Source organism: Myxococcus sp. RHSTA-1-4 (assembly GCF_020037125.1).
In the GTDB taxonomy this organism is placed as follows: domain Bacteria; phylum Myxococcota; class Myxococcia; order Myxococcales; family Myxococcaceae; genus Myxococcus.
Genome location: NZ_JAIQDG010000017.1, coordinates 1 through 114,785, shown reverse-complemented (window position 1 = coordinate 114,785; position 114,785 = coordinate 1). Strand labels below are relative to the sequence as shown.

General features: G+C 70.9%; 95 protein-coding genes and 1 pseudogene (1 of these 96 running past the window's edge). 34 read left to right on the top strand and 62 right to left on the bottom strand.

Annotated features, from left to right (window positions below; all coding sequences use genetic code 11):
* A protein-coding gene (locus tag K8638_RS23165; protein WP_223756773.1) for a S9 family peptidase crosses the window boundary here: on the top strand, positions 1-1,895 show its 3' portion. 61 nt of this gene lie to the left of the window's left edge; 1,895 of the gene's 1,956 nt are visible here — the last part of the coding sequence; its start codon lies beyond the left edge, outside the window; the stop codon is at positions 1,893-1,895.
* Between the two features lie 56 nt (positions 1,896-1,951).
* On the top strand, positions 1,952-3,901 hold the full coding sequence (locus K8638_RS23160; protein WP_223756772.1) for a S9 family peptidase: 1,950 nt from the start codon (positions 1,952-1,954) through the stop codon (positions 3,899-3,901).
* A 49-nt stretch (positions 3,902-3,950) separates the two neighbouring features.
* Here the strand turns inward: K8638_RS23160 and K8638_RS23155 are convergent, their stop codons facing one another.
* Positions 3,951-4,337 (bottom strand): hypothetical protein, encoded by a 387-nt coding sequence (locus K8638_RS23155; protein WP_223756771.1) that lies wholly within the window; start codon positions 4,335-4,337, stop codon positions 3,951-3,953.
* A gap of 211 nt (positions 4,338-4,548) precedes the next feature.
* On the opposite strand from K8638_RS23155, the gene K8638_RS23150 reads away from it, so the two are divergent.
* From K8638_RS23150 to K8638_RS23130, 4 genes are all read left to right on the top strand, one after another.
* Positions 4,549-4,926, top strand: coding sequence for an STAS/SEC14 domain-containing protein (locus K8638_RS23150; protein WP_223756770.1), 378 nt, complete (start codon positions 4,549-4,551; stop codon positions 4,924-4,926).
* Between the two features lie 116 nt (positions 4,927-5,042).
* Positions 5,043-6,704, top strand: a complete 1,662-nt coding sequence (locus K8638_RS23145; RefSeq protein WP_223756769.1) for a serine protease — start codon at positions 5,043-5,045, stop codon at positions 6,702-6,704.
* Between the two features lie 755 nt (positions 6,705-7,459).
* Positions 7,460-9,028 (top strand): hypothetical protein, encoded by a 1,569-nt coding sequence (locus K8638_RS23135; protein WP_223756768.1) that lies wholly within the window; start codon positions 7,460-7,462, stop codon positions 9,026-9,028.
* Positions 9,029-9,055: 27 nt separating this feature from the next.
* Positions 9,056-10,042 (top strand): DUF2381 family protein, encoded by a 987-nt coding sequence (locus K8638_RS23130; protein ID WP_370644088.1) that lies wholly within the window; start codon positions 9,056-9,058, stop codon positions 10,040-10,042.
* A 36-nt stretch (positions 10,043-10,078) separates the two neighbouring features.
* Here the strand turns inward: K8638_RS23130 and K8638_RS45275 are convergent.
* The 3 genes and pseudogenes from K8638_RS45275 to K8638_RS23115 all read right to left on the bottom strand — a co-directional run.
* A pseudogene (locus tag K8638_RS45275) lies at positions 10,079-10,375 on the bottom strand (AHH domain-containing protein); the annotation flags it as partial.
* Between the two features lie 699 nt (positions 10,376-11,074).
* Positions 11,075-11,527, bottom strand: coding sequence for a hypothetical protein (locus K8638_RS23120; protein ID WP_223756766.1), 453 nt, complete (start codon positions 11,525-11,527; stop codon positions 11,075-11,077).
* 170 nt (positions 11,528-11,697) lie between these two features.
* Complete coding sequence (locus K8638_RS23115; protein ID WP_223756765.1) at positions 11,698-12,198, bottom strand: hypothetical protein; 501 nt, start codon at positions 12,196-12,198, stop codon at positions 11,698-11,700.
* 291 nt (positions 12,199-12,489) lie between these two features.
* Here K8638_RS23115 and K8638_RS45270 point away from each other — a divergent pair, with 291 nt between their 5' ends.
* Entirely contained in the window at positions 12,490-14,145 is a 1,656-nt protein-coding gene (locus K8638_RS45270) for a HAMP domain-containing sensor histidine kinase (protein WP_223756764.1), read from the top strand.
* Between the two features lie 11 nt (positions 14,146-14,156).
* Entirely contained in the window at positions 14,157-15,407 is a 1,251-nt protein-coding gene (gene serA, locus K8638_RS23105; RefSeq protein ID WP_223756763.1) for a phosphoglycerate dehydrogenase, read from the top strand.
* A 15-nt stretch (positions 15,408-15,422) separates the two neighbouring features.
* On the opposite strand, the gene K8638_RS23100 is transcribed toward serA, so the two are convergent.
* A complete protein-coding gene (locus K8638_RS23100) occupies positions 15,423-16,829 on the bottom strand; it encodes an FAD-binding oxidoreductase (RefSeq protein ID WP_223756762.1) in 1,407 nt (468 codons plus the stop codon).
* A 276-nt stretch (positions 16,830-17,105) separates the two neighbouring features.
* Here K8638_RS23100 and K8638_RS23095 point away from each other — a divergent pair, with 276 nt between their 5' ends.
* On the top strand, positions 17,106-17,936 hold the full coding sequence (locus K8638_RS23095; protein ID WP_223756761.1) for a hypothetical protein: 831 nt from the start codon (positions 17,106-17,108) through the stop codon (positions 17,934-17,936).
* A 159-nt stretch (positions 17,937-18,095) separates the two neighbouring features.
* Here the strand turns inward: K8638_RS23095 and K8638_RS23090 are convergent, their stop codons facing one another.
* Complete coding sequence (locus K8638_RS23090) at positions 18,096-18,569, bottom strand: GNAT family N-acetyltransferase (protein WP_223756760.1); 474 nt, start codon at positions 18,567-18,569, stop codon at positions 18,096-18,098.
* Between the two features lie 319 nt (positions 18,570-18,888).
* On the opposite strand from K8638_RS23090, the gene K8638_RS23085 reads away from it, so the two are divergent.
* Positions 18,889-19,464 carry a hypothetical protein gene (locus K8638_RS23085; RefSeq protein ID WP_223756759.1) on the top strand — a complete coding sequence of 192 codons (576 nt, stop codon included), beginning with the start codon at positions 18,889-18,891 and terminating at the stop codon, positions 19,462-19,464.
* 59 nt (positions 19,465-19,523) lie between these two features.
* On the opposite strand, the gene K8638_RS23080 is transcribed toward K8638_RS23085, so the two are convergent.
* The 13 genes from K8638_RS23080 to K8638_RS23020 form a co-directional block, all read right to left on the bottom strand.
* Positions 19,524-20,552 (bottom strand): PD-(D/E)XK nuclease family protein, encoded by a 1,029-nt coding sequence (locus K8638_RS23080; RefSeq protein ID WP_223756758.1) that lies wholly within the window; start codon positions 20,550-20,552, stop codon positions 19,524-19,526.
* A 112-nt stretch (positions 20,553-20,664) separates the two neighbouring features.
* Positions 20,665-21,159 (bottom strand): hypothetical protein, encoded by a 495-nt coding sequence (locus tag K8638_RS23075; protein WP_223756757.1) that lies wholly within the window; start codon positions 21,157-21,159, stop codon positions 20,665-20,667.
* 9 nt (positions 21,160-21,168) lie between these two features.
* The gene (locus K8638_RS23070) at positions 21,169-22,260 is read right to left on the bottom strand and encodes a hypothetical protein (protein WP_223756756.1); all 1,092 of its coding nucleotides are present in this window, start codon (positions 22,258-22,260) and stop codon (positions 21,169-21,171) included.
* Positions 22,260-22,775 (bottom strand): phage tail protein, encoded by a 516-nt coding sequence (locus tag K8638_RS23065; RefSeq protein WP_223756755.1) that lies wholly within the window; start codon positions 22,773-22,775, stop codon positions 22,260-22,262. The genes K8638_RS23070 and K8638_RS23065 overlap by 1 nt, the downstream gene beginning before the upstream one ends.
* Positions 22,762-25,353 (bottom strand): putative baseplate assembly protein, encoded by a 2,592-nt coding sequence (locus K8638_RS23060; RefSeq protein WP_223756754.1) that lies wholly within the window; start codon positions 25,351-25,353, stop codon positions 22,762-22,764. Before K8638_RS23060 ends, K8638_RS23065 begins: the two co-directional genes overlap by 14 nt.
* On the bottom strand, positions 25,350-25,778 hold the full coding sequence (locus K8638_RS23055) for a GPW/gp25 family protein (RefSeq protein WP_223756753.1): 429 nt from the start codon (positions 25,776-25,778) through the stop codon (positions 25,350-25,352). The genes K8638_RS23060 and K8638_RS23055 overlap by 4 nt, the downstream gene beginning before the upstream one ends.
* A complete protein-coding gene (locus tag K8638_RS23050) occupies positions 25,775-26,116 on the bottom strand; it encodes a hypothetical protein (protein WP_223756752.1) in 342 nt (113 codons plus the stop codon). The genes K8638_RS23055 and K8638_RS23050 overlap by 4 nt, the downstream gene beginning before the upstream one ends.
* Positions 26,117-27,631: a phage baseplate assembly protein V gene (locus tag K8638_RS23045; RefSeq protein ID WP_223756751.1), complete on the bottom strand. Its 1,515-nt coding sequence runs from the start codon at positions 27,629-27,631 to the stop codon at positions 26,117-26,119.
* Positions 27,628-28,371: a LysM peptidoglycan-binding domain-containing protein gene (locus K8638_RS23040; RefSeq protein ID WP_223756750.1), complete on the bottom strand. Its 744-nt coding sequence runs from the start codon at positions 28,369-28,371 to the stop codon at positions 27,628-27,630. The genes K8638_RS23045 and K8638_RS23040 overlap by 4 nt, the downstream gene beginning before the upstream one ends.
* Positions 28,371-28,742: a hypothetical protein gene (locus K8638_RS23035; protein ID WP_223756749.1), complete on the bottom strand. Its 372-nt coding sequence runs from the start codon at positions 28,740-28,742 to the stop codon at positions 28,371-28,373. Before K8638_RS23035 ends, K8638_RS23040 begins: the two co-directional genes overlap by 1 nt.
* Positions 28,743-29,658: 916 nt before the next feature.
* Positions 29,659-30,147, bottom strand: a complete 489-nt coding sequence (locus K8638_RS23030) for a phage tail protein (RefSeq protein WP_223756748.1) — start codon at positions 30,145-30,147, stop codon at positions 29,659-29,661.
* Entirely contained in the window at positions 30,140-31,318 is a 1,179-nt protein-coding gene (locus K8638_RS23025; RefSeq protein ID WP_223756747.1) for a phage tail sheath family protein, read from the bottom strand. Before K8638_RS23025 ends, K8638_RS23030 begins: the two co-directional genes overlap by 8 nt.
* 1 nt (position 31,319) lies before the next feature.
* The gene (locus K8638_RS23020) at positions 31,320-32,003 is read right to left on the bottom strand and encodes a carboxypeptidase-like regulatory domain-containing protein (protein WP_223756746.1); all 684 of its coding nucleotides are present in this window, start codon (positions 32,001-32,003) and stop codon (positions 31,320-31,322) included.
* Between the two features lie 521 nt (positions 32,004-32,524).
* Between K8638_RS23020 and K8638_RS23015 the strand changes: the two genes are divergently transcribed.
* From K8638_RS23015 to K8638_RS23005, 3 genes are read left to right on the top strand one after another with little or no spacing between them, the layout of a single operon-like run.
* Positions 32,525-33,523, top strand: a complete 999-nt coding sequence (locus tag K8638_RS23015; protein WP_223756745.1) for a hypothetical protein — start codon at positions 32,525-32,527, stop codon at positions 33,521-33,523.
* A 30-nt stretch (positions 33,524-33,553) separates the two neighbouring features.
* A complete protein-coding gene (locus tag K8638_RS23010) occupies positions 33,554-33,976 on the top strand; it encodes a hypothetical protein (protein WP_223756744.1) in 423 nt (140 codons plus the stop codon).
* Positions 33,977-33,993: 17 nt separating this feature from the next.
* Positions 33,994-34,617: a hypothetical protein gene (locus tag K8638_RS23005; protein ID WP_223756743.1), complete on the top strand. Its 624-nt coding sequence runs from the start codon at positions 33,994-33,996 to the stop codon at positions 34,615-34,617.
* Positions 34,618-34,719: 102 nt separating this feature from the next.
* On the opposite strand, the gene K8638_RS23000 is transcribed toward K8638_RS23005, so the two are convergent.
* Together K8638_RS23000 and K8638_RS22995 are read right to left on the bottom strand one after the other, a co-directional pair.
* Positions 34,720-36,408, bottom strand: a complete 1,689-nt coding sequence (locus tag K8638_RS23000) for a lipopolysaccharide assembly protein LapB (RefSeq protein WP_223756742.1) — start codon at positions 36,406-36,408, stop codon at positions 34,720-34,722.
* A gap of 18 nt (positions 36,409-36,426) precedes the next feature.
* Positions 36,427-37,776 carry a hypothetical protein gene (locus K8638_RS22995; RefSeq protein ID WP_223756741.1) on the bottom strand — a complete coding sequence of 450 codons (1,350 nt, stop codon included), beginning with the start codon at positions 37,774-37,776 and terminating at the stop codon, positions 36,427-36,429.
* Positions 37,777-38,076: 300 nt separating this feature from the next.
* Here K8638_RS22995 and K8638_RS22990 point away from each other — a divergent pair, with 300 nt between their 5' ends.
* The 3 genes from K8638_RS22990 to K8638_RS22980 all read left to right on the top strand — a co-directional run bounded on the left by K8638_RS22990 (position 38,077) and on the right by K8638_RS22980 (position 39,949).
* The gene (locus tag K8638_RS22990; RefSeq protein WP_223756740.1) at positions 38,077-38,688 is read left to right on the top strand and encodes a hypothetical protein; all 612 of its coding nucleotides are present in this window, start codon (positions 38,077-38,079) and stop codon (positions 38,686-38,688) included.
* Between the two features lie 17 nt (positions 38,689-38,705).
* Positions 38,706-39,251 carry a hypothetical protein gene (locus tag K8638_RS22985; RefSeq protein ID WP_223756739.1) on the top strand — a complete coding sequence of 182 codons (546 nt, stop codon included), beginning with the start codon at positions 38,706-38,708 and terminating at the stop codon, positions 39,249-39,251.
* A 161-nt stretch (positions 39,252-39,412) separates the two neighbouring features.
* Positions 39,413-39,949 carry a CBS domain-containing protein gene (locus tag K8638_RS22980; protein ID WP_223756738.1) on the top strand — a complete coding sequence of 179 codons (537 nt, stop codon included), beginning with the start codon at positions 39,413-39,415 and terminating at the stop codon, positions 39,947-39,949.
* A 9-nt stretch (positions 39,950-39,958) separates the two neighbouring features.
* Here the strand turns inward: K8638_RS22980 and K8638_RS22975 are convergent, their stop codons facing one another.
* On the bottom strand, positions 39,959-40,507 hold the full coding sequence (locus tag K8638_RS22975) for a hypothetical protein (RefSeq protein ID WP_223756737.1): 549 nt from the start codon (positions 40,505-40,507) through the stop codon (positions 39,959-39,961).
* Between the two features lie 95 nt (positions 40,508-40,602).
* Here K8638_RS22975 and K8638_RS22970 point away from each other — a divergent pair, with 95 nt between their 5' ends.
* Both K8638_RS22970 and K8638_RS22965 read left to right on the top strand, forming a co-directional pair.
* On the top strand, positions 40,603-41,346 hold the full coding sequence (locus K8638_RS22970) for a TetR/AcrR family transcriptional regulator (protein WP_223756736.1): 744 nt from the start codon (positions 40,603-40,605) through the stop codon (positions 41,344-41,346).
* 9 nt (positions 41,347-41,355) lie between these two features.
* Positions 41,356-42,153: a lytic transglycosylase domain-containing protein gene (locus K8638_RS22965; protein WP_223756735.1), complete on the top strand. Its 798-nt coding sequence runs from the start codon at positions 41,356-41,358 to the stop codon at positions 42,151-42,153.
* Between the two features lie 273 nt (positions 42,154-42,426).
* Here K8638_RS22965 and K8638_RS22960 read toward each other — a convergent pair whose 3' ends face one another.
* Positions 42,427-44,409, bottom strand: a complete 1,983-nt coding sequence (locus K8638_RS22960) for a hypothetical protein (RefSeq protein ID WP_223756734.1) — start codon at positions 44,407-44,409, stop codon at positions 42,427-42,429.
* Between the two features lie 275 nt (positions 44,410-44,684).
* On the bottom strand, positions 44,685-46,271 hold the full coding sequence (locus K8638_RS22955) for an aryl-sulfate sulfotransferase (protein WP_223756733.1): 1,587 nt from the start codon (positions 46,269-46,271) through the stop codon (positions 44,685-44,687).
* A gap of 543 nt (positions 46,272-46,814) precedes the next feature.
* Between K8638_RS22955 and K8638_RS22950 the strand changes: the two genes are divergently transcribed.
* Positions 46,815-47,999 carry a C1 family peptidase gene (locus K8638_RS22950; protein WP_223756732.1) on the top strand — a complete coding sequence of 395 codons (1,185 nt, stop codon included), beginning with the start codon at positions 46,815-46,817 and terminating at the stop codon, positions 47,997-47,999.
* A 38-nt stretch (positions 48,000-48,037) separates the two neighbouring features.
* Here K8638_RS22950 and K8638_RS22945 read toward each other — a convergent pair whose 3' ends face one another.
* Positions 48,038-48,307, bottom strand: a complete 270-nt coding sequence (locus K8638_RS22945) for a hypothetical protein (RefSeq protein WP_223756731.1) — start codon at positions 48,305-48,307, stop codon at positions 48,038-48,040.
* Positions 48,308-48,600: 293 nt separating this feature from the next.
* Here K8638_RS22945 and K8638_RS22940 point away from each other — a divergent pair, with 293 nt between their 5' ends.
* The 3 genes from K8638_RS22940 (at position 48,601) to K8638_RS22930 (ending at position 50,880) form a co-directional block, all read left to right on the top strand.
* Positions 48,601-48,843, top strand: coding sequence for a hypothetical protein (locus tag K8638_RS22940; RefSeq protein WP_223756730.1), 243 nt, complete (start codon positions 48,601-48,603; stop codon positions 48,841-48,843).
* 221 nt (positions 48,844-49,064) lie between these two features.
* The gene (locus K8638_RS22935; protein ID WP_223756729.1) at positions 49,065-50,030 is read left to right on the top strand and encodes a S9 family peptidase; all 966 of its coding nucleotides are present in this window, start codon (positions 49,065-49,067) and stop codon (positions 50,028-50,030) included.
* A gap of 142 nt (positions 50,031-50,172) precedes the next feature.
* Complete coding sequence (locus K8638_RS22930; protein ID WP_223756728.1) at positions 50,173-50,880, top strand: hypothetical protein; 708 nt, start codon at positions 50,173-50,175, stop codon at positions 50,878-50,880.
* Here the strand turns inward: K8638_RS22930 and K8638_RS22925 are convergent.
* The 6 genes from K8638_RS22925 to K8638_RS22900 form a co-directional block, all read right to left on the bottom strand.
* A complete protein-coding gene (locus tag K8638_RS22925) occupies positions 50,823-51,980 on the bottom strand; it encodes an NAD(P)/FAD-dependent oxidoreductase (RefSeq protein WP_223756727.1) in 1,158 nt (385 codons plus the stop codon). The two genes, K8638_RS22930 and K8638_RS22925, sit on opposite strands and share 58 nt — an antisense overlap.
* Positions 51,981-52,277: 297 nt before the next feature.
* Positions 52,278-53,207: an alpha/beta fold hydrolase gene (locus K8638_RS22920; protein ID WP_223756726.1), complete on the bottom strand. Its 930-nt coding sequence runs from the start codon at positions 53,205-53,207 to the stop codon at positions 52,278-52,280.
* 60 nt (positions 53,208-53,267) lie between these two features.
* A complete protein-coding gene (locus K8638_RS22915) occupies positions 53,268-54,761 on the bottom strand; it encodes an AAA family ATPase (protein WP_223756725.1) in 1,494 nt (497 codons plus the stop codon).
* A gap of 43 nt (positions 54,762-54,804) precedes the next feature.
* Positions 54,805-56,661 carry a hypothetical protein gene (locus K8638_RS22910; RefSeq protein WP_223756724.1) on the bottom strand — a complete coding sequence of 619 codons (1,857 nt, stop codon included), beginning with the start codon at positions 56,659-56,661 and terminating at the stop codon, positions 54,805-54,807.
* A gap of 200 nt (positions 56,662-56,861) precedes the next feature.
* Positions 56,862-57,851, bottom strand: coding sequence for a PHB depolymerase family esterase (locus tag K8638_RS22905; RefSeq protein ID WP_223756723.1), 990 nt, complete (start codon positions 57,849-57,851; stop codon positions 56,862-56,864).
* A gap of 34 nt (positions 57,852-57,885) precedes the next feature.
* Positions 57,886-58,701: an alpha/beta fold hydrolase gene (locus K8638_RS22900; protein WP_223756722.1), complete on the bottom strand. Its 816-nt coding sequence runs from the start codon at positions 58,699-58,701 to the stop codon at positions 57,886-57,888.
* A gap of 118 nt (positions 58,702-58,819) precedes the next feature.
* Between K8638_RS22900 and K8638_RS22895 the strand changes: the two genes are divergently transcribed.
* On the top strand, positions 58,820-59,485 hold the full coding sequence (locus K8638_RS22895) for a TetR/AcrR family transcriptional regulator (RefSeq protein WP_223756721.1): 666 nt from the start codon (positions 58,820-58,822) through the stop codon (positions 59,483-59,485).
* Between the two features lie 330 nt (positions 59,486-59,815).
* On the top strand, positions 59,816-60,613 hold the full coding sequence (locus tag K8638_RS22890; protein WP_223756720.1) for a TIGR02206 family membrane protein: 798 nt from the start codon (positions 59,816-59,818) through the stop codon (positions 60,611-60,613).
* A 130-nt stretch (positions 60,614-60,743) separates the two neighbouring features.
* On the opposite strand, the gene K8638_RS22885 is transcribed toward K8638_RS22890, so the two are convergent.
* Together K8638_RS22885 and nagB are read right to left on the bottom strand one after the other, a co-directional pair.
* Positions 60,744-61,694: a VOC family protein gene (locus K8638_RS22885; RefSeq protein WP_223756719.1), complete on the bottom strand. Its 951-nt coding sequence runs from the start codon at positions 61,692-61,694 to the stop codon at positions 60,744-60,746.
* Positions 61,695-61,966: 272 nt separating this feature from the next.
* On the bottom strand, positions 61,967-62,716 hold the full coding sequence (nagB, locus tag K8638_RS22880; RefSeq protein WP_223756718.1) for a glucosamine-6-phosphate deaminase: 750 nt from the start codon (positions 62,714-62,716) through the stop codon (positions 61,967-61,969).
* Between the two features lie 209 nt (positions 62,717-62,925).
* Here nagB and K8638_RS22875 point away from each other — a divergent pair, with 209 nt between their 5' ends.
* The 3 genes from K8638_RS22875 to K8638_RS22865 all read left to right on the top strand — a co-directional run bounded on the left by K8638_RS22875 (position 62,926) and on the right by K8638_RS22865 (position 67,208).
* Positions 62,926-64,353, top strand: coding sequence for an amidase (locus K8638_RS22875; protein WP_223756717.1), 1,428 nt, complete (start codon positions 62,926-62,928; stop codon positions 64,351-64,353).
* Between the two features lie 79 nt (positions 64,354-64,432).
* Entirely contained in the window at positions 64,433-65,470 is a 1,038-nt protein-coding gene (locus tag K8638_RS22870) for a 6-phosphofructokinase (protein ID WP_223756716.1), read from the top strand.
* A gap of 94 nt (positions 65,471-65,564) precedes the next feature.
* Positions 65,565-67,208, top strand: a complete 1,644-nt coding sequence (locus K8638_RS22865) for a long-chain fatty acid--CoA ligase (RefSeq protein ID WP_223756715.1) — start codon at positions 65,565-65,567, stop codon at positions 67,206-67,208.
* Between the two features lie 104 nt (positions 67,209-67,312).
* Here K8638_RS22865 and K8638_RS22860 read toward each other — a convergent pair whose 3' ends face one another.
* On the bottom strand, positions 67,313-67,888 hold the full coding sequence (locus tag K8638_RS22860) for a GNAT family N-acetyltransferase (RefSeq protein WP_223756714.1): 576 nt from the start codon (positions 67,886-67,888) through the stop codon (positions 67,313-67,315).
* A gap of 222 nt (positions 67,889-68,110) precedes the next feature.
* Here K8638_RS22860 and K8638_RS22855 point away from each other — a divergent pair, with 222 nt between their 5' ends.
* Complete coding sequence (locus tag K8638_RS22855) at positions 68,111-68,644, top strand: FHA domain-containing protein (RefSeq protein WP_223756713.1); 534 nt, start codon at positions 68,111-68,113, stop codon at positions 68,642-68,644.
* 166 nt (positions 68,645-68,810) lie between these two features.
* Entirely contained in the window at positions 68,811-70,028 is a 1,218-nt protein-coding gene (locus tag K8638_RS22850) for a metallophosphoesterase (RefSeq protein ID WP_223756712.1), read from the top strand.
* Between the two features lie 4 nt (positions 70,029-70,032).
* On the opposite strand, the gene K8638_RS22845 is transcribed toward K8638_RS22850, so the two are convergent.
* The 12 genes from K8638_RS22845 to K8638_RS22790 form a co-directional block, all read right to left on the bottom strand.
* A complete protein-coding gene (locus K8638_RS22845; RefSeq protein WP_223756863.1) occupies positions 70,033-70,689 on the bottom strand; it encodes a class II aldolase/adducin family protein in 657 nt (218 codons plus the stop codon).
* A gap of 2 nt (positions 70,690-70,691) precedes the next feature.
* Positions 70,692-71,798, bottom strand: coding sequence for an S-methyl-5-thioribose-1-phosphate isomerase (gene mtnA / locus K8638_RS22840; protein ID WP_223756711.1), 1,107 nt, complete (start codon positions 71,796-71,798; stop codon positions 70,692-70,694).
* Positions 71,795-72,679 (bottom strand): S-methyl-5'-thioadenosine phosphorylase, encoded by an 885-nt coding sequence (locus K8638_RS22835; protein ID WP_223756710.1) that lies wholly within the window; start codon positions 72,677-72,679, stop codon positions 71,795-71,797. Before K8638_RS22835 ends, mtnA begins: the two co-directional genes overlap by 4 nt.
* Before the next feature lie 24 nt (positions 72,680-72,703).
* On the bottom strand, positions 72,704-73,399 hold the full coding sequence (gene mtnC / locus K8638_RS22830; protein ID WP_223756709.1) for an acireductone synthase: 696 nt from the start codon (positions 73,397-73,399) through the stop codon (positions 72,704-72,706).
* Positions 73,396-73,941 (bottom strand): acireductone dioxygenase, encoded by a 546-nt coding sequence (locus tag K8638_RS22825; RefSeq protein WP_223756708.1) that lies wholly within the window; start codon positions 73,939-73,941, stop codon positions 73,396-73,398. Before K8638_RS22825 ends, mtnC begins: the two co-directional genes overlap by 4 nt.
* A complete protein-coding gene (locus tag K8638_RS22820; RefSeq protein ID WP_223756707.1) occupies positions 73,938-74,579 on the bottom strand; it encodes a methylthioribulose 1-phosphate dehydratase in 642 nt (213 codons plus the stop codon). Before K8638_RS22820 ends, K8638_RS22825 begins: the two co-directional genes overlap by 4 nt.
* Before the next feature lie 137 nt (positions 74,580-74,716).
* The gene (locus K8638_RS22815; protein ID WP_223756706.1) at positions 74,717-75,439 is read right to left on the bottom strand and encodes a double-CXXCG motif protein; all 723 of its coding nucleotides are present in this window, start codon (positions 75,437-75,439) and stop codon (positions 74,717-74,719) included.
* Between the two features lie 30 nt (positions 75,440-75,469).
* On the bottom strand, positions 75,470-75,718 hold the full coding sequence (locus K8638_RS22810; protein ID WP_223756705.1) for a DUF2380 domain-containing protein: 249 nt from the start codon (positions 75,716-75,718) through the stop codon (positions 75,470-75,472).
* Between the two features lie 11 nt (positions 75,719-75,729).
* The gene (locus K8638_RS22805; RefSeq protein ID WP_223756704.1) at positions 75,730-76,788 is read right to left on the bottom strand and encodes a sulfate/molybdate ABC transporter ATP-binding protein; all 1,059 of its coding nucleotides are present in this window, start codon (positions 76,786-76,788) and stop codon (positions 75,730-75,732) included.
* Positions 76,785-77,630: a sulfate ABC transporter permease subunit CysW gene (gene cysW, locus K8638_RS22800; protein WP_223756703.1), complete on the bottom strand. Its 846-nt coding sequence runs from the start codon at positions 77,628-77,630 to the stop codon at positions 76,785-76,787. Before cysW ends, K8638_RS22805 begins: the two co-directional genes overlap by 4 nt.
* Complete coding sequence (cysT, locus tag K8638_RS22795) at positions 77,627-78,478, bottom strand: sulfate ABC transporter permease subunit CysT (RefSeq protein WP_370644094.1); 852 nt, start codon at positions 78,476-78,478, stop codon at positions 77,627-77,629. The genes cysW and cysT overlap by 4 nt, the downstream gene beginning before the upstream one ends.
* Positions 78,478-78,951 carry an Rrf2 family transcriptional regulator gene (locus K8638_RS22790; protein WP_223756701.1) on the bottom strand — a complete coding sequence of 158 codons (474 nt, stop codon included), beginning with the start codon at positions 78,949-78,951 and terminating at the stop codon, positions 78,478-78,480. Before K8638_RS22790 ends, cysT begins: the two co-directional genes overlap by 1 nt.
* Positions 78,952-79,196: 245 nt before the next feature.
* Between K8638_RS22790 and K8638_RS22785 the strand changes: the two genes are divergently transcribed.
* The gene (locus K8638_RS22785) at positions 79,197-79,637 is read left to right on the top strand and encodes a CBS domain-containing protein (protein ID WP_223756700.1); all 441 of its coding nucleotides are present in this window, start codon (positions 79,197-79,199) and stop codon (positions 79,635-79,637) included.
* 21 nt (positions 79,638-79,658) lie between these two features.
* Here the strand turns inward: K8638_RS22785 and K8638_RS22780 are convergent, their stop codons facing one another.
* Positions 79,659-80,468 carry an alpha/beta hydrolase gene (locus K8638_RS22780; RefSeq protein WP_223756699.1) on the bottom strand — a complete coding sequence of 270 codons (810 nt, stop codon included), beginning with the start codon at positions 80,466-80,468 and terminating at the stop codon, positions 79,659-79,661.
* A 192-nt stretch (positions 80,469-80,660) separates the two neighbouring features.
* Here K8638_RS22780 and K8638_RS22775 point away from each other — a divergent pair, with 192 nt between their 5' ends.
* A complete protein-coding gene (locus tag K8638_RS22775; protein ID WP_223756698.1) occupies positions 80,661-82,220 on the top strand; it encodes a right-handed parallel beta-helix repeat-containing protein in 1,560 nt (519 codons plus the stop codon).
* A 13-nt stretch (positions 82,221-82,233) separates the two neighbouring features.
* Here K8638_RS22775 and K8638_RS22770 read toward each other — a convergent pair whose 3' ends face one another.
* Both K8638_RS22770 and K8638_RS22765 read right to left on the bottom strand, forming a co-directional pair.
* Positions 82,234-83,481, bottom strand: coding sequence for a DUF1501 domain-containing protein (locus K8638_RS22770; protein ID WP_223756697.1), 1,248 nt, complete (start codon positions 83,479-83,481; stop codon positions 82,234-82,236).
* A complete protein-coding gene (locus K8638_RS22765) occupies positions 83,478-85,118 on the bottom strand; it encodes a DUF1800 domain-containing protein (protein ID WP_223756696.1) in 1,641 nt (546 codons plus the stop codon). The genes K8638_RS22770 and K8638_RS22765 overlap by 4 nt, the downstream gene beginning before the upstream one ends.
* 206 nt (positions 85,119-85,324) lie before the next feature.
* On the opposite strand from K8638_RS22765, the gene K8638_RS22760 reads away from it, so the two are divergent.
* Positions 85,325-86,149 carry a hypothetical protein gene (locus K8638_RS22760; RefSeq protein ID WP_223756695.1) on the top strand — a complete coding sequence of 275 codons (825 nt, stop codon included), beginning with the start codon at positions 85,325-85,327 and terminating at the stop codon, positions 86,147-86,149.
* Position 86,150: 1 nt separating this feature from the next.
* Here K8638_RS22760 and K8638_RS22755 read toward each other — a convergent pair whose 3' ends face one another.
* Both K8638_RS22755 and K8638_RS22750 read right to left on the bottom strand, forming a co-directional pair.
* Entirely contained in the window at positions 86,151-87,236 is a 1,086-nt protein-coding gene (locus K8638_RS22755; RefSeq protein ID WP_223756694.1) for an alpha/beta fold hydrolase, read from the bottom strand.
* 86 nt (positions 87,237-87,322) lie between these two features.
* Complete coding sequence (locus K8638_RS22750; RefSeq protein ID WP_223756693.1) at positions 87,323-88,573, bottom strand: type IV pilus twitching motility protein PilT; 1,251 nt, start codon at positions 88,571-88,573, stop codon at positions 87,323-87,325.
* Positions 88,574-88,871: 298 nt separating this feature from the next.
* On the opposite strand from K8638_RS22750, the gene K8638_RS22745 reads away from it, so the two are divergent.
* Positions 88,872-90,191 (top strand): hypothetical protein, encoded by a 1,320-nt coding sequence (locus K8638_RS22745; protein WP_223756692.1) that lies wholly within the window; start codon positions 88,872-88,874, stop codon positions 90,189-90,191.
* A 12-nt stretch (positions 90,192-90,203) separates the two neighbouring features.
* On the opposite strand, the gene K8638_RS22740 is transcribed toward K8638_RS22745, so the two are convergent.
* The 9 genes from K8638_RS22740 to K8638_RS22700 form a co-directional block, all read right to left on the bottom strand.
* The gene (locus tag K8638_RS22740) at positions 90,204-91,466 is read right to left on the bottom strand and encodes a serine/threonine-protein kinase (RefSeq protein ID WP_223756691.1); all 1,263 of its coding nucleotides are present in this window, start codon (positions 91,464-91,466) and stop codon (positions 90,204-90,206) included.
* A 94-nt stretch (positions 91,467-91,560) separates the two neighbouring features.
* Positions 91,561-92,262, bottom strand: a complete 702-nt coding sequence (locus K8638_RS22735; protein ID WP_223756690.1) for a response regulator transcription factor — start codon at positions 92,260-92,262, stop codon at positions 91,561-91,563.
* Positions 92,259-94,082 carry a HAMP domain-containing sensor histidine kinase gene (locus K8638_RS22730; protein ID WP_223756689.1) on the bottom strand — a complete coding sequence of 608 codons (1,824 nt, stop codon included), beginning with the start codon at positions 94,080-94,082 and terminating at the stop codon, positions 92,259-92,261. The genes K8638_RS22735 and K8638_RS22730 overlap by 4 nt, the downstream gene beginning before the upstream one ends.
* A gap of 7 nt (positions 94,083-94,089) precedes the next feature.
* Positions 94,090-95,607: a von Willebrand factor type A domain-containing protein gene (locus tag K8638_RS22725; RefSeq protein WP_223756688.1), complete on the bottom strand. Its 1,518-nt coding sequence runs from the start codon at positions 95,605-95,607 to the stop codon at positions 94,090-94,092.
* A gap of 154 nt (positions 95,608-95,761) precedes the next feature.
* Positions 95,762-96,379, bottom strand: a complete 618-nt coding sequence (locus K8638_RS22720; protein WP_223756687.1) for a carboxypeptidase-like regulatory domain-containing protein — start codon at positions 96,377-96,379, stop codon at positions 95,762-95,764.
* Positions 96,380-96,479: 100 nt separating this feature from the next.
* Positions 96,480-97,154 carry a D-alanyl-D-alanine dipeptidase gene (ddpX, locus tag K8638_RS22715; RefSeq protein ID WP_223756686.1) on the bottom strand — a complete coding sequence of 225 codons (675 nt, stop codon included), beginning with the start codon at positions 97,152-97,154 and terminating at the stop codon, positions 96,480-96,482.
* Complete coding sequence (gene queC, locus K8638_RS22710) at positions 97,151-97,843, bottom strand: 7-cyano-7-deazaguanine synthase QueC (protein ID WP_223756685.1); 693 nt, start codon at positions 97,841-97,843, stop codon at positions 97,151-97,153. Before queC ends, ddpX begins: the two co-directional genes overlap by 4 nt.
* Positions 97,843-98,448, bottom strand: coding sequence for a hypothetical protein (locus tag K8638_RS22705; RefSeq protein ID WP_223756684.1), 606 nt, complete (start codon positions 98,446-98,448; stop codon positions 97,843-97,845). Before K8638_RS22705 ends, queC begins: the two co-directional genes overlap by 1 nt.
* Positions 98,449-98,468: 20 nt before the next feature.
* A complete protein-coding gene (locus tag K8638_RS22700) occupies positions 98,469-108,020 on the bottom strand; it encodes a flagellar hook-length control protein FliK (protein ID WP_223756683.1) in 9,552 nt (3,183 codons plus the stop codon).
* A 155-nt stretch (positions 108,021-108,175) separates the two neighbouring features.
* On the opposite strand from K8638_RS22700, the gene K8638_RS22695 reads away from it, so the two are divergent.
* Positions 108,176-110,749, top strand: a complete 2,574-nt coding sequence (locus tag K8638_RS22695) for a protein kinase (RefSeq protein WP_223756682.1) — start codon at positions 108,176-108,178, stop codon at positions 110,747-110,749.
* A gap of 69 nt (positions 110,750-110,818) precedes the next feature.
* Here the strand turns inward: K8638_RS22695 and K8638_RS22690 are convergent, their stop codons facing one another.
* Together K8638_RS22690 and K8638_RS22685 are read right to left on the bottom strand one after the other, a co-directional pair.
* Positions 110,819-111,217: a hypothetical protein gene (locus K8638_RS22690; protein ID WP_223756681.1), complete on the bottom strand. Its 399-nt coding sequence runs from the start codon at positions 111,215-111,217 to the stop codon at positions 110,819-110,821.
* A 10-nt stretch (positions 111,218-111,227) separates the two neighbouring features.
* Positions 111,228-114,785, bottom strand: a 3,558-nt coding sequence (locus K8638_RS22685) for an RHS repeat-associated core domain-containing protein (RefSeq protein WP_223756680.1), incomplete at its 5' end; no start/stop codon positions are given.

The window sequence follows — 114,785 nt, the reverse complement described above, 5'->3', positions numbered from 1 at the left end:
CGCTGTCCGCTCCGGACAAGCCGCGGCCCGACAAGCCAGGGAAGGCAGCCCACGCCACCGCGCGGCCGTCGAAGCAGTACACCATCGACCCGTTCATGAAGACGACGGACGTGTTCGGCGCGTCCTTCTCTCCGGACGAGAAGCGGCTGCTCTACACCTCCAACGAGACGGGCATCTTCAACGTCTTCTCCGTGCCCGTGGCCGGCGGCAAGCCCACGCAGCTCACCCGCTCCACCACGGACGCCACCCTCGCGGTGAGCTACTTCCCGAAGGACGAGCGCGTCCTCTTCTCGAGGGACCAGGGCGGCAACGAGCTCACCCATGTCTACGTGCGCACCCCGGATGGGAAGGAGCAGGACCTCACCCCGGGCGACAAGCACCGCGCCACCTTCCATGGCTGGAGCCATGATGGCTCCGCCTTCTACGTCCTCAGCAACGAGCGAGAGCCGCGCTTCATGGACGTGTACCGGTACGACGCGAAGACGTACGCGCGGACCCTGTTCTTCCAGAACGACGGCGGCTATGACCTGGGCGCCGTGTCAGCCGACGAGAAGTGGCTCTCCGTGGACACGCGCCGCACCCTGGCCGACAGCGACGTCCACCTCTACAACGTCGCCACGAAGGAACTGAAGCACCTCACCCCGCACCAGGGCACCGCCTCCTGGCGGTCCGCCACCTTCGACCCGGCCTCCACCGCGCTGTACCTCCTCACCAACGAGGACACCGAGTTCACCCGCGTGGTGCGCTACGTGCTGGCCACCGGGAAGATGGAGGAGGTGGAGAAGGCGGACTGGGACGTGGCGTACACGGCCTTTTCCCGGAACGGCGCCTGGCGCGTCACGGGCATCAACGAGCATGGCCGCATCGCCATCCGCGTCCATGACGTGAAGGCCGGCAAGCCGGTGGCCCTGCCCCAGTTCCCCGGGGGTGCCATCACCGACGTGGTGATGGCCCGCAGCGAGAAGCGGATGGCCTTCTACGTGAACGGGGACCGCTCGCCGCCGAACCTCCATGTCTATGACTTCGCCACGAGGAAGGCCACGCGGCTGACGGACACGCTCACCCCCGAAATCGACCCGAAGGACCTGGTGGACTCGGAGGTGGTGCGCTTCAAGTCCTTCGACGGGCTGACGATTCACGGCGTCCTCTACAAGCCGCACCAGGCCACGCCGGAGAACAAGCAGCCCGCGCTCGTCTGGGCCCCCGGTGGGCCGGGAGACGGCACGTACCGGGGCTACCTCGGGTTCATCCAGTACCTGGTCAACCACGGCTACGTGGTGCTCAGCGTCAACAACCGGGGCAGCACCGGCTACGGCAAGTCGTTCTTCACGGCGGATGACCAGAAGCACGGCCGCGAGCCGCTGCGGGACCTCGTGGAGGCGAGGAAGTACCTCACCAGCCTTCCGTACGTGGACGGCTCGCGCATCGGCATCTTCGGCGCCAGCTACGGCGGCTACATGACGCTGGCCGCCCTGGCCTTCCACCCGGACGCCTTCGACGTGGGCGTGGACGTCTTCGGCATCTCCGACTGGCTGAGCGCCCTGAAGGACCTGCCGCCCGTCGCCTTCCGCGACGCGCTCTACCAGGAAGTGGGCAACCCGGAGACGCAGGAGGAGATGCTCCGCGCCACCTCGCCCCTCTTCCACGCCGACAAGATTCGCAAGCCGCTGCTCGTCATCCAGGGCGCCAACGACCCGCGCGTGAAGAAGTCGCAGTCGGACGCAATCGTCGAGGCCGTGCGGCGTAACAAGGTCCCGGTCGACTACATGGTCCTCCCCGACGAGGGCCATGGCTTCAGCAGCAAGAAGAGCGAGGCGGACACGTCCGTGCGCATCCGCGAGTTCCTGGACCAGTACCTCAAGAACGCTCCCAAGGCAGCCGACCCGACGAACTGAGCCTCAACCCCGCGGGCCCCCGGGTCCGCATTCCCCGCACGCAGTCTGGAGGTCCCATGCCGTCCTGGAACACCCTGTCCCGAGCGCTCGCCGCCGTGGCGCTCGTTCCCACCCTGGCGCTGGCCCAGCCCGCCCCGTCACCGGCACCCGCGAAGGCCCCGCCCGCCCGGGCCACCGCGCGCCCGTCGAAGCAGTACACCGTCGAGCAGTTCATGAAGACGACCAACGTGTTCGGCGCGTCCTTCTCTCCGGACGAGAAGCGGCTGCTCTTCACGTCGAACGAGACGGGCATCTTCAACGTCTTCTCCGTCCCCGCCGCCGGTGGCAAGCCCACGCAGCTCACCCGCTCCACCACGGACAGCACGTACTCCGTGGGCTACTTCCCCAAGGACGAGCGCTTCCTCTTCTCGAGGGACCAGGGCGGCAACGAGCTCTCCCACCTCTACGTGCGCACCCCGGACGGCAAGGAGAAGGACCTCACCCCGGGCGACAAGCACCGGGCCAGCTTCGCCGGCTGGAGCCATGACGACTCCGCCTTCTACGTCCTCAGCAACGAGCGCGACCCGCGCTTCATGGACCTGTACCGCTACGACGCGAAGACCTACGCGCGCACCCTGCTCTTCCAGAACGACGGCGGTTATGACCTGGGCGACGTGTCCCCGGACGAGAAGTGGGTGTCCCTCGGCAAGTCCCGCACCACGTCCGACAGCGACGTCCACCTGTACAACGTCGCCACGAAGGAGGTGAAGCACCTCACCCCGCACCAGGGCACCGCCTCCTGGCAGTCGGCCACCTTCGACCCGGCCTCCACCGCGCTGTACCTCCTCACCAACGAGGGCACCGAGTTCACCCGCGTGGTGCGCTACGTGCTCGCCACCGGGAAGATGGAGGAGGTGGAGAAGGCGGACTGGGACGTCATGTACACGTACTTCTCCCGGAACGGCGCCTGGCGCGTCACGGGCATCAACGAGGACGGCCGCACCGTCATCCGCGTCCATGACGTGAAGGCCGGCAAGCCGCTGGCCCTGCCGCGGCTCCCCGAGGGTGACATCACCGGCGTGTCCATTGCCCGCAGCGAGAAGCGGATGGCCTTCTACGTGCGGGGAGACCGCTCGCCGACGAACCTCTACGCCTACGAATTCGGTACGAAGAAGCTCACCCGGCTGACGGACACACTCACCCCCGAAATCGACCCGAAGGACCTGGTGGACTCGGAGGTGGTGCGCTTCAAGTCCTTCGACGGGCTGGCCATTCCGAACATCCTCTACAAGCCGCACCAGGCCACGCCGGAGAACAAGGTGCCCGCGCTCATCTGGGTGCACGGCGGCCCCGGCGGGCAGACGCGCAAGGGCTACTTCCCGTTCATCCAGTACCTGGCGAACCACGGCTACGTGGTGCTCGGCATCAACAACCGCGGCAGCTCCGGCTACGGCAAGTCGTTCTTCACGGCGGATGACCAGAAGCACGGCCGCGAGCCGCTCCAGGACTGCCTGGAGGCGAAGAAGTACCTCGCCAGCCTGCCGTACGTGGACGGCTCGCGCATCGGCATCATCGGCGGCAGCTACGGCGGCTACATGGTGCTGTCCGCCCTGGCCTTCCACCCGGACGCCTTCAACGTGGGCGTGGACATCTTCGGCGTGTCCAACTGGCTGCGCACGCTGAAGAGCATTCCGCCCTACTGGGAGTCCTTCCGCGAGGCGCTGTACCAGGAAGTGGGCAACCCGGAGACGCAGGAGGAGATGCTCCGCGCCACCTCGCCCCTCTTCCACGCGGAGAAGATTCGCAAGCCGCTGCTCGTCATCCAGGGCGCCAATGACCCGCGCGTGCTGAAGGTGGAGTCGGACGAAATCGTCCAGGCCGTGCAGAAGAACAAGGTGCCCGTCGAGTACGTCGTCTTCCCCGACGAGGGCCACGGCTTCAGCAAGAAGAAGAACGAGGCCGAGGCCTTCTCCCGCACGCGCGCCTTCCTGGACCAGCACCTCAAGCAGGCCCGCGCGACGAACTGAGGCCCCGGGGCCGCGGGCGGAACCGGCCGCCCGCGCCCCCAGGTGTCACTCACGCCCGGAGCGGATTCACGACCTCCGGGCACTTCCAGTACGTGTACTCGCAGGTGTCCTTCGACTCGTCGCAGGGCACCTTCATGATGGTGATGAGCTCGCACGGGTGACGAGGCGCGTCCGCCCCGCTCCCGCCTCGCGTGTGGCCGTCGCCGCCCGCGTCGCGCGGCGACTCCTTCGACTCGGACACGTCGGGCGGAGGGACCGCCACGGCGTGGTTGCCCGCGGGCGTCGCGCTCGTCGCGCGGCCCCGGCCCTTGCGCGAAGCCCCGCGCGACTCCTGGCGCGACTCCTGCGGCGGCGCCACCGACGTCGTCGACATCTCCGGCGGCAGGCCCGGCGCCGTGCCCAGCACGGCCCCCAGGACGTAAAGCTTCGTGTTCATGAGACCCCCTTGCCAGCCGCGACCGCCGCCACGCCCCATCGGCGCGGCGGTACCGGTGCGACGGCAACGACGTAGGTAGCACCCGGGTCTGACATTCCCCGTACTCCCGGACAGGGCAGGCGACCACCCGTCAGGGCGGGTTTGATCCGTCGAGTATTGGAATGTCCGTGGCTGCGGCTAGGATGGCGCGCCCGTACGGAGCCGCCACCTCATGCCTTTCCAGATCAACGTCCACGAGCAGGACCGCATCCTCGAGGTCATCTACCCCCCGCAAGTCACCGCGGAGGACCTGTCCGAGTACCTGGCCGAGGTGAAGAAGGCCATCACCGGCATGGCGGGCGAGTGGTCCGCGCTGGTGGACCAGTCGCAGCTCCGGGTGATGTCCGGCGACGTGGTCAGCGCCATGGCCAGCCTCAACGCCTTCGCGCAGCTCCACGGCATGAAGCGCTCGGCGCGCGTGGTCATCGACCCGCCCTCCGGCCTCCAGGCGTGGCGCATGACGAAGCGGGCCATGCTGACCATCCCCACGCGCACCTTCGAGACGCGCGGCGAGGCGCTGGGGTGGCTGAGAGACCCCGACGCGGACTGAAGGTCCCCGCATTCCTGGAATTACTGGGACCCTTACGGAACCCAGGTTTTTCACTTATAGTGCGGCGGCCTGCCCCCCAAGCGGGCATTCACCTCCCCCTCAGGAGTGGTCGCTTCATGTCCCTCATCCGCACTGGTGCCCGCCGGAAGCTGTTCGGCGCGCTGCTCTGTACCCTCTCCCTCGTGGCCTGTGGTCCCGCCCCTGAAGGCGAGTCCACCGGCGACGCTCCGCCCACGGGCACGGACAAGAAGCCCGTCGTCTACGGCACGGACGACCGCATGGACGTGTACGCGCACCCGGATGCCACCCTGCGCGCCCGCGCCCAGCAGGCCACCGTGGCGCTGATGAACCCGTCGGACTTCAACGCGACGAACCCCAACAACGTCACGTTCAACGCGTCCACGCTGCGCAGCGCCTACAACCTGTGCAGCACCGAACGCTTCCTGGATGACCTGACGCCGGCCTTCTGCTCCGGCACGCTCATCGACGACGACCTGGTGCTCACCGCCGGCCACTGCATCACCAGCGCCTCGGCCTGCACCAACACGCGCTTCGTCTTCAACTTCTACCGCACCGCCGCCGGCGCGATGCAGACGGTGACCACGGCGGACATCTTCTCCTGCCAGTCCATCGTCGTGCGCCAGCAGGCCACGGTGAACGGCCGCAACCTGGACTACGCCATCCTCCGGCTGGACCGCGCGGCCACCCCGCGCTTCACGCCCGCTCCGGTGCGCGCGGGCAACTCGGCCATGGCGGCGGGCGCCAACGTCACCGTCATCGGCTCGGGCAGCGGCATCCCCTTCAAGATTGACTCGGGCGGCTCGGTGCGTGACGCGCGCGCCTCCACGCTGGACTACTTCGTGGCCAGCACGGACACCTTCGGCGGCAACTCCGGCTCCGGCGTGTACGAGATGAGCGGCTACACGGTGGCCGGCATCCTGGTGCGCGGCGAGACGGACTACGTCTCCAACGGGAGCTGCAGCATCGTCAACGTGTGCGCGGAGTCGGGCTGCCGGGGCGAGGACATCACCTACGTGTGGCCCGCGGTGGAGGCGTACTGCGCTGTGGCCACCAGCGAGCGCCTGTGCACCGGCCTGCCGCCGCCCCCGCCCCCGCCGGCCAACAGCTTCACGTACACCGCCAGCAGCACCAACAACGCCACCACGAACACCACCAACAAGGTGGTGGCGCTCACCGCGGGGCAGAAGATTACCGTGGCCACCTGCGGCCTGACGGGCTCCACCTTCACCGGTGACACCTGGCTGCGCCTGAACGGCCCGGCGGGCTCCGAGGTCGCCTCCAACGACGACGCGTGCAGCGGCCGCGGCTCCAGCCTGAGCTTCACGGCCACCACCGCCGGCAACTACGAGATTCGCGCGGGCTGCTACTCCAGCGGGAGCTGCGGCGGCACCGTGGTGTGGACCATCGAGACGGGCACCCCTCCGCCCACCGGTGGCGGCTCGTTCGCCTACAGCGGCAGCAACACCAACAGCGCGCAGCAGAACACCACCAACCGCGACATCACCCTCTCCGCGGGCCAGGTGATTACCTACGGCACCTGCAACGTGACGGGCGCGTCCGGCACGGGTGACACGTACCTGCGCCTGTACAACGCCTCGGGCACCCAGGTGAGCTTCAACGACGACGGGTCCGGGTGCGGCACGCTGTCGTACGCCACCTATACGGTGCCGGCGGGCGCGGGCGGCACGTACCAGCTGCGCGCCGGCTGCTACTCCAGCAACAGCTGCAGCGGCACGGTGGCCTGGACGATTCAGTAGCCTCGTGACGTGAAGGAAGTTCCACGCGGGCGGTCCGGTGAATCCGGGCCGCCCGTGCTGTTTCGCGTAGGCACTTCAGCGCGGCCTACGCCATCAGCGTCGACGGTGTGATTTTGAAGCGCCAGTAAGCCGCTTCGCGTGATGCGCGACACGAACAGCGGGATGACCCGGGCCACGGGAAGCATGCGCCCGCGCTCCAGCGCCAACTCGCGCAGACCTGCCGCGCCCGTTCACCTTCTCCGGAACAAGTGCTGTCGGACCAGAAGGGGAACCTATGTCCTGTCGCCCTCGCCGGGGCACTCGCAGGAGGCCTACATGACCGCACGTCGGGGCTGGGCAGTTGTGTTGCTATTGCCGCTGTCCTTGCCGGTAACGGGCTGGGCGCGGGAGCAGGAGCCCCCACTGGCGACAGACGGGGAGGCCCCCCCCATCATCGAGCCGCTCCTGGGTACGCCGCCCGAGCCCGCCGACGAAAACGAAGCAGAGGAGGCCGAGTCGTTTCCGCCCGCGCCGTTGCAACGACGGTGGGCCTGGCTGCTGCGACTGGAGGCCACGACGCTGGCGTTGTTGCCACGACCTGTCGCCGGTGAGGACGAAGGCTTTTTGCTTTTGGAGCCCATGGCCGTGGTCGACGGCGGAGAAACGTTTGGTCTCAACCTGGGCGCCCCAGTACGGCTGCGAATGTGGGGCGGAGGGGCGGGCGCCGGCCTGGTGCGGAAGGCTACGAAGGCACCACGCGCCTCACCGGCGGGACATTGCCTCCCGGCACGCGCGCCTATCTCAGCCCCGAGGCGTGGCGCCACCACCGCGAGCACGCCGGCGAGCCCCAGGCCCCGTATGACTCCACGCCGAAGGATGACGTCTACGCGCTGGGCGTCGTGCTCTTCTGGCTCCTGACCGACAGGCGTGCCTTCCACGTGACGGACAAGGCCGGCGTGGACGCGGTCATCTCCCAGCCTCCCACGGCGCCCCATGCGCTCAACCCGCGAGTGCCGCCGGAGCTGGGCGCGCTGTGCCTGCGCCTGCTGGAGAAACAGCCCGCGGACAGGCCGGACGCGGAAGCGGCATGCGAGGCGCTGGAGGCGCTGCTGACGCGGGAGGGGGCGGAGTGGGACGTGCCGCTGTGTGAGTTCCACGGCGTGCACAACGCCACCACCCGGCCCGGCCCGGACGCGGACGAGCTGGCGGCGTGGGTCAATGAGCTGCGCGAGGACGTCCCACCGCGCCGGGGGCGGCGCCCGCCGCGCCACTGGGGGGACGGCGCACCCGGCGCCGCGTTGTCCGTACCGGAGGCGGCACCGCCGCCACCGCCCGGCGAGGCGACGGCGCCCGCGCACTTCGCGCCTGCTGTCCCGGCGGCGCCGCCACGCCCGCGGCCGACTCCCGAGACGGCGTCTCCCGGGCTCCCGCCGCCCGTGGCCGCTCCAGCCTCCGTGGACCCTGTGTCCGCGGAGGCGGCTCCTGGCGGCACCACGTCACCCGGCACGGACGTCCGCGTCCCGGTCCGCTGGCGGCGGGGCGCCCTGACGCGGGCCCTTCTCCAGGCACTGGTGCTGGCCGTGGCGTGGCTTCACGCGGCGGGAGGCGGCTCGCGCGGGGCCGGGCTCCGGGCCGCGCCGGACTCCCACGGCACGGTGCGCGACGGCGAGACCTCGCGCGTCTTCCCCGCGCCGTGGGCAGGCGGCTGGGAGGACAGGAAAGTGGCGCCCCCATGGATGCCGCCGGAAGCTGACGGGGCCGCGGTCCGGCCCGGGCCGGCCTCCACTCCCGCGGCCACCGCCTCGCGCGCGGTGACTCCCGAGGAACCGGCTGCCGTGAAGACCTCCGCCTCCGAACTACCCAGCACTCCCGCCACCGGGCTGAGCACCGTGAAGAGGGCGGTGAGCGTGGCGACGGCCTGCGCCGCCCTGTCCGGCTGCGTCGGCGCGCCGCCCCGTCCGCCGCCGTCCGCGGAGCCCTGCCCCCCCGGCGCCATCGAGGCCATGGAGTCTGTTGGCATCTACGTTGGGAAGGAACATGGAGTGACCTTCCACCTGGAAGCCGCGGACGTCAGCTACATCACCCTGCACGAGGGCTGGAGCTCGGTCCGCTTCATCGACTACTTCGGCGAGTTGCCCTCGTCGACGGTGCTCTCGGGGCGCATCATCCTGGGGGACCGCGTGTACGGCCGGTTCACCCAGGCCCAGGTCAAGGGCCAGAGCCGCCCCATCCCCGTCTGCATGGAGCTGTTCAACGTCAAGGTGAAGCCCGACTCCGGCCTCGCTCCCAATACCGTCCGGATTTTGTCCACCGCGGATGTGCGGGTGGTGGACGGCTTCAAATAGCGCGGCCCGGCCAGTGCCCGCCCGCGCGTGGCGGCCCATGGTAGAGGCCATGTGCTACGTCGCGATGCCCTCCGCGACCCAGGAGGTTTCGCCCCATGCCCGCCGCCCTGCCCACCGTTCTCCTGGTGCCCCTCCTGCTGGCGGGCCCTCCCTCCACTGGGACGACGCTCGCCTCCTGCCAGACGGGCATCCGCCACATCGAGCAGCCCGCGACTCCCCTGGAGCCCCCCATCCAGGTCTGCATCAGCCCCGGACAGTCCACCCTCCTCGACTTCAACGGCGCTCGCGCCCGGCTCGGTGGCCCTGGAAGGGAAGGAGCGCTTCGCCCTCGTGGACCCCGCCCGGAGCACCCTCAAGCTGGTGCCCTCGGAGCAGATGGTGCCGGGAGAGCGGTTCCGGCTGACGGTGCGCTTCGAGAACACCTCCGCCCCGGCGAGTGCCTCCCTCCAGTTCGTGGTCCATGCCGCCCAGGCCGAGCCCCTGGTGAGCGTGCACCGCCAACCGCGCCCGGCGGAGTCCTTCCGGCAGGAGCTCCAGGTGAAGGACGCGCAGCTCCGCCGGTGTCAGGAGGACAACTCGCGGCTGCGCGCGGAGAGCACCGGCCCGGGTGGGTTGGCGGGACTCCTCGCCGCGGACGTCACGGGGGACATGGGCGTCGACGCCGAGGACATCCTCGATCGCATCCTTCGGGCGCCGTCGAGTGCGCTCAGATTGCAGCGCGTCCATGCCTACCGCACCAAGGACCGCGTGGGCGTCAGGCTGGCTCTGGAGAACCCGGCGGGCGGGGAGGAGTGGACGGCGGAGTGGGCGAGCCTGGTGCTCGCGGGCAGGCGGGACCTGGAGCTGAAGGTGCTCGTCGTGTGGCAGAAGGCGCCCATCCCCGGAGGGGAGAGCAGGAAGGTGGTCGTGGAGGCCGAAGCCCCGGACGCGAGCATCCGGGGGCCCTTCGTCCTCAAGCTGTGGGCGAAGGGCGGGACGCGGCCGGTGACGCTGAGCGGCGTGACCTTCCCGTGATGCAGGGGCATACCAGTACTCGCCCGCGTCCAGTTTGTCCGCCACGCGCTTGAGCGTGCTTGAGACCGCGTCCGGGTAGGCCAGGTGCAGGTCGAAGGCGAAGCCCTCCGCGTGGTGGACCCGGTGCACGGCCACGAAGAGCTGGCATGCCAGCGCCATCTTCATCGGCAGGAAGGCCCCGTTGGGCTTGCGGTCCGGGTGGTAGCCGAACCGCGGGCAGTACGTGGCCCACCTCACATTGTCCAATGCCTCCAGGCAGATGAGGTGGTGCGCGGCTAGCGAGAAGGGCCCCGCGTACCACGGGTGCGTCGACAGCTCCCGCCCCTCCAGCATGTGGAGCCTCCTCGTCTCCTCATCCCCTCTGCTCCCGCCCGCCACCCTCAACAGAGTCCCTCTCCGTCTCATGCCTCCCGCCGTCCGAACCCGAAGACGGAGCGGGGGGGGGATACGCCGGGTGGAGGAGCGGAACCTCCATCTTGAAACGCTGGCGGCCAGGGGCGCGACGGGTCATTCCAGATGCCGTCCAACGCAGGTGGGACCCCTGGCTCGGCTCGCGTCTTCTGGTGGCCTCCGTCCGTCGGGTCGAGGTCGACGATTTCCTCTCGCTGTCCATCACTGATGCGCCGCAGGATACGGCCATCAATGCTGATGGCGTATTGCGCACCGGAATCCAATGCCGGGTATGAACGACCGCAGTACGCGTGATCTTCGTAGATTTGGACGAAGATGATGTCGCCCTGCCGAATGACGCGGTAGCGCTGAGCCTCCTGCCTGTCGCGGCACGGTGGGTTTTTCGCGCCCGGGGGAAGAAAGTCATTCGCGGCGATCATCACGGCTCGGAGCATCTCGCCGTCCAGTTCATACGGTTGCCCGGGTGCTCCCACGTCAACGACCTCTCGCTCCGGGAAGTCTGGAAAGATAATCGAGGTATCGTTCTCGACAGGGGCTGAGGGAAGACCTGGACTCCGCACGCAGCCGGAGAGAGTGATGACAAGCATGAGGGGCAGAGGGTTCATTCTCATTCAAGCGCCCTCACCGAGGGTTCCCTGGAGAGCCTTTCGGCTTCTTGGGAACGATGCGGTAGCTCGTTTCATTGATCCAGCTGACAGTGCCGAGCTCCTCTCGTTCCCACGCCCCCCGCGCATGGGTCCACTTCAACATGTCCAGCGTCGCAGGAATGTACTGATAGAAGCCGTCACAGGTAGGCGCCTTGGGATCCTTTGATTTCGAGAAGAACGCGACGATGGACAGCAGGACCTTGCTGTCTTTTGTTTCCACGGCCCATGCATGGAGCCTCGACATTTCATCGGTGAAGCGGAGATCTCCAGGGGAGGGCAGACCTCCAAAAGGGTGGTTGTGGAGCGCGAAGATGTACTTGAGCGCGCTCGACGGGTATCGGGCGTCCTCCACGGATGCCGGGAGAATGCAACTCCGCCGCCCTGTCGTCAGGTCGTCTGGCGCTGACTGGTCAGTCAGCAGACTCATCTCGTACTTGTGGTCCGGCGTGTAGTAGAGCCAAGCGCAGTACTCGGTGGAGACTCGTGTCGGTCTCCAGGCTCATGGGGCCACCCCCAGGCCGGGAGCGGGCTGGCCCCGGACGTGACGACCGGAAACCAGGACGTGGTGCCCTTCCGGCCTGTGCCCCGAGGTGGGGCTCAGGCGCTCTCGGCAGCGGCGCGCAGCTTCGCGGTGATATCCACGGCCCGCGCGTGCCCCAGCAGAATGTCCGTCATGTAGACGAAGTCGCCGTTGACGTGCTCGGAAAGGCGTGAGTGCTCACGCACGACTTCGGAGGGCACGAGCGCGGCGCGCACCACCTGATAGTCGGTGTCCCGGAACAGAACGAGGGCGGCGAGGTCGAAGTCCCACGACCGGAAGGAAGAGGTCTGGAGTTGGCCCCGGGTCGCGGGCTCGGAGACAACCCGGGCCTTGACCTGCACGCGCTCGCCCGTCGCGAGCGTCAGGTCGTACGACTTGACCGAGTTGCCCGCCAGCTCCCCTCCCAGTCCCTTTGCGGCGAGCCACTCCGCATAGTCGCCCGCCGGGGCGTTGTTCGTCCTCACCACCCCGCGACGGCGCAACTCCGCCAGCGTACGGCTATACCCAGCCAGCAGCTCGGCGATCGTCTGGTCCTTCTCTGGAGAAAGCCTTGTCATGTCGTATCGCCTTCCAGGCGCCCCTGTCCGCGTGATGGACTACCAGCATCTCATCAGGAGAATGTTATAAGGAATACCGCGCAAGAAGCAGGGGCCCGGTGACGCGTGAAGGCTGAAGTCAGCGGGTGCGGCGTTGCCCCGCCGTGGTTCGGCTGTCTCGCGGTCCCAACCTCCCGGCCGTCCATCCTGCGTCCGGGCAGGCCCGCCAGCCCCCGGAAGAGAGCCCGCCCTCCTGCCCGGGCGGCCCCGTGGGGCCGTTCATAACTTCATGCTTCGAAGCAGGAACGGGGCGTGTACCAGGAGCGACAGCTGCAGCTCTGGAGAAGGGCGGGAGGACTGCCGCGCATGGCGGTGGCCCTGGTGCTGCCATTGGGCGTGGTGCAACTCGTGGGCTGGGTCCTCCTGGGCAGGGATTTGCTGGCCTCCGCCTTCTCGGACCTCCCGCTGATGGTGCCCGCCACCGCGGCGTGCCTGATACTCGCGGCGCTGGCCATGCTCTGGCTGCTGAAGGGCGGCCCCACCCGGCACGTGCTGGCGGGACTGGCCGCGGCGCTGGTGGTGGCCGCGAGCCTGCTGACGCTCGCCTCCTATGCCTGGAGCTGGGATGCGCTGCCCGGCTACCCGCCCCTGCGCCGCATGTCGCCGCAGACGGCACTGGGCTTCCTCCTTCTCGGCCCGTCCCTGCTGTGTGTGGACCGCCGGGGCCGGGGCACGGCCTGGGCGCAGCTCCTCGCGCTGGCCGCCCTCCTCGTGCCGCTGACGGTGCTCCTGGGCTACTTCTTCGCGGAGCACCGCATCTACCGCATCCGAGGCAGCATCGGCGTCGCGCCCCACTCCGCGGTGTCCCTGCTCCTGCTGTCCCTGGGCGCCCTCTTCCTGCGGCCGGACCGGGGGCCGGTGAGGGCGGTGACGTCGGAGGCGGCGGGCGGAGTCATGGCGCGACGGATGCTCTTCGCGGGCCTGCTGCCGGTGGGCGTGGGCGTACTGGTGGAGTTGGGCGTGCGGCTGCGGTGGGTGGACGCGAGCCTGGCCTGGCCGCTCTTCGCGGTGGCGATGATGGTGTCGCTGACGGCGGTGGTCTGGCGGGCCGCGGTGGTGAGCAACCGGCTGCACGAGGAGCAGGCCGAGGCCCGGCGGCTCGCGGGCCAGGAAGCCGAGCTGCAGCGGCACCTGGCCGCGGAGAACGCCCGGCTGGCCCACGCGGCGGAGGCCGCGGCGCGCGAGCGCGAGGAGGTGCTGGCCATCGTCTCGCACGACCTGAAGAACCCGCTGGCCACCGTGCGCCTGAGCGCCGCGGTGCTGGACCAGAAGCTGGCACGGCTCCCCGGAGGGGAGGCACTCCAGGGGCGGGTGGCCGCCATGGACCGCGCCGCGCTCGTCATGCTCGGCCTCATCACCCGGATGCTGGACGCCGCCCGGCTGGACGCGGGCCAGCCCCTGGCGGTGGAGCCCCGCCCCGAGCCGGTGAGCGAGCTCATCGGCGAGGCGCTGGCCCTCATCGAGCCCCAGGCCGCCCGGTGCAACATCCACCTCGAGCCTCGCCTGGCTCCAGGGCTGATGGCCCTGTGCGACCGCGAACGCATCCTCCAGGTGCTCGCCAACCTGCTGGGCAACGCGGTGAAGTTCACCCCCAAGGACGGCACCGTCACGGTGGAGACCACGGAAGCCCCGGGCGAGGTCCGGGTGGCCGTGCGCGACACCGGCCCGGGCATTCCCGAGGACGAGCTGCCCCGCCTCTTCCAGCGCCACTGGCAATCCCGGGGCACCGCGCACCGGGGCAGCGGCCTGGGCCTCTACATCGCCAAGGGACTGGTGGAGGCCCATGGTGGCCGACTGTGGGTGGAGAGCACCGTTGGCACCGGCAGTACCTTCCACTTCACGCTTCCCCTGGCACCCGAGCGCCGGCCCCCTCACCCCACCCTTGACAGCCCCGGAGCCGAGGTCTAACGCACAGCGACATGAGCCCAGCCCGCTTTCCCTCGCCGACCCGCCCCATCACCAAAGAGGGCCCGTTCCGCGCCCTGCTGCTGGAGAACATCCACCCGTCCGCGGAGGAGATGCTGGCCGCGGAGGGCCTCCAGGTGGAGCGGCTGTCGTCCGCCCTCAAGCCGGGCGAGCTGGCCGAGCGGTTGAAGGGCGTGCACCTGCTGGGCATCCGCAGCAAGACGACGGTGCCGGAGGCGGCGCTGGAGCACGCGGAGGACCTGCTGGCCATTGGCGCCTTCTGCATCGGCACCAACCAGGTGGACCTGGTCAACGCCAACACGCACGGCATCCCCGTGTTCAACGCGCCCTTCAGCAACACGCGCAGCGTGGCGGAGATGGTGATTGCGGAAATCATCATCCTGACGCGCCAGCTCTTCGACCGCAGCCGCGAGGTGCACGCGGGCCAGTGGCGCAAGGTGGCCACCGGCAGCCACGAGGTGCGCGGCAAGACGCTGGGCATCATCGGCTACGGCCACATCGGCTCGCAGCTGGGCGTGCTGGCCGAGTCGCTGGGCATGCGGGTGCAGTACTACGACGTGATGACGAAGCTGCCGCTGGGCAACACGCACTCGGTGCCCACGCTGGACGAGCTGCTGGCCACGTCCGACTTCGTCACCCTGCACGTGCCGGCCACGCCGAGCACGCACATGATGATGGGCGCGGACCAGCTCGCGCGGATGAAGAAGGGCGCGTGCCTCATCAACGCCAGCCGCGGCACGGTGGTGGACATCGGCGCGCTGGCGAAGGCGCTGCACTCCAAGCACCTGGGCGGCGCGGCGGTGGACGTCTACCCGGAGGAGCCGGAGAGCAACTCGGACGGCTTCGTCACCGAGTTGCAGGGGCTGCCCAACGTGGTGCTCACCCCGCACATTGGCGGCTCCACGGAGGAGGCGCAGGCGGCCATCGGCAAGGAGGTGGCCACCAGCCTGCTGAAGTACTTCAAGACGGGCGCCACCACGGGCGCGGTCAACTTCCCGCAAATCGAGTCGCCGCTCATCCCCGGCACGCACCGCATCCTCAACGTGCACCGCAACATCCCCGGCGTGCTCCGCGACATCAACCGCATCGTCTCGGACCTCAACGCCAACATCCATGCGCAGGTGCTCAGCACGGACGCCAACATCGGCTACCTCATCATGGACCTGGACCAGGACGTGTCGCGCCCGGTGTGCGACGCCATCGCCGGGCTGAAGACGGACATCAAGACGCGCATCGTGTCCTGACGTCCGGGGCGCGCCTCACGCGTCGATGACCTTCCCGGGGTTGAGGATGCCCTGGGGGTCCAGCGTCCGCTTGAGCGCGCGCAGCAATTCCAGCTCCGCCGGGGAGCGCGAGTAGCCGAGGTAGTCCTTCTTCAACAGGCCGATGCCGTGCTCGGCGGAGATGCTGCCGCCGTGCTTCTTCACCAGCTCGAACATGGTGGGGTCCGCCTCCTTCGTGCGGGCGAGGAAGGCCGCCTTCTCCATGTCGTCCGGCTTCATGATGTTGACGTGCAGGTTGCCGTCACCGATGTGGCCGAAGAGGCAGATTTCCCAGCCCGGGTAGCGGGCGCTGAAGACGGACTCCAGCTCGCCGCAGAAGGCCTCCAGCGCCGCCACGGGCAGGGAGACGTCGTTCTTGTGGGGCAGGCCGGTGGCGGAGAGGCTCTCGCTGATGCCCTCGCGCAGGGCCCACAGCTCCGCCGCCTGGGACGCGCCCTGGGCCAGGGTGCCGTCCGTCACCAGCCCGCGCTCGAACAGCGAGCCCAGCCACGCCTCCACCGCCTCCGCGTCACGCGACTCCGCCTCCAGCAGCACGTAGCAGCCGCTGGGGGCCTCGAAGGGTGAGCGCAGCTTGCGGTGGCGCTGCAGGCGCGCCAGGCACCTGTCGGTGAAGAACTCGTAGGCGGAGATGAGGAAGGACGTCTGCTGGCGCGCGTCGCGGAACAACCGCAGCACGGCGGCCACGTCCGGCACGGCGAAGAGGAACACGTCCTGCTTGCCGGGGAGCTGCGTCAGCTTGAGGGTGGCCTCGGTGATGACGCCCAGGGTGCCCTCGCTGCCGATGAAGAGCTGCCGCAGGTCCGTGCCGGTGTTGTTCTTCTCCAGCGCGCCGTTGAGCTCCAGCACCTGCCCCTGCGCCGTCACCACCTGGAGGCCCAGCACCCACTGGCGGGTGAGGCCGTAGCGGATGACCTTCACGCCGCCCGCGTTGGTGGCGATGTTGCCGCCCACCGTGCTGGAGCCCTTGGAGGCGAAGTCCACCGGCCAGGTGAGGCCGTGCTCGGCGCAGTGGTGGTGGACGGCCTCCGTCACCGCGCCCGCCTGCACGCGCACCGTGTTGCCGAGCAGGTCCACCGGCTCCATGCGCGCCATGCGCTGGAGGGAGAGCACCACCTCGCCCCGGGCCGCCACCGCGCCGCCCGCCAGCCCGGTGCGGCCTCCGGAGGGCACCACGGCCACGCGGTGCTGGTGGCACAGGGCCAGCAACCGGGCCACCTCGTCGGTGCTCCGGGGGAGCGCCACCGCGCTGGGAGCGGGCGTATAGACGCGCGTCCAGTCGCGGCCGTACTCCTGGAGCTCGCCGGGCTCGCGGGTGAGGAAGTCGGCGGGGAAGCCCTCGGCGATGGCGCGGAGGAAGTCGGCGGGGAGCGCGGAGGTGGACATGCCTCAACCCCTATTGCACGCGCCCGCCCGTGACAAGCGGATGGCGCAAGTCCTCCGGGACGGGTGCCTCGCCCCTCCCCGCCGTGCCAGTCCCCCGTGCGGAGGTGGACATGCGCCCGGAGCATCCCGGGTGTGAGCCGTGCTCCAGCCACTCGCGCCCTCCCCGCCCGTGCGCCCCTCGACACTCGAAGCAGACCGCGCCTCCAGAGCCCGCCCTCGCCGTGCTTATCCTCGCCGCGCGCGCTGCTCCCACGCGCGCCCGCCGGGGGATGCGGCATGGACCGCTTGCGAACGCCCTTCTTCATCGCGGCCCTGGTGCTGCTGGTGCTCGCCGTGCTCGTGGAGGTGGGCTCGCCCGCGCTCCTTCCCCAGAAGCCGCCGGACTGCTCCGCGCTGAAGGGCACTGCGCCCTGTGCCCCACCGCCGCCGGCGCTTCCCGAGGACTGCCTCCCCCTGCACGCGTCGGTGTGCGAGGGCGAGGACGTGAAGATGGACGACGTGCTCCGCACGCAGAAGGAGAACCCGCCCACGCCCGGGCTGGGCATTCCCTACCTCGCGCTGGTGGACGCGCTGCTGCTGCTCACCCTGGCGTTGATGGGCGCCAGCCTCATCATCCCCGAGCGCGTCCACGGCCGTGTGCAGGGGCTGGCCACGCTGATTGGCTCCATCGTGGCGCTGCTCACCGGCATCGGGCTGCTCTTCGCCGCCATCGGCCTGCTCATCACCATGGTGTCCCTGCTCGCCGCGGTGCCGTTCGGCACCATCGCGTACCTGGCGGTGTGGGGCTTCTTCAACCGGGGCGGCGCGGCCGGCACGCTGGGGCTGCTGATGCTGTTCAAGCTGGCGGCGGGCGTGTGCCTCGTGCTCGCGCACCAGCGCTTCCTGCAGAACAAGGGGCTGGTACTGCTCTACCTGACGTCCCTGCTGGCCAATGCCGTGGTGTCCTTCCTCCACGGCCTGGTGCCCATCATCCTGGTGAGCATCACCGACGCGGTGGGCGCCATCATCGTCGCCATCCTCGGCCTCATCTGGGCGGTGCTGCTGCTGGTGGGGGCGCTGGTGTCCATCGTCAAGGTGCTGCGCCTGAAGCGCGTGGCCATTGCCTGAGCGGGATGACGTGCAAGCCGCGCGGAGTGCACCCGCTGCCACGCTGCTCGCCCGGCCCGTTCTTCGCGCTGGAGATGGACACGTCCATGGCCACCCCACCCGCCCCGTCATGCAGGACGAGGCGCTGGCGGGGAATGTCGACGTCGATGTGCAGGGTCTTCATCCCCTCCCGAGGTACTTCTTGAAGCCGCGGCTCAGGTCGCCGCGGAATCCCAGCCGCTCGAACAACCGGTGCGCGTCGGTGCGGCCCACGGCGCTCAGCAGCATCATCTTGGTGCACGCATGCTCGCGGCAGAGCGCCTCGGCGTGGCTCAGCAGCCGCGTCCCCAGCCCCTGGCCCCGCGCCGCCGGGGCGACGACGAAGTTCTCCAGCACCGCGTAGGGCCGCTCGCCGAACATCACGTCCGCGCACAGCGTGACGAACACCGTACCCCGCACCTCCCCGGCCACCTCGGCCACGATGAGGAGGCTCGCGGGGTCCGAGCGCAGGCCCTCCACGCGCTCGGGAAGGACGCGGATGCGCGGGTTGTCCGGCACGAGCGACTGGTAGAGCGCGGCGAGGGCGGCAATGTCGCGGCCCTCCGCCCGGCGGATGAACGGAATGTGGGGTGCGGCTGATGGGACACGGTCCATGGTCGGGGTGCGGCCACTGCAATCACCAGGCCCGACGAGGAGCACACCGGCAGGGGAGGCGCTATATTTCCGGCATGGACCAGGACACCGACCCCCGGCAGCGTGAGCGATACTTCGAGCTGCTCCGAGGCCTGTCTCCAGCGGAGAGGCTCCGCAAGGCAGCGGATCTGACACAGGCAGTCCGGTGGATGGCCGAGGCCGGCATTCGTCAGCGATTTCCCAACGCCGATGAGACAGAGGTGCGGGTGCGGCTAACCGAGCGCATCTACGGCCGCCAGGTGGCCCTCCGCCTCTTCGGCGCCCACCCCGCGCTCCTGTCATGAACGAGCCAGCCGTCCTCCTCGTCGCGCTCCAGTGCGCGGAGTCCTTCGAGCAGGTGCAGGTGGGCTACTTCCTTGGAGGCAGTCTGGCCAGCTCCCTTCAAGGCGAGCCACGGGCGACCAACGACATCGACTTCGTGCTCGACTTGAAGCCATCCCAGGTCGAACCGCTGGCGCAAGCCCTCGGTAGTGACTTTGAGGTCGACATCGAATCACTGCGAGAGTCCGCCATGCGCCGGGGCTCCTGGAACATCTTCCACCAGCCAACGGTGACGAAGGTAGACCTCTTCATCTTGCGCTCGGGCGCCTTCGACCAGAGTGAGTTCTCGCGTCGCCGCCGCATAGTACTGACTCCCGACGGCCGAGGGCTCTACATCAAGAGCCCCGAGGACTCCGTACTGCGCAAGTTGCTGTGGTTCCGAGATGGCGGTGAGGTTTCCAGCACCCAATGGCGAGACGTTGTGCAAATCCTTCGTCTCGCGGCTGGAACCCTCGATGGCGTGTACCTGCGAGAGTGGGCAAGCAGGCTCGGGACACAGGAACTTCTAGAGCGGGCCTTGCTTGAGGCAAAGTGAATCTTGCCCCGTGCCCTCTGGAGCGGCATCCCTCGTCTTCACCGCACGAACAGCCGCACTCACACCTCCGGCATGGGAGAGTGAAGCCCGCCACTTTCAGGGAACTTCGTTACCCAGGCATACACTTCCGCTGCGTGCTCCCGGGCCAGTTCCTCAGGGTCGACCCGGCCACGGAGTATCATTGGCACAACCCAGCCTTTCTCACCTCTGAGCGTCCAGTACTGCAGGGGGTGTGTGAATTCCGCAGGCAGCTTGTCAGGTCGGAAACCAGGGACCTGAAGGACGATGCAACTCTCACCGGCGGTCACCCATGCATCCAGCCACAACCCGAACCACCACCATCGTCCCTTTGAACGCAGGGTATAGCCGTCCCATCCTGGACCATACACGGGGCGGCCCACATCGATTTCGCCCCCATGCTCCTCATGGAGCACTGCTGCAATGCGACCTACCAGTTGCCGAGCCGCCCTCAATGCGCTGGCCACCAGCGGATCCGCCAGCAGTCGCGTTTCCTCTTCGGTGAAGGGGCGAGTGTTCTCCCCCAAGCGATAGGTGACGAGTTCCTTGAAGTCCTGCAGGTAGACACGAAGGCGCGGGGAGTGAACTTGCTCTGCCACTCTCCTGAGCGTCTCGGCCACTTCCTCCCACTTGAGTATGTGGGCCGCCTCTGCATTGCCGAGCTGTCGCTGGACAGTCTGCCGCAACTCCCTCAAGTTCCGCCCAGGGGCTAGCATGAAGAGTCGTGCCTTGCCGTCGGGGTGAGCTGCGCTCCAATCTTGGAGTGCGGCAGCGTATGGAGCCAATTGATCCTCGTGGAGCCATGACCCAACTTTGGCCTCGAAGAGGAAGTAGAGGTCTGGACTTTGAATGGCGATGTCGGGGCGGCCTCCGGCAACCGTCACCTGTGTTCGGACATGCAAGGAGTTCAGCATGGCATCTGTTACGTCCAGGCCGCACGCATCCTTGAGAAAAGCGCGCAGGACTTCCGGTGCCTGGAGCAAATGGACAAGGAACTCAGTGAACCGGTCTTCTTCCTTGCCTGCCAGAATTGCAAGGACGGGGTTACCGGGCCAATTGGACTCAGCCATTGTTTTATCCTCCTCGCGCAGAGGGCCCCTCCAACATGCTGGGCGTTGGTGCACGTTACGCCGTGCCCTCGCAACTCGGATACACTTCAGTGCTCAGCAGGCATGGAAATGTTCACTGCGGCAGCAGGCGCAGCGCACAGCCGGAAGCCACCTGCGGCGGGGCCTCGCACGTCACCTTCAGGCCGGCCCCCTCCTCCATGACATCCACGGCCTTCGACTCCTTCAGCGGGTCGAAGGTCGCCGGCACCGAGGGCTTTCCGCGCGGCGTCAGCTCCACCTTCATCGGCGCGGCCACCTCCGGAATCAGCTCCAGCGACAGCGAGCGCACCTTCGTGTCCGATGCCTTCACGTCCACCTGACACGAGGCCGCGCCGCGCAGGCTCAGGATGCCCTTCGTGAAGGTGCAGCCCGTCCCCACGTCCAGCTCCTCCGCCGTCACCGCGCGGGGCTTCACGAAGCGCTCCCGCAGCTTCTGGGCGGTCTCCGATGGCTTCGTCCTCCGCGGCGACTCGCTGGTGGCCCCGAAGCCGACGCCGAGCACATAGAGCGCGACAATCGCGACGATGACGAGGATGAGCACCGCGTGGATGGGCTTCAGCTCGGGCATGGCGCGCGGTTACGGCTGGATGTTCTGCTGAATCTGGAGCTGCTGAATCCCCTGGAGCGTCTGCGAGGAGCCCATCAACACGCTCTCGTTGATGCGGTGGTCCCGGATGATGACGCACACGCCCGAGCGACAGACGCTGTACAAGGGGCAGGGAGCGGGACACGAGCTCGCCACCGGCGCCACCTGACAGGTGTTCGAGCAGAAGCCGGAGAGGCAGACCTCGTTCCCCGTGCACCGCTCCCCGTTCGGAAGCTGGCACAGCTTCGTGGGCCCACACTGCGACGGCGAGCGGCACTGCTCGTTCGTCTCACAGCGCCCGTCATCCCGGTTGCACCGGCCCTCCGGCGTGCAGAAGAAGCTGGAACAGTCCCGGTCGCTCCCACACTCCTGCCCGGGCCTGAGCAGGCACAGCCGCGAGCCGAGCACGGGGGTGCACTTCAGCGGCCCCGGGCAGCTCTCGTCACCCGTGCAGGTCTGCCCCAGCGCCAGCTCGCACTTGCCCTGCCGGTCGCAGAAGCCGGTGAGGCACTGGGTGCCTCCATCGCAGGGCTGCCCCCGCTCCACGAGGCACACGCCCCCGTCCGCCCCCGTGCAGGTCAGCCCCTTGTCACACGTCCCCTCCGGACAGGGCTCGCCCACCTTCGGCGCCTCTTCCCCATCACGCGTCGCGATGATGCCAATCACCGTCCCGAGGATGAGGACGACGCCCGCCGCCAGCGCCACCAGGAGCCAGGGGAAGGGCTTCTTCGGAAGCGGCGCCGCCACCACCTCGAAGCCCGTCGAGGGGCCCTCGGCATAGTTCTCGTCGGGCGTGGTCACATCCACCACCAGCAGGTGGAAGGTGAGGCGGCCCGGGGGCGTGCCCGGCGGCACCCGGACCTGCACGGTGAGCTGCTGCGTGCCGTCCGGAGCGAAGTCCCGCTCCGCGTCGCCTCCGATGCTGAACCACTCGGCCTTCGCGCCAGGGCCGGGCACCACCGAGGCCCGGGCGCGCACGGGGGCGCGCAGCGCGTTGGACACCGTGTAGGCCACCTCTCCCTGTCCCGCCGCGTTCAGCCGGATGGAGTCCGTCACTGCGGTGATGTCGAAGGCGCGTGGCATCAGCCTGCTCCCTGGGCCGGCTGCTCGAAGTGCAGCTCGTAGGTGACGTAGGCGGGCTTCTCCCGCTCGATGATGCGCTCCAGCAGCAGCCGGTGGGCCGCCACCTCCGCGGGCGCGCGCACCCGCACGTGGAAGGGACGCGGCCTCCCGTCGGGGCCGGGCACCGACTCGTCCACCTGGAAGTCCGTGCGCCCGGTGGCCGTCGTCAGGAACAGGCGCAGCCCCCGCGCGGTGCCGCGCCAGCGCGAAATCTCCACGGCCGCGGCCACCAGCTCACGCAGGCGGCCCAGGCCCGTCGTCACCGGCAGGTCCATGCCCACCCAGCGCGCGAGGAAGGGCACGAAGCGGTCCGGCGCCCGGCGCGGGTCGAAGTGCGACTCCAGCCGCGCGAGCACCGCCTCGCTGGGCGCGTGCAGCACCTCCATCACCTCCAGCAGCGCCGTCAGCGGCGAGCCGGGCTGGACGGTGCGCTGGAAGACGCCGGGCAGCAGGCGCTGGATGTCAGGGCTCCGCATGGTCCGTCACCACCTCCAGCTCATGGGCACCGGAGCAGAGAAGCCACGTGGGAGGCAGCGTCACCTTCTCCGTGAACTCGCGCGTGGACACGGGCTCGTAGCGCTCGCTTCCGGCGGGCCTGCGGAAGACGCCGTCCGGGCCACCGGCCAGCAGCGGCGCCCCCTTGGGAGACGCGGCCAGTGCGTACACCGGCTGGAAGAGGCGCTCCGCCTCGCGCAGGGGCAGGCCGCTGCCCACCTCGGGCCGGCGCCAGGTCGCGCCCGGACGGCTGGCATCCAGCCACAGCACGCCCACGCGGTGGCTGCCCGCGTACACGGTGGAGCCGCTGAAGGCCAGGGCGAGGCAGCTCCCGCCGTCCCAGGCGCGGTCGAAGGGCCGCCACCCGTCCGGCGGGTCCGCGCTGCCCATCAACTCCCAGCACAGACAGCCCTTGCCCGGGTCCGCGCCGCTGGCGGCGGCCAGCCCCGCCCAGAGGAAGGAGCGCGGCCCGTCCCGCTGCACCTCCAGCACCCGCACGTCCGCGCCGCGCGGGCCAATGGGGCGGAAGGTGCCGCTGCGTCCCCCGCCCGCGGAGAGGAAGACGCCGCGTGTGCCCATGGCCGCCACCGCCACGTTGACGGCGCCGCGCACGTCCGTGGTGGCCGCCACCGCGAAGAAGCCCAGGTCCTGGGCGGCCGGGTCCACCAGCACCTGGATGGGCGTGGCGCCGGGGCGCGCCACCAGCTCGAAGAGGCCCACCCGCGTGGCCAGCAGCAGCACCGGCACCCCTTCCCGCTCCGCCCACGCGATGTCCTCCACCGCGTCCAGCGTGTGCGTGTACGGCTCCCACGTCTCGCCGCAGTCGAAGGAGATGTGGATGCGCGAGCGCTTCGTGTCGCTCACCAGCCGCGCCGCCACCGCCACGTAGCCGGCGCGCTGCGGGTGCGCCTCCACCGCGTCCACCTCCTCGCCGGGGAAGAGGCCCGCCTTCTCCCAGCCGTCCGCGTCGTTGACGGTGCGGAACAGCGTCTCACCTCCGCCCGCGTAGAACGTGCCGGGCTGGAAGGTGTCCGCGGCCAGGGTGCGCACCTCGCGAGGCACCTCGTCCACCATGAGGCGCACCCGGTCCAGGTAGCTGACGCCCGGCTCGGCCAGCAGCGCGTCGTACACGTGCGAGGCCCGCAGCGCCTGGCCGAAGCGCCAGCCCTCCGGCTGCAAGGCGGAGGGCAGCGGCGTCAGGATGCGGTGGAGCCGCTCGACGAGCCGCGTGCGCAGGGCCGCGGTGTCCTCCTCGCGGTGCGCCACCACGCGCGCCTGCACGCGCACCGTCTTGTAGCGCGCCCACTCCACGTGACACATGGTGCCCAGCGGCCGGCGCACGTCGAGCTCGGCGTGGATGCGGGCGCGCGCCTCCTCCGTCTCGTGCACGCGCAGGGTGGCCTCGGTGATTCCCTCACCCGCGGTGCCCTGCACCTCCGGCGGCAGGTGCGGCACCAGCAGCACCTCCACCGTGCCCGCGGGCGCGTGCGCCCAGAGCTGCGCCAGGGTGACGGCCTTCGCGCGCGCCACCGCGCCGGAGCTGCGCAGCGCCAGCAACTCGAAGTCCCCCGCCGTGACGGCCCTCCGCAACGAGTGCAGCTCCTGCGGCCCGCGCAGCAGCGCGTTGTCCAGCGTCTCCGCGGGCCGGCCGCCCGTGGCCGGGCTCGGGTTGGTCACCTTCACGCCCGGAATCGGCACCTTGAGCAGCTCCAGCGTGCCCGCGGCCACGTTGCCCGAGGCGCCACCGCCGCGCCGGTACCAGAGGCGGACTTCGCGCCCCGCGCCCGGCACCGCCGCCAGCGCGCGCGCCTCGCCCAGCTCGCCGGCCTCGCTCGCCAGCCGCGCGGACGGGGCGAAGGTAATCACCCCCGTCATCCGGTCCACGAGGTAGGCCGGCTCGTCCGGGCCCAGCGCTGCGAAGTTGTCCACCTCGCGCCAGACGCGGTAGGTGCGGCCGTCATGGCGGCGGGCCGGCGCGCGCGCGTCCAGTTCGCCGGGCGCCGCCTCCACGCCCACCACCAGGTCCAGCGAGTCGCCGGTGGGCGCGACGATGGGCGGGCGCTTCGCCTGCACGGTGAGGCCCGGCTGGCCGGTGCCCTGGCCCGCCAGCTCCGCGTCCACCTGCTCGCAGTGGTAGGCGAGCACCTCCGCCTCCGTGCCACCCACGGGAATCGTCACCGGGTCCGCGGTGTGGAAGACGACGGGCTCCGCGCCCGCGCCGGCCCGCGCCAGGGTGACGGGTGTGCTGCGGGGCACCTCCACCGGCCGCTCGGCCGGGCGCACCAGCGTGAAGCGCAGCCGCACCGACGCGGCGGCCGGTGGCTGGAGGCGCACGCCGAGGAGGCGCAGGAACTCCACGTAGGCCTTCTCCGGCAGCCGGTTGAGCCGGTACAGCATCGTCTCCGTGAGGTGGGCGAACACCTCCACCAGCACCATGCCCGGGTCATGCGGCGTGAGGTCCGTCCAATCCGGACATGCGGCCTGGATGCGGGCGCGCGCCTGCTCCACGAGCTGCGCGAAGCCGCGGTCATCCAGGCGTGGGGACGGGAGCGAGGTCATGTCGGGCCTCCCGCGAGCGAGAAGGGATAGGCCAGCCGCTCGGTGCGGCCGGTGGCGCGCACGCGGTACTCCAGCGTGACGTCCAGGCGGTGCGGGTCCTCCGGCGTCCGCGTGGCGTCCAGGTGGAGGACCTGGATGCGCGGCTCCCAGCGCTCCAGCGCGCGGCGCACGTAGTGGATGGCGAGGCCGGCGGTGGTGTCGTCGTTGTTGGCGAACAGCAGCCGGTGCAGCTCGCAGCCATAGTCGGGACGCATGACACGCTCGCCGGGGGTGGTGGTGAGCAGCAGCAACACCGCCTGGCGGATGGAGGCGTGCTCCTCCACCATCTCCGCCCGGCCGGTGGGGGCCAGACGCAGGCCGGAGCGCTCCAGCATCTCGAAGTCCGGGTGCGCGAAGTGCCAGGTGCGGTAGCGGGGGGCGCTCATCCGGCCTCCGTCACCAACGTCTGCCCGGGGGCGTTGACCTTGTACTTCACCGTGCCGGGCGGGGTGCCGTCCGTCAGCCCCGTCAGCGAGTCCAGGCACACGGGCTTGCCGTCAATCGTCACCAGCGTGGAGTAGCCCTGCTGCACCGCCAGCGTGCTGGTGCACGGTTTGATGGTGGGGCCGATGTTGGGACACCCGGCGATGGGGCGGCCCTCCGGGTCCGCGCGCACCAGCACGGGCCGGCCCTCCACCGTCACGAACGGCTGCGAGTGGATGAGCCCCACCCGGCCCAGTTCATGGGCGCACACCACCAGCGCATCCACGGTCAGCACGCGCATTCAGCCTCTCCGGAAGTCGATGGACCGCCCTCGGATGACCACGTCCTGGCCGGGTGCCTCGAGGTCGAGCGGCACCTTCGAGTGCAGGCGCACGCCGCCCGGCGCCAGTTCCAGGTAGCTGCCCGTGGCGTCCTCCAGCCGCAGCGTGCGCTCCTTGTCATCCAGCCGCAGCGTGTGCCCGCCCGCCGTCAGCAGCGTGTAGCGCCGCACCGCGCCGCCCTCCACGCCCGCGTCCGGAGGCCCGCCCGTGCCATAGAGGCCCCCCACCACCACGCCCCGCGCCGGGTCCTCGCCGCCGAGCGCGAGCAGCACCGTGTCCCCCACGTCCGGCAGCAGCATCAGCCCCTTGCCGGCGCCGCCGCCCGCCGCCAGCACCTGCATCCAGTCCGTCTCCACGCCGCCATAGGCCGGCAGCGTGGCGCGCACGCGCCCCTTGCCGTCCGGGTCGTCCACGCGGCTCACCACGCCCAGCGTCACCGCCGAGGCCCGGGTGCGCGTCCGGCGCGGCGGAGGCGCGGAGGACAGCTCGGAGATGAAGCCGTGGCGTGCGTCCACGCGGTGGGTGACGGCGGTGAGCACGTACCGGCCCGCCACCGCGGGGGCCACTCCGCGCACGTCCACGCGAGCCCCCGGCCGCAGCCGCGCGTCGCCCTCCGCCACCGCGGTGAGCACCACCTCGCGGGCGCTCCGGTAGTCCAGCTCCGCCTGGGCCGCGGCGTCGACGTGGGGGATGCCCTCCGCCGCCTCGTCCACCAGCGAGCGCTTGGGCTCTCCACCCACGCTCCCCGGCTCCACCTCCGCGTCCACGCCGCGCCCCACCCGGGGCCGCTCCGCATGGCCGGCGTGGGACTCCGCGCGCTGCGTGTCCCAGCCCTCCGCGGACACCTCGCGGCAGGAGGCGTCGCCGTTCACCTCCACGGTGGCCTCCAGCAGCGCCTCACCGAGCAGCAGCGGCACCGGCGAGCCGTCCCCCTCCAGCGTCATCAGCCGCAGCGTGTCGCCGTACAGCACGGGGTAGAGGCCACAGCGGTCCGCGTGCTCCACCAGGAACTCGAGGTCGGACTGCCCGTGCTGGATGAGGTGGCGCCACAGCGGCCCGGGCGCCGCCACCTGGACGGAGACGCCCAGCCCCGACCCCATCTCACGCGCCAGGTCCTCCAGCGTCACCTGCACGTGCGCGCGCACCGGCTGGCGCTTGCGCAGGCGGTGGAGCAAGTCATAGCCGCGCACCCGCACCTCGCGCGCGCCGCCCGTGGCGTGGACGTACTCCACGGCCGTCACCTCGCCGGAGAAGAGGTCCTCCGCGCCCGCGGCCACGACGCGGAGGGACGAGCCCGGGGGAATGGCCGACGAGGCCAGCGGGCCGCGAGGGTCGGTGAAGGTCAGCTCGCACTGCGCGGGCACGGCCAGCCGCTGCCGCACGCGCACGGAGGACAGGCTCCGCAAGTCAGCCACGGGCAGGGGTGTGCCCCCGGCCTCGATGCGCAGCTCCGGCAGTCCACGCAGGTGGCTCACAGCACCCTCCGGAGCGCCTCGGCCGTGGGCAGCCGCAGCACCAGCCCCGCCGGAAGGTCGTGCGGGTCCGCCACGCCGTTGAGCGCGGCGATGAGCCGCCACAGCGACGGGTCGCCATAACGCTGGTACGCGATTTCATCCAGGCGCTGCCCGGAGGGTGCACCCTCCTCCTCGGCCGCGCCGAGCACCGTGTGCGCCTCGTAGTCCTCCGGCCCCAGCGCCGCGGCCACCGCCTCCGGATCCGGAAGCTCCTGCTCGGCCACGGGCTCCCTGGGGCCGGCCTCGTCCTCCACGCGCAGCAGGCGCATGCGCAGCCACGAGCGGCGGGGCGCGCCGGTGGAGGCGAAGTCCTCCAGGCGCTCGGCCACGGCGGCCACCACGCCGAGGTAGTTGCCGCGCTTGCCCCAGACCATCCGCGCCAGCGAGGGCCGCATGCGGCCGTCCTCGCTCAGGCCGTTCTCCGCCAGCCGCCACAGCGGCTCGGTGAGCTCGCGCACGTCCTCCGTCTGGAGCGAGGAGCCGGAGAGCGCCACGTCGAAGAGCAGGTCCAGCGTCAGCTCCGTGGTTCCCCCGCCCGTGAAGAGGAGCGGGTCGTCTCCGGGACCGCCCCACGGCAGCGAGCCGCCCAGCGCGCGCCTCGGCCGCAGTCCCGCCACGCGGCGCATGACGAGCGTCTCCGGGTTCAGCAGGCACCCGATGCGCTCCCCGCCGGGCTCGATGAGGAAGGCCACGCGCTCCATCACTCGCCTCGCTGTTCACGGTCCAGCCGCCGGAGCCGCTCCCACTCGCGCAGCTCCACCACCGCCTCGTCGCTCTCCGCCCGAGGCGCGGGAGGAAGCTCGGGCCACGTCCCCGGGACGCTGGAGACGGGCGTGCTCTCGGATGGATGCAGCGCGGTCTCCCAATGGGGGAAGGCGAGCCGAGCAGGCGCTTCCACCTCGCGCGGTGCCCAGGCCATGAGGGACTGGCCCCCGGCCCACGTACCGTCATCCGCCGGGATGGCGGCGCGGGGGTGCGACTCCCGGGGCTCGGGCGTGGAGACGGGCTCTCCGTCGAGGAAGAGGAGCCGCATCCGGGGCAGCCCGGAGGTCGGCAGCGGCTTCTCGGGCACCGGTGCCTCGGGCTCCTCCGTCAGGGGCAATGAAGGAACGGCGCGCAGCTGGGGCGTGGAGGGTCCATCCGCGAAGGGAGGCAGCTCACTCCAGGGAGGGCGAGGGGGCGGAGTGGCCACCACGTTCGTTTCGCCCCCGCGGGCACCAGGGGGCGATGCGGCGGGCCGGTGAGACTCCGCCCGCTGCGAACGTCGCGCCGGAGAAGCGGAAGGCGCCCGGAAGGCGGCGAGCATCTCCGGTCCGAGCCCCCATGAATCAGGCGGCACTGGCGGCACCGGCACGGGCTCCGGAATCGTTGGACGGGCCCACTCGGCCTGGGACGGAGGAAGTCGCGACGCTGAAGCCTCGGCTTCACGGAGCTCGTGGGCAGACACCGGGGGCACACGCACCTCTCCACCCGCTTCCGCTCCCTGCGAGCGTCGAGGAGCCATCGGCCGCGCCACGCGACGCGCCTCGCGCTCCGGCGGGCGAGAGGAGGGCGGCGGCGCCTCAGGGGACACGCGCCCGCCCTCCTCCGGCATGGGGGGCCTCATGGCAATCGGGCTGGGAGGCACCGCGGCCCCGAGGTCCTCACGCGCAAGCCCCTCCAGGAGCCGTGGCGCGCCCTTCCTCACCCGCGCCAGCCAGTCCGCGGGAGGCCCCTTCTGGCGCGCCTGGATGTCCCGGAGCCAGTGCTCCGGTGGGCCGTCGTGGCTCCCCGCCGGGACGGACGGTGGGAAGGCCGGCCCCGAGGGCGCGGCCACCGTGTTCCGGGAGGCCGGAGCGGCGTCCGGGGGGGCCTCCTCGGAGCGTGCCCGCGCGGACGGGGCGTCGGGCCCGGGCGGCGCCTCTTCGGCGAGCACGGAGTCGGCCCACGCCTTCATCCTCCGGGCCATGGCGCGAACCCAGGCGGCGCGCCCGCGTGTAGGGGTGCGCTCAGCCACGGGAGATGGACTCGAAGACCAGCGTGAGCGAGTCGATGGCAATCTGCTGGCCCAGCGCGTCCAGCGGATGGGCCTTCCACTCCGTCGGCCAGGCCTCGTTGAGGTTCCAGCGCAGGCGCTCCGTCACCCCGTCGATGTCCAGCATGAGGACGGAGACGTTCTTCCGCTGGGGCACGCCATTCACCGACGCGAGGAACCAGGCCCACAGCTCCGGTGACGAGGTGAGCCCGTAGCGCAGCGTCACGTCCCCGTAGGAGACGGGGCCGGGCAGCCGGCGCACCACGGGGCCGGCGCCGCCCTCGCGGAAGTGCAGCGCGGACACCTTCACCTGGAGGCCGGTGCACTGCGTGAAGTGCCCCTCGCTCACCCCGTCGATGAGCAGCTTGAAGTTGTACGCGCGGAACGGGTCCACCAGCGCGCCGGGCTGCGCGCCCGCTTCCTGCTCCGGCGGCGGCGCCTCGGGAGCCTTGGCATCAGCCATTGGACACCTCCTCCACTTCCGCGCCGCCCGCGTGCTGGCCGATGCGGAAGATGATGAACTCCGCGGGCTTCACCGGCGCCAGGCCGATGACGGCGAACACCTGCCCCGCGTCGATGGTCTCCGGCGTGTTCGTCTGCTCGTCGCACTGCACGAAGAACGCCTCCGCCGGCGTGCGTCCCATCAGCGCCCCGTCCCGCCACAGCCGCAGCAGGAACGCGCTCACGTCACGCTTGATGGACTTCCACAGCGAGGCGTCGTTCGGCTCGAACACCGTCCAGTTGGTGCCCAGGGCGATGGACTCCTCCACGAAGTTGAAGAGCCGGCGCACGTTGATGTAGCGCCACTCGCTGGCGGCATCGGCCACCGTGCGGGCGCCCCACACGCGGATGCCGCCGCGCGGGAAGTAGCGGATGCAGTTGACGCCCACCTGGTTGAGCTCGCCCTGCTCCTCCGGCGTCACGTCGCGCACCAACCGCAGGGCGCCGCGCACCACCTCGTTGGCGGGCGCCTTGTGAACGCCGCGCGTGACGTCGGTGCGCGCGTAGATGCCCGCCATGTGGCCGGACGGCGGCACGTTGACGAGCGTCTTCCCGTCCCCGAGCGGGTCCGGCGTGGAGAACCACGGGTAGTAGAAGGCGCCGTAGCCCTGGTCGGAGTTGCGTGGACGGAGGCCGCCGCGCTCTTCGCCGGTGGACACCTTGGTGAGGCGCCCCACGTCGTCCACGTCCTCGGGGGCGTCGAGCAGCGCGAAGCGGTCGCGCATCTTCTCGCAGTGGGACAGCAGCGCGTCCCAGGCCGCGGCACTGGTGAAGCCGGGAGCGGCCACCATGGCCACCTCGCTCACCTCCTCCAGCACGGCCACGCCCTGGCGCTTGCGTGCATCGCCGATGAGGCTCTCGCTGTCGCCGATGTTGACGATGAAGCAGCGCCGGCCGCCGTTCTCGAAGAAGCCGTACACGGCGCGCGCCAGCGGCGTGCCCGGCGTCCCGGGTGGGGCGAACTCCTTCACGAACTGGGCCCAGCCGTTGACGGCCACGGCTTCATGCAAGCGGGCGTCCGCGGCGGGCGCGCGGCCCACGAAGGCCGCGGTGGTGGTGCCCACGCCCTGGATGGAGCGTGTCCCACTGGGAACCTCCTCCACGTAGACGCCGGGCGTCAGGTAGTTCGGCACGTCACTCCTCCTTCAGCGGCAGGCGAATGAGCAGCGGCTGTGGCTCGGCGGCGAGCGCCTCCGGTCCCAGAGCGAGCACCTCCCCCTTCGCCCGCACTTCCAGCCGCCCCAGCGTGGCCACTGGCGGCACGCGGGGAAAACGAAAACAACCCCTGGCATCCGTGCGCGTCGTGAGCTTCAGCGCAGGCAGTTCCACCAGCGCGCCCGGAATCGGAATGTCGCCGGGCCCCACCACGCAGCCGAGCAACACCTCGGCCGGGACGGACTGGGCCACGAGGGGGAAGCGGACGCGGTGGACGACGGGCTGCGGGCGCTCGCGGCGCACCGGCACGCGCAGGCGGAAGCCGGGACGTGGCGCGACTCGCAGCCCCGCCCACACGGTGGTGGCCACGGGGGTGAGGTCCACCTCGAAGTCCGACTCCTCCATGGCCGCGAAGACCAGCTCGCCCAGCAGCCGGTGCGCTCGCTCGGGGGACTCGGCACCGGTGGTGACGAGGTAGCAGACGGAGATTTGCAGTGGAGGACGGGTGCCGCCGCGCGCGGGCGGAGCGGGACCCAGCTCGAGCAGATAGAGGCATACGCCCTTCTCCAGGGACTCGCGGTCAGGCACCCCGAGGAACACGGGGACCTCACCGGCGATGCGGCTCACCCATGCCTTCAATCGCTGATCGACTTCGTCGATCATCCGGTCCCCCCCAGGGTCCTGGGCCGGAGCTCACGGGCGGCGTCTTGCTGCCGGAATTCCGGGCTCGCAAGGTGTCACCGTGGTGCGGGGGCCGTAAGTGACCCGGGGGGAGGTGTCACGTCAGGACTTCAACAGGCGTGCGGGAGGGGTGTGGCCCTGCTTGCGAACCCGGCCGCCTCACGCGTCCCCTTCTCCCCCACCATCAGCGGGTAACGGATGAGCATCACCAGCTGCTCCGCTCCCTCGGGACCTGCCTGCACCTGAGCGAAGAGCACCCCCACTCCGGCAGCTTCCGGGCCAGTTCCCCGCTGCGCCCGTACCGCAGCGCTGTATGCATCCGGTCCCGCCGGGAAGTGCCGGCCTCCACCTCGGTCTGAACGACTGCATGGCCTCTCCGCTCATGACGACTGGACCTGCCCCGGGTCGGAGGACACCCTACGCCGGCAGGCCCTGCCGGCCCACCTGGAAGCAGCAGTTGCGCGGGCCGTCTTCTTCTATTCTCCTCTGTTGAAGAGGAAGTCATGGTGAGACCTTCGAGGCGCGCTCCGAGCACCTGGCCATGCCACCCCTGCACCTACCAGCAGGAGAGCCTGGACGGGAGCGGCCACGACGGCTGCCGCAGGGACGTCATCAACGACAGGGAGGACGCGAAGCGGAAGCTCGACGAAGACGGCGAGACGGCCTGCATGAAGCGAATGAAGGTTCTGTTCGAGGAAGCCGAGAAGGCCAGCGGCAGCTCCTGCGAAGACTCCCCAACCATGCGCGGGCCGCCGAGGTCTGCGGCGAAGGTGGCGACGAGGACCTGCGCGGGCCCTCCGTGGTCACCGGGGGACACGCGCTCCTTCTCTTACCAAGCAGGACTGCTCCTTCTATTGATGCAACTCGGCTCGGCTTGCTCAGCACCAAATCCGCACATCAAGGTGCGAGAGCTTGACAGTGGGATACTCGAGGTCGATGGCCCACTAGCGGGCCCCTTCGACACCTCAGAGGAACTCGCCGCCCATGCATGCGAACTGCTGGGCAATCAACCTGGAGCCGACGCAGGCCACGGCAGACTTGGAAAGGAATACTGCGCGCTCCACTACTTTGCGGTCGAAACACAGAAATACTACCTCAGCTATCTATCCGACATCGGCGGCGACGGCCCTGACGGAATCAAACACTGCACCGTCCCAATGACCATCAACGCCCCGACCCAGAAAGAGATACTCATTCTGGGCCCCGCACATAGCCATCCTCACAACCGAGAGTTCTCCGCCCAGGACATGGGAGCTGGCCGGCCCGCTGGCTGGTCTCCGCATGGAGTCTCAAAGATTCAGGAGAAGCGCACGGGCCGCATCTGGGAGCGCCACCTCTACGTGTTCCACAAGAACAAGCTCGGCGTATGTTTCTCCTACAGATACAATTACTCCAATCGTCTCGTCCATGCGCTCAGAGAGGGAGCCTGGGTTCCTATCGGCAAGGCAACAGGCAAATGGGGCGCCTTCGAGAAGTTTGAAGGACAAGACTGGCTCCCCTGAAATTCCCCTTTGCCAGCCAATGAGAATATCATGAATCGAGCCCTCATTACCGCGCTCCTCGCCCTCCCTCTTACCGCCTGTTCGCTGTTCGGCTACCACAAGCTCCCCAAGGCCGAGCGAGCGCCTCCTGAAGAAGCTGCGCGCGTGGAGTTCCCAGATTCGTTCGAGGACGGCATTCATCTGACGGGGCCCATGGCCGCCGCCCTGGAGGTCGCCATGACCGAATTCCTCCCTCCGGGCTCCGAGGTCAAGACCAACGCGAAGAACAAGCGCGTGGCCCAATGCCTATCACGCCGCAGCACATACGAAACACTCATCCTCAAGGCCAGCGACACTCTCTACTTCGTGGCGTTCATCCCCGATCTGAAGCGATGCGGTCTCGAAGACGAGATTCTCGATGGCGGAGCCGTATACGCAGTTGACAACATGGGCCGGGTTCTAGGAGTCCGCTGAGACAAAGGGGCGATGACATGAAAGCGCTCAAGAGGGTTGCACCACTGGCACTCGGAGGCGCCATAAGCTGCGCAACAACCAGCTCCCCCGACCTCGGCATCCGTGTGCATGACGAGCCCATGAAGCCGGTGCGTTACGAGGGTCGTATCGTTGGTCCGCATGACGACATCGACGACATGGTGGATGCGGCCTGCGACACAATGCTCAACATCGCACAGGGAGAGCGGCCATTGGGCTACTGCGCAACGTACTTCTCAGATGAGACCCAGGGCTCCAAGTGGTTCTTCAGCCACATCTCCCCGGTCAAAGGCACGCCTGGCGCTCCAGAGCGAACGTGCGATCTGCCTCGAGACCCTGTCGAGCCGGATAGGAAGGAGGTGCTTTTCCTGGGAGGCGTGCTCGGTGGAAGCAAAACCAACCCTGAGTATTGGCGCCCAACGCACTTCTTCAGTCAGACCGCGGGCGAGAGCTGGTGGCCAGACACCCTGGTCTTCTCCCTGGAGCCCTCCGGCGCCTGCACTGTGTATACCTATGTCGGATTCAGCCGAGTCGTTACGGTACGCCGCGATGGCGATTTCATCCCCACCGGCACCATCTACAACGAGCAAGGCATCATCCAGACGTTGAAAAGCGCGGAGTAATGGCTCTTCTGTAGGCCCCGCGGGCTTCCCACTGAGCGGCTCCCGCGCAATCTCCTCCTCTTGAGAAACAACCCGCCCGTCAACCGAATTCCCAGAAGAGAATCAATCGCCAGGAGCGCACAATGCTTCAAGCTGGTCGCGTATTGCTTGCGCCTCTTGGCGCGCGGCTGCGGCACCGTCGTCATCCCCAAGTGCCGCACGAGCCTGAGCCGCGGCGTCAAGAGCATGGGTGAGGTCTTGCAGTGAGTCCGGTGTACTGCCGAGCAGGTGGTGGTACTTACGGCAACACACGAGTGATTCCTCATACGCGGCTGCTGCGCCAGCAACCTGCTCCTGGGCCCGGCGCACGTCGCCCACCCTGTTGAGGGAGATGAAGAGGTCGCGCAGTACCTCGGGGGTGTCGCCGAGGGCCTCGCGCAGGCGGCGGCTGAGGGCCAGCGACTCCTCGTAGGCCGAGGCCGCGGCGGCCAGCTGGCCCTGGGCCTGGCGCACGTCGCCCACCTTGTTGAGGGAGACGGAGAGGTCGCGCAGCGCCTCGGGGGTGTCGCCGAGGGCCTCGCGCAGGCGGCGGCTGAGGGCCAGCGACTCCTCGTAGGCCGAGGCCGCGGCGGCCAGCTGGCCCTGGGCCCGGCGCACGTCGCCCACCCTGTTGAGGGAAATGGAGAGGTCGCGCAGCGCCTCGGGGGTGTCGCCGAGGGCCTCGCGCAGGCGGCGCCGGAGGGCCAGCGACTCCTCGTCGTCGCCCACCCTGTTGAGGGAAATGGAGAGGTCGCGCAGCGCCTCGGGGGTGTCGCCGAGGGCCTCGCGCAGGCGGTGCCGGAGGGCCAGCGACTCCTCATATGCCAAGCTGGCTTCCTGAATGGCGCCACGCTTCAGAGCAAGCCGTCCCATTTCGTCCAGCAAAGCGATACGCTGCTGGTTGTCTCCTCTACCCAGGAGCTTTATGGCTTCGGCAATGTGATCCGTCGCAGCCGCTGAGTCACCATGAGCTGTCTCAGCTCTCACCAAGGCGAAGAGTGCGGCTGCCTCATTGGCTGACTGGCTCCGAGGCGCCGCACGCATTGCTTCTCGCGCACGCCACGCTGCATCAAGCGCTTCACCTGGTCGCCCAGACGCAAGAAACTCATCCACTGCCTGGAGAAGAGCGCGGAGTTCGGACGGATATCCTCCCGATGCCTTTCTGAGGAGGCGTTGAGTTTCGCTGGCGGCCAGAAATGCGTCTACCTCCCCCTCGACGACAACAGCCGGGGGCAAGACTTCATGCACTCTTTCACCCGGGAGTTCCTGCCGCTCCGCGATGGGAGGAAGCTCAATGACAAGCGCCCGCACCGACCAGAGATCAATTGCCACCTCACGGACAAGAGGCTTCAACTCGTAGGGAGCGACCAGGACCAGCCCCCCATGGAGGTGGCGACGCACTGCATCCCGGCGCTCGTTCAAGCGAGAAACGAGCTTCAGCCACGCGTCCTGCCAGGGCTTGGGTTCGACACCATCAGGGTCCAGCGTCAGGGCTTCAATCCAGATGCAACCCACATGCTCAGAGGAGTGCTCAAGAAGCCTTGGGAGCACCTCCACGAGTTCGTCCGGTGTCGCAGGCACAAGCCGCATGAACCTGCGTGTCTGCCCCTGGAGGAGCCGCTCGACGCGGGCCCGAAGCACGTCCACCGGACGCTGCGAGCCCGCGAACACGAAGCCAAGCCAGAAGCCCTCGGCGAACTCGACCTGCCTGCGCAAACGCGGCCACTCCGCTTCGCCCGCAGGCCCCAGGTCCGCATCACTGGGAGGACGCATGCCGCTCACCTTTCCTGGCTACTTCTTCTGCGCCGCGCGCGCCGCGACCTCGGAGGCTTGCTTCTTCACGACCTCGCGGACAAGCGGGTGCACGTCGTACCACTCCATGCCATTGCGGTAGCAGAGCGCCAGGTGGGTATCCAGGAAGCGGGCAAGGTCATGCAGCTTCGAGTGGTCGCGCAGGGCCGTGTCATGGGTGGTGGCGATCAGGTTGAGCCACTCCGCGTCACTGTCGGAAATGGGGAGAAACTCGGAGCGGACCTGGGCCACTGCTGACTCGATGGTGCTGACCGGAACCGGCAGCGTGTCAGCTCTGCGGATGATCTCGGCGAACAGCCGCAGGTAGTCTCTCAGGTGCCCGCCGGAGAGTCGGCCCAGTTCATCAAGCGCCGCCCGGTCGGGTCCCAGCAAACGACGCCAGTCGCCGCGATTGGAGATGACACGTTCAAGAAAGTCGATACCCGCCTGATAGGCATTGCCCTCACGGTCGCAGACCTTCAGGGTTGGAAGCACGTGAACGCCACCAGGGGCGTAGAGCGTCCCGAGGTTGGCATACAGTACCTTCAGATATGGTGGAATGGTGTAGACGACGTGCAAGTCATCGAAGTGGAGCTTGTCGGCATGGGCCACGAAGAGGTTCACCACCGAGTCCTGGACCTGAGCCGCATTGGTCGAGGTGCCACGGATGTGCTCCATGGAGTCCAGCAACAGGACGACTTCCGTATCGGCCCCCCATTGAGTCCTGACCTGGCTGATACACTCCGCGATGTATTGCCGCACGTCACCGACGAGAGCCCCAAGATGTCCGGCCATGTGTTTCTGGAGCTTCTGGCGGAAGGAAGGGTCACTCTTGAGCTGGGCTTTCAAGCCGACCGAAGCACCTCCGCCAGACATGCCGGCGGACAGCTCCGAGAAATTGACGTCGGTGCGACTGAGGAAGTTGACGGCTCTCGTCCAGTAACCTTCGTGCGAGGGGTCGCCCTTCAAGAACCCCGCCTCCTTGAGCTTCTCACCGAAGGCTCCAGCGAGCGCCATGAGGAAGTCACTGACATCAATGCTTTGCGACGGATTCAGATAGTCCTCGATGTCGCAAAGAACCACCTTGTAGCCGCGCTCGGTCAGATGTTGACGTAGGCGGTAGAGTTCCGTGCTCTTGCCGCTCCCACGGAAACCGGAGAAGAGCTGCACGCTTCTGCCGAGAGAGAACTCGATGGAGCGCGCCAGGAGCTTGACCGGGTCGTGCACGGAAAAGGGAGGCTCCTCGTAGATGGGCACGTACCTGGACGAGTCCTTCTCATCGAACTCGATGGGCTGGTCGGTGACCGCGCGGAAGAAACTGCGGAGAAACGGCAGCGAGTCCTGGCTCATGAAGGGATTCCGTCCCTGGAATTCTCGTTCGCTGGTGCGGGACGTAGGAGCAGCGTACGCCTCCCCGCCTGCCCACCAGAGTCACGCCCCCTCGTACCAAACGGGCGCGCTCCTGACGAGTTCGAGTCCCGCGACCAGGGCCCCGGAAATGTCCCCTACTCGATACGGGACCTCATGATTTCGCGGGGTTGGCCCCACTACACGACGTGGCTTCTCTTTTCCTCCCGAGCACGCGGATGATGCCCCCCGGGCCGGAGAATCACGCTGGAACTTCCCATGACGATGGCGACGACATCCCCGATGAGACGACGCACGGCACTCTTCCTACGACGGCATGGCACGCTGCTGACCTGCCTCCTGGCGCTCGCGGCCTCGGTGCCCGCGTACGCGCAGGACGGCGCGGAGCCCCAGCTCCGCCGCTTCGGACTCCTGCTGGACGCTGGCGCTCCGCACGGCGTGGGCCTGTCCGCGGTGCTGCGGCCGCTGCCCTGGCTGCGGCTCCAGGCGGGCCCCACCACCAACAGCCTCAGCTTCGGCCTGCGCGGCGGCGTCAGCATCCTCCCCTTCCAGACCTTCATCGCCCCCTCCCTCAACGCCGAGGCGGGGCACTACTTCGGCTCTGACTACAACGAGGTCGTCGACTGGCTCGGCGCCACCCCGAGCCGCACGTCCGCCGCCATCAAGGACGTCACCTACGACTACGTCAGCGGCAGCATCGGCCTCGAGGTCGGCTCGGCCAGCCGCTTCAACTTCTTCCTCCACCTGGGGCTCAGCTACGTGGCGCTCAACGTGGATGACGCGAGCGCCCTCCTCCAGGACGCCACGGACGACCCGGACGTCACCGCCCGGAACCTCGCCGTGCGCGCCACCGTCCCCTCCGTGAAGGTGGGGTTCCTCCTTTACCTCTTCTGAGCAGGAGCACGACGACCATGCGAACGACCTCCTTCCGCGCCCTGCTGCTCTCCGCCACCGCGCTGCTCGCCACCGGCTGCGACTCGCTCTTCTTCATCGAGGCCGAGGCCGAGGAAATCTGCAAGGCGGAGCCCGACGTGGCCTTCCCCGCCGCCTTCCCCGGCACCACGAGCGTCCAGCAGACCCTCACCTTCCCGCTGGGTGACTTCTCCGACCCGATTCCCGAGGAGGCCGACGTGGAGACCGAGCTGCGGCTCAAGGTCTTCGAAGTCACGGCCAACACGGACCTGAGCGGCATCGAGCGCGCCAGCGTGTCCGTGCGCCGGCCCGGCACCGAGGACACCCTCCTCATCGGCGAGTACCGCCGCACCAGCGCCGCCGCCACGCAGACGCTCCGCCTCAGCGGCAGCGGCGCCGTGGACCTGCTCGACCTGGCCCGCCAGGAGGAGCTGGACTTCGTCTTCGAGGCCCGGGGCTCGCTGCCCACGCAGGAGTGGCGGGCCACCCTGCGGACGTGCGCCGGCATCCGCGCCAAGGCCAGCTACTTCGACCTGGTGTTCTGACACCCGGGGCGCAGCCGTTGCGCCCTCGCCTCCCCGGCACGCAGCGGCTGCGTGTCCAGGAGCACACTCCGCGAGCAGGCCCCGGCACGAGTCCCCATCCGGGACTGGCCGGGGCCTTGCTATGTCCACCCCTGGAGCCCATCAGAGGGCCAGGAGGACACATGGACACCATCGAGAGCTTCATGACCCGTTCCGTCCACACCATCGGGCTGAAGAGCCCGCTGGTGGAGGCACACCGGGTGATGAATGAACACGGCATCCGCCACCTGCCGGTGCTGGAGGGCGGGCGCCTGGCGGGGCTCGTCTCCCAGAGGGACTTGCACCTCATCGAGACGCTGAAGGACGTGGACCCGAAGGAGGTCATCGTCGAGGAGGCCATGTCCCAGGACTGCTACACCGTGGAGGCCGGCACGCCCCTGGCCGAGGTGGCGCGGGAGATGGGCCGCCACAAGTACGGCTCGGCCGTCGTCCTCCAGGGCTCGCACGTGCTGGGCATCTTCACCACCACGGACGCGCTGCGCGCCCTGGAGGCCGTCCTCACCCGCCCGGCCGCCCCCACGCCCGCGCGCAAGGCCGCCCCCCGCAAGGCCGCCCCGAAGAAGGCCGCCCGTCCGGCCGCGCGCAAGGCGAAGTCCGCCGGCAAGCGCCCCGCCCGCAAGGCCCCCGCGAAGAAGGCCGCGAGCCGGCGCACGCGCTGAGACCGCCGCTCAGGCCACGCTCTTCGGAGCCACCTCCGCCCCGGCCACGGCCGGGGCCGTGGGGAGGGGCATGGCCTCCAGGGGCGCGGGCGGCTGCACGCCCAGGAACTCCCGCCGCGTGCCCAGGAGGATGTCGAAGAAGGGGTGCGTCACGCACCAGTTCGCGTTCTGGTCCTTCCCCATGTGGTGGTCGTAGTGCCAGGGCAGGTGCTCCCGCGCCCACGCCGGGTCCAGGTGCGCGCGCCGGTGGACCCGGTAGTAGTTCACCGTGCAGGCCCACACCGTGCCCACGAAGAAGGGCGCCACGGGGAACAGCGGCGCGTGCATCGCCGCCACCACCGCCAGCGACAGCAATTCCTTCGTCTTGGCCGACCACGTCCACAGCGAGCGCATGTACTGGTCGTCCACCATGTCGTGGCGCCGCGACTTCTGGTGGTGCTCGTGCCAGTGGAAGCTCCAGAAGCTCCGCCGGTGCTTCCCCAGGCCGTGCAGCACGTACCGGTGCAGCACCCATTCCCCGAAATTGGAGTACGCCCAGCCCAAAGGAATGCCGATCATCGTTGCTCTCCGGCGGGCGCCCGGCCGGCGCCACGCTGTGAATAATGACTATTTGGTCACTCTTTTTGTATAACGCAAGAAGCTGGAGAACGCCAATGGCGACCAGGGACGGCACGCGGAGCGCGGGAGCGGACACCCCTCCAGGGGCGGCGGGGAGCAGACCCGGGCGTCCGGGCGGGCGGCGGGAGGCCCAGCGGCGGGAGCGGCTGAAGGAGCTGGAGGACGCGGCGCTGCGGCTCTTCCTGGAGCGGGGCCTGGACACCGTCACCATCGACGACATCACCCAGGCGGCCGGCGTGGCCAAGGGGACGTTCTACCGGTACTTCGACGACAAGGCGGCGCTGGTGGACGCGCTGCTGGAGCCGGTGCGCCGGGAGCTGCTCGCGGGAATGGAGGCGTGCGGCCAGGCCCTCGTGGAGGCGCGTGACGTGGAGGCCATGTTCGACGCGTACCGGGCGGTGGCGGCCGTCATCGCCAGCGCCCTCTTGCAGTACCCGGGCGTGGTGCGGCTGTACCTCCAGGAGAGCCGGGGGCCGGCGGCGGGGGCCCGCACCCAGGTGGTGGAGCTGTCCCGGCTGGTGGCGCGTCACGCGGTGGAAATCACGGAGAAGGCGCACACCCACGGGCTGCTGCGGCCCATCCGCCCGGCGGTGAGCGGGCTCGCGGTGGTGGGCGCCGTGGAGCGGCTGCTCCTGGCGGTGCTGAGCGAGGAGGCCATCGGCAACCCGCTGGAGCTGCCGGACGCGCTCACCACGCTGGTGCTGGACGGGCTGCGGCTTCCACCGGAGGGCAGCAGGCCCAGACGCCGGAAGCTGGACGGAGGCCCCAAGCGCCCTTAAGGGTGGGGCGTGGGACGCAAGCGGGTCCAGGCTGGCGGCGGCGGGTTCAACGTTCCCTGGTGGGCGTGGCTGTTGCCGTGTGCGCTCGTGCCCGTGGTGCTGCTCAACGTGGCCGTGTCCTGGCTGGGCGAGACGCACGTCTCCCCGCTGTCCTTCTCCTTCCTGGAGGCCAAGGCGGGGGCACTCCGCGCGTACGCGGAGCACCGGCCCTCGTGCCTGCTGGAGGGGCACGCAGACCTGGAGCCGCTCATCGACGCAGCCGAGCGCCGGCACCGGCTGCCTCCGGGACTGTTGCGCGCGCTGGTGGAGGTGGAGTCGGAGACGCGCGTGCACCGCATCTCGCCCGCGGGCGCCATGGGGCCCGGGCAGCTCATGCCGACGACGGCCGCCATGCTGGGCGTGAAGGACCCGTTCGACCCGGCGCCCGCCATCGACGCGAGCGCGCGCTACCTGGCCGAGCAGCTCCGGCGCTTTGGCGACGTGCGGCTCGCGGTGGCCGCGTACAACGCGGGCCCGGGCGCCGTGAATGGCCGCGTGCCTCGCAATGGGGAGACGGAGTTCTACGTGCCCAAGGTGCTCGCGGCGTGGGAGCACACGCGCCCGGCGCCGCCCGTGGCCGTGGCCGCGAGGACGGTGCAGAGAACTTCCACGCCCCCGGCGGCCCGCGTGGGTGCCAGGGGCGTCGCTACCGCGAAGCCCGTACCGCCAGCGAAGCCCGCGACCGGCGCGAAGCCCACGGCCCGGGCGAGACCGTCCGCGAACTCAGCACAAAAGCCCGCCGCCACGGCGAGCGCACGGCGCGGCTGAGCGGGACCGAGCCGCGCCCGTCACGGCGCCGTCAGGGAGAACCGGGTTCGAATCGCACTGCACCCAGCCCCCGCTGTCCGGCCCCGAGTTGCACACCCCATCCGCCGACGAGCAGCTCACCTGCGTGCCTCCCGCGCAGTCACGGTAGACGGAACAGGCGAGCATGGACTCGGACGAGTCCAGGATGTCCTCCTCCCCAGCCTCCACGCCGCCGCTACACGCGGCCGGCCCCCGGGGACTTCCGTACGCGGCGGGGGCCGGCTGGCGCCGCGGCTAGTGGCGCAGCTCCAGCAACTCCCAGCCGCCACGCGGGTGGAGGTTCATGGGGTTGGCGGTGCCGATGAAGAGTGAGCCTTCGCCCGTAACCATCGTCCGCACACCGTAGTTGGTGAAGTTGCCCACGCCCGTGAGCGACTCCGCCTCCGCGCAGCGGCTGCGCCCGGCGAAGCGGAACAGGTCGGCGCCCTCACGGGGAATGGCGATGGCGAGCAGCCGGTAGAGGTCGTGCCCCGCGCGCCGGGCGGCGAGCCGGTCCTCCGTCTCGCCGAAAGCCGCCGCCGTCACCGGCGCTCCGTCCACCTCAAGGACGTCTTGCAGGCCCACGCGCGCGAGCTGGCTCCAGTCGAAGGTGCCCACGTAGAGCTGCTTCCGGTACACCTCCATGCTCCAGGTGTACGCATTGAAGAAGTTGCCCAGGCCCGAGGAGCCGAAGCGCGGCTCCCAGTGCCGCATCCGGTTCCGGTGCTCGGCGTCGTACGCAATCGTGTAGCCCCGTGCCTCCGGCGAGTAGCGCGGCAGGTACTTCTCTCCGTAGAGGATGCGGATGAACTGCTGGCTCGTGCCCAGGTCGTCACTCTGGAAGAGGGCGATGGAGCGGTGCGTGCCCAGCGCCGTGGTGAGCAGCTCCACCGGGTCCACCCTGCCATTGCGGTTGGCGTCCAGGTCGAGCGTACCGGCGCGATGCAGCGCGAGCGCCACCTGGGTGGCGAGGGCGGGCACGTGCATGGTGCCCCAGTAGAGGCGCCCGTCGAAGGAGGCCAGGGCCCCGCCACCGGTGGTGAGCGCGGCCACCGGGTCCGGCTCGTAGTCGCGGATGTCCCAGACCTTCTTCCAGTCGCGCACGTCCCGCGACGAGAGCCCGAGCGTCTCCAGGCGGGGGCTGCGCCACAGGCCCGTGTAGCGCGGCCCGGCGGAAGAGCCGGTGCCGGTGATGAGGGTGGGCCAGGTGGACACGTACAGCCGCCCGGCGTGCTCGACGAGGTTGGCGGCGGAGCTGTCCAGCTCGCCCACCACCGCGAAGGCGAAGAGGCGGGCCGGGTCGGTGGACTTCTCGCCCACCCACCGCAGCACCAGCCCTCCGGGTGAGGTGGCGGAGGGAATGGAGGACAGCCCCACGCCCGTGTAGAGGACGCCCCGCGCCGTCACCCAGCTCCGGATGTCGTCGTAGGCGGGGAAGTTCCTCGCCCCCAGCAGCGCGCCGGTGTCCGCGTCATAGGCGAACATGTTGATGCCCCCCACCAGCGAGGGCCCCGCGAGGAACACCACGCCGCCCGCGTTGCCCGCCGAGCGCAGGCCCACCGTGGTGCGGCGCAGCATCTCCGCCGGGCTGCCGGCCGGTGGGTCCTTCAGCTCCAGCGTGCCGCTGGCCAGGTCGTAGCGGTAGAGGTGCGGCGCGCGGAAGTCCCCGGTGCCCGAGGCGCTGGCGCCGAACTCACACACCCAGGAGTCCGTCTCCTGCGGGGAATCCAGCCCGAGGTAGCTCGCCTGCACCAGGCAGTGCGTGTTGGCGATGGTGCCGAACCAGAGCGAGCTCCCGGCGCGCGTGAGGCCCCACACGTAGGCGTCATTCACCTTGGGCCGGCCCTCGGTACACGGCGGACGGCCCAGGGGCTCGCCGATGCCGTTGTAGCACTCGTCCGGCTCGGCCTTGGCCAGCCGGGAGACGTCCAGCTTCCGCTCCACCTTCACGCCCTTGTCCCCGTTGATGAAGAAGCGGTCCAGCGCCCAGAAGCGCGCGAGGGAGGCCACGGCGCGGTGCCGCTCGTCACCGTCGCGCCACTCCGGGGCGTCCCATGGCCGGGGCATCGAGGTGTCGAGCATGGCCGGCGTCAGCTCGAACTGCTGTGTCTCCAACTCCACGTCCTCGGAGGGTGGAGTGCCCACCGGGTCCCCACCGGAGCCACAGCCCGGCGACAGCAGCAGCCCCACCGAGCCCACCACCCACCCCACCCTCAACCGCCAGTTCCCATTCCCCATGGCCGCCCCCTCCGATTCGTTCCCCAGAAAGAGGAGGCTCCTGGCCACGCTGGGTAGCGGAGCCTCCCCGCGGCGCGCAGCAGCAAGCCATACGCCATGCGGAGCGTGTCCGTCCGAGGATGAAGGGGACAGCCCCGGGGGCCGGCGGCGGCCCCGCGGGACGAGACGGAAGGCGGGCACCAACGGACGCGGGCTCCGCGCGAGGGAAGGACACTTCTCCGCCGCGGCATGCCAGAGGCCACATGGGGCACGGGCGGGCCCCGCGCGTGGACACGTCAGGGAGGCCCGCCGGCTCCCGGAGTGGCAGGTGGGCACTCGCGGTTCCACGGCAGCCACCACGAGGGAACGCGGTAGGCCCGGTAGACGGCATTGCCAAAAGCGGACGGCGTGGGCCGCTCGAAGGGCGAGATGTACTCCCACACCACGTCGCCCTTGCGTGTCACCTCGAAGACGCGGCCGGTGGCGCCTTCCGTGATGAGGGTGTTGCCATTGAGCAGCCGCTGGGCGCTGCTGATGAACCAGCTGAAGAACTTCCGCTCACCCGCCTCGGGCCTGACGAGCTGGTACTCCCAGACGACCTCCAGCGTGCGAGGGTTGAACTCGATGACGCGCGAGAAGTCGCGGTACGTCACGGGCCAGTACGGCGGCAGTCCGGGGAAGAGCGCGCCGAAGCCCGCCAGGCCTCCGTTGTCGAACACCAGGACGTTGCCCGCGCCGGGCAGGCCCCAGGGAATGACGTGCGCGTGGTGCTGGCCGATGATCTGCCCCAGCCCGTGCTCGCGGGTGCCGGGGCCATAGTCCGGGCCCACCCGCCAGACGATGTCACCCGCCTTCCACGCCCCTCGCGGGTGGTCATGCCGGGCGATGATGGCGATGATGTTGGAGCTGCGCCCGTCCCAGATGACGTTGTCGGGATGGAAGCGCAGGTCCCCCTGCTCGTACCAGCGGTTGGGGCCGACATAGGAGGCGGAGTTGATGTGCTGCCAGTCCGTCTCCTCGAACCCGCCGCCGATGTCCTCGGGCGCCCCCACCTTGATGGTGCGCACCGCCGCGCGGGCCGTGGCGTCGAAGCCCATCTGCTCGTAGTGCTCCCAGGCATTCCACGTCCAGAGGACGTTGCCGGCCCAGTCCACCTCGTGGAGGACGTCGTCCTCGAGCGGGAAGTCGCTGATGTGCCGGGTGAGCGCCGGATCCGGGTTGGCGTGGGCGAGGACCAGTGTCTTCCCGCCGAGCGTGCGGGGCGGCTGGAAGGGAGCGAAGTACCCGACGGGGTTGCCCTCCCGCTGGTAGTCGTGGTGCCACCTCGCGCCGCCCGGGGCTCCCGTGCCGGCCCAGGACCACACGGCGTTGCCGCACCAGTCCATCTGCACCAGCGCCCCCTGCTCCTGGTGGCCCGCCAGTCCCCCGCCGGCACCGCCCAGGACGTGACCGCCCGGCAACAGCTTCGCGGGGAAGCCGAAGAGGGGCCACTCGCGCACGATGTTGCCCTCCATGTCGATGAGGATGGAGAAGCTGACCGGCCCCTGGGGGCCCGCCCACTTCCCGCCGAGCGAGCTCAGCAGCGTGTAGCCGCTCCAGCTCCGCCGCGAGTCGTGGAGCACGAGGCCCGTCTGCCCGTTCGAGTTGTCGAACGAGGTCATGTACCGCGTGAGCTGCGCCAGCGGCCCCTGGGGCGCGGTGAGGAAGTCGTGGATGGACTTTGCTGGAGGCTCCGGAATCCGGTCGCCGTACCAGAAGGATTGCGGGGAGTTGTCCCGGGAAGCACCTGCCGCTCGGGCGGCCTCCTCTCCCGTGGAGTCCGTGGGAGAGAGGGTGAGGAGCAGTCCCGTGAGCAGCGGCACCCGCGCCCATGTTCTGTACATGTGTCCTCCTTCAGGACCCACGAAGGCCATCCAGGGTCCATGCGTGAGCGCGGCATGCTGCGGGCCGGGACGTGCGCCGGAAATGGCGCGCGCGTCGTGTGCCCGTGTCCGCTCGCCAACCCGCCTGTGCGGCTTCGAGGACTCCTGGCCGGCCGCGGACCGGCGCCGCGCGGCTCGTGGGTCATGCTCACGCCAGGGTGGGCGTTCGCGGGTGGATTTCCACCACGCCCCCTTCGCGGCCTATGCTGGCGGCTCACGCCGCGCGTACCGGGCCCGCCTGGCACGGCGCCCTGCAACTCGATGCGGCGTGACGCCTCTTTCAGGAGAGCAACCTTGCGCGCATGGCCTACGGCAGTCAGGTGGAGTTGTATCGGGCTCTTCATGACCGCGGCCATGGCGAGCGCTCAGGCTCCAGCGCAGGCCCCCGCGGCTGAAACGCCTCCGGCGACCCATTCGACGGGCCTGACGTTCGCGTCGCGTGACCAGCTGCTGGGGGTGCCCCTCGCGTCCACTCCTTTTGGCGGGCGAGAGCTCCCGTCCTCGGTGGACCTCTCCGCGAGCCTGCCGCCCCCCGGAGACCAGGGCTCGCAGAACTCGTGCGTGGGCTGGACGGTCGCGTATGCCCTCAAGTCCTTCCAGGAGCACGTCGAGGAGCGGCAGCCGCTCGTCCATGGCGGAGTCCCGGACTATCGCCGCATCTTCAGCCCCGCCTTCATCTACAACCAGATCAACCAGGGACGTGACGGCGGAGCACTCTTCGTCGATGCGTTCAACCTGCTCTCGCAGCAAGGGGCCGCGCCCTGGTCCGAGATGCCGTACAGCGCCGCAGACTTCCGGACTCCGCCGGGCGAAGGGGCACGACAGGCGGCGCGGCGCTTCCGGATTGACTACTGGCGGCAGGTCAACGTGGCGGACATCAAGGAGGTGAAGGCACAGCTCAATGCCGGCTATCCGGTCGCGATTGGCGCCATCGTGGATGACGGCTTCCACGCAAGTGGCCCAGGGGCCATCTGGCGGAGCGTTCAGGGAGCACAGCGAGGCGGTCATGCCATGCTGGTGGTTGGCTATGACGACGCCAGGGGCGCCTTCAAGCTCATCAACTCGTGGGGCACGCGATGGGGAGATGGCGGTTATGGCTGGATTGCCTATGACTTCTTTCCCACCGTCGTGCGCGAGGGCTACGTCGCCAAGGACGCCGCCAACGGGCCTGGACCCGCGCCCACTCCGTCACCGGGCCCGGGCCCGGCTCCGCAACCCGTGCCGCAGCCCGTGCCTGTCGCCCAGGCCACGCTCACGCTGACGAACGTCGCCCACAACCAGTTCGTTCCTGGCCTGGGCCCGAGCATGGTCTTCCAGGGCATGGTCAGCGTTCCCGCCGGCGTCAGGGGCAACGTCCAGGTCGTCATCAGCATGCGCCATTCGCTGCCTCCCACGGGAGCCCCGGGCGCACCGGTGGGGTCGCTTTCTCCTGCCTTCGCCACGGTCCAGGGGGTGGCGGCGACCGGGACGTCCCAGCTCCCCATTCCTCCCCAGGGGCTCGTGAACGCTCCCTGGACGGCGTACTTCCCCTACGCCGCCCTGAACGTGCAGCGGGGCGGAATGGTCCTCACGCCCATGGGCCCCATGCCGCAGCCGGTCACCACCTACCTGCTGGCGGAGCCGACGGTCTTCATCGACAACTTCGGAGTGGCGCGAACGCCCCCGGTTCCGTTCTTCGTGCAGCTCTGACGCCCACGGCCGTGGGCGTCAGCCGGGACGACCGTGTCCTACGGGCTGCAATAGAACAGGAGCTCCTGGGTATAGGACCCGGACGTCGTTCCGAACTTCGTGAGGATGCCGGGGCAATCGCAGTACTCGCGCCCCACCTCCACGCCGTTCTTGTACCAGTAGCGATTCCACTGACTGCTGCCATCGCAGGCCCAGATGATGGACTGCTCCGCGCTGCCGAGCTCCTGGGGGGAAACATCCTCGGTGTCGGCTCCACCGCATCCACCCATGACCACGGCGACAAGACACATCATGACTGCTGGCTTCATGAACATGCCCGGCTCCATCTGACACGTGAGAGGGGGACAGCTCGCCCAAGTCTGCTCAACCCAGGACTTCTTGTCATCCGGGCGAGCAGCAGTAACGGCACGAAGCCTCTGTATCAGTGGTGCCGCACCGCGGCGGAAGCCGCGGCCGTCGGGCGCCCGGCACCGCACCTGCCGCTCGGGTGGAGGCACTCATTGTTCGATGCTTCGCATCAACCGAGTGGGCCATGTCTTCCGTCAATGCATATCTCGTTACTATTGCCGGGCTGTTTCCTTCAGCCTGAGAGGTCTCCGCCATGAAGAAGAAGCAGATGTGGGCTGGCCTGGTGATGGGGATGGTCGCGGGGGTGCTGTTGTCGGGGTCCACGGAAGCAGCGCCCCAGCAGGTTGGCCCAAGCTCCCAGACCATCCAGTACTGCAGCCGCTACGACGGCAAGGCCTGCTCGTCTCCCGGGGCCACGTTCCTTTGCTACAACCAATACCCCTACGAGCCGGGGCTCTGCGAGTGCACCGACGCAGGCACCTGGAGCTGCGGCTGACGCCCTGAAGCCATACCCCGGCTCAGGAGACCTGGACGGGCGGGCGGGGCTGTCCGCTTCCGAAGGGCTGCGTCCCGAAGGTGAACGCACGGCACCGCGGGCATGCGCCCTCTTCAGTCGAGGAGGGCCCGCGCGAGCGCTGGCACGCCGTCTGCTCTCGCGGAGGTCCGCACCCTCGCCGTCCCTCGGGTGCGCGTTCCCTTCCTGGACCTGGAGCCCTCATGACTCGCACCGCGTTGCTCGCGCTCTCCCTGCTTCTCACTCCCGCCCTCTTCGCCGCCACCCCCCCACGCACGCGCGATTCGGCCGCCGCGCCCGCCACGGCGTCCCCGCCGGCTGTCGCGACGGACGAGGAGCTGGCCCTCTTCGCGTACGACCGCGGCGCCCCGCTCGAGCTCGAGACAAAACGGCTGTCGTTGGAGGACGGCGTGGAGGTGTACGCGATGTCCTTCGCGAGCCCGAAGGGAGGCCGCGCCACCGGGCGCCTCCTCGTGCCACGGCGCGAGGGAAGAAAGGCGGGCGTCGTGATGATGCACGGCGCCCCCGGCAGCGCGGAACAGGCCGTCCCCCAAGCCCTCCCGCTGGCGCGCCTGGGCGCGGTGGTGGTGGCGGTGGACGCGCCTTTCGCCCGGCGGAAGGCCTCACCGGTGACCTTCACGCCGGCGGACCGCGCGGACCAGGTGCAGCTCATCGTGGACCTGCAGCGCGCGGTGGACCTGCTGCTCGCGCGGCCGGACGTGGACCCCACCCGCATCGCCTTCGTGGGGGGCAGCTACGGTGGGTCCGTGGGAGCCATCTTCGCCGGCGTGGACCCGCGCCCCGCCACCTTCGTGCTCTTCGTCGCGGGCGGCGGCTTCGTCTCGTACTTCAGCTCGCCGGAGGGCACGCCCGAGGGGCCTCTCGCGTCGCTGCCTCCCGAGGAGCGCGAGCCCTGGATTGCCGCCATGGGCCCCCTGGAGGGTCTCCGCTGGGTGGGCCGCGCCCGTCCCGGCAGCATCCTCTTCCAGAGCGGCCGCGAGGACCCGCTCGTCCCGCCCGCCAAGGCCGAAGCCCTGCACCGTGCCGCGGGCTCCTCCCAGGCGGTGCGCTGGTACGACTCGGGCCACAAGCTCCCGGAACACGCCCGCCAGGACAGGTACCGCTGGCTCCACGAGCGCGTGGGAACGGACATCCCTGGCACACTCTGACCGGGGCAGCGGAGGGCCCGCCGCGCCCCAGCCTTTCCGCGCCAGGGACCATCTCCGCGGGGGCGCACGTGCCCCGGCAGCGCGGTCCCGGACCGGTTGAGCGGCGGAGCGTCTGCTACCTTCCCTCCTGGGAGGGAGTCGCATGGCGAGCGTCGTGAGCGTCCGGGCCTTCGAGGCGGTGTGCGTGGGAGCGTGGCTGGTGGGCCTGTACTGGGTGTTGCGCCAGCGCCGCCCCGTCTACTCGGGCGTCTACTTCGGCTCCTCGACGCTCATGGTGTTCGACTGGGTCTTCAACACGAGCTGGTTCTTCCGGGTCGTCTACGCCGAGCAGTTCGTCCCCCTCTGGAAGATTCAGGGCGTCGTCCAGCCCGTCGCCCTGGCGTGCAACTACGCCTTCTTCTTCGGTGCCCCGGTGCTGATGCTGGTGCATCAGCGCGCATGGCTCGACCGGCGCCTGGGCACCTGGGGCCCCGCCGCCGTCTTCGCCGTGGGAGCCCTGCTCGACCTGGCGTTCGAGATTCCCATGGTGAAGCTGGGGCTCTGGACCTACTACCAGCGGCCGGCCTTCCTGCTCGGCGGAGTGCCGTGGTCGAACTTCTGGTACTCGGGGATGCTGATGGTGGCCGCCTACGCCGCGGCGCGGCTGGCCGTCCGGTGGGGTGAGAGCCCGGTGCCGGCCCCTCCGGGAGGCGGGGCAGAGCCCACGCTGCTGGGGAGACCTGAGTCCTGGTGGCGTGGCTTCGCGATGGGCGCGGCGGCCATCTGGGCCGCGTTCTACGTGTGCATCTCCGTTCAGCTCGTCTGGTATGGCGCCACGCAGCCCTGGATTCCCTCGCCACGGCCCTTCTGAGCCGCGGCCGTCCGCGCCCCCCGTCGCGCCGTGCCGGACGTGAGCGCGTCCACCAGCTTCCTGGCGACGTAGGCGGCATCCCGGTGCACACCGAGGAGCACGGCGGAGCCACGCGTCCACAACCAGTCGCGTCCGACGAAGTACAGGCCGGGAACCGGTGTCACGCCCCTGCGCTCGAGCAGGCGGCCCGTCTCGTCCTTGGCGGCCGGGATGTCCACCCAGTCATTTCGCTCCCGGTAGCCGGCCGCCCACAGGACGCCATCCACCTCGGTCGAGCGTCCATCCGCGAAGACGACGCGGCGCCCGCGTGCCTCGCGCAGGCGGCCGGCCACGCGGATGCCCTGGCGCCGGAGCCGGCGCAGCCGCAGGTGCGGGCCGGGGAACGGGTCGAGCCGGCGCAGGAGCCGTCCCGGCGCGCTCTCGCGCGACCACCGCATCACCCCCAGCCTGAGCAACCACCAGAAACCGTCCCTTCCGAGGAGCCGCTGCGGCGCGACCACCCGCCGCCGGCCGGTGGCGAGCCAGACCTCCCGCTCGCGTGCGAGCTCGTACGCGACCTGCCGCCCGGTGGCGCCATCACCAACGACGAGGATGCGCCCGGCCGGCAACTGGCGCGGGTTGCGGTACGTGGCCGCCGTGAGCTGGACGACCTCCGGAGAGAGCTCCCGCGCGGCCCCGGGGACCACGGGCTCCTGGAAGGCCCCCGCGGCGAGCACCACGGCGCGCGCCACGAGCCGCTCGCCGCCGTCCGTCTCCGCATGGAAGAGCCCCTCCTCCTTCCAGAGGCGGCGCACCTCCGTCCCCAGCCGGACGGGGAGCCGGAAGGTGCGGGCGTACGCATCCAGGTACTCGGCGGCCTCGTCCTTGGTGGGATAACCCTCGGGCTCGCCAGGGAACGGGAGGCCGGGCAGCGCGCTCAGCGAGCGGGGAGAGAAGAGCACGAGGGAGTCGTAGCGGTGACGCCAGCTGTCTCCAATCCGGTGCGCCCGGTCGACGAGTTGGAGGCGAAGCGGCGCATCGCGCAACTGCCAGGCAAACACGAGGCCCGCCTGACCAGCGCCGATGACGAGCACGTCGAGCATGTGTCCCTCCAGCGTCATGGCGGCGCCCCTCGACTCCCGGCTCGGGGCGGTACCCGAAAGCTATGTCCCAGCTGAGGAGACCTGGACGGGCGGGCACCCCTGCCCCCGGTGCCGCCCTCCCGCGCCGGGCATGGACTCGGCCCCTGGAGTCCTGGTGATGGAGTCCCCCAGAGAATGGCCCCCTGACACACGCCGACGACCCGGATTTCGCCGCCACCACCCCGAGGCACCTGGAACACCGCGGGCCCGGAGGGGAACCCCCTCCTCCAGGCCCGTGGTACGAAGCCAGCCCTCCGCGACACCGCCTTCTCCGCGTCAGTCCCCGAGGAGGAAGTCGCGATAGAGCGCGCCAGTCTCGGCCGGCCGCTCCATCATCGGCAGGTGGCCCACGCCGACCAGCACGTGCCCCTCGTGTCCGGGCAGGGCCCACAGGCGTGCCGCGCCCGAGATGTGGAACACCTGGTCCCCCTCTCCCCATAGCGAGAAGGAGCGCACGGTGAGCCGCGGCAGCAGCGACTCCAGCACGTTCCCTTGCACGCGGTGCGCGTGCCACATGCGCACGCTGCCCGGCACGTCCTTCAGTGCGCGCCGGGCGAGCACGTCCAGCAGCGGCCCCGGCAGGAAGGGACGCTGGACGAACATCCGGTCCACCAGCCGCTCGAACTCGTCGCGCGAGGTGACGACGAGCGGCATCAGGCCCCGCGCAATCTCCTCCTCCACCGGGCTGGGCACGAGCGCGCGCAGGCCGTGCGGCGCGCCGATGAAGCCGAGGCTCAGCACGCGCTCCGGGTAGCGCGCGGCGTAGAGCGCCGCGAGCGCGCCGCCCATGGAGTTTCCGGCGATGTGGAAGCGCGTGAGTCCCAGCGCGAGCGTGAAGGCATGCAGGCGCTCCACCTGGGCGTCATAGGCGTAGCTCTCGTCCGCCAGGCGCGTGCTGTCACCGAAGCCCGGCAGGTCCAGCGCGAGCACGCGAAAGCGCGGGGTGAGCCGCCGGGAGAACTCCGTCCAGTGGTCCTTGTCCGCGAACAGCCCGTGCAGCAGCAGCACCGTCTCGCCCTTACCGCCCTCGAGGTAGTGCAGTGTGTGCGTGCCCACCTGTACCGAGCGCGGCGAGAGGCCGGAGAGGCGCCGGTTGAACGAGACGAGAGACTCCACGACGCGCTGCGGCCACAGGTGCCAGGCCACGGCGAAGAGGCCCACGACGAGGACGAGGGCCGAGAAGGCGGGTCTGAGGAGGCGGGTCATGCTCGCACCTGTGCCACGCCCTCCGTGACACCAGCATGACAGGGGCCGGGAGCGCGGGACTCAGGGCCGGGTCGTGCCCACCTCCGCCCAGCGGCCGCGCAGCCGCGCGAGCGCCTCGGCGGGGTTGCCACCCGCGCCGCGCGCGAGCTCCGGCGCGAGCGTGCGCGCCCCCGGCACGTCGAGCGAGGCGAGCAGCGCCTCGATGTCCCGGGTGGCGAGCGGCTCCAGCACGATGTGCGCCGCCAGGTTCGCCGCCACCGCCTGGTCGAACCAGGCGAGCACCTCGGGCGGCAGTTCCCCCGTGCGGTAGCAGGCGACGGCGCGCATCGAGGCCCCCGGCTCCTGCTGCAGGTGCGAGAGGATGAAGATGCCCGCCTCCATGCTGGCGCCGTCCACCAGTTGCAGGTCGTCGTAGCCCACGGCGCCGAAGCCGTGGGCCATGGCGGCGCGGAACACCTCCACCTTCGCCTGGAAGAGGCGCAGCTTGTCGAAGTCCGCCACCGCGGGCGCCGGGCGGCCCAGGCCGGGGATGACACGCGCCAGCTCACGCTCGGCCCAGGCGGGCACGCTCCCCTCGCCCAGCACCTGCGAGAGCTTCTCGTAGGTGCGGGTGAAGGTGGCGAAGGGCACCAGCTTGTCACCCGGCCGGCCCGAGATGAACACCGTGCGCGCGTGGGTGCCGAGGAACTCCTGCATCAGCCGCGTCTTTCCCACGCCCGCCGGCCCCGAGAGGATGAGCACCTTGCCCGCGGCCCATTCCTCCTCCATCCGGGCCCACTCGCGCTCGCGGCCCACCAGCGCCGGCGGGTGCAGCAGCGACAGCGGCAGGGCCGGACGCGCGGGAGTGGCGCGCGGCGGCGGCGTGGCCTGGGCGAGCTCACGCGCGAGCCGCGCCGTCTCCGGCACGGGCGCCACCCCCAGCTCCTCCTCCAGCCGCGCCCGGCAGCGCTCGAAGGTGGCCAGGGCCGCGCCCCGGTCCCCCAGCGCGAAGTGCAGCCGCATCGCGCGGCGGCAGGCCTCCTCGGAGAGCGGGTTGAGCGCGAGCTGACGGCTCACCAGCTCGAGCGCCTCGGGGAGGTCGCCCTGCGCCTCCTTGCGCGCCGCCTCGCGCAGCAGCGTGGGCCCCTGGCGCAGGGAGAGCCGCTCGCGCTCGGCGCGCAGCCAGTCGTCCAGCTCGTTCTCCGCGTCGAACCGCAGGTGGCCCAGCAGCTCGCCCGCGAGCGCGAGGGCGCTGGCGCGCTCCGGCGGCGTCCCGGGGTCCAGCAGCTCACGCACGTCCACACGCAGGCTGTCGTCGAGGGACAGTTGCTTCGTGCCCACCACCAGCTCGTGGCCGCAGGCCTTGTGGATGCGCCGCAGCGTCTGCGAGAGGTTGTTGCGCGCCACGGACTCGGGCGAGTCGCCCCAGAGCAGCCCGGCCACGCGGCCACGGGGGCTGGGGCCGTCGAGGGCGAGCAGTGCCAGCAGGGCGGCCTGCTTGCCCTCGAGCTCGACGGTGCCATGCGGGCCATGGAAGCGAGCGCCTCCGAGGAGCTGCAGGGACGGGGACGTCATGGCCAATTTCTAGCACCTCTGCGGCGGAGCCGGACTCCCCACCTCAGCCACCATAGGGCGCGGCGAACTCCGCCCAGCGGTTGTTGGGCTGCAGGCCCGTGCCGGGATTCTCATTCCGGTTGGCGTCGGTGCGCAGCTCCCGCGCGGACACGGCCAGCGTCTCGATGGAGCGCACCCGCGCGTTGATGTCCGCGTCCTCCGCGCCCTCCAGCGTCGCAAGCCACGTCCGCATGAAGCGGACCGCGTAGAGAACCTCGGTGCGGTCGAAGATTTCCCCCGTCTGCTTCAGGTCCTCCTCGACGAGGTAGATGAACATGCGGGCGAAGTTCGCGAACATCCGGTCGTGGACCGGACGCCGGCGGTCGTTCCCGGGCGGCGGGCTGAAGTTGTCTCGCAGTTGCTTGAAGCTGAAGGTGCGCACGCTCGCCAGCTTCCCCGTCCCGGCCCGGAAGCCCGGCGCATCCATCCATCCCCGCGCCGCGGACTTCTCCACCGCCATCTTCGCGACGATGAAGGCGTGGTGGACGTCGTAGTAGGGCAGCAGCACCGACTCCAGGTAGTCCCCGATGAAGGTGGCGAAGCTGTCGCCCTCGTACAGGAGCGCCGGGTCCCTCAGGAACGACATCACGAACCACGTCTGCTGGAAGACCTCGCTCTGCTTGATGCGGGCCTCGGTATACGTCGGCGTGTCGTGGATGGTCTGGTCGATGATGGGCGGCAGCAGCGTGCAGGGGTGGTTGGTGGTGTTGCAGGCCGTCTGCGCGGGACGCGCCAGGGGCTGGATGCGCAGATGGTCCCCCGTCTCCCAGATGGGGTTGCGGGCGATGACCTTCTCCAGGTGGTCCGAGATGTGCGGCGTCCCGCCGCCGGCGCTCACGTCCACCAGGAAGTCCGGGTAGCGGTGGGTGCCGTGCCGCAGCATGTGCTGGAACACCTGGAGCGAGCGGTACTTCAGCCGCATCCACTCGCACGCCCGCGGGTAGTCCTCCAGCCGCGCGCCGCCCAGGTCCGGATTGCACTCCGTCATCCCGGGCGCGGCGTCATAGTAGCCCCAGAGGTTCGCGTCGGTCGGGTTGGCCAGGTAGGCGTCCACGCGCTGGTACCACTCGGCGCGCGCGGCGGCGCGAGGGCTCGACGCCAGGTCGGGGAACCACTCGAAGACGGAGCGGTGCTCGTCGCCGTGGAAGCCGTCCTCGGCGAGGTGGTCGAACGGCAGCCCCATTCGCAGGTGGCGCAGGTCGATGGCGAGCAGCTCGTCATAGGCCTGCCGCGCCCTGGCCAGCGAGTCGACGCGCCCGGTGGCCCACAGCAGCTTCCGGTCATTGACGAGGTGGTCCATGAAGGCCGCGTCTCGCTCGCTCTGCGCGGCGGAGTCGTGGACGGGCAGTCCGGGAGTCCGGGTGGGGAAGGGCTCGTAGGCGGGCTGGAGCGGACGGAAGCGCGCCGGATGCAGCAGGCGCGTCATCCCATGCCGCTGGCGCAGCACGTGGACCAGCCCGACGATGGCGTTGACCCGGCCCTCGTCCACGTGCGTGCGCGCGCGGCGGCGGAGGTCCGCGTCCGTGTAGCCCACGCGCGCCAGCTCGATGCCGTCCGGGCTGTGGCAACCGGCACACGCGCCCCGGGTGCCCTCGTAGCGCCAGGCCTCGAGCCCCGCCGAGTAACGCGCCGCCAGCTCCGCTTCGGAGAGCGCGTTGGCCGCCACGTAGGGCGTGCCGCACCGCGGGTCCGTCCCCGGGGGCTCGGGACACAGCAGCGACTCCGGATACGCGACGGCCTCGGGGACGGGGCCCCCCGGAGGAGCCGGTGGCAGCGGGGTTTCCGGCCCGGCCGGTGGCGAGCCCCCCTCACTGCAGGCCACCAGGGACAGCAACGTCCCCAGCGCGATGAGACACCTCACCGCCTTGCCTCGGGATGGACCGCGTGAGTGGAGGTCTTTGACGGAGACGGAGCGCATGGCTGCATTTCACCATGAGTGGATGCCTCCCGCCGAATTTCGATGGGAGCAACACTCCGGTGGGAGCCTCACGCCTCCGCCCCACCCACGCTTCAGCGGACCTCCCTCCTCGCGGCCCCGGGCCTGGGAGCAAGGAGCATCAGCTACGGCGCATCCAACGCGTGCTGCCGGAAGAAGTCCCACATGAAGGCAGTGGCGTCCGGGCCGAGGGCATCCGCGAACGGGTAGCGGGCGTCTCCTCCCGGCCACGCGTGGCCCATGCCGTGGAGCTCGTAGTGCCTTGCCAGCAGCTCGCCGCCGTAGACGTAGTCCGTCACGGTGTAGGTCCGGCCTCCGGGCACGCTGGCGTTCTCCGTCCGCGTCGCCACGTAGCGCACGCTGTCGTTGTTCATGCCGTCATCACCGTAGTCACTGGTCTGCAGGAACTGCCGCACCGCCTGCCAGCCGTTGACCGGATTGACGACGTCGTCCTCGGTGCCGTGCATGACGAGCACCGGCACCGTCCGGCCCGGCCGGCCAGAGCACGTCCACGCGTCCCGGCCCCGGTCATCCGGGTGGTAGATGCTGCCGAACTCCATGGCCCAGGCAGTACCGGAAATGGTGGTGGCCGCCTTGTACATCGCCCCCGCGCCCACCATGCCGGCGGCGAAGACGTCCGAGTAACAGGCGAGCAGCGTGCCCGCCATGACGGCCCCCGCGGAGACTCCGCCGACGTAGACGCGGCGCGCGTCCACCGCGTAGTGCTGCTTCACCAGGTCCACCATGCCCACCATCAGCGCGGGCTCGCCCGTGCCGCGCTCCTGGTTGCTTCCGAGCATGAAGTTCCAGCACTGCGTGGGGTTGGCGAACATCGCCTGGTTTGGGTAGAGCACCAGGAACCGCTCCGCGTCCGCCTTCACGTTCAGCCGCGTGAGGCCGGCGAACTGGTCCGGGTTCTGGAGGCAGCCGTGCAGCGCCACCACCAGCGGGAGCGGCGTGGCTGGCTGATAGCCCTCGGGGACCCAGAGCTGGAAGCCCCGGCCTCCATGGTAGCCATACACCCAGGAGCCGGCCTCGGCCGGTGCTCCCGTGAGGAGCGCGAGAGACACGAGCAGCATCCGCACGAGCGCGCCAACACTCCGACTCATCGACATGGGCCTGCCTCCTTCGGGGGGAAGTCCGGACTGCTCAGCCCAGGGCCTGCATGGCCTGGGACCTGCCTTCGACTTCGCGGAGAAAGGCCTCCACCGCCTCGGCGAGCCGCTCGGGCTGGTCGAGCGGCGCGGCGTGTCCGGAGTCGCTCAACACCTGGAGGCGGGCGTCCCGGAGCAGGTCGACGTACGCCTGCTTCTCGGACAGCGTCGTGTAGTCGCGCTCGGAGTGGAGCACCAGCACGGGACAGGAGATGTCCTTCACGCGCTCCAGCACGCTCCAGCCGAGGAGCCCGCGCGTCGCCCGCAGGTACGCATCCGGGTCGTTGTGGCCGAAGGTGTCCAGCACGCGCTGCCGCAGGTCCGCCTGCTCCGGCTTGGGGAAGAGCCGTGGCGCGAGCATCTTCGCCATGCCCATGGGGCCGAGGAACCGCAGCACCAGCAGCCGCGTCGCGAAGGCGAGCTTGCGGCGCAGCGTCCGGGCCTTCAGCTCCGGCCCGCTGTTGACGACGACGAGGCTGCGCACCAGGTCCGGCCGGTCCACCGCGAGCTGGAAGCCCATCATCCCGCCCATCGACAGCCCCACCACGTGCACCTGCTCGAGGCCCAGCGCGTCGCACAGTGCGGCGATGTCCCGGCTGAAGAGCGGCACACCATACGGCCCCGGCGGCGTCTCGCTCCGCCCATGCCCCCGCGCGTCCGGGACGAGGACCCGGTGATGCGCCGCGAGCCGGGGCGTCACGAACTCCCAGTCCCTCCCGGAGGAGCCCAGGCCATGGAGGAGCAGCACCGGCGTCCCGTCGCCCGCCGTGTCGCAGTGGAGGGAGACCCCATCAAGCGGAAGCATGGGCATGCCCGGTCTCCAGATTCCGGCCGCCGGCTGAACGAACGGCCATTCACGTGTTCGAGTAGAAGGGACTTCGAGTCGCGGTAGGTCTAGCTGAACGAACGTTCGTTTTTCAAGGTTCTTCATGACTTCCCCTCCCCGCTCGCGACTGCGAGCCCAGCCCACGAGCCTCCCCCCTTCCGCGGGTCCCCACGGCACGCGCCGGCGCATCCTGGAGACGGCCCTGGAGCTCTTCGCGAGCCGGGGCTTTCACGACACGTCGATTCGAGACCTGGCCGCCGTCCTCGAGCTCCGGCCGAGCGCGCTGTACGCGCACTTCCCCTCCAAGGACCACGTGCTCGCGGAGCTGGTGCGCATCGGGCATGAGGCCCACCACGAGGCACTCCGCGCGGCGCTACTGGACGCGGGCACCGAGCCGGCCGAGCAGGTGCGGGCGCTCGTCCGGGCCCACACCCGTGCCCACGCGGAGCACCCACAACTGGCCCTGGTGGTGAACGAGGAGTTCTACGCGCTGACACCGGAGATGGCCGCGCCGGCGCTGGCGCTGCGTGAGCAGTCGGCGGCGCTGCTCATGGAGGTCATCGAGCGCGGTGTCGCGAAGGGACGCTTCGCGCCTCCGCATCCTCTCGTCACCGCGCGCGCGATTGCCGCGATGGGAGTGCGCCTTCCGTACTGGTACGAGCCAGGAGGAGCACTGGACCTCGACACCCTCGCCGACGCACATGCAGAGCTGGCGTTGCGCATGCTGGGGAGCGCCACGGGACGCAAGGCCCGGAGAGCGAAGCGCTGACGGATGGACGGGGCTCGCACCCTCGCTCTCAGAGCGGCCTCCCGGACGCGAGCCACTCCGCCCGCCGGGTGATGCACTCCCATCGGGGCTCCAGCATTTCCCGAAGAGGGATACCGCCATGTGCATCCAGGCCCCGCAGACACCCGGCCTCGCCTCTCCGGCCTACGTTGCGCACCACCCGGAGGACCCCAACCAGGGCACGGCCGGGCTGTCCCGCCGCACCGGCCCCCCCGTGGTCGCGAGCAAGTACTCCGCCTCCGAGCACGTCTACCCGCGACCCGGTGCGAGGAGGCGGCGCGCACCGCCAGCCCGCAACCGAATCGAGCCGCCATGGCCGTGACACCGCTCCTCGGAATGCCCGCGGTGCGGCCCTTCGCCCTCTTCGGCCCGGCCCATCTCGCCGCGCTGCTCGCCCTCGCGCTTGCCGCCGTGGGCATCGTGTGGCTCGTGCGCCGGCATCCGGCCACCGCGACGCCGGTTCGGCTCGGGCTGGCCCTGGTGCTCGCGGTGCTCGCGGTGGCGGTCCTCTTCATCGAGCACCACGCCGGCACACCGTGGGCCTACCTCGCGCCCCTGCACCTCTGCGACGCGGCCATCGTGCTGGGAGTCTGGGCGCTCCTCACGCGACACAGGCTCATCATCGAGCTTCTCTATTTCTGGGCCTGCGCCGGCACCACCCTCGCGCTGCTCACCCCCGACCTGGGAGAAGACTTCCCCCACCTGCATTTCCTCTCCTACTTCGCGCTGCACGGCGCGGTGGTGGTGGCGGCGCTGTTGCTGGTGGTGGGGCTGGGGTACGGCCCCCGGCCCGGCGCGGTGTGGCGGGCCCTGCTCGGGCTCAACGTCTACGCGGCGGCGGTGGGCGTGGTGAACGTGGCCTTCGGCACCAACTTCCTCTACCTGTGCGCGAAGCCGCTCGCGCCCACGCCGCTCGACTGGTTCGGCCCCTGGCCCTTCTACCTCCTCGCCGGCGAGGGCGTGGCGCTCGGCCTCTTCACGCTGCTGGCGTTGCCCTTCCGGCGTGGCGCGCGGAGGGGCCCGCTCAGGGATACCAGTGCGGGCCGCCGTACCAACCCACCGGGGTCGTCGCCATCACGGTCGTCGGCCCCCAGGGCGAGACCGCGGTGAAGCCGAGGCCCACACCGACCTGGGCGTTCTCACAACTGGAGGTCATCAGGGCACCGCCGAGCAGCACCAGCAATGACAGACAGCGGGAGGCCTTGCGCGGGAGCATCGGGCGTTCTCCTCGGATACGGGGTCAGGGCGCGGCGGCGCCAGGGGTCTTGAACGGATAGCGCTGGAGGGCGAGGACAGCGCCGCTCGGGTCGGCGATGAGCGCGAGCGAGCCTCCCCGTACGTCGGCCCGGGGCGCCATCACCACCCGTCCCCCGAGCGACTCCACCCGCGCGGCGAGCGCCGCCGGGTCCTCCACGCGCACGTAGGTGAGCCAGTTGGGGCGCACGCGCTCCAATGGCTTGCGGAGCACGCCCGCGCGGGGCCGCTGGTCCCGCATGAGCACGGAGTAGGGGCCATCGCCTTCGTTCCGTTCCTGGACCTCGTAGCCGAGCAGGTCCTTGTAGAAGGCGACCGCCGCGGCGGGGTCCTCGGCCAGGTGCTCCATCCAGAGGAACTGACCGGGCTCGGGCAGCCCCGTGTCCGCGGGGTCTCCGGGCTGCGAGCGCACGAAGCCCACGGGGGCCCCCTGGGGGTCGGTGACCACCGCGGCCCGGCCGATGCGCTCCACGTCCTCCGGCCCCACCAGGGCCTGGCCACCGCCCGCGCGGACCTGCTCCACCGCGCGGTCCACGTCCGGCACGGAGAGGTAGCCGAGCCACTGGGAGTGCTCGCCCTTGCCCGCGCCGGTGGGCTGGACGATGCCGCCCATCCAGCGCCCCCGCGCCTTGATGAGCGAGTAGGGGCGCTTGGAGCCCTTGACGTCGTGGAACTCCCAGCCGAGCAGCTCGCCGTAGAAGCGCTTCACGGCGGCGGGGTCCTCCGTGACGAGGTCATGCCAGACGAACTTCCCGTACAACGGCACCGGCGAGAGCGGGATGCCCGCCTTGCTCGCGCCACCCGGTGTGCTGGCGCAACCGGCCATGGCGGAGAAGAGTCCGCCCAGCGCGCACAGGCCCGCCAGCAGGAGTCCACCGTGAAGCCAGACGCGCGAGCGCGTGACACCCGGGGCGCGGGCCATGCCTGCCGATTCCATCGTCGCTCCTTCTCCGCGGCCCGAGTCCACTCGGGGCGGGGCGTGGCCGGGCACTTCCATATGGGATGCGAGGGCACGCGCGGCAAGTCGCTCACCGCCGGCTTGCGACTCCGGTACGGGCCTCCACCCCGGCGGCCGACAGCGCATGGCCCCGGGGGGCAAGAACGGCCCGGCACGAGGGAGGCGCGCCACTCATCCGAGGAGGACTTCGAGAGCGACAGCCGGGCCCCCATCCCAGGTGGCACAGTGGCAACGCCCGTTTCCTGGCGGCGCTACCGCGTCGCGCCCACGCCCCTGCCCGGACCCGCGGCCGAAGGGTCCACCCACACCTCCACGTCGCGGTGGAGCTGGAGAAAGGACGCGGGGCAACGCGGCGTCACCGGACCGTGCAGCATGGCCGACACCGCCTCCGCCTTGCGCGCACCGAACGCCAGCAGCAGCACGCGCCGGGCCTGGAGGATGGAGGCCATGCCCAGCGTGAGCGCCTCCAGCGGCACGCGCGCCGGGTCGTCCCCGAAGAGCGCTGCGTTCGCCAGCCGCGTCTCGCGGCCCAGCTTCACCCGGTGGCACGGCGCCAGCAGACTGTCCCCGGGCTCGTTGAAGGCGATGTGCCCGTTGGCGCCGATGCCCAGCAGCACCAGGTCCAGCCCTCCCGCCGCGGCGAGCTCGGCGTCGTAGCGGGCACACTCGGCCTCCGCGTCCGGCGCGCTCCCGTCGAGGAAGTGGATGCGCTCGGGCGCGAGGTTGACGTGCTGGAAGAAGTGCCGCTCCATGTACGAGCGGAAGCTGCCCGCGTCCTCGGGTGGGAGTCCGAAGAACTCGTCCAGGTTGAAGGTGCTGGCGCGCGACAGGTCCAGCGCGCCGCGCGCGGACAGGGCCACCAGCTCGCGGTACACGTTGAGCGGCGTGCGGCCCGTGGGCAGCCCCAGCACCAGCGAGGGTGTGTCACGCACCGCCTCGGCGATGCGCGCGGCGCACGCGGCGGCGGCTTGCTGCTCGGAGTCGAAGACGCGGAGGTTCAACACAAGGGCCTCGGCAAGGGGCGCGGGAGCATAGGAGGCGCGCGCCCGGGCGAGAGCCCGCTCGTCGCCGCCCCGTTCACTTCAGGGCGTCCGGACCGTGTCACGCTCCCGTGCCGGTCATGCGAGAGCCTCGGGAACGACGCAGGCCGTCATGAAGCCCTCGCCCCCTCGCGAGCGGGCGGCACCACGGAAGCGTTAGAGTCCTGGCCATGGACCCCTTTGTCAGCCTCGATGCGACGGCCCAGGCGGAGCTCGTCCGCCGCCGAGAGGTCACCCCGCTGGAGCTGGTGGATGCGGCCATCGCCCGCATCGAGCGCCACAACCCGAAGCTGAACGCGGTCGTCCACACACAGTTCGACACGGCACGCCTGCGCGCCAGGGGAGCACTTCCGCAGGGGCCCTTCACCGGTGTCCCCTTCCTGCTGAAGGACCTGCTCACCGCGCAGGAGGGCTACCCGCTCACCGGAGGCTCGCGCTTCGCGAAGGACTTCGTGCCCGACCACGACAGCGAGCTCGTGAAGCGCCACCTGCGCGCCGGGCTGGTGGTGCTCGGCAAGACGAACACGCCGGAGTTCGGCCTGCTGCCCACCACGGAGAGCAAGCTGCTGGGGCCCTGCCGCAACCCGTGGAACCCCGAGCGCTCCCCGGGCGGCTCCAGCGGCGGCGCCGCGGCGGCCGTGGCCAGCGGCATGGTGCCCTTCGCCCACGCGGCGGACGGCGGCGGCTCCATCCGCATCCCCGCGTCGAGCTGCGGCCTCTTCGGCCTCAAGCCCACGCGCGGACGCAACCCCACGGGGCCGGACCTGCTGGACGCCTACCACTGGCTCGTCGCGGAGCACGCCGTCACCCGCTCCGTGCGCGACAGCGCGGCCCTGCTGGACGCCACGGAGGGGCCGGACGTGGGCGCCCCCTACATCGCCCCGCCCAAGGCGCGGCCCTATGCCCTGGAGGTGGGCGCGCCGCCGGGCCGGCTCCGCATCGGCCTGACGCTGCGCAACCCCGTGGACGCGCCCGTCCACCCGGAGTGCCTGTCCGCCGTCGCCGCCACCGCCCGGCTGCTGGAGGGGCTGGGCCACTCCGTCCTCGAGGGCAGCCTGGAGGTGCCCGGGGACGAGGCCCTGGGCCAGCACTTCATGACGGTGTGGGCCGCGGGCGTCGTATACGGCGTGGACCGGCTCGCCCAGCACGCCGGCCGCGAGCCGTCGCCGGAGGAGTTGGAGCCCTTCACCCGGGCGCTCTACGAGTTCGGCCAGGGCCAGGGACTGTCGGCCTTCCTGCAGGCCCAGGCGGAGCTGCAGCGCTACAGCCGCGCCATCGCCCGCCGCTTCGAGGACGTGGACGTCTGGCTGCTGCCCACCGTCACCGAGCCCCCCACCGCGCTGGGCACGTTCGACGCGCCGACGGACGAGCCGCTCGCTCCCTTGTTCCGGGCCGCCGCCTTCACGCCGTACTGCCCGCTGGCCAACATCACCGGCAACCCGGCCATGAGCGTGCCGCTCCACTGGAGCCCCGAGGGCCTGCCCGTGGGCGTGCAGTTCATCGGCCGCTTCGGGGACGAGGCGACTCTCTTCCGGCTGGCCGCCCAGTTGGAGTCCGCGCACCCCTGGACGCACCGGCGCCCGGCCGTGTTCGGGTAGGGACGCCAGGCACCCTGGCGGACGCCCCCGCGCACTTGAGGGGTTCCGTCCGGCTCGGGCCGTAATACAACGTGAACATATGAAAGTCGCCGTCCTCACTGGCGGGGGTGACTGCCCCGGCCTCAACGCCGTCATCCGTGCCGTCGTCCGCCGCGCCGCCGAACATGGCTTCGAGATGATGGGCCTCCGCGATGGCTGGAAGGGGTTGCTGGAGGACAACCACTTCCGCCTCACGCGTGAAACCACCTCGGGCATCCTCCACCGGGGCGGCACCATCCTCGGCACCTCCCGCGTCAACCCCTTCAAGGTGGAGAACGGGCTGGAGCGCGTGAAGCGCGCCGTCGAGCGCAACGGCATCCACGCCATCATCGCCATCGGCGGCGAGGGCACGCTGTCCGCCGCCACGCGCATGTCCCAGGAGGGGCTGCGCATCGTCGGCGTGCCGAAGACCATCGACAACGACATCAACGCCACCGACTTCACCTTCGGCTTCGACACCGCGGTGGAAATCGCGACGGAGGCCATCGACCGGCTGCACTCCACCGCCGAGTCCCACAAGCGCGTCATCGTCTGCGAGGTCATGGGACGGCACGTGGGCTGGATTGCCACCTACTCGGGCATCGCCGGCGGCGCGGACGTCATCCTCGTCCCGGAGATTCCCGCGGACCTGCCGAAGGTGGCCGAGCACATCCAGCGCCGCCACGCGAGCGGCCGCATGTTCTCCATCGTCGTGGTGGCCGAGGGCACGCGCATCAAGACGTCCCCGGACCAGAGCGAGCACCTGGTCACCACCGGCGCGCTGGACGAGGCGGGCCGGCCGCGCCTGGGCGGCGTGGGCAACATCGTCGCGCAGGAAATCGAGCGCCGCACCGGCTTCGAGACGCGCGTGTCCGTGCTGGGCCACATCCAGCGCGGCGGCGCGCCCACGCCGCATGACCGCGTGCTGGCCACCCGCTACGGCGTCCACGCCTGCGACATGGTCGCCCGCGGCGAGTTCGGGAAGATGGCCGCGCTGCGAGGCAACGAAATCATCAGCGTGGACCTGTCCGAAGCCACCCGCGAGCTGAAGAAGGTCCCCAAGGAGTTCTTCGAGGTCGCCCAGGTCTTCTTCGGCTGACGCAACGCGGCATCACCCGGCGCCCCTGAGAAAGGGCCCGGGCTTCCGGTAGCATCGGCGCCCTCTCACGCCTCACGGACAAGGGATGGTGCCGATGCTCGCCGGACGGATGATGGATTTCCCGCTGACGCTGACCCACTTCCTGGAGCGCGCGCGCACCTTCTATCCGCGCTCGGAAATCGTCAGCCGCAACCCCGACAAGTCGCTGCACCGCTACACGTTCGCGGACTTCTACAAGCGCACGTGCCGGCTGGCGAACGCGCTGACGCGCCTGGGCGTGAAGCCTGGAGACCGGGTGGCCACGCTGAGCTGGAACCACTACCGGCACCTGGAGGTGTACTTCGGCGTGCCGGCCATGGGCGCGGTGGTGCACACGCTGAACCTGCGGCTGCACCCGAATGATTTGGGCTACATCGCGCGGCACGCGGAGGACACGGTGCTGGTGGTGGACCGCTCGCTCTTGCCGCTGTTCGAGAAGTTCGCGGCCCAGGTGCCGAGCATCCGCCACGTCATCGTGGTGCCGGACGCCGGGCCGGCGCCGGAGGGCAAGCTGGACTACGAGCAGCTGCTGGCGGCGGAGTCCGACGCCTTCGACTTCCCGGCGCTGGAGGAGAAGTCGGCGGCGATGCTCTGCTACACGTCGGGGACGACGGGCAACCCGAAGGGCGTGCTGTACAGCCACCGCTCCATCGTCCTGCACACGCTGGGCTCGTGCCTGGCGGACGTGACGGGGATGCGCGAGGCGGACACGGTGCTGCCGGTGGTGCCCATGTTCCACGCGGCCGCGTGGGGGCTGGCGTTCGACGGCATCCTCACCGGGGCGAAGCTGGTGTTCCCCGGGCCGCACCTGGACCCGCAGTCGCTGCTGGATTTGATGGCGGCGGAGAAGGTGACGCTGGCGGGCGGCGTGCCCACCATCTGGATTGGCATCCTGGCGCTGCTGGACCAGGAGCCGAAGAAGTGGGACCTGAGCGCGATGCGCTCGATGCTGATTGGCGGCTCGGCGGCGCCGCCGTCGCTGATTGACGGCTTCAAGAAGCGGCACGGGCTGGAGGTGGTGCACGCGTGGGGCATGACGGAGCTGAGCCCCGTGGGCACCATGGCGAAGCTGAAGGGCAGCCTGCAGGACGCGAGCCCGGAGGCGCAGCTCGAGGCGCGGGCGTCGCAGGGTTTCGCGCTGCCCTTCGTGGAGACGCGCGTGGCGGCGGACGACGGCCGGCTCCTGCCCTGGGACGGGGAGACGATGGGCGAGCTCGAGGTGCGGGGGCCCTGGGTGGCGTCCTCGTACTACAACGACGAGGGGGCGGACCGGTTCACCGCGGATGGCTGGTTCAAGACGGGCGATGTGGTGACCATCGACAAGGATGGGTACATGCGCATCTGCGACCGCTCGAAGGACGTCATCAAGTCCGGTGGCGAGTGGATTTCGTCGGTGGCGCTGGAGAACGCGCTGATGGCGCACCCGGCGGTGCTGGAGGCGGCCGTGTTCGCGGGCAGGCACCCGAAGTGGGACGAGCGGCCCCTGGCGGCGGTGGTGCTGAAGCCGGGACAGACGGCCACGAAGCAGGAGCTGGCCGCACACCTGGAGAAGCAGTTCGCCAAGTTCTGGCTGCCGGAGGACTACCTGTTCCTCCCGCAGATTCCGCGCAACTCCACGGGCAAGTTCCTCAAGACGAAGCTGCGTGAGGACTTTGGCGACCACCTGATGAAGAACCCGGCGGCGAGCACGGCGGGGTAAGGCACACGTCGCGGCCGTTGCTCGCGCGAGGCCTCACCCGCGTGAGCAACGGTACCCCGCGGGACTTCGCTCCAGCGCGCCTCGCCCCACTTCATCGTGCGTGTCTACTTCGTGGGCCCGGTTCGTGGAGCGGCCCGCGCCCACTCGCGGCCGAGCATGGCGTACAGGTAGTCATCGCACCAGGCGCCCTTGAACCAGCCGTCCTCGATGAAGTGCCCTTCGCGCCTCATGCCCACGCGCTCCAGCGTCCGGACCGACGCGGTGTTCTTCACGTCCGTCACCGCGATGACCCGGTGCATGTGGAGTGTGTCGAACGCGTAGCCCAGCAGCGTACGCACGGCCTCCGTGCCCAGGCCCCTGCCCTGGTGCTGCCGAGAGAGCGTGAAGCCAATCTCGCCCAGCCGTGGGTCCTCGTCCGTCCGCAGCGCGCAGTCACCCACCAGCGCATCCGTCTCCTTCAGCGCGATGGCGAACTGGAACCAGCCGGGCTGCCCGGGCTGGCGGCCGTCCATCGACTCGATGAGCTGGCGCCCCCGCTCCGCGTCGTAGTCGCTCCAGCTCTGGTAACGGCTCACCTCGGGGTCGTTCCTGCAGGCCACCAGTGCCTCCAGGTCCTCCGCGCGAAGGCGTCTCAGCACGAGCCTCGAAGCCACCACCCTGTCGAACTCCGGTACCACCATGGTCATCCTCCACGGGCCCGAGGCCACGCGCCGTCATATCCCGAAGGACTCCGGCGGTACGAGCGGCCCGGACTCCAGGAACGTGCGCGGAAACCGGCGCCAGCCCTGCTCTCGGGTGGCATACGCCGGCGGAGATTCCAGAGTCCGGGACATGACGGCTTCCTTACGGCCATGGAGTCCCAGGCGGCAAGGCCCCGCCCTCCGAGGTAACGTCCCGGCACCATGCCGTCCGTGAAGCAACTTCGCCCGTTCGCCCTGGCAACCCTGGAAGCCTTCGTCGAGGCCTCCGGCCGAGTCGTCCTCGTCCAGCAGCCCCCCGAGCCCGTCTTCCAGCAGGTGGCCATGCGGCTGGGCGAGGCCCGCACCGTGGGCATGGCCCACCGCACCCGGCTCGTGGACCGGCTGCTCGTCATGCTGCGCGGCTTCGACTCCCTCGACGTGCACTTCCTCCGCCCGGAGGTGGACGGGCAGGAAATCACCGTGGGCCGCATCGACACCTGCAGGCTGGTGGTGCCGGACCCCTCCGTGTCCAAGCACCACGCCACGCTCCGGTGGCATGCGGAAGCCGGGGACTGCTCCGTCCGCGACATGGGCTCCATGAACGGCACCTGGGTCAATGCGCAACCGCTGGGGCAGGAGCAGGAACGGATGCTCAACGACGGCGACGCGCTCGCCTTCGGCGATGCCCAGTTCCTCTACCTGCGCACGGAGACGCTGCACGCACATCTGCGCATGGCCAGCCCCAGCCGCGGCTGAGGGCCGGTGGGAATGAGGGCCATGGCCCGGGCGTACAGGTGACGGCCCCGCCAGGAGGGCAACCGGGCGGGGCCCTGGTCCGCCGCCCCCGCCCCAAGCCTTCGTGCAGCGCCGCCGACGGGCCCCGGCTATGACTGGTCCCTCCAAGCACAAGGGAGTGCCGTAGATGGTCCGGCTGGTCATCCTCTTCCTGGTCAACGTGGGCGTGTGGGCCGTGCTGCGGTCACTCTGGCCCGGCCTGCTCCGGGGATGGCGCCTGGGCGTATTCGTGGGTGGGGTGGTTCTCTCCCTCGCCGTGTGGCTCTTCCCGCTGGTGGCCGGGCGCCATGCCGAGCTGCCCGTGGGCGACGCGGCCCTCCGCGTCTTCTCCGTGGGCTGGTCCGTCGCCGCCGTCATGGTGCTGCTCTTCGGCACCCCCATCTCGCTCCTGCACCGCTGGGTGGAGCGCGGCGCCAGGGCCCGGCCTCAGGCCCCCTCCGAGCCGGTGCCCCCCGCTCCCGAGCCCGCCCCGGCCGCCGGCTCGAGCTTGAGCCGCCGGAGCCTGCTGACGAACGCGGGCCGCGCGGTACCGGTGCTGGCGGCGGGGACGAGCTCGGCGGGGCTCGCCAGCGGCGTCTCCGGCTTCACGGTGCGCCCGGTGGAGGTGCGGCTGCCCGGCCTCCCCAAGGCGCTGGACGGCTTCCGCATCGGTCAAATCACGGACGTGCACGTGGGCACGTTCATCGACACCCGGTACCTGCACGACGCGGTGCGGGCGATGAACGACGCGCAGGTGGACCTGCAGGTGATGACGGGCGACCTCATCGACGACCTGGACCAGCTCGACGGCACCATGGAGGCGCTGTCCGCGTGCACGGCCCGGCACGGCATGCTGGCGGTGCTCGGCAATCACGAGCACTGGCGCGGACTGCGCGCCGTCCGCCGGGCCTACGCCGACGTGGAGGCGCGCGGCGGCCCGGTGCGCCTGCTGGTGGACGCGTCCCACGCCTTCGAGCACGCCGGACAGCGCGTGCGCGTGGTGGGCGTGGACTACCCCATGTCCGGCCGCAGCCACCGCGTGAAGGCCGAGCGCATGGCCCAGTCCGCGCAAGAGGCGTTCCGAGACGCCTCGCCCGACGAGGTGCTGCTGTGCCTCTCACACCACCCGGACTTCTTCCCGCACGCGGCCGAGCGCGGCGCGCGGCTGACGCTGGCCGGGCACACCCACGGCGGGCAGGTGGCCTTCCTGGGCATGCCGGCCTTCTGGTTCGCCTTCAAGTACATGCTGGGCCGCTACCGCCAGGGAGACCACCAGCTCTACGTGTCCGGCGGCACGGGCCACTGGCTGCCCTTCCGCCTGGGCGTGCCCACCGAGGTGACGGTCCTCACCCTGCGCGCGGCTTGAGGCGCTACTTCGCGCCAGTGGGGCCGGGCTGCTGCCCATACGTCTTGAACTTCTCGATGACGCGCTCCATCTCCGCGCTGTCGAGAATCACGGGCTCGCCCACCTGGAGCGCCCGCCAGTACATGGCCGCGAGCGTCTCCACCTCCACCGCCAGCTTGAAGGCCCCCGCCAGGTCCTTCCCCAGCGCGAGCATGCCGTGGTTGGCCAGCAGGCACGCCTTGCGCCCCTCCAGCGCGGCCAGCGCGCTCTTCGCCAGCTCCGCCGTGCCGAAGGTGGCGTAGGGCGCACAGCGCACGTCCGAGCCCCCCGCCGCCGAAATCATGTAGTGGAAGGCGGGGATGCCCCGGCGCAGGCACGCCAGCGTGGTGCAGAACATGGAGTGCGCGTGCAGCACCGCGCCCGCCTCCGGCCTCGCGGCCAGGATGTCGCGGTGGAGCTGCCACTCCGAGGACGGAAGCCGCCGGCCCTCGTGGCTCCCGTCGAAGCGCATGAGGACCAGGTCCTCCGGCACCAGCGTGTCGTAGTCCATGCCGGTGGGCGTCAGCAGGAAGCCGCCCTCCACGCGCACGCTCAGGTTGCCGGAGGTGCCCTGGTTGAGGCCCGCCGCGTTCATCTTCCGCGCGGTGGTAATCATCGCCTCGCGCAGCGCCCTGTCCTCCATGCTCACGCCGGCTTCCCCCGCCGCTCCGGGAAGAGCGAGAGGAGCCCCTCCTCCGTGGCCGGGCACACGCCGCGCTCCGTGACGAGCGCCGTCACCAGCCGCGCCGGCGTCACGTCGAAGGCGTAGTTGGCCGCGGGGCTGCCGTCGGGAGTGATTCGCACCGTGGCGATTTCACCCGAGCGCAGCCGCCCGGTGACGTCGCTCAGCTCGGCGCCATCACGCTGCTCAATGGGGATTTCCCTCACCCCGTCCTTCAGCGTCCAGTCGATGGTGGGCGACGGCAGCGCCACGTAGAAGGGCACGCCGTTGTCCTTCGCGGCCAGCGCCTTCAGGTAGGTGCCAATCTTGTTCGCCACGTCCCCGTGCGCGGTGGTGCGGTCCGTGCCGACGATGCACAGGTCCACCTCGCCGTGCTGCATGAGGTGGCCGCCCACGTTGTCCGCGATGACGGTGTGCGGAACGCCGTGCTGTCCCAGCTCCCACGCCGTCAGCACCGCGCCCTGGTTGCGCGGGCGCGTCTCGTCCACCCAGACGTGCACGGGAAGGCCCGCGTCGTGCGCCAGGTAGATGGGCGCCAGCGCCGTGCCCCAGTCCACCGTGGCCAGCCAGCCCGCGTTGCAGTGGGTGAGGACGTTCAGCCGCCCCTCGCGGCCCTTCTTCTCCCACGCCGCCTCGAAGAGCTTCAGCGCGTGCTCGCCGATGGCGCGGTTGATGGCCACGTCCTCGTCGCAGATTTCCCCGGCGCGGCGGAGCGCGGCGGCCACGCGCTCGGACGCGGGCAGCGGGGCCAGGGCGCGGCGCATCTCGTCCAGCGCCCAGTGCAGGTTGACGGCGGTGGGACGCGTGCCGCGCAGCACCGTGAGCGCCTTCTCCAGCGCGCCGTCGGACGCGTCCACGCGCATCGCCAGCCAGACGCCATACGCGGCGGTGGCGCCGATGAGCGGAGCGCCCCGCACCAGCATGCTGCGGATGGCGTGGGCGGCCTCGTCGAGCGTCGACAGCCGCACCGTGGTGAAGGCGTGCGGCAGGCGCGTCTGGTCGATGACTCCGGCGGCGGCTCCATCGGGCTCGACCCAGATGGAGCGCATCGGATTGCCGTGCACCTTCATTTGCGGAGCACCCGGCCGGCCACGGCGGACAGCTTCTCCAGCACCGCGGCGTCTCTCGCCTCGGGCGCGGTGATGAGCGCGTGGTCCAGCGCGTTCTGGCAACCCTTCGCGCACGGCCCCTGGTGCGTGCCGAGCAGCGGCACCACGTTCTTCACCAGCCCACGCGCCTTGCTGGCGTTGCCCAGCAGCACGGAGACGACCTGGTCCACGGTGACGGCGTCATGGTCCGGGTGCCAGCAGTCGAAGTCAGTGACCATGGCCACCGTCGCGTAGCAAATCTCGGCCTCACGGGCGAGCTTGGCCTCCGGCATGTTCGTCATGCCGATGACGTCGCAGCCCCAGCTCCGGTACATGCGGCTCTCCGCGAGCGACGAGAACTGCGGCCCCTCCATGACGAGGTACGTGCCGCCGCGCTTCACGGTGACGCCCAGGCCCTCGCAGGCGGACACCAGCGCGTCGCCCAGGCGCGAGCACACCGGCTTCGCCATGGACACGTGCGCCACCATGCCCGTACCGAAGAAGCTCTTCTCGCGGGCGAAGGTGCGGTCGATGAACTGGTCCGTCACCACGAAGGTGCCGGGGGGCAGGTCCTCGCGCAGGCTGCCCACCGCGGACAGGGACAGCAGGTCGGTGACGCCGGCCCGCTTCAGCGCGTCGATGTTCGCCCGGTAGTTGATCTCCGAGGGCGACGCGCGGTGGCCCCGGCCATGGCGGGGCAGGAAGACGACGCGATGGCCCTCGAGCGTGCCGAAGCACAGCTCGTCCGAGGGCTCACCGAAGGGCGACGACACCTTCTTCCAGGTGACGTCCTTCAGGCCGTCAATCTGATACAGGCCGCTGCCGCCGAGGATGCCAATGACGGGCGGGGTGGAGGTGGACATGGTGGGGACTCCCGGCTCGGGGGTTTAGAAGGCGGACGGGTCCAGCGTGGCGAAACCGTGAAACGTGGGGTGGCCATGCCCGGCGGGGATGACGGCCTCGCCCCTGTCGAGACAGGCCGTACGCATCCCGGCCGAGCGGGCGGCGTTCAGCTCCGCCACGCTGTCCGACAGGAAGAGCACCTGCTCGGGGGGCAGGCCGATTTCCCGGGCGATGCGCGTGTAGGAGGGGCTCTCCACCTTCGGACCGGTGGTGGTGTCGAAGTAGCCGGAGAACAGCGGCGTCAGGTCGCCCCAGGCCGTGTAACCGAAGACGAGCTTCTGCGCGGCGACCGAGCCCGACGAGTAGACGTACAGGCGCAGCCCCTTCGCGTGCCAGGCGCGCAGGCCCTCCACGGCGTCGGGATACATGTGGCCCTGGAGCTCGCCGCGCGCGTAGCCCTGCTCCCAGATGAGGCCCTGGAGCGTCTTGAGCGGCGTGGCCTTCCGGTCCTCGTCAATCCACTGGCGCAGGAGCGCCACGGTGGCGTCGTCGGAGAGGCCCGGGTTGCCCGCCAGCTCGCGCGCGTCGTCCAGGCACCTGCGCACCTGGGGCGAGTCGCGGTGGGCGGCGATGAAGACCTCCAGGTTCCGCTTCGCGAAGGGGAACAGCACGTCCTTCACGAAGGAGATGGAGCTGGTGGTGCCCTCGATGTCGGTGAGGACCGCGCGGATGTCGCTCATGTCTCGTAGCGGGGGAAGCGGTCGGCGATGGCGTCGCCGGTGAAGTTGCCCACCCACCCGTCCGGACGGATGAAGAAGCGGATGGCGGCGAAGTCGGGACGGGGGCCCATGTCGAACCAGTGGCGCACGCCCTCGGGCACGCTGATGAGGTCTCCGCGGGTGCAGACCACCTGGTACACCTTGTCCTGGACGTGCAGGTAGAAGCAGCCGCTGCCCTCCACCATGACGCGCTCCTCGTCCTCGGAGTGGGTGTGCTCGGAGAGGAACTTGAGGCGGGCCTGCGCCGCGTTGGGGTTGTCCGGCTTGATGCGCGCGACGTCCACGGAGTTGTAGCCGTGCTTCGCCTTCTCCGCGTCCACCACGTGCTGGTACGCGGCGAGCACGTCCTCCTGGCTCGCGCCGTCCGGAAGGGGGATGGAGGCGTCCACGCGCTCGAAGCGCACGCCGATGGCGCTCAGCTCGCGGCGGATGGCGTCGAAGTCGGTGTGCGTACCCAGCGGGCTGCCAGGCGAGGCGTCGGGGTAGATGGTCAGGCTGCTCATCGTCGCACCTTCATCGTTTCGAGCTCGTAGGTCAGTAGGTGTTCCAGCGCCACGGTGTGACGGCGGGCCTCCGCCATGCTGCGGCCCCAGGCATACAGGCCGTGACCGGCGATGAGGTAGGCCACCGCCTCCGGGCGCCGGGCGAGCTCCTCCGACACGCGCGCGGCGAGCCGGGGGATGTCCTGGTCGTTGGGGAAGATTCGGAGGGAGACCGTCGTCTCGTGGGTGCGGGTATCGCCCAGCGCCTTGAGCAGCTCGTAGCCGCGCAGCAGCAGCTCGCCCTCGCCCTGGCGCAGCTGGGACAGCAGCGCGGAGACCATGGAGTGCGTGTGCAACACGGCGGCGACGTGGGGCCGGTCGCGGTAGAGGTGCAGGTGCAGGTGCGTCTCCGCGGAGGAGCCGGGCGGCGGCGGAGCGTGGAGGTCCAGGGCGAGGATGTCCGCGTCGACCAGTTCGCCCTTGTCCACGCCGGAGCGCGTGACGGCGGCGTGGTTTGCGTCCAGGCGGCGCGAGAAGTTGCCGCTGGTGGCGGGGACGAAGTTGCGGACGCTGAGGAAGCGGCCCACCTCGACGATTTCGCGCGCGGCATCGGCCAGGGAAATGGCGGTGGGAGTGGGGGCGACGGCCGGGGCGCTCATCCGTACTCTCTTGAGGCTCCCTGGAGACGGGAGCGAGGGGAGGTTTCCGAGGAACAGGAGCGTATGGGCCGGGCCCCACCCGGCGCAAGCGGCCGGGGACGTTGCCCCTGCTGTGTCACGAGGACCCGGGGAGGCCGTCAGCGGGCCTCCACTTCACGGAACTTCGCGCCACCGAGTTCCAGCCGCTTCACGGCCTCCACGAAGCGCTCTGAGGCGATGATGTCCAGGTGCTTGCCGAGCCGGAATACGTCCAGATGCTCCGGCAGCGACGCGGCCTCCAGGATGATTGGGGTGAGATACCGGATGTCCTCGTAGCCACACGTGGGGCATGGCGGCTTGCTCTTCGGCGATACGCAGTCCCGGTGCGGGTGTCCGTGCAGTTCGAGTTGAACCTCGAGGAACTCGGGAGGGCTCTTCCCGCGAAAGCGCACATGGATGGGACAGGCATGTTCCAGACCGTTCAATCCAGCCTCCCGGAGCTTCACCAACGCCTCGCCGCGGACGAGGAGATCCGTGGAGTAGAACGCGACAAGCTGGCCGAAGTGGCCCGAACCCTTTCCGGACAGAGCACCGAATCCCACGCCGGACACGAGCCAAGCCCCTGGGGGAGCAAAGGGCCGCACCAGATCGAGCAGGCGCTCGAACTCAGCGCGTGCTATCGGCCCTGGGCCGGACAGCGTCTCAAGCTCTCGAGCAGGCAGCGCGGACAGGTCCACACACGGATAGTTCAACCCTCCAATACCTCCGCCAGCATGACACGTTGGGCAGAGCTCCCTACCCGGCAGCGCCCACTTGTGGGTACCGTCGATGTCACCCGTGTACGGCGGCGAGATGTCCTCTTCAACAACGTAGAATTTCACGAAGACTATCCTGTGCGCTGCTGCGCCCCTTCAGGGAGCAAGAATCTGGGGGCCGAACGAGTCGATGCGCGTGTTGTACGGCATGACCGGGCCCGTCAGTTCAAAGCGGAAGATCAGCTCGACAGCCTTGCGGTGAAGCTCCACGGGCGTCACCTCGCGGCCGCGATTGGCCAACCAATACTCCCGCCAGGCCTGATTCCACATCCCGCCACGCCCGGTACCGCCGTGGATTTCGCGATGGTTCGGACGGCCGCCTCGCGCATGACGCAGGGGCCTCATGGCCGAAGCCCTCAGCCGGCGTGCTCCTCCACGAAGAGGCGCGCGTTGCGGATGCCCACCGCCACGCGCTCGCCCTGGGTCAGCCCCAGCGCCTCCAGCTCCGCGTGAGCCATGTGCACCATCAGCGTGTCCCGGCCCGCGAGCTGGAGGCTCAGCTTCACCGAGTCCCCTACCCGCGTCAGCGCGGAGATGACCGCGTGCGCCCCGGACGGCTCCTCCACCGCCCGCGCGATTCGCACCTCGTGCGGCCGCACGAAGGCATGCACCCGCGCTCCATCCGGTGCCCCGCCCGGAGCATCCAGCGTCAGCCCCCCGAGCGCCGCGCGCCCGCCCTGGACATGCCCCCGCAGCACGTTCGCGTTGCCGATGAAGGACGCCACGAAGGGCGTCGCCGGCCGGTCATACACCTCCAGCGACGTGCCCACCTGCCGCACCCGTCCCTCGTGCATCACCACCACCTGCTGCGCCAGCTCCAGCGCCTCCTCCTGGTCGTGCGTCACCAGCAGCGTGGTGACGTGCGTCTGCTCGTGCAGCTCGCGCAGCCACGCGCGCAGCTCCACGCGCACCCGCGTGTCCAGCGCGGCGAAGGGCTCGTCCAGCAGCAGCACCCGGGGCCGCGTCGCCAGCGCCCGCGCGAAGGCCACCCGCTGCCGCTGCCCGCCCGAGAGCTGCGACGGGTAGCGCTCCCCGTAGCCCTGGAGCTGCACCAACTCCAACAGCTCGTCCACCCGCGCGTCGCGCTCCTTCCGGGACACGCCCCGCACGCGCAGGCCGAAGCCCACGTTGCCGCGCACCGTCAGGTGCTCGAAGAGCGCGTACCCCTGGAAGACGAAGCCCACCCCTCGCCGCTGCGGCGGCATCCGCGTGCAGTCCTCTCCGCAGATGCTCACGCGCCCCGCGTCCGCCTCCTCCAGCCCGGCGATGGCGCGCAGCACCGTCGTCTTCCCGGAGCCCGACGGCCCCAGCAGCGCCGTCACCGCTCCGGCCGGCGCGTGGAACGACACGTCCTCCGCCGCCGGGTGGCTTCCCCCGGGGAAACGCCTGGTGAGGTGCTCCACGGTGACGCTCATGTCCGCCCACCCTGCCGGCGCTCGGCGACCTTCTTCACCCCCAGCGTGACGAGCGCCAGCAGGGAGAGCAGCGAGGCCACCGCGAACGCGCCGGCGAAGTTGTACTCGTTGTAGAGAATCTCCACGTGCAGCGGCACCGTGTTCGTCAGGCCGCGCACGTGGCCACTCACCACCGACACCGCGCCGAACTCGCCCATTGCCCGCGCGTTGCAGAGGATGACGCCATACAGGAGCCCCCACTTCACCTTCGGCAGCGTCACCCCCAGGAAGACCTGCCAACCGCTGGCCCCCAGCGTCAGCGCGGCCTCCTCCTCCTGGCTGCCCTGCGACTGCATCAGCGGCAGCACCTCCTTCGCCACGAAGGGGAAGGTGACGAAGGTGGTGGCCAGCACCACGCCCGGCACGGCGAAGATGATTCTCACGTCGTGCGCGGACAGCCACGGCCCCAGCAGCCCCTGCCTGCCGAACAGCAGCACGAAGATGAGCCCGGAGAGCACCGGCGACACGCTGAAGGGCAGGTCGATGAGCGCGCTCAGCACGCCCTTGCCCACGAAGTCATACCGGGCAATGAGCCACGCCGCCGTCACGCCGAAGACTCCGTTGGCCGTGACGGAGACACAGGCCGTCAGCAGCGTCAGCCGGATGGCCGACAGCGTCTCCTCGTCCCGCACCGCGTCCAGCCACGCCGCGGGCCCCCGTGACAGGGCCTCCCGGAAGACGGCCACCAGCGGCACGACGACGAGCAGCCCGAGGAAGGCCACCGCCACGCCGATGAGCAACACGCGCACCCAGGCGGGCTCGCGCACCGCGGACGGCACCCTGCGGGTGGCGGCGCCGCTCATCGCTTCCTCCCGCGCAGGGCGCGTGCCTGCAACGCGTTGATGACGAGCAGCAACAGGAACGACGCCCCCAGCATCACCACGCCGATGGCCGTGGCCCCCGCCTCGTCGTACTGCTCCAGCCGGGTGACGATGAGCAGCGGCACGATTTCGGTGCGCAGCGGCATGTTGCCGGAGATGAAGACCACCGAGCCGTACTCCCCCAGCGCCCGCGCGAAGGAGAGCGCGAAGCCGGTGAGCAGCGCGGGGAAGAGCGCGGGCAGCACCACCCACGCCACCGTGCGCAGCCGCCCCGCCCCCAGCACCGCCGCCGCCTCCTCCAGGTGCGGGTCCAGGTCCTGCAACACCGGCTGCACCGAGCGCACCACGAAGGGCAGCCCCACGAAGGTCAGCGCCAGCGCCACCCCCGCCGGCGCGAAGGCCACCTGGAGGCCCCACTTCGCCAGGTGCTGCCCCAACCACCCATTCTGCGAATACACCGCCGTGAGCGCGATGCCCGCCACCGACGTGGGCAGCGCGAAGGGCAGGTCCACCAGCGCGTCCAGCAGCGCCTTGCCCGGGAAGTCGTAGCGCGCCAGCACCCACGCCACCACCGGCCCGAACAGGGCGTTGACCAGCGCGCCCACCAGCGACGCGCCAAAGGACAGCCGGTACGCCGCCAGCGCCCGGGGCCCCGTCACCGCGGCCACGAAGCCCTCCCACGACAGCGTGGACGCCTTGAGCACCAGCGCGCCCAGCGGCAGCAGCACCAGCAGCCCCAGGTAGAGCACCGTGAAGCCCAGCGCCAACCCGTAGCCGGGTAGCACACCACCTCGCCGGCGCAGGGGCACCGAGCGCAGCGCAGCCTCCATCATCTGCCCACCGTGGCGCGCCGCGCGGCGGTGCCGGAAGGGAGCACGGCGGCGTCCGCCCGCTGGTTCAGGTCCGCGAGGGTCAGGTTGTCCAGGATGCGCGCGGTGGCGTCGCGCACCTCGCGCATCACCCCGCGCAGGGCGCAGGTGTCCACGTCCTTGCAGTCCTCACAGGGACGGAAGGCCCGCTCGCTCGCGCACGGCGTGGGCGCCAGGGGGCCGTCGAACAGGCGCACCACCTCGCTCAGGCGCACGTCCTCGGGCCGCTTGCGGAGCTGGTAGCCGCCGCCCTTGCCCCGCTTGCTCTGGAGGATGCCGTGGTTGTTCAGCTCCAGGAGGATGTGCTCCAGGAACTTCCGCGGCATGTCCTCCCGCTCCGCCAGCGTGGCGATCTGCACCGGCCCCCGCTCCCGCTCACGGGCCAGCACCTGCAGCGCCCGGAGCGCGTACTTCGTCTTTTGCGAGAGCTTCATATCTCTACCAACTCTATATAGTTTATCGGGAATCCGAGCTTCAAGGTTTGCCCGTTTCAGAAGGGCCGCACCCTCCGGCGGAAATTCCAGTGGCCGGGCCTTCCGCCCTCCAGGCATCCGGGCGGCCTCCGCGTCCGTGCGCGCCGGGAGGCCCGAGCGGCGGAGCCCCGGGACAGTCCCTGTCGCTCGTCGTGACAGAGCCCCACCTTCAGGGAGCAACCCTCACATCCGCCCGGAGGAGTCCAATGAAGGTCGAAGAAATCATGACCGGGAATCCCATCACCTGCATGCCCGACACGAGCCTCCAGCAGGCGGCCCGCTGGATGGTCGAAGGCGACTGCGGCGCGCTTCCCGTCGTCGACAGCGACAACAAGCCGCTGGGCATCATCACCGACCGGGACATCACCTGCCGCATCATCGCGCAGGGGAAGGACCCGTACTCGCTCCGCGTGGACGACGCGATGACGCACTCCGCGGCCACGGTGTTCAAGGACACCCCGCTGGAGGACTGCATGGAGCTGATGGAGGAGAACCAGGTGCGCCGCATGATTGTGCTCGATGACGACGGCACCGTCTGCGGCATGGTGGCCCAGGCCGACCTCGCGCGGAACCTGCCGCCGGACGAGGCCGCCGAGCTGGTGCGCGAGGTCTCCTGGTCGACCAACGCGCCCTCGCAGATTCACTGACGGCCGGAGGGGCCTCGCCGCTCAGGGCCCGCCGAGCGCGAACCCGGCCATGCGGTCCATGAGCTTGCTGCCGGGGCGCTCCAGGACGTCGTTGTGCCCGGCGCCCGCCACCGTCTCCAACGTGGCCCGGGGAAAGCGCGTCCCGAGCCGGCGGCCCATCTCCACCGGGATGAGCGTGTCCTGCTCACCGTGGATGATGAGCACCGGCACCTTCACCTCGGGCGCCTTGGACACGGTGTCGAAGCGGTCCCTCACCAGCAGCGCGGTGGGGAGGAACGGGAACACCTGATTCGCCATGTCCGCGATGGAGGTGTAGGGCGAGACGAGCATCACCCGGGCACCGTGGCCCCGCCGTGCCATCTCCACCGCCACGCCCGTGCCGAGGCTGCGGCCACTGAGCACCGTGCGCTCGGCCGGCACGCCCTGGACGCGCAGCAGCTTCAGGGCCGCCTCGGCCGCCGCGTAGATGCCGTCCTCGGTGGGACTGCCCGGAGAGGCGCCATAGCCGGGGTACTCGACGGCGAGGAAGCCCAGCCCCCACTCGTGCAGCCGCTCGCCCAGCGTGAGCTGGTCCAGGAGCTGCTCGCCGTTGCCGTGGAAGTGCACCACCGTCGCGGCGCCCTCGGGAGCGGGCAGGTGGAACACGTCCACGAACCGCCCGTCCTCCAGCGGCAGGCGGCTGAACCCCATGTTCTCCTCAAGGGGAATCGGCGCCCTGGGCGCGGGGAAGATGATGGAGCGCTGGAGCGTGAAGGCTGCCACGCACACGATGAGGTAACAGACCGCGAGGATGGAGAGCAGGATGACGAGCATGCGGCGGGGCCGGACCATGGAGGCCCCCAGTCTGCCTCATCCGGGCCACGCGCGCGGACGCGAAACCCGAGCGGCCCTCCGGGCTGCCTCCGAAGCACCCGACGGGCCGGGGACCCGTGCCTCCCCTCCCGCATCCACCTCCGGAAGTCCTCGCGTAGGCGCTCATGGTGGCCCCCGCCACCGAAGTCCCACGCACCGGAGGTCTCATCCATGCCGCATTCCCGAAGTCACGCCGCGGGCGGAGTGCTCGCGGCCCTCGCAATCCTCTTCCTCGCGCCCCATGCGGCGCACGCCCAGTCGAGCTGCGACGCGCTCACGCCCACCGGAGGAGACGACGCCCCCGCCATCAACGCCTGCCTGGCGAACAGCGGGCGCGCCGTACTGGGCGCCGGCACCTTCTCCCTCTCGAGCCCCATCGTGTTCCCCCGCGTCGCGGGCGTGCGGCTCCAGGGCGAAGGCAACACGGCGACCGTCCTCCGGCCTTCGTACTCCTGCGGCCGGAGCTCGCCCTTCGTGGTGAGCGGCCAGTACCAGCCCGTCATCAGCGTCACCCGGGCCCCGGGCGCGGTGCTGCGCGACTTCCGCCTCAACCTGCGGGAGCTCCGCCGCGACTGCGGCCACAAGGGCGCCTACGCCGTCATGGTCGACAAGTCGGAGGACGTGCAGGTCCTCAACCTGCGCATCGTGGGTTCCCAGTTCGGCACGCCCGAGTACACCAGCGGCTGGGCCAACGGCGGCGGCATCCAGTTCGTCAACTCGGCGCGCGGCCTCATCCGAGGCAACGAAATACGAGACCTCGGATTCACCAAGGAGGTGGGCGGCGGCTCCGCCGGGCAGAACGGCATCGCCATCGAGAACTCGGCCCGCGCGCGTATCGAGAACAACACCGTCGAGCGCGTCTCCTTCCAGCTCTCCATCTCCAACTTCAGCCCCGCGTTCGGCTTCACGGGAGACTCCAGCAGCTCCGTCGTGACGGGCAACACGCTGGTGGGCGCGGCCAACATCAACTGCCCGGACTGCTCACAGGGCCGCGCCATCAAGCTCCAGGCCTGCGGGCGGCTGGACGTGCAGGACGAGCTGCCGCTGCGGAACCTCGTGATCCGAGGCAACAACGCGCGCGACTTCGGAGGGGCCAACGGGCAGACAGGGGGCTCCGGGCTGGACCTGGTGTGCGGCGTCCAATACAGCACCTTCGAGAACAACAGCTTCACCGGCGCGGGCACCGCCGAGTTCGGCGCTCAGTTCCGAAGCTCCTTCCAGTCCCTGGTCAACCCGACGCACCACAACAAGGTGGACTTCAACACCTTCGTCTCGGGCCGGGGCCAGCCGGGCTGCGGTGACTCGTGCAGGGACGTGAACTTCAACGCGGACGCTCCGGACCAGATTGGCCTGCGCCGCGGTGTCGCGGACACCAACTTCGCGAGCAGCTTCCGCCCGGAGAGCAGCCGCTGCGGCGACTACGGCCACGCCTTCTTCAACTACCCCGCGGGCCAGCTCTTCGTGAACCGGGGGCAGAGCCTGCTGCTCGCCGCCGCGGGCATGAAGCCGGACACCTCCACCGTGTTCCGCTTCAAGCGGCTGGACGGCTCCCAGGTGGCCGCCTTCACGTCCCAGTCCGCCAACGGCAACTGCGTGGTGAACCAGCAACTCTTCCCCGTCGACGCCGCGCGGTTCGCACCGGGCCGCTACAACCTCTTCGCCGAGTACTTCGACGGCGCCAGCGGCGTCCTCATCTCCAATGACTCCATCGGCACCATCGACGTGAGATGAGGCCGTGGGCGGGCTACACCGAAAACAGCCCCAGCGGCGCGGGCGGGGTGAAGCCGGGGAACACCTTCGCCACGTCCACGCCGGGGCGGCAGGCACGCAGGGCCTCCACCAGCGGGGCGCGCACGTCCGTCCACGACGGCACGTCGCGCCCGTCCTGCAGGTGCTCGGGCTCCAGGGGCTTGAAGTGGCCGTGGACCTTCCCGCCCCGCACACCTCCGCCCAGGAGCAGCATGGCGCTGCCCACACCGTGGTCCGTGCCCCGGCTGCCGTTCTCCCGCACCGTGCGGCCGAACTCCGTGAGCACCACCACCGTCACCTGCTCCAGCCGGGGCCCCAGGTCCGCGGCGAAGGCCGAGAGCGCCCCGGCCAATTCGCGGCACCGGTTGGCGAAGACGCCCGTCTCCGCGCCCTGCGCCGCGTGCGTGTCCCAGCCTCCCATCTCCGTGGCCGCGACCTCCAACCCCACGTCTCCCTCGAGCAGCCTCGCGATGTCTCGGAGCCGCTGCCCCAGGGGGCCCTTCGGGTACTCCACCGTCGACTCGGCCGGCAGCCGGGACAGGCGCTGCTCGTCCAGTTGGGACAGTGCCTCGAAGGCGCCCTGCCCTGTCGTGCGTAGCGCCTCGTCCACGGCTCCCGCGTAGAGCGCGCTGAAGCCGCTGGCGGCTTCGGCTCCCCGGCGCCCACCCCGGAGGCGGAACTCCTCCAGCCGGCCCATGGCCAGTGCTCCCGCGCTACCAAACAGCGCTCGGGGAAGCGTGGGCTGCAGCGCCACGGCTCGCAGCGCGGCACCGCCTTCCTCGTCCTCCAGCGCTCGGTTGAGCCACCCGTCCGGCGTGGCCTTGCGTCCCGGCGTGCCCGATTCCACGAAGTCCTGCGCGTCGAAGTGCGAGCGCACGGGGGACGGCAGCCCCACTCCGTGGAGGACCGCCAGCCTGCCCTCGCGCCACAGCGGCATCAGTGGCTCCAGGCGCGGGTGCAGACCGAAGGGTCCATCCAGCTTCAGCGCGGCGCCGGGGCCACTTCCCGGTGGCTTCAGCGCCAGCGAGGGGCGTGCGCGGTGGTAGGCCGCGTCCTCCACGGGGGGAACCAGGGACAGGCCATCCACTCCACCACGCAGGAAGACCGTCACGAGCGCACGGCGTGCCGGAGAGACGGGACTGGCGGCCAGCGCACGGCCCAGGAAGCCGGGCGCGAGGAAGAGGCCCGCGCCCGACAGGCCCAGGGCGCGCAGCAGGAGGCGACGGGAGAGAGGCGCGCTCATTGCTTCTGGAACTCCGGCGAGCCGAGCAGCAGCCCGGCGATGAGGGGAACGTCCACGGGGCCCGGCTCGCCCTCGGCGCTGGCGGCCTCGGCCCGCTTCGACAGCGCGGCGAGGATGGTGGCCCGCGTCTCCGGCGACGGCGGCGCGCCCAGCAGCACCTGCCCGAGCGCATCCACCCAGCCCTCCGCTGATGGAGCCGCGGGCCTGGCCAGCGACTCCAGTGACACGCGCGTCCCGGGCAGGCGCCCGGACACCAGCTCCAGGCTGAAGTTGAGCCGGGCCACCAGCGCGCCACTGTTCACCCAGGGCGCCGAGACCTCCGGGAAGCCGGTGGGCGCGGGCGCGCGGTAGAGCGGCTCGCCCATCTTCGCCAGGGCCTGCACCAGCCGCGGGCGCACCGTCACCTCCGCTCCGGTGGCCCGCAGCGCCGACACCACGAACTCGAAGGGCGTCTTCACCTTCACCCCGCGCACCTCGGCCGCCCAGAACTCCGGCGACTGGAAGAGCGCGCGGTACACCGTGCGCAGGTCTCCGTCCGAGTCGAGGAACGCCTTCGCCACCCGCTCCACCAGCGCCGGTGGCGGCGAGTCCGAGACGAACCGGCGCGCCAGCTTCGTCGCGAGGTGACGCGCGGTGGCCGGATGGCGCGCCAGCAGGTCCAGCACCCGCTCCCCATCCGCCATTCCTCCTCCCGCCGGAATGCGGTGTCCGAGGACCACCTTCTCGTCCGGGTCATGCGCCCGGCGCCGGAAGAAGAACTCGGGCTCCCGTCGCGGCCGGCGGATGCTCCAACCGGTGAAGCCACGCGCCACCTCGCGCACGTCCTGCTGCGTGTAGCCGCCGTCCACACCCAGCGTGTGCAGCTCCAGTAGCTCGCGCGCGTAGTTCTCGTTGAGGCCGGGCTTCGGCTCGTCGTCCTCGTCGTCCCACGGCTCCAGGGTGGAGGACTCCACTTCGGCGCCTGCCTCACCGGGCGCGTCGCCTCGTGGTGCGCGGCGCATGGGCCGTGGCATGCCGTCCCGCGTGCTCCGCCAGTTGTCCAGGTAGAAGAGCATCGCCGGGTGCCGCGCCGTCGCTCCGAGCAGGTCGCGGAAGCGGCCGAAGACATGCGGACGGATGGCGTCACGCTCGTAGGACGTCACCATCCACCGCACCGCGCCCTTCTCCGCGGAGACGTTGAAGTGGTTGAACCAGAAGTCCACCAGCACCTCTTCGAGCGGGTGCGGACTCTCCACCGCGCGCAGCACCTTGGCGGCGGACTGCTCCAGGCCGATGAGCGCGGGGCGCATCAGCTCGCGCCCATCCAGCAGGGCCTGCTCGCGCTGCTTCTTCGCCGGATAGTCGCGCGCCAGCTCCGCCATCGACATCGTCAGGGTGGGCAGCGCCTGGAGCTTCACCTCCAGCTCCGGCGGCAGCGCCGAACCCGAGCGGGCGAGCTGCGCTTCCACCCACCCCTCCACGCCCAAGCGCCGCACCTCGGCCAGGTCCCGCGCCGAGGGCCCGAAGGCCAGCCGCTGAAGCGCGTGCACCGCGCGCGCCTCGTCGTAGGCAGGCGGGGCGGAGGTGGGCGCCGGGTGCGGGCCGCTCGCACACGAGAGCAGGACGGCCACCAGGGGCCAGAAGGACAGGAGACGCATGGCAGTGGGTGGAACCCCGGAGGAGACCGGAAGTTACATCCCTCACGGGTGAATGACGGGAGGCCGCTCCTCTCCCGGGAGGCGAAGCGGCTTCACAGCCCGCGGACCTGGAGCGTCTTCAGGCCGGACGTGCGCGACGCGGGCCCCCTCCGCTTCCCGTGAGCCGTGCTCCGCGCCGAGCACGCCAGACACGAGGAGAACACCCCATGACGCTGAGGATGCAGGCCCTGAAATCCCTGGGGCCCTCGAAGCTCACCGCACATGAGTTCCTGTCCGAGCCGGCCCGCGCAAGGCGCAAGCCCGCCCGGCACGAGGCCCCGCGCCACCCGGCCGAGCGCACCCTCCAGCCGATGGTGCAGGACGACTTCCCTCCGGGAATCAACCTCAACGACCTGAAGGACCATCAGCAGTTCAAGGCGGCCCTGACGTACGCCCTGGACTTCATGATGAAGAGCGACGCGTCCAGCCGGCAGATGAAGCTCTTCCTCGCCGATGCGACCGAGGGCAAGTCCAACCTCTGCCTGAGCTTCACGGGCACCTACGAGGGCCCGAATGACTTCGGCCTCACCGAGTTGCTCGTCATCAACAATGACGACGCCTCCCTGGGGAACCTCGAGACGGACGAGAATGTCCACTGGAAGGAAATCAACAAGGGCTCACTCTTCATCGTCCGCATCTCCCTGAACAAGAAGCACAACTTCAGGAAGTTCGCGGTCAACGTGCAGACCATCGTGCACGAGCTCGCCGTCCATGCGCTGTACTACCACGACATCCTGAAGCGGGTGGCGAGCGGCTCATTGAAGGGGAACGACTTCAAGAAGGCGTGGGCCCGGACCAGCACGGACGGCGTCAACAACGGGGCCTGGCAGCACTACCACTACGGGCAAGGGTCCTGCCGCGAGTACAACGCCATCATCGCGGCGATGGTCGAGGACCTGCGCACCTCCAGGCCCAAGGCCGCGGAGGAGCTCGAGGAGGAATCCCAGCGGGACATCGTGGCGCATCAACAGATGTACCCCAACCCGCCCTGACTCAGCGCGCGGCCTCGAGGAACTTCAGGAGCAGTTCGCGGAAGGTCTCCGGCGCCTCCAGGTGCGGCGAGTGCCCCACACCCGGTAGCACCTCCTCGCGCGCGTTGCCGCCCCGGCTCCGGTACTCGTCGAGCATGGCCCGCATCTGGCTCACCATGGGCTGCGGCGGATACACCGCGTCCCCGGGCCAGCCCGGCACCGCGCCCAGCTTCCCCAGGAAGCCGAAGTCGAACAGCGACGTGTCCGAGACAATCTGGTCATCCGCGCCGCGAATCCAAAGCACGGGCGGCCGCGTGGGAATCTCGGGGAAGCGCCTCAGGTCGCAGTACTTCCCCGAGATGGCGTTGTTCATGCCCCGGCGCCCGGGCGCCACGCCCGGCCAGTTCGCCGAGGGCTCGCGGTCGCCCGGGTAGAAGTCCTCCCCCACCGCCATCTTCAGCATCTCCGCCACCAGCAGGTCCTCGCGCGAGCGCTCCAGGCGGAAGGGCGGCTTGAAGTAGTACCTGTTCATCACGGTGCGCGGCGAGGCGTCGTTCTCATCGGACGCGTCCTTCGCGAGGAGGCGCTTGATGAACTCCGGGTTCACCGTACCGCCTCCCGAGCCCGCGTGGTCCGGCCAGCACGGAGCCACCGAGGCATCACCCTTCGTGCCGCCGTAGCCCGCGGGAGAGATGGGCGCGAGGAGCACCAGCGAGGCCACCCGCTCCGGGTGCTCCATGGCGAAGCGCAGCACCACCCCCGCGCCCGCGGACCAGCCCACCAGGTGCACCTTCTTCCCCGCGAGCCGGAGGTCCGAAGCGTCCAGCAGCGCGAGCACGTCGTCGGCGAAGTCCCCCACGCCGCGCGTCGCGTCGATGGGCGCGCGCTCCGTCTCCCCGAAGCCCCGCAGGTCCGGCGCGAGGCACCGGAAGGACTGAGGCATCGCGGCCAGCGTCTCCTCATAGAAGCGGCTGGACGAGACGTTGCCGTGGATGAACACCACCGGCACTCCGTCCGGTGCGCCGCTCGCCAGCAGGTGCTGTACGCGGAGACGGGAGGTGGGGACCTTCAGGGACTCGATTCGGGGAAGCAGGTTCGGGGTCGTCATCCAGTGGCTCCGGTGGGCTGCCCCCAAGAATCGACCAGCACCGGCCCGAGCGGAAGCCTTCTCGTTCAGGTGGCACGTGGCGCGCCTCACTCCGAGGGGCCGCCCTCCTCCAGCTCGCGGATGATGGACACCAGGTCGTCCTGCTCTCCCTGGATGACGAAGACGCCCTCCTCCGCGGGCTGCTTCCCACCGGGCTTCGCGGGCGCCGGGCCCCGCCGGGACTTCGCCGGCGCGGGCGGCAGCCGCGTGACGGGGACGGGCCGGGGCCGGGCGGCGGGCACGACGCGCGGCTCGGGAGCGGCCTCCGGGAAGGGCGCGGCCGGGGCTTCCTCGGGCGGCGTCGAGGGCTGCGTCCAGTCCGTCTTCCGGTTCAGCCACTCCGCGTAGCGCGGGAAGGACCAGCAGCCGTCCGCGGCGCCCGTCTCGATGGCCGACGGAATCTTGTAGAAGTGCCCCTGCCTCACGATGCTCTTCACGGGCGTGCTGCCCATGAGCACCTCGCACTCGGGCACGCGCAGGCCCACCTCCGGCCGGTAGCGAAGCCGCTGGCACACCACACCCACGAGGCAGTCCGCGAGCTGCGCGCACACCGCCGGCTGCATCTCCGGCGGGAAGGCCGACACCACCCGGGCCAGCGCCTCCCCCGCGCTGGCCGAGTGCACCGTGGCGAGCACCAGGTGTCCCGTCTCCGCCGCGTTCATCGTCAGCCGCATCACCGACGGCTCGCGCATCTCGCCCACCATCAGCACGTCCGGGTCCTCCCGCATCGCGTCGATGAGCGCCTGCTCGAAGGACGGCGTGTCCCGCCCCACCTCGCGCTGGCGGATGAAGGACTGCCGGGGCACCAGCGCGTACTCGATGGGGCTCTCCACCGTGATGATGTGCCGCGCCTCCGAGATGTTCAGCTCCTGGAGCAGCGCCGCCAGCGTCGAAGTCTTCCCCGAGCCCGTGGGGCCGCTGACGAGGACGAGCCCATGCGTGGGCTCGACGAGCCTTCGCAGGTCGGGGTGCAGGTTCAGCCGCTTCAGCGTGGCCTGCGCGGTGGCCAGGAGGCGAATCGCGAAGCCCACGCCCCGCGCGCTCCGCAACACGTTGATGCGGATGCGCTGCCCGTCCAGCGTGCGCGCCACGTCATGCGAGCAGCGCTCCAGGAACCCGGGCCAGTCGTCCTCGCCCACCACGTCGCGCGCCAGCGCGGTCAGCGCCGCGGGTGACAGCGGCTCGCCGGCCAGCCGCAGGCTCCCTCGCACCCGCAGGGCCATGGGCATGCCGCCCTCCAGGTGGATGTCGCTGGCCCCCTGCTCCCGGGCCCGGCGGATGATGGCTCCCAGTTCCATGCTCGCTCCTTTCCGACCCGCTGGCTGCGAAGCAACGTACGTGCCGGAGCAGACGTCACGGGTACCGCGCGGGAGGTGGTGCCTGGGAGGGGAGCGTTCCCGTGCCGGATTGTCGTCGCGGCGCGGACCGGTGCGACAGATTGTCCCCATGGCGCTGAAGCTCTTCCAACGATTGCGGCAGGGCGCTTCCCGGGCGCTCCGCCGCTCGCCTGGCCGGCGCGGGCGCGCTCGCGAGCAGGCTCGCCACACGGCGCGCTCCACACCCGCGCCCGGACGGACTTCTTCCGGACGCCCCGAGGTGCCCACCGGTGCGCCCGGCTCCACCCGCACGCCCATGCCCGCGGGGTTCCAGGACGTCCTCTCCTTCCCGCTGCTCCAGGCCCTGCTCGGACGCCGCGCGCGCCGCTTCACCCTGGGCGCGTCCATTCCCGACGGTCCGCTGGCGTACACCTCGAGGCATCAGCCGATGCCCCTGGACGAGCTGGAGCAGATGCTCGTCCTGCTGGCCGCCGGTGGGAACACGGGCTGGCACTACGCCATCAACCGCAACGCGCACTACGCGCCCCACTTTCCCAACTACGCGGGCGCGGCGGGCGGGCGCACCTTTCCGTCCGCCGCGGGCTTCCACACCAGCGAGCTGTTCTTCACCGACGACAACGGCGTCTACCTCTTCGCCACCCGGGACGCGCCCGCCCTCGCGGAGAAGGACGCGGACGGCTCCTTCGACCTGGAGGCGCTGCTGGAGGCCCACCGCGGCCGCATCCGCAAGCTCGACTCGGCCCGCCTCCAGTTCCCCCGCGAGGAGCCCTTCGTGGAGGGCCACAACACGTGGTGCGCCAACCTCCCCGGCTCCACGCTCGTCATCCCCGTGGCGGACCTGGCGCAGCACCTGCTCGCCATCCTCTGCTTCCTCACGCAGAACGGCTACTGCATCACCAACGACCTGAACGACGAGCCCGTGCCCGGCATGAAGCGCTTCCGCCACCTGGTCAACGAGGACGCGCCCCTGCCGCTCTCCTTCGTCGAGCAGTACGCGCTCACCGAGGCCACGGCCGAGCTGGCCTGTAGCTGCTACGCGGGCGTGCTGATGCTGCAGGCCATGGGACTGGGCGGGTGGATGTACGACGGTATCGACCGGCACACCATCCTCGGCGCCACCGGGGACCCGCGCGCTCCGGGCCTGCGCTTCCGCTACGACACCCACCCGCGCTGGGCGCTGCCCAACCCCACCGGCCTTCCCGGCGTCTTCGAGGCCTTCTGCCCACCTCACTACCCGAACATGCGCGCGGCGGTGGACGCGCTGTGCGAGCGCAAGTTCGGCAAGGGAGGCCCCTTCCACGCCGGCACGCCCGGTGCCTGGAAGGAGAGCCCCCGCGTGCGCGGCGCCGCGAAGGTGCACGACCCGGAGTTCCGCGAGTGCGTGGCCACCCAGGCGCAGTACATCTTCCACAGGTTCGGCAAGTTCCCCGGCACCGTCCCGAGCGTCTTCTGCCTCACCTACCTCCAGGCCCAGCACCTGGACCCGGACTTCTACGACACGCACTTCCAGCCCGGCGCGTACCTGCCCACCCACGCGAGGCACATGGAGCGCTGGCACGCGGACACGCCCGCGCAGTGAAGAGCGCGGGGCTCAGCCGCCCAGCAGGGACATGAGCGTGTAGGCCACCGAGCCCACCACCAGGGCCGTGCCCAGCGTGCTCCCGACGATGACGGCCACCGGGTGCCGGTCCACGAAGCGCAGCACCTCGTGCAGGCCGCGCTTGAGCAGCGTGCGCTGGCACTGCACGGAGATGCGGCCCTCCTGCAGGAGCTGGAGCTGCGCCGTCATCTCCTCCACCGACGGGTAGCGCCGCGCCGGGTCCTTGCGCATGCCCTTCGCGACGAACCACGACAGCTCCGCGGGCACGGGCGACTGATGCGGGCTCGAGCGGAGCGCCTCCACCGAGGGCGTCACCTTCTCCACGCCCTCGAGAATCCGCTCGAGCGACTCGCGTCCCTCCAGGTAGTGATGGAGGAAGAGCAGCTCGTGGAACACCACGGAGAGGCTGTACACGTCGCTGCGCGCGTCCAGCTTGTCCTGCTCCCCGCGCGCCTGCTCCGGGGACATGTACATGGGCGTGCCGATGACGGACCCCACCTGCGTGCGCAGCGAGGCCGCGTCACGCAGGCCCACCCTCGGCACGTCCTCCACCACGGGCCGCATCCGCATCGCGACGCCCTGGCTGTCCGGAGTCTGCTGCACCGGGGTCCGCACCTGCCGGGCCAGGCCCCAGTCCATCACCGTCACCTCGCCGAAGGGCCCCACCATGATGTTGGCGGGCTTCAGGTCACGGTGGATGAAGCCCTTGCGGTGCGCGTACGCGACGGCGTTGAGCACCCCGAGGCAGATTTGCACCCGCGCCCGGAAGTTGAAGCGCTCGTGGGTGTCACGGTCCCCCTGCCGCAGCTTGGAGATGAGGGACTCCAGCGTCTCGCCTTGCAGGTGCTTCATCACGAAGAAGTACCGGCCGCGCTCGTCCACGCCCACGTCGTGCACGGGGACGATGTTCGGGTGGTCCAGCTGCCCGACGGTGCGAATCTCCTCCACGAAGCGCAGCACCCGGTCCAGGTCGGCGTTTTCCGGCAGCCGCTTGAGCGCGACGAGGCGCTCGATGTCGTTGTCCTTCAGCAGCACCACCTCGCCCATGCCGCCCTGTCCCAGGGGACGCATCTCCTCGAAGCGCTCGCGCTGGGACGGGAGGAGGTCCACCCGCTCGCCGTGCCACTCCACCCGCGGCAGCACCGTGTTGCGGCGCGTGGTGGCGGCGGGCACGGACGCGGGCCCGCTCCGGGGGTTCTGGGAGAGGACCGTGGCGTCCAGGGCTTCAGGGGCGTAGCGAAGGGTGTCCGACATGGGCCCCCTGAATAACAGGCACCCCCACGGCTCGCTCAAGTCCCCCTCCCTCCCGGGTAGTGCCGAGTGGAAGCTCGCGAAGGGACAGGGGTTTTCAGGGGGCCTCGATTTCCATCCGGTAGCCCACGCCGCGCACCGTCTGTATGGCGAAGCGTGACGCACTGTTCCAGCCGAGCTTCTTCTTCAGGCTGGAGACGAAGTTGTCCACCGTGTGCGGGTCCACGACGACATCCCTGCCCCACACCGCGTCCAGGATGTCGTCCCGGCGCAGCACGCGCTCGCGCTCGCGCACCAGGAAGGCCAGCAGGTCGAACTCGGTGCGCGTCAGCTCCACCATGGCCCCGTCGGGCGTCTCCACCCTGCGCCGGTCCAGGTCCAGCTTGTAGCCGGCGAAGCGCACCTGCTTCGCGGGCACATTCCCGGAGCGCCGCACCAGCGCGCCCACCCGCGCCAGCAATTCGCGCAGGCGGTACGGCTTGCCCAGGTAGTCCTGCGCGCCCGCCTCGAAGCCTCGCACCACGTCGTCCTCCAGCGTGCGCGCGGTGAGCATCAGCACCGGCGTCGTCACGCCCTCCTCCCGCAGCGCGCGGCACAGCGAGTAGCCGTCGCCGTCCGGCAGCATCACGTCCAGCAGGATGAGCTGGAACGCGCGCTTCGCCAGGTGCTCGCGCGCCTCGCGGACGCTCGCGGCTTCCTCCACCGCGTAGCCACCCTGGTTCTCCAGGTTGTCGCGCAGGGCGAGCCGCAGGTTGGTGTCGTCCTCGACGAGGAGGACGGCGGGAAGGCCTTGGGTCATGTCGTCACCGTGGGAGGAAAGGTCAGCTCGAAGGTGGTGCCCTCGGGGCTGGAGTCCGCGACGCGCAGGCTCCCCCCATGCAGGCGCATGATGCGGCGGCAGAGTGCCAGTCCCAGGCCGCTTCCGGGAACATCCCGCCCCTGGCCGGGCAGGCGCACGAACTCCTCGAAGGCGGTCTCCCACTGCTCGCGGGGGATGCCGATGCCGTTGTCGGAGAAGCGCACGCGGCCGTCCGGGAGCGCCTGGATGCGCAGGCGCACCGGGGTGCGCGTGTTGTACGCACAGGCGTTGCGCGCCAGGTTGGACAGGAGCAGGCGGAGGAGCTGCGCGTCCGCGCTGTACGTCTGCTCGCCCACCTCCGCCTCCAGCTCCACCGGCACCTTGGACCAGGCCTCCAAATCACGGCGCAGCCCGGACACCAGCTCGTCCAGCCGCACCGGAGACAGCTTCGGCACCCAGCGGCCCTTGTCGATGCGGTTGAAGGACAGGAGGTTCTCCACCAGGAAGCCCAGCCCGTCCACCTCGCGGACGATGCGCGCCGGGTAGTCCCGCGCGTCCGTGCCCTCCGCCAGCCGCCACTCCAGCGTCTCCGCCAGCAGGCGGATGGAGGCCAGCGGCGTGCGCAGCTCGTGCGACACGGTGGCCACGAAGTCGCTCTTCAGCTCCAGGAAGCGGTACTTGCGGTGCTGCGCCACGAAGGCCAGCGCGGCGATGCCCAGCGCCAGCACCGCGCACAGCGCCACCATGCCCGTCTTCAGCCGGTAGCGCCGCTCCAGCGCACCCTGCGCCCGGGCCCACTCCGGCGTCTCCACCGACAGGGGCAGCGCGTCCATGGGCAGCACCTCCGCGTTGCCCAGCAGCCGCACCTGCCCGTCCGGCTCCAGCAGCCCGCGCTCCCGCATCTCGCGCGTGAGCGACTCCAGCAGCACCGCGGCGTCCACCGCCACGCCGCGCACCTGGCTGCCTCCGCGCGGCTCCAGGTACCACCCGGTGCGCACCAGCACGGGGCCGGAGAGCTTCCGCGGCAGGGGCAGCGGCTCGGCGGCCAGCTCGCCGGCGCGCGACTCGAAGTCCTCCACCGGGGCGCCCACCCTCGCGGAGAGGGCCGCAACGCGCTCGCGCAGGAAGGTGAAGTCCGCGCGGGTGAAGCGCGAGCGCCGCAGGAGCAGCAGGCGCTGGAGTCCTTCCAATCGCCCGCCCCTTCCGTCCGCGAGCCCCTCGCGCACCAGCGCGTGCATGAGCTGCGGCACCGGGTCTCCCCGCTCGGCCAGCGACTCCAGCACCACCAGCAGGCCGGGTACGTCGCGCGTGGAGGCGAGCACGTACTGCGCGCGGTGCTGGAGCAGCGCCATCAGCGCGACCGTGGAGGCCCGCCGGTCCCCTCGCGCCAGCGCGCCGTCCACCGCCCGCACCAGCGCGAGCCGCTCCGCCCACGGGTCCTCTTCCTCGTCCGCCCGCTCCGTGCCGGCGCGCAGCCGGGCGTAGCGCTCCCTCGCGGGCGAGTCCTCTCCGGTGTCGTGCTGCGCCAGGCGCGGCAGGAGCTGCTCGCCACGCTCGCGCAGGTACAGGCCCGTGGCGGGCACCAGCGGGTCCACCGACGCGGCCTCCATCGCGGAGCGCGCCGCCTCCAGCCTGTCCCGCAGCGACTGCGCCAGCGAGGCGCGGGCGTACTGCTCCAGCGCCTCGCGCCGTGAGTCGAGCGAGGCCTGCGCGTCATCGCGCTCGGCGGCGAAGATGCGCTGGAGGTAGCCCAGGCCCCAGCCGAGTCCGGCGAGGCCAAGCACCAGGGCGATGAGCGTGGGCAGCAGCCGGCGGAGCATCGGGCGGCTAGTCCGTGGAGTCCGGGACGTTGTCGTAGTCCGAGGCGGTCCCCGGGGTGACGCGGACCTTGCGCGTGTCGAGCGCCTGGGCCTTGCGGATGAGCGCGCCCAGCGTCACCACATCCGCGCGGCTCCGCAGCGGCTCCCCGATGTCCTCCCAGAGCGAGTGAAGCCGCGCCCAATCGAGCGAGCGCGTCCAGAAGGAGCCGCGCAGCTTCTCCGCGAAGGCAGCGGTCACGTACGCCAGCCGCGTGGACGGCTCAGCGCGGGCGTAGGAGGAGCGCAGGAGGCTGGAGGGCAGCATCTTCTGCACCCGCCGCCAGCTCCCCGAAGGGCCCTGCTCGTAGTGGATGCGCAGCGTGCCGAAGGCGATGGCGGGGCCAATCACCTTCACCTCGTAGATGGCGGTGACGGCGCCCCCCGCGGGCATCGGCGCATCCGGCTCCTCGTCCTCGTCGAGGGACTCCGGGGCGGGCATGGCGCGCTCGTAGCCCACCAGCCGGTAGCGGGCCACCGCCTGCCGGTCGAACTCCACCTGCGCACTGACGTCCGAGAGCGCCTCGCGCGCCCTCAGGGTGATGCGCACCACGTGGTAGCCCTTGCGGCTGGGAGAGGGGAAGCCCTCCACGTCGATGACGAAGGGGCCGTGAGTGTCCCCCGCGTCGCCGTAGTCGAAGGCGTTGATGAAGGCCTCCGCCCAGACGGTCCGCTCGTCGGGCAGCACGTCGCGCTCCAGGTAGTCGCGCGCCACGGCGTACGGCTTCGTGTCCACGGAGACGAAGAAGATGGAGAAGCGGTCCTCCTCCGTGTCGATGGTGGGGTTCACCCCGCCGCTCCCCGAACTGCTGGCCGGGGGGCCGCGGGACTTGTCCGTGCTCCGATAGAAGTACTGGGTGGCGCCATCCGGGAGGATGGACATGTGCGGCAGCGTCCAGGACGGAGCCAGCATGCGGTCTGCGCTCGACCCGGCGAAGGGCATGGCGGAGGGCAGGTAGCGGGCAATGCCGTCCGCCTCGGCGTGCAGCGGCGGCGCAAGCGGGGCCAGAGGCTGGAAGGAGCGCGCCTGGCCCTCGGCGTTCACCGGACGCTCCACGACGATGTCCTGGGTGCCGGGAACTTTCAGGAAGGGGAACATGGGAGCCTCTCCCCTATCGATGCTCGGTGGCCTCGCGACCATGGGCCCCGGAACGTACCCCACGGGGAGCAGCTTCACGTTCACGCGAACGGTGTGGACGGGCCTGAGCTGGAAGTCCGTCCGGGTGTAGGGCTGGAAGGACTCCTTCTCGAAGCGGAGCGTGTAGACACCCGGGGGAAGCCCGGGGATGCGGTAGTTCCCCTGGGGGTCCGTCACCGCCACCTGCTCCGCCTTCAGCGCGGGTGAGGTCGCGGTGACGCGCACGTCCGCGAGGGGCCTTGTGTCCGCGCCGTTGATGACCGTGCCAATGAGGATGACGTTCTGGGCCCACGCGGGCGCGCAGAGGAGAACGAGGGCGCCACACAGGGCTCTGAAGAAGGCGGGTTTCATCGGGGAGCCAGCGCGTACAGAGGGGTGTGGCCGTCCTTGAGAGGGTCCCACAGCGTGCCGCAGCCAGGCCGGCCAATCATCACGGTTTCATCATGGCATGGAGCCCCGGGAGACGCCTGCCCACCGGGTGGACATGCATGGGCGAGAGTGTCCATCACCGCGTCCCGAAGTCCGGGCTGCACCGGTCCGCCGACGGGGCCCGGTAGACGAGCTGGGGCGTGCCGTCCGCGACTAGCACCGGCATGCGGGAGAGCATCCACGACGGAGTCCTGGCGAGGACGCCGTCGGTCCCGGAATACCCGGGAAGGAGCCGGTGGAATGAGCACGTCACGACGATGTGCTTGATGAACTCCTCGTGTATGTGCGCGTCGATGCCGCTGTCGGTGGTGACTCCCGCGGTGCTCTCACATCCACTCGAGCCCTTGGAGAACAGCCGCACGTCGTGGCGGGTGGTCCGGTTCACCCGGAGCTGGAGGTCCGTGCGCGTGCAGCCCTTGTAGCGGTCCTTCTCGAACCGGAGGGCGTAGGCCCCCGCCGGGAGCCCGGGGATGCTGTAGTTCCCCCGCGCGTCGGTCACCACGACACGCTCGCCCTCGAACTCCAGCGACGTCGCCACCACCAGGACATCCGCGAGCGGCTTCTGGCTCTCACCGTCGACGACGGTGCCGATGAGCGTGGAGCTCTCGGCGCCCGCCGCCACGGTGGCGAGCAGGAGCGCACACAACAGGGAACCGCGCGGGAAGGACTTCACGTGGGCCACCTCGTGTTTCATCGGGTTGACGCCATGTTCCCCAGCCGGCGCCTTCCCCGGACCACGAGAGCCTCCGTTCTTCGTCATCGTTCCGTCATGGAACGGAACCCTCCCCCTGTCGCTACTTCGGCGCGGAGAAGGGCACGTCCAGCACGGGCCGCGTCTTCGCGTCCGGCAGGTCGTAGTGCCACCACTCCATGCGGTTGAGGGTGAAGCCCGCGCCCACCATCACCTCGCGCAGGATTTCGCGGTGCTTGCGCGAGGCCTCGGTGCCACCCTGGTAGCCGTGGTGCGCTTCCTTGCTGAAGGTGTCGAAGGCGGTGGGCATCTCCACCTCCTGTCCATCCAGCGTCACCAGCGTCAGGTCCACGGCCCCGCCCCGGTTGTGGTTGGAGCCCTTGCGCGGGTCCGCCACGTAGCCGGGCACCGGCATGATCTTCCACATCTCGTACTGCACCGCGCGCGGCCGGTAGCAGTCGTACACCTTCAGCCGGTAGCCCTTCGGGCGCAGCACGTCCGCCGCCTTCTTCAGCCGCGCGGCGGACTCCGGCAGCAGCAGGCAGCGCGCCGTGTCCGGGTACACCTTCATCTTCAGGAAGTTGTCCTCCGTCGCGTAGCGCAGGTCCTCCACCAGGTCCGGCACCACCGAGGTGGCCTCCACCAGGGACTTCGTGTGCTTCGCCTTCGCGGGCTTCGTCTCCCTCGCCTTCGGCGCCCCCGCGTCCTGGGCGAGCACCGTGCCGCTCGTGGACAGCCCCAGCGCCAGCGCCACCGCCGTCCAGTTCCGCGGCGTCATGCCCCCTCCACGTAGCGCGTGGGGTCCGGCACGCCGGCTTCCTGGAAGCCCTTCTTGCGCAGCAGGCAGCTGTCACACCGCCCACACGCGCGGCCCTGGGGGTCCGGGTCGTAGCAGGAGTGCGTCAGCCCATAGTCCACGCCGAGCTTCACGCCCTCGCGGATGATGTCCGCCTTCGCCAGGCCGGACAGCGGCGCGTGCACCGTGAAGCGCGCGCCCTCCACGCCGGCCTTGGTGGCCAGGTTCGCCATCGCCTCGAAGGAGCGGATGAACTCCGGCCGGCAGTCCGGATAGCCGCTGTAGTCCACCGCGTTGACGCCGATGTAGATGTCCGTGGCGCCCACCACCTCCGCCAGCCCCAGCGCCAGCGAGAGGAAGAGCGCGTTGCGCGCAGGCACGTACGTCACGGGAATCCCGTGGCTCATCTCATCCGCGGGCCGGTCCTTGGGCACCTCGATGTCCGCGGTGAGCGCCGAGCCGCCGACCTGCCTCAGGTCGATGCTCACGATGCGGAAGTCCTTCACGCCCATGGCCGAGGCCACCTTGCGCGCCTGCTCCAGCTCCACCGCGTGCCGCTGGCCATAGGCCACGGCGAGGCACACCGGCTCGAAGCCCTTCGCCTTCGCCATGGCCAGGCACGTCGTCGAATCCAGGCCGCCCGAAATCAACACCACCGCACGCTTCGCCATCAGTCCCTCCGCTCTCCCTGCACCGTATACGCCGTGGTGCAGGTGGTGGGCCGGCAATCGCAGTTGCGGGAGCCGGGCAGGAAGACGTCCGTCAGCGTGCCGCACGCCAGCGACACGTCGTAGCCGTTCTCCGTGGGGCCGGGCACCGAGCCGGAGGGGATGCCGCCGTCATGCTGGCGGCAGTCGCGGTTGAGGGTGCGCGCCTGGCTGTCGCTGAAGAGCATCACCTTCAGCGTCTCCTCAATCGACGAGTCCTCGCAGCCGGAGCCGCACGTGGCCCGGGGCGCGGTGGCGCGGAGGGTGGACGTGGCCGTCTGTCCCTCGTAGCCCGCGTCGCGCGAGTAGCCCTGCACCGTGAAGTAGCCGGTGCCCGCGTCGGTGTCGCGGGAGAAGGTGCCCTCGAAGCGGAAGACACCCGCGTCGTCCAGCTGCGCGAAGTCCGGCACGGAGGCGTCGCAGGTGGTCCGCGAGGGGTCCAGCCGGGCCTCGAAGCGGAAGGTGCCGAGGACCTGGTCACCCGGGTACACCGGGTCCGAGTAACAGGCCATGGCCGCGGCCACGGCCGCGGCGGGGAGGACGGCGAGGGCAAGGCGCTTCAGGTGCATGCGCCCGGAAAGCTACACGGCTATGCCCCGTCGAGCACGGAAAGGGCCACCGCCCGGAAGGTCCCACCCCGGGCGAGCACGAGTCCCACCTCCACCTGCGCCGGGTCACCACCGCGCACCTCTGAATCCAGCCGCGCCAGCACGCGCCCCGCCGCCAGCGACGCCGGGCATGCCCGGAAGGCCGCCACCGCGGCAGCCTCCAGCTCGGGCACCGGGCCGGGCCGCGCCAGCTTCACGCCGGCCTCGCCCAGCGCCACCGCCAGCGCGCACAGGTACCCCAGCTCCGCCGCGCCGAAGCACGACAGCGCGCCCGCGCCCAGCACCAGCTCCTCGGGGCTGGTGAGGTACGCCTCCACGCCACCCGCCGGGTCCACCACCACGCGCAGGCCGCCCGCGCCCAGCGACGCCAGCATCGGCCGCAGCGCGGCGGCCAGCCGGGGGAAGCGCTCCGCCGTCACGGGGACGGCGTTGGGAGGCACCGGGTGCTGGAAGCCGGAAGGCAGCGGCAGCGCGGAGAGGGGCGCCATGCGCGCCGCCGCGCTGCTGGAGTCCAGCGCCGCGGCGAGGCCGTCCGCGCGCTCCGCGGCCTCCACCCGGCCCAGCCCGCGCAGGGCCTCCGCGTAGAGCGTCCACCCGTCCACATCCAGGGGCTGTGCGCGCAGCAACTCCGGCCAGAGACGGACCGCGAGCGCCGCGCCCTCGGGCGCCGGGGAGAGCCGCTCGGCCGACAGCCGGAGGACCTCCGGAGACAGCACGCCCGCGTCGAAGAGCCGCTCGGCCAGCCGGGCCGCGGGCGACACGAGCTGCGCGTCCAGGTAGCCGCGGAGGATGGACTCCAGCACCGCGGGCTCGTCCGTGAGCCGCTCGCGCAGGCGCAGGGCCTCGCCGGTGAGGCCGCGCTCCTCCGCCAGCCGGACGCGGCGGGCCAGCCGCTCCTCCGTCTCCGGCAGCAGCTCCAGCTGCGCGGCGGCGTCCGCCACCATGCCCAGCGCCTCGTAGGCGTCCGCCAGCCGCTCGCGGTACGGGAGGCACGCCTCGGGCCCCTCCTCCACCGCCAGCCGCTCCGTCAGCGACACGAAGACGGCGGGCTCGGCGGCCACGTCCACCAGGGCCAGCAGGTTCCACAGCGCGGGCAGGTGGGCGCCGTCGTCCGCCAGGGCCTTCTCGAAGGCCTCGCGGGCCTCGTCCGGCCGGTCCAGCGGGCTCAGCAGCAGCTCGCCGCGCTCCTGGTGCAGGGCGGCGCGCTCGCGCGCGTCCTCCTCGGCGTCGATGAGCCGGGCCAGCGTCTGCGCCGCGGCGTCGAAGCGGCCCAGCGTGAACTCCAGGGACTGCCGCTCGCGCAGCAGGGCCTTGCGCCGGGCGGGCCAGCCGTCGGCCGCCATGGCCAGCGCCTCCACCCGCGCGGCGTCGGGCAGCGCGCGCACCTTCGCCAGCACCGCCTCGGCCAGCGCCTCCGGCAGCTTCGCCAGCGAGGGCAGCAACAGCGTGAGGCGGGCGGCGAAGCCGGCGTCCGGCGACAGCTCCTCCAGCGCGCGCAGGCGGGCGCGCACCGGCGCCTTCTCCGAGCGGAGCACCTCGTCCCGCAGCGCCACCGCGAAGGCGGCGTCACTGACAGAGGACAGGCCCGCCAGCTCCAGCAGCCCCTCCGTGTCGCCCTCCGCGCGCAGGCCGTCCGCCAGGGCGGAGGCGTGCGCGGGGTCCGCGTCCGGCAGCCCGGCCAGGGCCCACAGCGCCTCGCGGGTGCGGGCGGCATCTCCGGCCTGCGCGGCCATGGCCAGCGCGTCCGTGTAGTCGCCCGAGGCCATGGCGGGCGCGAAGCCCACGTCCAGCGCGCGGGCGAAGGCGCCCAGCCGGCCGAAGCGCTCCGCCAGCTCGGACGGAGGCAGCATGTCCGGCGCCTCGGTGGCGATGCGCTCGATGACCTCCAGCGCCTCGCCGTGCTCGCCGGCCTTCTCCCACAGGCCCGCCGCCTCCAGCAGCAGCGGCGGCCGCTCCTCCGGCGCCGCGAGCCGGGCCGCCTGGAGCAGCGCCCGCGCCGCGTTGGGCGCCTCGCCCGAGGCCCGGTACAGGTGAGCCACGCGCAGCGCGGCGTCCACGTCCGGCTCCACCGCCGCCGCGGCCTTCGCCGCCTTCAGCGCGTCCGGCAGCCGGCCGGCGGACTCGAAGGCCCGCGCCGCGGCCATCAGCAGCACCTGGCGCTCCCGGCCGGACACCAGCTCCGCGCGCGCCACCTGCACCTCGGCCCGGCGTCCGGGCTCGTCGCCCAGCAGCTTCTCCAGCGCCTCCAGCGCGTCCGCGTAGCCGGCGCCCGAAGCGCCGCGTGCAACCACCGACTCCAGCGCCTCGCGGGCCGCGTCCCGCCGGCCGGCGGCGCGGGCGAGCGAGGCCTGCTCCAGCCGCAGCACGGCCGCCTCGTCCGCGTCCTCCACGCGAGGCACCAGGCGCTCCAGCGCCTCCAGCAGCCGCGCGGACTCGCCACGCTTGCGCAGGCCGTCCACCAGCGCCCGGAGGGCCGTGAGGTTGTCCGGAGCGGCCTCGGCCGCGCGCTGGGTGAGGGCCCAGGCCTCGTCCTCGTCGGCCAGCGACTCGGAGGCGACGGAGGCGGCGGCCAGCAGCAGCTCCGCGGCACGCTGGCCTCCCGCTGCCTCGGCGCCGGACGCGTACACGTCCAGCAGGTCCCCGTGGCGGCCGAGGGCGCGCAGGCCCGCCACCGCGCGGTCGATGACGGCGGCGTCCGCGGGCCGCAGCCGCGCCAGGGGCAGCAGCGCGTCGATGGCGTCCCTCGGGTCGTCGAAGAGGTCCGCCGCGCGGCGATAGAGCACCTCGGCCGTGGCGGTGTCCTCCGCCCGGCGCGCGAGCTGGAGCGAGGCCCTGTAGAGGCCCGGCGCGTTGCCCGTGCGCGAGTGGGCCTCCGCCAGCAGCGACAGCGCCTCGCGGCCGCGCTCGCCCTCCGGCTCCAGCGCCACCACCGCCTCGAAGGCATCCGCCGCGTCGTGGAACGCGCCCGCGCTCAGCGAGGCGTGGCCCAGCCGCAGCCACGTGCGCGCGCGCACCGGCACCGGCAGCGCGTCTCCGCCCACGTCCAGCAGGCGGCGGTCATACGGGCGCGCGGCGATGGGGCCACCGCCCTTCGCGGCCAGCTCCGCGCGCGCGGACAGCGCCTCCACGTCGTCGTTCCCCGCGCGGGCGAGGTACTCGTCGAAGGCCTCGGCGGCCAGCAGCGCCTCGCCCGCCTCCAGCAGCGTGTTCGCTCGCTCGCGCAGCAGCGGCAGCGCCAGGGGTGCGGGCAGGGCCGCGGCGCGCTGGGCCAGCAGCTCCGCCAGCCGGCGCACGTCTCCGGCCGCGCGCTCGCGCACGCGCTCGAAGGCCTCTTCACTCGCGGGGCTCAGCTCGAAGGCCTGGTCCTCGCACAGGAGCGCGCGCTCGCGGGCACCGGCGGCGCGGAAGGCGCGGGCGGCGGCGAGGTAGCTCTCCGCGGCCTCGGCGGCCTCCTGGCGCTGGGCCCGGCGCAGCATCAGCTCGGCGAGCGACTGGTGGTCCTCCGTCTCCTCCAGGAAGGCGAGGTGGCGGGTGTAGATGGGCTCGCGGAACGGGTCCGCCTCCAGCAGCACCGCGTCGAACTCGGCGGCGTCCGCGTGGCGCTTCACCTCGTGCAGCAACTCCGCCGCCTGGGCCGTCAGCTCCAGGTCGTCCGGGCGCGCGGCGCGGGCGGCGATGAACGCGGCGGCGGCGGCGTCCGGACGCCCCGCCCTGTCGCGGTACAGCACGGCGGCGCGCTGGAGCAGCGCCGCGCGGCGCTCCGCGTCCGCCTCGCCTTCCGCGCACTCCTCGTACCAGGCCGCCAGCTCCGCCAGGCGTCCGTCGTCTTCCAGCAGCCGCGCCAGCAGCGCCTCGGCTTCCTCCAGCGTGCGGTCCGCGCGCAGCGCCTCGCGCAGGAAGCCTTCCGCCTTCGCCACGTCCGCCAGCGCGCCCAGGTGCAGCCGCGCCAGCCGCAGCCGCAGCGTCGCGGCCTCCCTCGCGTCCTCCAGCAGCGGCAGCGCGCGCTCCAGCCAGCGCGCCTCGGCCTCGGCGTCGTCGCGCCGCTCGGCCAGCCCCGCGCCCAGCCGCGCAGTGCCCAGGTCCGCCGCGAGTCCGAAGGCCCGCTCCAGCGCGGCCTCCGACGCGGCCGGGTCCAGCTTCACGTCGCGCAGCAGCTCCGCGCGATGGCGCTCGCACGCGGCGGCCTCGGCGGCCTGCCCACGCGCTTCCAGCACGTCCCGCGCGTCCGCCAGCGCCCGCAGCGCGTCGTCCGCGCGGCCGGTGTCCTCCGCGAGCCGGGCCTCTTCCCGCCACGCGGCGAGCGCCGCGGCCTCATCCCCGGCCTGGAGGCTGAGGGTGGCCACCTGGCGCAGCTCGGACAGCAGCTCCAGCGAGCGCCCCGTCTCGCGGTAGAGGGCGGCGAGCCGGCGCCTCAGCGGCAGCGGCTCCTTCGCCATCTCCGCCGCGCGCGACAGCAGCGAGGCCGCGACGCCCGCGTCCGCCAGCGCCGCGCGGGCCCGCTCCGCCAGCGCGACGAGCCGCGGCACCGTGTCCTCGGACGGCGGCAGCGCGCGGGCGTACGCGACGAGCACGTCGAAGGCACCGCGCGGCTCGTCCTTCTCCAGCAGCGCGGCGAGCCGCTGCACCGCGGGCTCGCACAGGGGCCGCTCGGAGAGCAGCTTCCGGTACGCGGCCACCGCGCGCTTCGTCTCTCCGGCCTGTTCGGCCAGCTCGCCCAGCCGCAGCCACGTGGCCTCGGCGGCGTCCGGCGCGGCGCGGAAGTCCGCCTCGGCCGCGAGCGTGTCCTGGAGCGGCAGCGCCTCCAGCACCGCGCCGCGCAGGTAGAGCAGCTCCGCCAGCGACGCCAGCTCCGCGCCCCGCGCGGGCACCAGCGCGTGGGCCTTGCGCGCCAGCTTCAGCGCGCGGTCCAAGTCCTGCGCGCCCCGCGCGTAGCCCGCGCCCTCGCGCAGCAGCGCGGCGGCCTCCTGGGCGGAGGCGCTCTCGGCGGCGGTCTCCATCAGCGCCGCGGCCTCGCGCAGCTCGCCCCGGCCGGCCACCAGCGACACCAGCCGGCGGCGCACCACCGCGTCGGACGGCGACAGGCGCAGGGCCTGCCGCAGCGCGGCCTCGGCGGGGACGGGCTGGTCCAGGCGGTCCAGGTAGAGGTCCGCCAGCTCCGCGTACATCGCGGTGGCCTCGGCGGGCGGCGTGTGCGGCGCCTCGGCGGCGAGCAGCTCCGCCAGGGCGGCCCAGTCCTCCTGGGCGCGCAGCACGCGCTGGAGGGCGGCGGTGGCCTGGGCGTGGCGCGGCGCCAGGGCGAGCGCGGCCTCCAGGCTCTGCCCCGCATCCTTTATATGTCCGCGCGCCTCGAGCAGCGTGGCGCGCGCCAGCAGCGCCTCCACGCGGCGGGGCGACGGCCCCTGGCGGGCGGCCTCGGCGAGCGCGGCAGCCTCCTCGTCCGGCTGCCCGTCCCGGTGGGCCAGCTCGGCCAGGGCGAAGAAGGCGTCGCAGCGCTCGGCGGCGGGCGGCTCCAGGGCGATGGCGGCGCGCAGGGCCTCGCGAGCGGGCACGCGCGCGTCCTTCTCCATCAGCGTGGCGGCCAGGGCCAGCAGGCGCTCGCGGGCGCGCGTGGAGAGGTTGGCGTCAGCGGCGACGGCGCTGCGCCACACCTCCAGCTCGGCGGCCTCGTCGCCCGACTCGCGGGCCAGCTCCGCCAGCGCGAGCAGCAGCGGCGCGGGACGGCGGGACAGCTTCGCGGCCTCGGAGAAATCATCACGCGCGGGCGCCACGCGGCCGGCGGCGCGGTGGAGCACGGCGCGGCGGGCGAGCAGCTCCGCCCGGGCCTCGCCCGACGCGGCGGCCACGAGGGTGCCCAGCAGCTCCAGCCGCTCGGACTCCTCCTCCGGAGTGCCCGTGCCCGGCGGGGGCAGCAAATCCAGCAGCGACTGCGCCGCCCACGTGTCGTGGGGCTCCTCCAGCCGAAGGCTGCGCAGCGAGTCCACCGCGGCGGTGGCGCGGCCCAGGGCCAGCGACAGCTCCGCCAGCTCGCGGCGGGCGGCGCGGCGGGGCTCGCCGGACAGGCGCGGCCACAGCTCCACCAGCAGGTCCGCCAGGGCCTCGCGGGCGCCGGCCTTGCGATGCAGCGCGGCCAGTTCCTGCCGGGAGTCCAGGTCCTCCGGCGCGCGGGCGCAGTACTCGGCCAGCAGGCGGCGCGCGGCGTCCGTGCGGCCCGCGCGCACCGCGGCGGTGGCGGCCTTGCGCGTGAGGGCAATGCGCTCGGCCTCGCGCGGGGCGTCCGCGTCCACCGGCGGCAGCGCCAGCACGGCCTCGAAGTCCTCCAGCGCGGCGCGGGCGTCCGTGGGCAGGCGCAGCTCGCCCCGGCGCTGGCGCGCGGGAGCGAAGGAAGCGTCACGCTCCAGCGCCTCGGCGAGGAAGGCCTCCTCGCGGCTCGTCCCCGCCGCCAGCAGCGAGGCGCGGTAGAGCAGCTTCGCCCCTGCGCGCGCGTCCGGCACCAGCGCGGCGCGGCGCGCGTACAGCCGGGCGGCCTCCAGCTTCTCGCCGCGCTCCAGCTCCAGTTCGGCCAGCGACTCCAGCACCTCGGCGGCCAGCGGGCCCTGCGGGCTGGCCTCCAGGGCCGCCGTCAGGCGCAGCAGCGCGGAGGCCTTCTCGCCGCGCTCCAGCAGCGCGCGGGCGCTCTGGAGGAAGAGGGGCGCGGCTTCTTCCGCGCGGTCCGCGCCCATCAGCGCCTGGGCGCGGTTGGCCCACAGCTCGGCCAGGGCCTGCGTCTCGCCGGCCTCCGTGTAGAGGGCCTCCAGGCGCGCGGCCAGCGCATCGTCCAGCCGGCGCAGCGGGAAGGCCTGCGCGTAGGCGGCGATGGCGCCCTCGCGGTCGCCCAGCATCTCGCACGCGCGGCCCAGCCGGGCACGCACGTCCGCCAGCTTCTCCGGCGCCGCCGTGCGGGGCAGCGTGGACAGCAGCGCCTCCAGCGCGCGCCGGGCGTGCTCGGGGCGCTCGCAGCGCAGCGACAGGTCCGCGAGGTCCAGCAGCACGGCGGCGTCCGGCGCCAGCCTCGCGGCCTTCTCCAGCGCCACCAGCGCGTCGCCCACGCGGCCCAGGCGGGCCTCCAGCACTCCGGCCAGCTCGCGCAGCGCCGCGGCGGCGAGCCGCTTGTCGCCCTGCGTCTCCGCCACCCGCGCGCGCACCTCCAGCGCCGAGGCCAGCCCCGCCATGTCCGCGCGCTTGCGCTGCAAGGCGCACAGCTCGCCCAGGGCGGGCAAATCGTCCGGCTCCGCGCGCAGCACCTCCTGGAGGGCGTGCACCGCGAGGTCCAGGTCGAAGGCCAGGTCGCGCGCGGCCACCGCGAGGCGGCGGTACTTCTGCGCGCGGTCCTTGACCTCCTCGGCCAGCCGCGCCAGCGAGGACAGGCACCGCGTCAGGAGCGGCCCGTCGCGCCGCGCCTCGGCCAGCGCCAGCAGCGACTCCAGCGCGGGCCGGTGGTCGCCGTCCGCCTCCAGCGCGAGCAACAGCAGGCGCTCGGCCTTCTCCGGCGCCTGCAGCTTGCCTCGGTACAGCTCACCGGCCTCCGCCCACAGGGTGGCGCGCTTGCCGGGCTCCTCCTGGAGGGCGGCGGCCTTCTCCAGCGCCTCGGCCAGCTCCTGCCCGCGGCCGGTGACGCGGAAGTACGGAATCAGCTCCTCGAGCGCCACCGCGTCGCGCGGGTCCAGCGCCAGCGCGGCCTCCAGGTGCTCGCGGGCGCGCGCCGGGTCTCCCAGCCGCGTGCGGTACAGGCGCGCCAGCGCGTGGTGGCTGGCGTGCGCGGCATGGCGCACCCCTTCCGAGCGCGGCGCGGGCCCCGCCAGCTCCAGCGCCTGCTGGTAGCCGGCGAGCGCCTCCTGCAGGCGCCCCAGCGACTCCGCCACGCGCGCGGCGGCGAACAGCGGCTCCGGCTCGCCGGGCAGCAGCGACACCGCCTCGCGGTAGCGCAACAGCGCGTTGTCCGGCTGCTTCAGGCCCTCTTCCCACACGCGGCCGGCCAGCAGGTCCGCATGGCCCACCCGGTCCAGCTCGTGCCGGGCCATGGAGACTTCGCGCAGGCGGTCCAGCGCCTTCATCGCGCGCAGGTGCTCACCACCTCGGTGGCACAGCTCGCCCAGGAGCAGCAGCGCGTCCGGGTGGTCCGGGGCCAGCCGCAGCGCGGCCTCGCAGTGCAGCCGTGCGCCGGCGACGTCGTCCTCCGTCTGAGCGCACAGCCGGGCGAGGTGCACGTGCGCGTCCGCGGCCTCGGCCGGGTCGCGAGCCAGCGCCGCCAGCCGGCGGTAGGCCCGCACCGCGCCGGCCCTGTCACGGGCCTGGTCGGAGGCACGCGCCAGCGCCTTGAGGGACGGCAGGTGGTCCGGCTTGAGGCCCAGCAGTTCGTGAAGCGCCTTCACCGCCACCTGGGGCGCGGTATCGCGCGAGCAGCGGGCGGCGGCCTCGGCGGCGTAGAAGGCCGCGGCCTCCTCCGAGGTGCGGCGGGCCAGCGCGCACAGCGCGAGGTAGCGCTCGGCGGCGCGGGCACCCTCACCGCGGCGCTCGCGCACCACGGCCTCGCCCCAGAGGGCGGCGGGGCTGCGGTCCCTGCGGCGCTGGAGGGTGGCCGCCACGTCCAGCGCGAGGTCGTGCGCCTGCGGGTCCGCCACGAGCAGCGACAGCAGGCGCTCGGCGGCGAAGGGGTGCGCGTCCTGCGCGTCCCCGGCCTGGAGGTACGCCTGGCGCGCGTCGGCGAGCCGGCCCTGGGCGACGAGGTTCTCCGCGTCCGCGAAGGCGCGAGCGCCCTCCAGCGCGAGCATCAGCTCCTCGTCCGGCGCGGCCGGCGGAGGCAGGCCCCCGGCGGCGAAGCGCAGACGCAGGCCGGTGCTGGACACCTCCGCCGCGGACAGGCGCGCGGTGTCCAGCGAGGGCATCTTGTACCCACGGCTCACCGCCGCGAGCTGGCACAGCGCCGGCAGCACGCGCGTGGAGAAGCCGGTGGCGCCGCGCACCTCCACGTCCGGCACCAGCCCCAGCGCGCCCACGGCGGTGGCCAGCAGCCCCGGCACCTGCACGGAGGGTGTGGAGGAGAAGCCGTACAGGCGCACGTCGTAGAGATAGACGGCGAGCCGCTCCCCGTCCGCGTCGAAGGCCACCTTGAAGGTGAAGGGCGTGCGCTCCGGTGCGGGGAGGCGGCCCTGACCTTCCAGGTACCCGGGGCGGAAGTGCAGCCGCAGCTCCTCGATGCCGGCCAGCCGCCCGGCCAGCTCCGCCACCTTGCGCGTCACCAGGTCGGCGTCGACGGACAGCTCCAGGAAGCCGAAGTGCAGCTTCTTGCGCTGGTAGCGCGTGGCGCCGGCGCTGACGTTGAAGGGGAAGCTGACGTCCGGAATCTGGAGCGCGAAGTCGGAGATGCGCAGGCCCGGCAGCACCTCCAACGCCGGAAAGCCCACGAAGGCCCTGCGGTCCAGCAGGCGCAGCTCGGGGGCGGCGGCGCGCGTTTCCTGCGCCGCGGCGGGCTTGGAAGAGTCGCTGTCGGTAGCCATCGCGGAGAGCGCGAAGGTACCACGCCCTCCAAGCCCTCGAAATTTCTGACAATCCCCCCGCTTGTGGAGCAGGCAACGAGGCGTGATGGCACCTGCAAGACGCAGTGCAGGAACGACATGCGCCCTGCCCTGGAGTCGGACTATATGCGTGGGACGTGTTGGCCCCCGACTCCCTCGTCCTCGAAGGTCGCTTCCGGGTTCTCCGTCCCCTGGGCTCGGGCGGTATGGGCGAGGTGTACCTGGGGGAGCAGGTCTCCCTGGGGCGCAAGGTGGCCATCAAGGTCCTGCACCAGGACCTGCACGCGCAGGCCGGCATGGCCGAGCGCTTCAAGCGGGAGGCCCGCCTCCTGTCCGCCGTGGAGCACCCGTCGGTGGTGCACATCGTCGACTTCGGCGAGTCCGGGGACCACGCCTGCCTCGTCATGGAGTTCGTGGAGGGGCAGAGCCTCTACGACGTGCTCCTCCCCGGCCCCATGCCGCCGGGCCGCGCGCTGCCGTTGCTGCAGCAACTGGCGGAGGGGTTGGCCGCCATCCACGACAAGGGCATCATCCACCGGGACCTGAAGCCGGAGAACGTCTTCATCGCCCCGGGCGCGAGGGGCGAGCAGGCGCGGCTCCTGGACTTCGGCATCGCCCGGCTGGTGGAGCCCGAGGCCGGTAGCGCCGTCAGCCAGGTGGGCGTGGTGCTGGGCACGCCGGAGTACCTGTCCCCGGAGCAGGCGGTGGGCGCGAAGGTGGACACGCGCAGCGACCTGTACTCCTTCGGCGTGCTGATGTACCGCGTGCTGGCCGGGCGGCTGCCCTTCGACGGGCCCTCGCCGCGCCACTTCCTGGCGCAGCACGCCTCACACGCGCCGCTGCCGCTGGACCGGGCGGCGCCCTCGCTGTCGCGCTACGTCGGCCTGCTGTCGCTGGTGATGCGCCTGCTGGAGAAGGACCCGGCGAAGCGGCCGCAGAGCGCGCACGAACTGGCGGATGCGCTGGCCGCGGCGCACTCGGCCCTCTCCGCCTTCACGCCCGGCCTCGGTACGCCCGTCTACGTGCCGCAGCCGGGCACGCCCTCCTCGGGTACCGCCGTCTTCGCTGGAGGAGAGGGTGCACCGGCGGCCGCGGGGCCGAGCGGAACCGCCGTGTTCGCGGGGGGCGCTCCGGCGACGGCGCCCGCGCAGGGCAGTGGCACGGCGGCCTTTGGCGTGGGCGGTGCGTACGGGACGGGCCCGGCCGGCTCCGGACCGATGCCCGTGGCGATGCGCACGGGGACGGCGGTCTTCGGGACGCGGCAGTCCGGCGGCGTGGCCTCGGTGGCGGGCGGCGCGCCGGTGGTGAAGCCGCAGAACCTGACGGTGATGCTCACGGACATCCGGGGCTTCACCGAGCGCACCAGCCGGCAGACGCACGAAGAGAACGCGCGGATGCTGGAGACGCATGACCGGCTGCTCATGCCCCTGGTGAAGGAGCACGAGGGCCGGTTGATTCAGAAGCGCGGGGACGCGCTGCTGGTGGTGTTCCGCTCCCCCACCGCGGGCGTGCTGTGCGGCATGGCCATGCAGGACCGGCTGTGGCGCCACAACCAGACGGTGCCGCCGGAGGAGCAGCTCCACGTGCGGGTGTGCCTGCACGCGGGCGAGGTGCTCGTCACGGCGGACACGGTGCTGGGCGAGCCCATGGAGGTGGTGGAGTCGGTGGAGCACGTGGCCGCCGCGGACGAAGTCACCTTCACCGAGGCGGTGAACCTGGCGCGCAACCGCGCGGAGGCCACGGCCGAGCCGTGCGGCACCATCACCCTGCCCGGCCGCGAGGAGCAGCTCCAGCTCTACCGCTGCCAGCGCGCGGCGGAGGGCCCGCCCTTTGGCGACCGCTTCAATCCTCCCAACGGCGTGGGCGCGAAGCTGGGGCCGCTGCTGAGCCGGGTGAAGGGAGCGCTCTCTGCCGCCGGCACGGGCACGGCGGCCCTCTCCGCGAAGGAGCGGTTGCGCGACAGCACGCGACTCGTGAAGGAGCGGCTGCCCGAGTGGGGGGCGGCACTGCGCAGGGAGCCGCGCCGGCTGGCGATGCTCGTGGGCGCCGTGGCGGTGCTGGGCGGGGGCGTGACGTGGTGGGTGTCGCTGAATGCCCCGGGCGCGCGAATCCTGGCGTTGCTGGAAGAGGGCCAGAAGGACGAAGCCCTGGCGCGGCTGAAGAAGGTCCCCGACGACGAGCAGAAGGAGCCCTCCATCCGGCGGGCCCGCGCGGCGGTGCTCCATGCGTACGGGGAGCACGACAAGGAGCACTCACAGCTCCAGGCGCTGGATGAGGACGGGCGCGCGGACGTGGAAGACCTGGTGCTCGACGGGCTGGCCGAGGACTTCGGGAACGACGAAGGCGACTCGGGCCTGCGGAAGGTGCTGGGCAGCCTCCCCAGGCAGCGGGTCCTCGGGTACTTCGAGGACCTGGCGGAGGAGGAAGCCTCCCCGCGCCAGTGGGGCGCGTTGCGCTACCTGGAGTTCGCCAAGGCCGCGGACGGCGTGGACCTGGTGGACGCCTACGAGACGGCGCTGGAGTCGAAGAACTGCGAGGTCCGGCGGCAGGCGGCGCGCCGGCTGGCGGCCCTGGGCGACACGGATGCCATCGGCGCGCTCACCCGGCTGACGGAGCAGCCGCGCGAGAAGGGCGGCCTCTTCAGCAATGGGGACTGCGGCCATGACGAGGCCGCCGCCGCCATCAAGAAGCTCAAGAAGAAGGGCGACTGATGGCGGCGGCCCGTCTCCGGGCTCATCAAGGAGTGACGTGACGCCCGAAGCGCGATGGCGCCTCGGGAGTCACCTCGGAACGGCGTTCTTCGCTTTCTCGCAGTCCAGCTTCGACACCTTCCCGAAGCACCTGGCGACTTCCACTGTCCCTCGCTCCACGTGGGAGGTGGTAGAGCCGTGGCAGGACGGCTGGATGCGCTCGCGGAGGGCCCCCGCCTGCCGCCAGTACTCGGACCTCAAACCCTCCCCCCACTCCGGACGGGTGGAGGTTTGAAGCGAGCCCCCCTGCTCTGGCACGACAATGGTGTATTTGCCCTCCTCCAGAGGCAATGGGGGTGCCCCGGCGACCTGGAACTCCATCCAGACACATCCATTGAATCGCTCGGGGACCACCCACCGCAGGCCCGGCTGCCTCTCGACACAGGCAAGAAGCAGCACCATCAGCCACGAGACTCGGAGCCGGGCCACGACACCCTCCTCACATGTTGCACTTCCTCCGGCACAGCCGGTTCCCGTAGCCAACGTACTCCTGGCAATCGCGGAAGCCCACCGAGTAGTAGCCCAGGTTCGACTCGTCCTTTCCAAACTCGTACATACAAGACTCGTAGCACGCGTTCGTATCGGGGACTGCATCGCACCGCTGCGGATTGAACTCATCCGTCGACGGGGCCCCAGGAGCGAAGGGCTTCTCGCCCACGGAGCTCTTTCCAAAGCACTCGAGCTTCCCGGTGGGACCCGTCACACAAAAATACTCGTGATAGAGGTCATTGAGGGGACTGGACAGCAACGGATTCATGAACGAGAGCCAGTCGTAGCTCCTCCGCGAACTCGGCGAGCTCCCTCCACCCAAACCGCGCAATGCATCCAGCGGCTTCATGCACCGATACGCATCAAGCCCGGTTGGGTCCTTGAGAGACAGGGGGTTGTTCGTCGCATACGCATAGGTGGGGAGCGACTGTCCCAGCATTGCGTAGCCCAGATGGCTCTGAGGCGCAGCGGCGATGGGCTCCGGCTGCAGGAACCTGCCAAGACTCGAATCGTAGTAGCGCGCGCGGAAGTAGAACAGGCCGGTGCCGTCGTCCTCGCGCCCCGTGAACGTCTGTGTGTTCCCCGCGGCGTTGCCCGTCTGCGCCGACGCACCGTAGGGCTCGTAGGTATACTCGGCCGCGACCGCCCCCGTTCCATCGGAGAGCGCGACTGTTGAGCCCAACGCGTCGGTGAGGAAGTCCCGCGAGCCCGTGGGGGTCACGCGGCTGTACACCTCATCCATGCCAAGACCGGTGAGGAGGCTGGTCGTCACACCACCGCTCTGCTCCTGGATGAAGTTGGCGCCGCTGTAGAGATAGGCCGTCGAGATACCCGAGACAGTCTTGTTCAGGCGCCGTCCCGTGGGCTCGTAACCGAACTCCGCGAGGAGTCCGGAGCTGGTGCTCAGCTCGGCCAGTTGATTACGGGAGTCCCAGGTGTACGTCTTGAGCCCATCCGACGTGACATTTCCATTCGCGTCATGGGTAAAGGCGCGCCCCTGCCAGGTCAACAACTGGCTCGCCGCGTCGTAGGACGCCCCCGACATCGCAGCGGGAAGCCCGGTACGTGCAAAGGTCCCACCGATGGAGATGCGGTTGTCAGCGACGTCGTACCCATAGGTGAGGTTCCCTATCTGGGTCTCACCACTCATGTACTCGATGCGCTCAACCCTGCCAACCACGTCATAGAAGTAGTGCTGGGACAGCCCTCCCGGGAGCACGGTGGACGCGCGCCGGCCCGCGGCATCGTAGGTGAATGACACCGTGCGGCCTCCCTGGGTGATGCTCGTCATCCGGTCCGCCGCATCGTACCCGTAGGTAATCTGCGCCTGCCCGGTGGCCGAGAGGCTCGTCAGCCGGCCAACGGAATCGTAGGTATAGGTCACGATTCCATTGGGAGCATTCTCCTCCAGAACCCGGTCGAAGCCGTCATACACGCGAGTGACGACGGGTCCCAGACTGTCCTCGGCGCGGACCACGCGCCCGACAGCGTCGTATTCGTAGGCGATGCTATTGGTGTACGCCTCGGGACTTGTCGCGGTCGCACCAAAGCCCACCAGCACGATTCGTCCCGCGGAATCGTAGCTCCTGCCAGTCACCTGCCCCTTCCGGTCCTTGAAGGACTTCAACCGCCCCGCCGTGTCGTAGCTGAAGACCTCCCTGCGCCCCATGGGGTCCACCCGCTCGGCAACCAACCCCATGTTGTTGTGGGCATAGCTCGTCTCCTCTCCCCGAGGCCCCTTGATAAGGGTGACACGGCCCGTCTTGTCGTACTGGAAGGTCGCGGAGTGGCCGAGCGGGTTGGTGTGTTTGATGAGCCGGTCCCGCGCATCATACTCGTATCGGTCCACCTGACCACCGGGACTCCGGCGGCTGATCATTCGCCCAAGCGCATCGCGGGCGAACTGTGTCGTGCGATTGCTTGCATCCGTTACCGCGATGAGGTCAGCCCCCTCGTAGGTGTACGTCAGCGACTCGTCCGGGCCCACACGCACCGAGAGCAACCGCCCCTGCGAGTCGTACGTGTAGTCGACACGCCGGCCGGTGGCATCCTCGTACATCGAGAGCTGGCCGCGCTCGTCATAATGGAAGACACTCCTGTGACCGAGCGAGTCCTCCATGCTGGCAATCTGGCTTTGTGCCGTGTACGTGTAGTCCGTCGAAACGGCATTGGCCGTACCGGCCAGGCTTGTCACCCGCGTAATCTTGCCACGCGCGTCATAGGTATACTCGGTGCGCCGGCCCAACGAGTCCGTCCTTGCCATGAGGCGGCCGTTGGACGGCGACAGCTCGAAGGTCGTCACCCGCTGCTCGGGCGTGCCCAGGGGATAGATGTCCTGGACGATGGAGCCCGAGTTGAAGACCACCCGCCGCACCTGGCCCGAGCGGTCCTTCACGTCCGTGCTGATGACCTGCTCGCCATCCCGCACGTTGCAGGCTCCGTTGGGGAAGCACTGGACGTCGGCCACCACCGAGTACGTGAACTCGAAGGTGCTGCCGTCCGCGAGCGTCTGCTTCGACACTCGGCCCTTGGCGCCGTACTCGTTGCTGACGACGAGCCGGTTCTCCTCGTCGGTAATCGTCTCGAGGTAGTTGGACGCGTTGTAGGTGTACTTGCGCGTGCCGCCCGCCGCGTCCGTCACCTGAAGCAGGCGCCCAGCGGTGTCGTACGTGTACGTGACGATACGGCCACCGCTGTCCTTGGCCTGCGTGGCCACGGAGTTGGTGCCAATGGTGAACTCCACCCAGCGCCCGGACGGCCCGTCGATGCGGGTGATGGGGCCCGAAGTCCCGCTCTGGCGGGTGATGGTCAGCACGTTGCCGAAGCGGTCCGCCACCTCGGCCAGCCGGTGCGCATGGTTGAATGACCAGCGGCGCCCGTCGCGGAACGTCAGGTCCCAGCCCGACAGCCGCGCGTTGAAGGTGATGCGCGAGCCTGACCACGGGCCCGGATACGTCGTCTCGAATACCGCCTCCGGGTAGTTCGTGCCCGGAGAGGTGCGGTCATAGCGGACGCGCGTACCGTCGGGATTGACCAGCTCGTACTGCGTAAAGCCGGTCGTGGGCCTCCAGAGGAACTGCTCGTAGTTGAACGTCATGCCGACGCCGAACTGCCGCCGCGTGAGGTCCAGGGAGCGGTAGGTGCGCTCCACCCGGATGGGGACGATGTCCGAAACGGAGAGGTCCACATCCATGGTGATGAGCTGACCGGAAGCGAGCATGACGGGGTCTCCGCCCGTCGAACTGCCTGGCTCGCCCGCCGACCCGCCGCCGCAGTCACCGCCACCACCACCGCCGCCGCCGCCACCACCGCCGCCGCCACCACCGCCGCCACCACCGCCGCCACCCGAGCAGCACTCCGAGTTGCACGGAGGGCCCGGAGGAGGAGGCGGAGCATCGGGGTTGCTGAAGCCAGCGCCCACGAAGCCGTAGAGCGCCACGCCCTCATCCGGAATCACCTGGCGGCCATCGGCGCTGATGCTGCCCAGCCCGTACGCGTGCCAGCCACT

Coding starts and splice junctions, on each gene's coding strand:
- K8638_RS23160 (WP_223756772.1), top strand. CDS start 1,952: ATGCCGTCCTGGAACACCCTGTCCCGAGCGCTCGCCGCCGTGGCGCTC.
- K8638_RS23155 (WP_223756771.1), bottom strand. CDS start 4,337: ATGAACACGAAGCTTTACGTCCTGGGGGCCGTGCTGGGCACGGCGCCG.
- K8638_RS23150 (WP_223756770.1), top strand. CDS start 4,549: ATGCCTTTCCAGATCAACGTCCACGAGCAGGACCGCATCCTCGAGGTC.
- K8638_RS23145 (WP_223756769.1), top strand. CDS start 5,043: ATGTCCCTCATCCGCACTGGTGCCCGCCGGAAGCTGTTCGGCGCGCTG.
- K8638_RS23120 (WP_223756766.1), bottom strand. CDS start 11,527: ATGAGTCTGCTGACTGACCAGTCAGCGCCAGACGACCTGACGACAGGG.
- K8638_RS23115 (WP_223756765.1), bottom strand. CDS start 12,198: ATGACAAGGCTTTCTCCAGAGAAGGACCAGACGATCGCCGAGCTGCTG.
- serA (WP_223756763.1), top strand. CDS start 14,157: ATGAGCCCAGCCCGCTTTCCCTCGCCGACCCGCCCCATCACCAAAGAG.
- K8638_RS23100 (WP_223756762.1), bottom strand. CDS start 16,829: ATGTCCACCTCCGCGCTCCCCGCCGACTTCCTCCGCGCCATCGCCGAG.
- K8638_RS23095 (WP_223756761.1), top strand. CDS start 17,106: ATGGACCGCTTGCGAACGCCCTTCTTCATCGCGGCCCTGGTGCTGCTG.
- K8638_RS23090 (WP_223756760.1), bottom strand. CDS start 18,569: ATGGACCGTGTCCCATCAGCCGCACCCCACATTCCGTTCATCCGCCGG.
- K8638_RS23085 (WP_223756759.1), top strand. CDS start 18,889: ATGAACGAGCCAGCCGTCCTCCTCGTCGCGCTCCAGTGCGCGGAGTCC.
- K8638_RS23080 (WP_223756758.1), bottom strand. CDS start 20,552: ATGGCTGAGTCCAATTGGCCCGGTAACCCCGTCCTTGCAATTCTGGCA.
- K8638_RS23075 (WP_223756757.1), bottom strand. CDS start 21,159: ATGCCCGAGCTGAAGCCCATCCACGCGGTGCTCATCCTCGTCATCGTC.
- K8638_RS23070 (WP_223756756.1), bottom strand. CDS start 22,260: ATGCCACGCGCCTTCGACATCACCGCAGTGACGGACTCCATCCGGCTG.
- K8638_RS23065 (WP_223756755.1), bottom strand. CDS start 22,775: ATGCGGAGCCCTGACATCCAGCGCCTGCTGCCCGGCGTCTTCCAGCGC.
- K8638_RS23060 (WP_223756754.1), bottom strand. CDS start 25,353: ATGACCTCGCTCCCGTCCCCACGCCTGGATGACCGCGGCTTCGCGCAG.
- K8638_RS23055 (WP_223756753.1), bottom strand. CDS start 25,778: ATGAGCGCCCCCCGCTACCGCACCTGGCACTTCGCGCACCCGGACTTC.
- K8638_RS23050 (WP_223756752.1), bottom strand. CDS start 26,116: ATGCGCGTGCTGACCGTGGATGCGCTGGTGGTGTGCGCCCATGAACTG.
- K8638_RS23040 (WP_223756750.1), bottom strand. CDS start 28,371: ATGGAGCGCGTGGCCTTCCTCATCGAGCCCGGCGGGGAGCGCATCGGG.
- K8638_RS23030 (WP_223756748.1), bottom strand. CDS start 30,147: ATGGCTGATGCCAAGGCTCCCGAGGCGCCGCCGCCGGAGCAGGAAGCG.
- K8638_RS23020 (WP_223756746.1), bottom strand. CDS start 32,003: ATGATCGACGAAGTCGATCAGCGATTGAAGGCATGGGTGAGCCGCATC.
- K8638_RS23015 (WP_223756745.1), top strand. CDS start 32,525: ATGGTGAGACCTTCGAGGCGCGCTCCGAGCACCTGGCCATGCCACCCC.
- K8638_RS23010 (WP_223756744.1), top strand. CDS start 33,554: ATGAATCGAGCCCTCATTACCGCGCTCCTCGCCCTCCCTCTTACCGCC.
- K8638_RS23005 (WP_223756743.1), top strand. CDS start 33,994: ATGAAAGCGCTCAAGAGGGTTGCACCACTGGCACTCGGAGGCGCCATA.
- K8638_RS23000 (WP_223756742.1), bottom strand. CDS start 36,408: ATGCGTCCTCCCAGTGATGCGGACCTGGGGCCTGCGGGCGAAGCGGAG.
- K8638_RS22995 (WP_223756741.1), bottom strand. CDS start 37,776: ATGAGCCAGGACTCGCTGCCGTTTCTCCGCAGTTTCTTCCGCGCGGTC.
- K8638_RS22990 (WP_223756740.1), top strand. CDS start 38,077: ATGAGACGACGCACGGCACTCTTCCTACGACGGCATGGCACGCTGCTG.
- K8638_RS22985 (WP_223756739.1), top strand. CDS start 38,706: ATGCGAACGACCTCCTTCCGCGCCCTGCTGCTCTCCGCCACCGCGCTG.
- K8638_RS22980 (WP_223756738.1), top strand. CDS start 39,413: ATGGACACCATCGAGAGCTTCATGACCCGTTCCGTCCACACCATCGGG.
- K8638_RS22975 (WP_223756737.1), bottom strand. CDS start 40,507: ATGATCGGCATTCCTTTGGGCTGGGCGTACTCCAATTTCGGGGAATGG.
- K8638_RS22970 (WP_223756736.1), top strand. CDS start 40,603: ATGGCGACCAGGGACGGCACGCGGAGCGCGGGAGCGGACACCCCTCCA.
- K8638_RS22960 (WP_223756734.1), bottom strand. CDS start 44,409: ATGGGGAATGGGAACTGGCGGTTGAGGGTGGGGTGGGTGGTGGGCTCG.
- K8638_RS22955 (WP_223756733.1), bottom strand. CDS start 46,271: ATGTACAGAACATGGGCGCGGGTGCCGCTGCTCACGGGACTGCTCCTC.
- K8638_RS22945 (WP_223756731.1), bottom strand. CDS start 48,307: ATGAAGCCAGCAGTCATGATGTGTCTTGTCGCCGTGGTCATGGGTGGA.
- K8638_RS22940 (WP_223756730.1), top strand. CDS start 48,601: ATGAAGAAGAAGCAGATGTGGGCTGGCCTGGTGATGGGGATGGTCGCG.
- K8638_RS22935 (WP_223756729.1), top strand. CDS start 49,065: ATGACTCGCACCGCGTTGCTCGCGCTCTCCCTGCTTCTCACTCCCGCC.
- K8638_RS22930 (WP_223756728.1), top strand. CDS start 50,173: ATGGCGAGCGTCGTGAGCGTCCGGGCCTTCGAGGCGGTGTGCGTGGGA.
- K8638_RS22925 (WP_223756727.1), bottom strand. CDS start 51,980: ATGACGCTGGAGGGACACATGCTCGACGTGCTCGTCATCGGCGCTGGT.
- K8638_RS22920 (WP_223756726.1), bottom strand. CDS start 53,207: ATGACCCGCCTCCTCAGACCCGCCTTCTCGGCCCTCGTCCTCGTCGTG.
- K8638_RS22915 (WP_223756725.1), bottom strand. CDS start 54,761: ATGACGTCCCCGTCCCTGCAGCTCCTCGGAGGCGCTCGCTTCCATGGC.
- K8638_RS22905 (WP_223756723.1), bottom strand. CDS start 57,851: ATGTCGATGAGTCGGAGTGTTGGCGCGCTCGTGCGGATGCTGCTCGTG.
- K8638_RS22900 (WP_223756722.1), bottom strand. CDS start 58,701: ATGCCCATGCTTCCGCTTGATGGGGTCTCCCTCCACTGCGACACGGCG.
- K8638_RS22895 (WP_223756721.1), top strand. CDS start 58,820: ATGACTTCCCCTCCCCGCTCGCGACTGCGAGCCCAGCCCACGAGCCTC.
- K8638_RS22890 (WP_223756720.1), top strand. CDS start 59,816: ATGGCCGTGACACCGCTCCTCGGAATGCCCGCGGTGCGGCCCTTCGCC.
- K8638_RS22885 (WP_223756719.1), bottom strand. CDS start 61,694: ATGGAATCGGCAGGCATGGCCCGCGCCCCGGGTGTCACGCGCTCGCGC.
- K8638_RS22875 (WP_223756717.1), top strand. CDS start 62,926: ATGGACCCCTTTGTCAGCCTCGATGCGACGGCCCAGGCGGAGCTCGTC.
- K8638_RS22870 (WP_223756716.1), top strand. CDS start 64,433: ATGAAAGTCGCCGTCCTCACTGGCGGGGGTGACTGCCCCGGCCTCAAC.
- K8638_RS22865 (WP_223756715.1), top strand. CDS start 65,565: ATGCTCGCCGGACGGATGATGGATTTCCCGCTGACGCTGACCCACTTC.
- K8638_RS22860 (WP_223756714.1), bottom strand. CDS start 67,888: ATGGTGGTACCGGAGTTCGACAGGGTGGTGGCTTCGAGGCTCGTGCTG.
- K8638_RS22855 (WP_223756713.1), top strand. CDS start 68,111: ATGCCGTCCGTGAAGCAACTTCGCCCGTTCGCCCTGGCAACCCTGGAA.
- K8638_RS22850 (WP_223756712.1), top strand. CDS start 68,811: ATGGTCCGGCTGGTCATCCTCTTCCTGGTCAACGTGGGCGTGTGGGCC.
- K8638_RS22845 (WP_223756863.1), bottom strand. CDS start 70,689: ATGGAGGACAGGGCGCTGCGCGAGGCGATGATTACCACCGCGCGGAAG.
- mtnA (WP_223756711.1), bottom strand. CDS start 71,798: ATGAAGGTGCACGGCAATCCGATGCGCTCCATCTGGGTCGAGCCCGAT.
- K8638_RS22835 (WP_223756710.1), bottom strand. CDS start 72,679: ATGTCCACCTCCACCCCGCCCGTCATTGGCATCCTCGGCGGCAGCGGC.
- mtnC (WP_223756709.1), bottom strand. CDS start 73,399: ATGAGCGACATCCGCGCGGTCCTCACCGACATCGAGGGCACCACCAGC.
- K8638_RS22825 (WP_223756708.1), bottom strand. CDS start 73,941: ATGAGCAGCCTGACCATCTACCCCGACGCCTCGCCTGGCAGCCCGCTG.
- K8638_RS22820 (WP_223756707.1), bottom strand. CDS start 74,579: ATGAGCGCCCCGGCCGTCGCCCCCACTCCCACCGCCATTTCCCTGGCC.
- K8638_RS22810 (WP_223756705.1), bottom strand. CDS start 75,718: ATGAGGCCCCTGCGTCATGCGCGAGGCGGCCGTCCGAACCATCGCGAA.
- K8638_RS22805 (WP_223756704.1), bottom strand. CDS start 76,788: ATGAGCGTCACCGTGGAGCACCTCACCAGGCGTTTCCCCGGGGGAAGC.
- cysW (WP_223756703.1), bottom strand. CDS start 77,630: ATGAGCGGCGCCGCCACCCGCAGGGTGCCGTCCGCGGTGCGCGAGCCC.
- cysT (WP_370644094.1), bottom strand. CDS start 78,478: ATGGAGGCTGCGCTGCGCTCGGTGCCCCTGCGCCGGCGAGGTGGTGTG.
- K8638_RS22790 (WP_223756701.1), bottom strand. CDS start 78,951: ATGAAGCTCTCGCAAAAGACGAAGTACGCGCTCCGGGCGCTGCAGGTG.
- K8638_RS22785 (WP_223756700.1), top strand. CDS start 79,197: ATGAAGGTCGAAGAAATCATGACCGGGAATCCCATCACCTGCATGCCC.
- K8638_RS22780 (WP_223756699.1), bottom strand. CDS start 80,468: ATGGTCCGGCCCCGCCGCATGCTCGTCATCCTGCTCTCCATCCTCGCG.
- K8638_RS22775 (WP_223756698.1), top strand. CDS start 80,661: ATGCCGCATTCCCGAAGTCACGCCGCGGGCGGAGTGCTCGCGGCCCTC.
- K8638_RS22770 (WP_223756697.1), bottom strand. CDS start 83,481: ATGAGCGCGCCTCTCTCCCGTCGCCTCCTGCTGCGCGCCCTGGGCCTG.
- K8638_RS22765 (WP_223756696.1), bottom strand. CDS start 85,118: ATGCGTCTCCTGTCCTTCTGGCCCCTGGTGGCCGTCCTGCTCTCGTGT.
- K8638_RS22760 (WP_223756695.1), top strand. CDS start 85,325: ATGACGCTGAGGATGCAGGCCCTGAAATCCCTGGGGCCCTCGAAGCTC.
- K8638_RS22755 (WP_223756694.1), bottom strand. CDS start 87,236: ATGACGACCCCGAACCTGCTTCCCCGAATCGAGTCCCTGAAGGTCCCC.
- K8638_RS22750 (WP_223756693.1), bottom strand. CDS start 88,573: ATGGAACTGGGAGCCATCATCCGCCGGGCCCGGGAGCAGGGGGCCAGC.
- K8638_RS22740 (WP_223756691.1), bottom strand. CDS start 91,466: ATGTCGGACACCCTTCGCTACGCCCCTGAAGCCCTGGACGCCACGGTC.
- K8638_RS22735 (WP_223756690.1), bottom strand. CDS start 92,262: ATGACCCAAGGCCTTCCCGCCGTCCTCCTCGTCGAGGACGACACCAAC.
- K8638_RS22730 (WP_223756689.1), bottom strand. CDS start 94,082: ATGCTCCGCCGGCTGCTGCCCACGCTCATCGCCCTGGTGCTTGGCCTC.
- K8638_RS22725 (WP_223756688.1), bottom strand. CDS start 95,607: ATGAAACCCGCCTTCTTCAGAGCCCTGTGTGGCGCCCTCGTTCTCCTC.
- K8638_RS22720 (WP_223756687.1), bottom strand. CDS start 96,379: ATGAAACACGAGGTGGCCCACGTGAAGTCCTTCCCGCGCGGTTCCCTG.
- ddpX (WP_223756686.1), bottom strand. CDS start 97,154: ATGACGCCGCGGAACTGGACGGCGGTGGCGCTGGCGCTGGGGCTGTCC.
- queC (WP_223756685.1), bottom strand. CDS start 97,843: ATGGCGAAGCGTGCGGTGGTGTTGATTTCGGGCGGCCTGGATTCGACG.
- K8638_RS22705 (WP_223756684.1), bottom strand. CDS start 98,448: ATGCACCTGAAGCGCCTTGCCCTCGCCGTCCTCCCCGCCGCGGCCGTG.
- K8638_RS22700 (WP_223756683.1), bottom strand. CDS start 108,020: ATGGCTACCGACAGCGACTCTTCCAAGCCCGCCGCGGCGCAGGAAACG.